Source organism: Streptomyces sp. NPDC002144, assembly GCF_053593695.1.
In genome coordinates this window covers 1-115,343 of the sequence record NZ_JBSFDB010000001.1, presented here as the reverse complement: position 1 = coordinate 115,343, position 115,343 = coordinate 1, and the positions used below count along the sequence as shown (strand labels likewise).

Annotated in this window: 86 protein-coding genes, 1 tRNA gene, 1 rRNA gene, 1 other RNA gene and 2 pseudogenes (1 of these 91 running past the window's edge); 37 read left to right on the top strand and 54 right to left on the bottom strand. The window is 71.7% G+C overall.

From position 1 onward, the window contains the following. Both ACWCQ1_RS00455 and ACWCQ1_RS00450 read left to right on the top strand, forming a co-directional pair. Positions 1 to 104: the 3' end of a winged helix-turn-helix domain-containing protein gene (locus tag ACWCQ1_RS00455; RefSeq protein ID WP_133046304.1), read on the top strand. 487 nt of this gene lie to the left of the window's left edge; 104 of the gene's 591 nt are visible here — the last part of the coding sequence; its start codon lies off the left edge, out of view; the stop codon is at positions 102 to 104. Positions 105 to 118: 14 nt separating this feature from the next. Continuing rightward, positions 119 to 304: a hypothetical protein gene (locus ACWCQ1_RS00450; protein WP_133046303.1), complete on the top strand. Its 186-nt coding sequence runs from the start codon at positions 119 to 121 to the stop codon at positions 302 to 304. Here ACWCQ1_RS00450 and ACWCQ1_RS00445 read toward each other — a convergent pair. Genes ACWCQ1_RS00445 through ACWCQ1_RS00435 form a run of 3 tightly spaced genes read right to left on the bottom strand, consistent with a single transcriptional unit; the run spans position 301 to position 3,052 of the window. Further along, complete coding sequence (locus ACWCQ1_RS00445; RefSeq protein ID WP_358593917.1) at positions 301 to 1,092, bottom strand: YlbL family protein; 792 nt, start codon at positions 1,090 to 1,092, stop codon at positions 301 to 303. The genes ACWCQ1_RS00450 and ACWCQ1_RS00445 overlap by 4 nt on opposite strands. A gap of 53 nt (positions 1,093 to 1,145) precedes the next feature. Beyond that, positions 1,146 to 2,255, bottom strand: a complete 1,110-nt coding sequence (gene menC / locus ACWCQ1_RS00440; RefSeq protein ID WP_358593918.1) for an o-succinylbenzoate synthase — start codon at positions 2,253 to 2,255, stop codon at positions 1,146 to 1,148. Next, entirely contained in the window at positions 2,252 to 3,052 is an 801-nt protein-coding gene (locus ACWCQ1_RS00435) for a chorismate synthase (protein ID WP_451025507.1), read from the bottom strand. The genes menC and ACWCQ1_RS00435 overlap by 4 nt, the downstream gene beginning before the upstream one ends. Positions 3,053 to 3,171: 119 nt before the next feature. Between ACWCQ1_RS00435 and ACWCQ1_RS00430 the strand changes: the two genes are divergently transcribed. Further along, positions 3,172 to 4,713 (top strand): PucR family transcriptional regulator, encoded by a 1,542-nt coding sequence (locus tag ACWCQ1_RS00430; protein ID WP_451025506.1) that lies wholly within the window; start codon positions 3,172 to 3,174, stop codon positions 4,711 to 4,713. Here the strand turns inward: ACWCQ1_RS00430 and dapE are convergent. From dapE to ACWCQ1_RS00405, 5 genes and pseudogenes are all read right to left on the bottom strand, one after another. Continuing rightward, positions 4,694 to 5,746, bottom strand: coding sequence for a succinyl-diaminopimelate desuccinylase (dapE, locus tag ACWCQ1_RS00425; RefSeq protein WP_451025505.1), 1,053 nt, complete (start codon positions 5,744 to 5,746; stop codon positions 4,694 to 4,696). The two genes, ACWCQ1_RS00430 and dapE, sit on opposite strands and share 20 nt — an antisense overlap. Continuing rightward, positions 5,743 to 7,227, bottom strand: a complete 1,485-nt coding sequence (locus tag ACWCQ1_RS00420; protein WP_451025504.1) for an amino acid permease — start codon at positions 7,225 to 7,227, stop codon at positions 5,743 to 5,745. Before ACWCQ1_RS00420 ends, dapE begins: the two co-directional genes overlap by 4 nt. Positions 7,228 to 7,887: 660 nt before the next feature. Continuing rightward, positions 7,888 to 8,529, bottom strand: a complete 642-nt coding sequence (locus ACWCQ1_RS00415) for an IclR family transcriptional regulator (protein WP_133046296.1) — start codon at positions 8,527 to 8,529, stop codon at positions 7,888 to 7,890. A gap of 305 nt (positions 8,530 to 8,834) precedes the next feature. Further along, on the bottom strand, positions 8,835 to 10,628 hold the full coding sequence (locus tag ACWCQ1_RS00410; protein WP_451025503.1) for a DEAD/DEAH box helicase: 1,794 nt from the start codon (positions 10,626 to 10,628) through the stop codon (positions 8,835 to 8,837). A 279-nt stretch (positions 10,629 to 10,907) separates the two neighbouring features. Beyond that, positions 10,908 to 11,798: pseudogene (locus tag ACWCQ1_RS00405) on the bottom strand (MFS transporter); the annotation flags it as partial. A gap of 172 nt (positions 11,799 to 11,970) precedes the next feature. Between ACWCQ1_RS00405 and ACWCQ1_RS00400 the strand changes: the two are divergent. Both ACWCQ1_RS00400 and ACWCQ1_RS00395 read left to right on the top strand, forming a co-directional pair. Then, positions 11,971 to 12,045, top strand: a tRNA-Cys gene (locus ACWCQ1_RS00400). 50 nt (positions 12,046 to 12,095) lie between these two features. Continuing rightward, positions 12,096 to 12,560, top strand: a complete 465-nt coding sequence (locus ACWCQ1_RS00395) for a hypothetical protein (protein ID WP_451025502.1) — start codon at positions 12,096 to 12,098, stop codon at positions 12,558 to 12,560. 18 nt (positions 12,561 to 12,578) lie between these two features. Here the strand turns inward: ACWCQ1_RS00395 and ACWCQ1_RS00390 are convergent, their stop codons facing one another. The 9 genes and pseudogenes from ACWCQ1_RS00390 to ACWCQ1_RS00350 all read right to left on the bottom strand — a co-directional run bounded on the left by ACWCQ1_RS00390 (position 12,579) and on the right by ACWCQ1_RS00350 (position 22,784). Continuing rightward, a complete protein-coding gene (locus ACWCQ1_RS00390) occupies positions 12,579 to 12,983 on the bottom strand; it encodes a hypothetical protein (protein WP_133046292.1) in 405 nt (134 codons plus the stop codon). Positions 12,984 to 13,066: 83 nt separating this feature from the next. Beyond that, complete coding sequence (locus ACWCQ1_RS00385; RefSeq protein WP_451025501.1) at positions 13,067 to 14,230, bottom strand: SUKH-4 family immunity protein; 1,164 nt, start codon at positions 14,228 to 14,230, stop codon at positions 13,067 to 13,069. Positions 14,231 to 14,391: 161 nt separating this feature from the next. Beyond that, positions 14,392 to 14,571: pseudogene (locus ACWCQ1_RS00380) on the bottom strand (phosphotransferase); the annotation flags it as partial. 41 nt (positions 14,572 to 14,612) lie between these two features. Next, entirely contained in the window at positions 14,613 to 16,922 is a 2,310-nt protein-coding gene (locus tag ACWCQ1_RS00375) for a xanthine dehydrogenase family protein molybdopterin-binding subunit (protein WP_358593924.1), read from the bottom strand. Then, positions 16,919 to 18,895 (bottom strand): 2Fe-2S iron-sulfur cluster-binding protein, encoded by a 1,977-nt coding sequence (locus ACWCQ1_RS00370; protein ID WP_451025500.1) that lies wholly within the window; start codon positions 18,893 to 18,895, stop codon positions 16,919 to 16,921. Before ACWCQ1_RS00370 ends, ACWCQ1_RS00375 begins: the two co-directional genes overlap by 4 nt. Continuing rightward, positions 18,892 to 19,785, bottom strand: a complete 894-nt coding sequence (locus ACWCQ1_RS00365) for an FAD binding domain-containing protein (RefSeq protein WP_133046288.1) — start codon at positions 19,783 to 19,785, stop codon at positions 18,892 to 18,894. Before ACWCQ1_RS00365 ends, ACWCQ1_RS00370 begins: the two co-directional genes overlap by 4 nt. Before the next feature lie 260 nt (positions 19,786 to 20,045). Beyond that, on the bottom strand, positions 20,046 to 21,671 hold the full coding sequence (locus ACWCQ1_RS00360) for a beta-N-acetylhexosaminidase (protein ID WP_451025499.1): 1,626 nt from the start codon (positions 21,669 to 21,671) through the stop codon (positions 20,046 to 20,048). Positions 21,672 to 21,900: 229 nt separating this feature from the next. Further along, the gene (locus ACWCQ1_RS00355; protein WP_133046286.1) at positions 21,901 to 22,182 is read right to left on the bottom strand and encodes a DUF3039 domain-containing protein; all 282 of its coding nucleotides are present in this window, start codon (positions 22,180 to 22,182) and stop codon (positions 21,901 to 21,903) included. A 29-nt stretch (positions 22,183 to 22,211) separates the two neighbouring features. After that, complete coding sequence (locus ACWCQ1_RS00350) at positions 22,212 to 22,784, bottom strand: YqgE/AlgH family protein (protein ID WP_165954975.1); 573 nt, start codon at positions 22,782 to 22,784, stop codon at positions 22,212 to 22,214. Positions 22,785 to 23,039: 255 nt separating this feature from the next. Between ACWCQ1_RS00350 and murA the strand changes: the two genes are divergently transcribed. Next, positions 23,040 to 24,380, top strand: a complete 1,341-nt coding sequence (murA, locus tag ACWCQ1_RS00345) for a UDP-N-acetylglucosamine 1-carboxyvinyltransferase (protein ID WP_133046284.1) — start codon at positions 23,040 to 23,042, stop codon at positions 24,378 to 24,380. 155 nt (positions 24,381 to 24,535) lie between these two features. On the opposite strand, the gene ACWCQ1_RS00340 is transcribed toward murA, so the two are convergent. From ACWCQ1_RS00340 to ACWCQ1_RS00315, 6 genes are all read right to left on the bottom strand, one after another. Next, the gene (locus tag ACWCQ1_RS00340; RefSeq protein ID WP_006139383.1) at positions 24,536 to 24,817 is read right to left on the bottom strand and encodes an HU family DNA-binding protein; all 282 of its coding nucleotides are present in this window, start codon (positions 24,815 to 24,817) and stop codon (positions 24,536 to 24,538) included. A 339-nt stretch (positions 24,818 to 25,156) separates the two neighbouring features. Continuing rightward, positions 25,157 to 26,572 (bottom strand): malic enzyme-like NAD(P)-binding protein, encoded by a 1,416-nt coding sequence (locus ACWCQ1_RS00335; protein ID WP_451025498.1) that lies wholly within the window; start codon positions 26,570 to 26,572, stop codon positions 25,157 to 25,159. A gap of 300 nt (positions 26,573 to 26,872) precedes the next feature. Next, entirely contained in the window at positions 26,873 to 29,407 is a 2,535-nt protein-coding gene (locus ACWCQ1_RS00330; RefSeq protein ID WP_451025497.1) for a HelD family protein, read from the bottom strand. Between the two features lie 104 nt (positions 29,408 to 29,511). Continuing rightward, positions 29,512 to 30,279, bottom strand: coding sequence for an anti-sigma factor family protein (locus tag ACWCQ1_RS00325; protein WP_165954974.1), 768 nt, complete (start codon positions 30,277 to 30,279; stop codon positions 29,512 to 29,514). A 47-nt stretch (positions 30,280 to 30,326) separates the two neighbouring features. Then, a complete protein-coding gene (locus ACWCQ1_RS00320) occupies positions 30,327 to 30,848 on the bottom strand; it encodes a sigma-70 family RNA polymerase sigma factor (protein WP_010039908.1) in 522 nt (173 codons plus the stop codon). A gap of 329 nt (positions 30,849 to 31,177) precedes the next feature. Beyond that, positions 31,178 to 31,774 carry a CGNR zinc finger domain-containing protein gene (locus ACWCQ1_RS00315; protein ID WP_451025496.1) on the bottom strand — a complete coding sequence of 199 codons (597 nt, stop codon included), beginning with the start codon at positions 31,772 to 31,774 and terminating at the stop codon, positions 31,178 to 31,180. 165 nt (positions 31,775 to 31,939) lie between these two features. Here ACWCQ1_RS00315 and ACWCQ1_RS00310 point away from each other — a divergent pair, with 165 nt between their 5' ends. Next, positions 31,940 to 32,467: an anthrone oxygenase family protein gene (locus tag ACWCQ1_RS00310; RefSeq protein WP_165954973.1), complete on the top strand. Its 528-nt coding sequence runs from the start codon at positions 31,940 to 31,942 to the stop codon at positions 32,465 to 32,467. An 80-nt stretch (positions 32,468 to 32,547) separates the two neighbouring features. Here the strand turns inward: ACWCQ1_RS00310 and ACWCQ1_RS00305 are convergent, their stop codons facing one another. From ACWCQ1_RS00305 to ACWCQ1_RS00280, 6 genes are all read right to left on the bottom strand, one after another. Beyond that, positions 32,548 to 33,708: a uroporphyrinogen-III synthase gene (locus ACWCQ1_RS00305; protein WP_133046279.1), complete on the bottom strand. Its 1,161-nt coding sequence runs from the start codon at positions 33,706 to 33,708 to the stop codon at positions 32,548 to 32,550. A 116-nt stretch (positions 33,709 to 33,824) separates the two neighbouring features. Further along, positions 33,825 to 35,204, bottom strand: a complete 1,380-nt coding sequence (locus ACWCQ1_RS00300) for a nitrate/nitrite transporter (protein ID WP_451025495.1) — start codon at positions 35,202 to 35,204, stop codon at positions 33,825 to 33,827. 253 nt (positions 35,205 to 35,457) lie between these two features. After that, entirely contained in the window at positions 35,458 to 36,690 is a 1,233-nt protein-coding gene (locus ACWCQ1_RS00295) for an acyltransferase family protein (protein WP_451025494.1), read from the bottom strand. Next, positions 36,687 to 38,915: a glycosyltransferase gene (locus tag ACWCQ1_RS00290; protein WP_451025493.1), complete on the bottom strand. Its 2,229-nt coding sequence runs from the start codon at positions 38,913 to 38,915 to the stop codon at positions 36,687 to 36,689. The genes ACWCQ1_RS00295 and ACWCQ1_RS00290 overlap by 4 nt, the downstream gene beginning before the upstream one ends. Then, the gene (locus tag ACWCQ1_RS00285; RefSeq protein ID WP_451025492.1) at positions 38,915 to 39,745 is read right to left on the bottom strand and encodes a hypothetical protein; all 831 of its coding nucleotides are present in this window, start codon (positions 39,743 to 39,745) and stop codon (positions 38,915 to 38,917) included. Before ACWCQ1_RS00285 ends, ACWCQ1_RS00290 begins: the two co-directional genes overlap by 1 nt. A gap of 288 nt (positions 39,746 to 40,033) precedes the next feature. Continuing rightward, positions 40,034 to 41,005: a LysR family transcriptional regulator gene (locus tag ACWCQ1_RS00280; protein ID WP_451025491.1), complete on the bottom strand. Its 972-nt coding sequence runs from the start codon at positions 41,003 to 41,005 to the stop codon at positions 40,034 to 40,036. An 84-nt stretch (positions 41,006 to 41,089) separates the two neighbouring features. On the opposite strand from ACWCQ1_RS00280, the gene ACWCQ1_RS00275 reads away from it, so the two are divergent. From ACWCQ1_RS00275 to ACWCQ1_RS00245, 7 genes are all read left to right on the top strand, one after another. Continuing rightward, positions 41,090 to 42,379 (top strand): MFS transporter, encoded by a 1,290-nt coding sequence (locus ACWCQ1_RS00275; RefSeq protein WP_451025490.1) that lies wholly within the window; start codon positions 41,090 to 41,092, stop codon positions 42,377 to 42,379. 101 nt (positions 42,380 to 42,480) lie between these two features. Then, positions 42,481 to 43,776, top strand: coding sequence for an ABC transporter substrate-binding protein (locus ACWCQ1_RS00270; RefSeq protein WP_358593935.1), 1,296 nt, complete (start codon positions 42,481 to 42,483; stop codon positions 43,774 to 43,776). After that, the gene (locus ACWCQ1_RS00265; protein ID WP_358593936.1) at positions 43,773 to 44,732 is read left to right on the top strand and encodes a carbohydrate ABC transporter permease; all 960 of its coding nucleotides are present in this window, start codon (positions 43,773 to 43,775) and stop codon (positions 44,730 to 44,732) included. The genes ACWCQ1_RS00270 and ACWCQ1_RS00265 overlap by 4 nt, the downstream gene beginning before the upstream one ends. Then, positions 44,729 to 45,553: a carbohydrate ABC transporter permease gene (locus ACWCQ1_RS00260; protein WP_133046271.1), complete on the top strand. Its 825-nt coding sequence runs from the start codon at positions 44,729 to 44,731 to the stop codon at positions 45,551 to 45,553. The genes ACWCQ1_RS00265 and ACWCQ1_RS00260 overlap by 4 nt, the downstream gene beginning before the upstream one ends. A gap of 11 nt (positions 45,554 to 45,564) precedes the next feature. Next, the gene (gene yicI / locus ACWCQ1_RS00255; protein WP_358593937.1) at positions 45,565 to 47,814 is read left to right on the top strand and encodes an alpha-xylosidase; all 2,250 of its coding nucleotides are present in this window, start codon (positions 45,565 to 45,567) and stop codon (positions 47,812 to 47,814) included. Continuing rightward, complete coding sequence (locus ACWCQ1_RS00250) at positions 47,814 to 48,821, top strand: LacI family DNA-binding transcriptional regulator (RefSeq protein ID WP_133046269.1); 1,008 nt, start codon at positions 47,814 to 47,816, stop codon at positions 48,819 to 48,821. The genes yicI and ACWCQ1_RS00250 overlap by 1 nt, the downstream gene beginning before the upstream one ends. A 52-nt stretch (positions 48,822 to 48,873) precedes the next feature. Then, positions 48,874 to 51,783 carry a glycoside hydrolase family 3 C-terminal domain-containing protein gene (locus ACWCQ1_RS00245; protein WP_451025489.1) on the top strand — a complete coding sequence of 970 codons (2,910 nt, stop codon included), beginning with the start codon at positions 48,874 to 48,876 and terminating at the stop codon, positions 51,781 to 51,783. 55 nt (positions 51,784 to 51,838) lie between these two features. Here ACWCQ1_RS00245 and ssrA read toward each other — a convergent pair. The 5 genes from ssrA to ftsE all read right to left on the bottom strand — a co-directional run bounded on the left by ssrA (position 51,839) and on the right by ftsE (position 55,887). Beyond that, positions 51,839 to 52,233, bottom strand: a transfer-messenger RNA (tmRNA) gene (gene ssrA / locus ACWCQ1_RS00240). A gap of 103 nt (positions 52,234 to 52,336) precedes the next feature. Then, positions 52,337 to 52,882: an SsrA-binding protein SmpB gene (gene smpB, locus ACWCQ1_RS00235; RefSeq protein ID WP_207929891.1), complete on the bottom strand. Its 546-nt coding sequence runs from the start codon at positions 52,880 to 52,882 to the stop codon at positions 52,337 to 52,339. Between the two features lie 105 nt (positions 52,883 to 52,987). Beyond that, positions 52,988 to 54,175: a S41 family peptidase gene (locus tag ACWCQ1_RS00230; protein WP_133046266.1), complete on the bottom strand. Its 1,188-nt coding sequence runs from the start codon at positions 54,173 to 54,175 to the stop codon at positions 52,988 to 52,990. Between the two features lie 68 nt (positions 54,176 to 54,243). Next, entirely contained in the window at positions 54,244 to 55,161 is a 918-nt protein-coding gene (ftsX, locus tag ACWCQ1_RS00225) for a permease-like cell division protein FtsX (RefSeq protein ID WP_133046265.1), read from the bottom strand. Between the two features lie 36 nt (positions 55,162 to 55,197). Then, complete coding sequence (ftsE, locus tag ACWCQ1_RS00220) at positions 55,198 to 55,887, bottom strand: cell division ATP-binding protein FtsE (RefSeq protein ID WP_133046264.1); 690 nt, start codon at positions 55,885 to 55,887, stop codon at positions 55,198 to 55,200. A 233-nt stretch (positions 55,888 to 56,120) separates the two neighbouring features. On the opposite strand from ftsE, the gene ACWCQ1_RS00215 reads away from it, so the two are divergent. After that, on the top strand, positions 56,121 to 56,312 hold the full coding sequence (locus tag ACWCQ1_RS00215) for a hypothetical protein (RefSeq protein WP_133046263.1): 192 nt from the start codon (positions 56,121 to 56,123) through the stop codon (positions 56,310 to 56,312). 96 nt (positions 56,313 to 56,408) lie between these two features. Here the strand turns inward: ACWCQ1_RS00215 and ACWCQ1_RS00210 are convergent, their stop codons facing one another. The 4 genes from ACWCQ1_RS00210 to ACWCQ1_RS00195 form a co-directional block, all read right to left on the bottom strand. Continuing rightward, on the bottom strand, positions 56,409 to 57,020 hold the full coding sequence (locus ACWCQ1_RS00210) for a hypothetical protein (RefSeq protein WP_133046262.1): 612 nt from the start codon (positions 57,018 to 57,020) through the stop codon (positions 56,409 to 56,411). A gap of 291 nt (positions 57,021 to 57,311) precedes the next feature. Further along, on the bottom strand, positions 57,312 to 58,418 hold the full coding sequence (gene prfB / locus ACWCQ1_RS00205) for a peptide chain release factor 2 (RefSeq protein ID WP_133046261.1): 1,107 nt from the start codon (positions 58,416 to 58,418) through the stop codon (positions 57,312 to 57,314). A 76-nt stretch (positions 58,419 to 58,494) separates the two neighbouring features. After that, entirely contained in the window at positions 58,495 to 59,730 is a 1,236-nt protein-coding gene (locus tag ACWCQ1_RS00200; RefSeq protein WP_133046260.1) for a serine/threonine-protein kinase, read from the bottom strand. A 119-nt stretch (positions 59,731 to 59,849) separates the two neighbouring features. Next, on the bottom strand, positions 59,850 to 61,526 hold the full coding sequence (locus tag ACWCQ1_RS00195) for a serine/threonine-protein kinase (RefSeq protein ID WP_451025488.1): 1,677 nt from the start codon (positions 61,524 to 61,526) through the stop codon (positions 59,850 to 59,852). 431 nt (positions 61,527 to 61,957) lie between these two features. Between ACWCQ1_RS00195 and ACWCQ1_RS00190 the strand changes: the two genes are divergently transcribed. The 7 genes from ACWCQ1_RS00190 to ACWCQ1_RS00160 all read left to right on the top strand — a co-directional run bounded on the left by ACWCQ1_RS00190 (position 61,958) and on the right by ACWCQ1_RS00160 (position 76,607). Next, entirely contained in the window at positions 61,958 to 65,914 is a 3,957-nt protein-coding gene (locus ACWCQ1_RS00190; protein ID WP_451025669.1) for an FHA domain-containing protein, read from the top strand. Positions 65,915 to 66,088: 174 nt separating this feature from the next. Beyond that, complete coding sequence (locus ACWCQ1_RS00185) at positions 66,089 to 67,471, top strand: ABC transporter substrate-binding protein (protein ID WP_133046258.1); 1,383 nt, start codon at positions 66,089 to 66,091, stop codon at positions 67,469 to 67,471. Positions 67,472 to 67,481: 10 nt separating this feature from the next. Next, complete coding sequence (locus ACWCQ1_RS00180; protein WP_451025487.1) at positions 67,482 to 68,834, top strand: carbohydrate ABC transporter permease; 1,353 nt, start codon at positions 67,482 to 67,484, stop codon at positions 68,832 to 68,834. Further along, on the top strand, positions 68,831 to 69,712 hold the full coding sequence (locus ACWCQ1_RS00175; protein ID WP_133046257.1) for a carbohydrate ABC transporter permease: 882 nt from the start codon (positions 68,831 to 68,833) through the stop codon (positions 69,710 to 69,712). Before ACWCQ1_RS00180 ends, ACWCQ1_RS00175 begins: the two co-directional genes overlap by 4 nt. A gap of 133 nt (positions 69,713 to 69,845) precedes the next feature. Further along, positions 69,846 to 72,035 carry a bifunctional glycosyltransferase/CDP-glycerol:glycerophosphate glycerophosphotransferase gene (locus ACWCQ1_RS00170; protein ID WP_451025486.1) on the top strand — a complete coding sequence of 730 codons (2,190 nt, stop codon included), beginning with the start codon at positions 69,846 to 69,848 and terminating at the stop codon, positions 72,033 to 72,035. Positions 72,036 to 72,168: 133 nt separating this feature from the next. After that, positions 72,169 to 74,370 carry a bifunctional glycosyltransferase/CDP-glycerol:glycerophosphate glycerophosphotransferase gene (locus ACWCQ1_RS00165; RefSeq protein WP_451025485.1) on the top strand — a complete coding sequence of 734 codons (2,202 nt, stop codon included), beginning with the start codon at positions 72,169 to 72,171 and terminating at the stop codon, positions 74,368 to 74,370. Positions 74,371 to 74,375: 5 nt separating this feature from the next. After that, complete coding sequence (locus tag ACWCQ1_RS00160; protein WP_451025484.1) at positions 74,376 to 76,607, top strand: bifunctional glycosyltransferase/CDP-glycerol:glycerophosphate glycerophosphotransferase; 2,232 nt, start codon at positions 74,376 to 74,378, stop codon at positions 76,605 to 76,607. 114 nt (positions 76,608 to 76,721) lie between these two features. On the opposite strand, the gene ACWCQ1_RS00155 is transcribed toward ACWCQ1_RS00160, so the two are convergent. Then, a complete protein-coding gene (locus ACWCQ1_RS00155) occupies positions 76,722 to 77,135 on the bottom strand; it encodes an organic hydroperoxide resistance protein (RefSeq protein WP_133046253.1) in 414 nt (137 codons plus the stop codon). 125 nt (positions 77,136 to 77,260) lie between these two features. Here ACWCQ1_RS00155 and ACWCQ1_RS00150 point away from each other — a divergent pair, with 125 nt between their 5' ends. Then, positions 77,261 to 77,734 carry a MarR family winged helix-turn-helix transcriptional regulator gene (locus tag ACWCQ1_RS00150; RefSeq protein ID WP_133046252.1) on the top strand — a complete coding sequence of 158 codons (474 nt, stop codon included), beginning with the start codon at positions 77,261 to 77,263 and terminating at the stop codon, positions 77,732 to 77,734. On the opposite strand, the gene ACWCQ1_RS00145 is transcribed toward ACWCQ1_RS00150, so the two are convergent. Then, complete coding sequence (locus ACWCQ1_RS00145; protein ID WP_451025668.1) at positions 77,682 to 79,415, bottom strand: glycosyltransferase family 39 protein; 1,734 nt, start codon at positions 79,413 to 79,415, stop codon at positions 77,682 to 77,684. The two genes, ACWCQ1_RS00150 and ACWCQ1_RS00145, sit on opposite strands and share 53 nt — an antisense overlap. 164 nt (positions 79,416 to 79,579) lie before the next feature. On the opposite strand from ACWCQ1_RS00145, the gene ACWCQ1_RS00140 reads away from it, so the two are divergent. The 3 genes from ACWCQ1_RS00140 to ACWCQ1_RS00130 all read left to right on the top strand — a co-directional run bounded on the left by ACWCQ1_RS00140 (position 79,580) and on the right by ACWCQ1_RS00130 (position 82,853). After that, the gene (locus tag ACWCQ1_RS00140; RefSeq protein WP_358593946.1) at positions 79,580 to 80,848 is read left to right on the top strand and encodes a glycosyltransferase family 87 protein; all 1,269 of its coding nucleotides are present in this window, start codon (positions 79,580 to 79,582) and stop codon (positions 80,846 to 80,848) included. Between the two features lie 73 nt (positions 80,849 to 80,921). Next, positions 80,922 to 81,902, top strand: a complete 981-nt coding sequence (gene galE / locus ACWCQ1_RS00135; RefSeq protein WP_358593947.1) for a UDP-glucose 4-epimerase GalE — start codon at positions 80,922 to 80,924, stop codon at positions 81,900 to 81,902. Positions 81,903 to 81,911: 9 nt separating this feature from the next. Then, positions 81,912 to 82,853: an ADP-ribosylglycohydrolase family protein gene (locus tag ACWCQ1_RS00130; protein WP_358593948.1), complete on the top strand. Its 942-nt coding sequence runs from the start codon at positions 81,912 to 81,914 to the stop codon at positions 82,851 to 82,853. 8 nt (positions 82,854 to 82,861) lie between these two features. Here the strand turns inward: ACWCQ1_RS00130 and ACWCQ1_RS00125 are convergent, their stop codons facing one another. Both ACWCQ1_RS00125 and ACWCQ1_RS00120 read right to left on the bottom strand, forming a co-directional pair. Further along, on the bottom strand, positions 82,862 to 83,506 hold the full coding sequence (locus tag ACWCQ1_RS00125) for a response regulator transcription factor (protein ID WP_358593949.1): 645 nt from the start codon (positions 83,504 to 83,506) through the stop codon (positions 82,862 to 82,864). 77 nt (positions 83,507 to 83,583) lie between these two features. Beyond that, positions 83,584 to 84,210 carry a TetR/AcrR family transcriptional regulator gene (locus ACWCQ1_RS00120; protein ID WP_133046248.1) on the bottom strand — a complete coding sequence of 209 codons (627 nt, stop codon included), beginning with the start codon at positions 84,208 to 84,210 and terminating at the stop codon, positions 83,584 to 83,586. A 456-nt stretch (positions 84,211 to 84,666) separates the two neighbouring features. Between ACWCQ1_RS00120 and ACWCQ1_RS00115 the strand changes: the two genes are divergently transcribed. Both ACWCQ1_RS00115 and ACWCQ1_RS00110 read left to right on the top strand, forming a co-directional pair. After that, a complete protein-coding gene (locus tag ACWCQ1_RS00115) occupies positions 84,667 to 85,581 on the top strand; it encodes an ABC transporter permease (protein WP_133046247.1) in 915 nt (304 codons plus the stop codon). Further along, the gene (locus ACWCQ1_RS00110) at positions 85,574 to 86,380 is read left to right on the top strand and encodes an ABC transporter ATP-binding protein (protein ID WP_133046246.1); all 807 of its coding nucleotides are present in this window, start codon (positions 85,574 to 85,576) and stop codon (positions 86,378 to 86,380) included. Before ACWCQ1_RS00115 ends, ACWCQ1_RS00110 begins: the two co-directional genes overlap by 8 nt. Positions 86,381 to 86,448: 68 nt before the next feature. Here ACWCQ1_RS00110 and ACWCQ1_RS00105 read toward each other — a convergent pair whose 3' ends face one another. Further along, positions 86,449 to 91,404 (bottom strand): NAD-glutamate dehydrogenase, encoded by a 4,956-nt coding sequence (locus ACWCQ1_RS00105; protein ID WP_133046245.1) that lies wholly within the window; start codon positions 91,402 to 91,404, stop codon positions 86,449 to 86,451. A gap of 484 nt (positions 91,405 to 91,888) precedes the next feature. Between ACWCQ1_RS00105 and ACWCQ1_RS00100 the strand changes: the two genes are divergently transcribed. Next, on the top strand, positions 91,889 to 92,455 hold the full coding sequence (locus tag ACWCQ1_RS00100; protein ID WP_133046244.1) for a DJ-1/PfpI family protein: 567 nt from the start codon (positions 91,889 to 91,891) through the stop codon (positions 92,453 to 92,455). A gap of 12 nt (positions 92,456 to 92,467) precedes the next feature. Here the strand turns inward: ACWCQ1_RS00100 and ACWCQ1_RS00095 are convergent, their stop codons facing one another. Together ACWCQ1_RS00095 and ACWCQ1_RS00090 are read right to left on the bottom strand one after the other, a co-directional pair. Continuing rightward, complete coding sequence (locus tag ACWCQ1_RS00095) at positions 92,468 to 93,133, bottom strand: HAD family hydrolase (RefSeq protein WP_451025483.1); 666 nt, start codon at positions 93,131 to 93,133, stop codon at positions 92,468 to 92,470. A gap of 337 nt (positions 93,134 to 93,470) precedes the next feature. After that, entirely contained in the window at positions 93,471 to 93,986 is a 516-nt protein-coding gene (locus ACWCQ1_RS00090) for a DUF6912 family protein (protein ID WP_451025482.1), read from the bottom strand. A gap of 316 nt (positions 93,987 to 94,302) precedes the next feature. On the opposite strand from ACWCQ1_RS00090, the gene ACWCQ1_RS00085 reads away from it, so the two are divergent. Then, positions 94,303 to 95,004 carry an Rv3235 family protein gene (locus tag ACWCQ1_RS00085; protein ID WP_451025667.1) on the top strand — a complete coding sequence of 234 codons (702 nt, stop codon included), beginning with the start codon at positions 94,303 to 94,305 and terminating at the stop codon, positions 95,002 to 95,004. Between the two features lie 84 nt (positions 95,005 to 95,088). Here the strand turns inward: ACWCQ1_RS00085 and secA are convergent, their stop codons facing one another. Continuing rightward, positions 95,089 to 97,902: a preprotein translocase subunit SecA gene (secA, locus tag ACWCQ1_RS00080; protein WP_133046241.1), complete on the bottom strand. Its 2,814-nt coding sequence runs from the start codon at positions 97,900 to 97,902 to the stop codon at positions 95,089 to 95,091. 303 nt (positions 97,903 to 98,205) lie between these two features. Between secA and ACWCQ1_RS00075 the strand changes: the two genes are divergently transcribed. Both ACWCQ1_RS00075 and ACWCQ1_RS00070 read left to right on the top strand, forming a co-directional pair. Then, entirely contained in the window at positions 98,206 to 98,787 is a 582-nt protein-coding gene (locus ACWCQ1_RS00075; protein WP_133046240.1) for a GNAT family N-acetyltransferase, read from the top strand. Between the two features lie 85 nt (positions 98,788 to 98,872). Continuing rightward, entirely contained in the window at positions 98,873 to 100,072 is a 1,200-nt protein-coding gene (locus tag ACWCQ1_RS00070; RefSeq protein WP_356766341.1) for a winged helix-turn-helix domain-containing protein, read from the top strand. 21 nt (positions 100,073 to 100,093) lie between these two features. Here the strand turns inward: ACWCQ1_RS00070 and ACWCQ1_RS00065 are convergent, their stop codons facing one another. The 7 genes from ACWCQ1_RS00065 to mtnA form a co-directional block, all read right to left on the bottom strand. Beyond that, complete coding sequence (locus tag ACWCQ1_RS00065; RefSeq protein WP_030943352.1) at positions 100,094 to 100,840, bottom strand: response regulator; 747 nt, start codon at positions 100,838 to 100,840, stop codon at positions 100,094 to 100,096. Between the two features lie 204 nt (positions 100,841 to 101,044). Then, positions 101,045 to 101,737 (bottom strand): ribosome hibernation-promoting factor, HPF/YfiA family, encoded by a 693-nt coding sequence (gene hpf, locus ACWCQ1_RS00060; RefSeq protein ID WP_133046237.1) that lies wholly within the window; start codon positions 101,735 to 101,737, stop codon positions 101,045 to 101,047. A gap of 310 nt (positions 101,738 to 102,047) precedes the next feature. Then, positions 102,048 to 103,142, bottom strand: coding sequence for a ComF family protein (locus tag ACWCQ1_RS00055; RefSeq protein WP_451025481.1), 1,095 nt, complete (start codon positions 103,140 to 103,142; stop codon positions 102,048 to 102,050). A gap of 193 nt (positions 103,143 to 103,335) precedes the next feature. Next, positions 103,336 to 105,144: an LpqB family beta-propeller domain-containing protein gene (locus tag ACWCQ1_RS00050; protein WP_133046235.1), complete on the bottom strand. Its 1,809-nt coding sequence runs from the start codon at positions 105,142 to 105,144 to the stop codon at positions 103,336 to 103,338. Beyond that, on the bottom strand, positions 105,134 to 107,197 hold the full coding sequence (gene mtrB / locus ACWCQ1_RS00045; RefSeq protein WP_133046234.1) for an MtrAB system histidine kinase MtrB: 2,064 nt from the start codon (positions 107,195 to 107,197) through the stop codon (positions 105,134 to 105,136). The genes ACWCQ1_RS00050 and mtrB overlap by 11 nt, the downstream gene beginning before the upstream one ends. Before the next feature lies 1 nt (position 107,198). Beyond that, positions 107,199 to 107,888 (bottom strand): two-component system response regulator MtrA, encoded by a 690-nt coding sequence (gene mtrA / locus ACWCQ1_RS00040; RefSeq protein WP_187283109.1) that lies wholly within the window; start codon positions 107,886 to 107,888, stop codon positions 107,199 to 107,201. A 202-nt stretch (positions 107,889 to 108,090) separates the two neighbouring features. After that, complete coding sequence (gene mtnA / locus ACWCQ1_RS00035) at positions 108,091 to 109,239, bottom strand: S-methyl-5-thioribose-1-phosphate isomerase (RefSeq protein ID WP_358593952.1); 1,149 nt, start codon at positions 109,237 to 109,239, stop codon at positions 108,091 to 108,093. A 140-nt stretch (positions 109,240 to 109,379) separates the two neighbouring features. Here mtnA and ACWCQ1_RS00030 point away from each other — a divergent pair, with 140 nt between their 5' ends. From ACWCQ1_RS00030 to ACWCQ1_RS00010, 5 genes are read left to right on the top strand one after another with little or no spacing between them, the layout of a single operon-like run. Next, positions 109,380 to 110,702 carry a glycerophosphoryl diester phosphodiesterase membrane domain-containing protein gene (locus ACWCQ1_RS00030; RefSeq protein WP_358593953.1) on the top strand — a complete coding sequence of 441 codons (1,323 nt, stop codon included), beginning with the start codon at positions 109,380 to 109,382 and terminating at the stop codon, positions 110,700 to 110,702. 4 nt (positions 110,703 to 110,706) lie between these two features. Further along, a complete protein-coding gene (locus ACWCQ1_RS00025; RefSeq protein ID WP_451025480.1) occupies positions 110,707 to 111,489 on the top strand; it encodes a DUF4129 domain-containing protein in 783 nt (260 codons plus the stop codon). Then, complete coding sequence (locus ACWCQ1_RS00020) at positions 111,486 to 112,682, top strand: DUF4350 domain-containing protein (protein ID WP_358593955.1); 1,197 nt, start codon at positions 111,486 to 111,488, stop codon at positions 112,680 to 112,682. Before ACWCQ1_RS00025 ends, ACWCQ1_RS00020 begins: the two co-directional genes overlap by 4 nt. Next, on the top strand, positions 112,682 to 113,671 hold the full coding sequence (locus tag ACWCQ1_RS00015) for an AAA family ATPase (RefSeq protein ID WP_240860483.1): 990 nt from the start codon (positions 112,682 to 112,684) through the stop codon (positions 113,669 to 113,671). Before ACWCQ1_RS00020 ends, ACWCQ1_RS00015 begins: the two co-directional genes overlap by 1 nt. Beyond that, a complete protein-coding gene (locus ACWCQ1_RS00010; RefSeq protein WP_358593956.1) occupies positions 113,671 to 114,981 on the top strand; it encodes a DUF58 domain-containing protein in 1,311 nt (436 codons plus the stop codon). The genes ACWCQ1_RS00015 and ACWCQ1_RS00010 overlap by 1 nt, the downstream gene beginning before the upstream one ends. A gap of 87 nt (positions 114,982 to 115,068) precedes the next feature. On the opposite strand, the gene rrf is transcribed toward ACWCQ1_RS00010, so the two are convergent. Next, a 5S ribosomal RNA gene (gene rrf / locus ACWCQ1_RS00005) occupies positions 115,069 to 115,185 on the bottom strand. Positions 115,186 to 115,343: the final 158 nt, after the last annotated feature.

Here is a 115,343-nt window from a genome sequence, read left to right as displayed (position 1 = left end):
ACGCGCTCGTCGAGAGCTACCGCGATCTTCCCGAGGCGGCGGACGCCCCGGACGCCGAGCGCGTACGCATCCACACGCACACGTTCCCGATCAGCACGGACTGACGGAAGGCCACCCCATGCACCCCGAAACCCACCTCACCCTCCACCGCACCCGAGCCGCCGAGCTGCACGCCGAGGCCGCCGCACACCGCCTCGCCGCGCAGGCCAGGGTGCCGCTCGATCTGCGCAGCCGGCTGGGCTGGACGCTCGTCGAGGTCGGGCTGCGGCTGGCGTCCGCGAAGCGGCCGGCGCTGGTCGGCTAGCAGCTCGGTACGGAGCCCTTGCCGCCCTCCAGCGCCACCAGGGAACTGACCGCGCCCTTGAGCGTCGTCACCGGCACCAGCCGCAGCCCCTTCGGCAGTTCCGACTTGGCGTCGCCGCACTCGTCCTTCGGCACCAGGAACACCGTCGCCCCGTCCCGCCGCGCGGCCTGCGTCTTCAGCGCCACGCCGCCCACCGCGCCGACCTTCCCGTCGCCGCTGATCGTCCCGGTGCCGGCGACGGTACGGCCCCCGGTCAGATCACCCCCGCTCCCGTTGCCGTCGAGCTTGTCGATGATGCCCAGGGTGAACAGCAGCCCCGCGCTCGGGCCGCCCACGTCGGCGAGCCTGAGGGTGACCTTGACGTCCTTCGCGCTGAGGTCGAGGTACTTCAGCGCCGCCTGGGTCGCGGCGTCCTGCGACTCCTTCATCTGCGCGGTGTTGTGCTGCTCGATCTCCTTCGTGCTCTGCCCGCTCGGATAGACCGAGTCGCGCGGCATCACGGCCTTGTCCGTGGCGAACCAGGCGGAGAGAACATCCCCGAGCGAGACCCGGGTGTCCGGATTGGTCGCCTCGATGGTCGTCATCCGCAGCTGCCCGCTGGTCTGCCGGGTCTTCGCACCGGAGATCGTGATGACCGGTGTGCCCTGGTTGTCCCCGAGGACGTTCGCCGTCATCCCGGGCTGCGCCAGTGAGAACGGCAGCGGCGCGAACACGGCCGTGGCGATCAGCGCCACGACGGGCGCGGCGCAGACGGCGAGGGCCTGGGGGCGTGTGAGGCGAGAGAGCACGGGATCAATCTAACGTGACGGTGACTTCCGGCCAGGCGTCGGTCGGGCGACGGTCAGCTCACGTACAAGTCTCGCCGCTCCCGTGTGAAGCGCCGCAGTGCGTCCGGCAGCGGTTCGATACCGATCCCGGGGGCGGTGGGGACCGTCAGATGGCCGTCCTCGAGGACGAAGGGCTCGGTGATGTCCTCGGCGAAGTAGCGGGAGGAGGCCGAGGTGTCGCCGGGGAGGGTGAAGCCCGGGAGGGCGGCCAGGGCGAGGTTGGGGGCGCGGCCGATGCCCGTCTCCAGCATGCCGCCGCACCACACGGGGACACCGTGCGCGTGCGCCACGTCGTGGATGCGGCGGGCCTCGAGGTAGCCGCCCACCCGCGCGGGCTTGACGTTGACGACCCGGCACGCGTCCATCGCGATCGCGGAGGCGGTGTCGCGGGCGTTGTGGAGGGACTCGTCGAGGCACACGCGGGTCGTCAGACGCCGCTGGAGCTGTGCGTGGGCGTGGAGGTTGTTCTCCTCCAGCGGCTCCTCGATCAGCAGCAGTCCGAACTCGTCCAGCCGCCGGAGGTGCTCGGCGTCCGCGAGCGTGTAGGCCGTGTTGGCGTCGACCTGGAGGGGCAGGGCGTCCCCGAAGCGGTCGCGCACCGCCCCTACGGGCTCCACGTCCCAGCCCGGCTCGATCTTCAGCTTGATGCGGACGTAGCCCTCGGCGAGGTAGCGCTCGACGTCCTCCAGCAGCTGCGGCACCGAGTCCTTGATGCCGACGGAGACGCCCGCGGGGACACGGTCGCGGACGGCTCCGAGGTAGGTGGCGAGGGACATGCCGTACGAGCGCAGCTCCGCGTCGAGGACCGCGGTCTCCAGTGCCGCCTTCGCCAGCTCGTGTCCCTTGGTCTTCGCCAGGGCGGGGCCCAGGGCGGCCGTGGTGAGGTGGGTGAGGGCGGTGGCGCGCGGCAGCAGGAAGTCCCGCAGCACGATCTCCGCGCCGGCCACGAACTCGGAGCAGTACCGCGGCTCGGGGTCGGCGGCGAACTCCGACCAGCCCTCGGCCTCGTCCGTGACGACGTGCAGCAGGAAGGTGTCCTTCGTGGTCATCGTGCCGAAGGAGGTTCGGAAGGGGGAGACCAGGGGGATCGCGACATGGACGATCTCGACGCGTTCGAGCTTCATACGGCGGAGTCCTTCCGGCGCTTCTGGGGCTTCTGGGCCTTCCGGGTGAGCGTGTACCAGCCGTCGCGGGACATGCCGGTGGCCGTGAAGCCCTGTGCGAAGGCCTCCGTGAACACCTCGCGGACGGCGTGCCGCCAGCGCAGGGCGAGACGGGGGTCGGCGGAGCGCAGCTTGACGATGTCGTCCGGGACGCGGCACCAGACGTACAGGTCGGCGGGGTCGCGCCGGGCCAGCGTCCCGCCGTCGGGTGCCGTGTGCGTGGCGGGCGCCGTCTCGCGGTCTCCGGTCTCGTCGGGTGTCCGCGGCCGGGCGAGGTCCCAGGTGACCGTGAGCCGGTCGCTCTCGTCGCCGTCGTTCACGCCGTCGGCCATGGGGCCGTAGAAGTCGACGAGGTACTCGGTGCCGGTCGCGCCCAGTTTCGCGAGGTTGAAGCGGGCGTTGCGGCCGATCAGCGGGTCGAAGGTCCAGCGCATGGTGCGGGCGCCGAGGTCCAGGGCCCAGGCCCGCTGGGCCTGCTTCACGTGGTAGCCGAGGCCCTGGTCCGCGGCGGCGACCAGCGAGTACGTGGCCCGGTCCGGCCCGAACACGGCGGCGGACGCCCCGGCTAGCCGGGGCCCGTCGTAGGCGGCATGCACGGCGCCGCCAGCGTGGACGAGGCTGCGCAGCACCTCGGCCGGGTAGGGCGGGGAGGTGCGCGGGGTCTGCCACACGTCGCTGAAGTGGTCGGCGACGGCCGTGAGGCCGGCGACGTCGTGGACGGTGCGGATGGTCACTCCGGGCGGGCGGTCGAGCGTCATGCGACGAGTGTCGTCGGCGGGTGCGGCCGGCACATTGTGCGAGCGGACAAGGCGCGCGTACGTTCGTTTCCGGATCGGCCAACCGTTCGCCCCCTCACCACCGGCCCCAGGAGGAACCCATGGACGCCTGCACGCTCGGCGACCTCCTGGACGTCATCGGCGGACCCTCCGTCCACCTGCACACCGCCCCCGCCGGACTCACCGCCCCCGTCACCGAGGCGCTGCTGTACGACGCCCACGCCCCGCAGCCGCACGCCCCGGGCGCGCTGCTCCTGGCGGTCGGCGTGCGGGCGGCCGCGGCCGGACCGCTGGTCCGCGTGGCCGAACAGGCGAGGATGACCGGGCTCGTCGTACGCGGCCCGGACGGCCCGGTCGGGGAGGCCGAGGCGCACGGCGTCGCGCTGCTGTCGGTCGACGAGGACGTGGCCTGGCACCAGGTGCATCTGCTGCTGTCGTCGGCGATCGGTGCCCGGCCCACGCCGTCGGCCGGCGGTCTCGGGGACCTGTTCGCGCTGGCGGACGCCGTCGCGGCGGCGACCGGCGGGGCGACGGCCGTGGAGGACCCGCGCCAGCGGATCCTCGCCTACTCCACCGTGCCCGGCCAGCCGGTCGACGAGGACCGCCGGCAGGGCATCCTCGGCCTGCGGGTCCCGGTCAGCGCGGCCAACACCGAGCAGTACCGGGCGCTGTTCGCGGCCCCGGGTCCGCTGCGGCTGCCCGCGCTGCGGGACGGTGACCTGCCCCGTCTCGCGGTCGCCGTCCGCGCGGGCGGCGAGACGCTGGGCTCGGTCTGGGTGGTCGACGACGGCACGCTCGCGCCCGACGCCGAGGACACCCTGACGCAGGGCGCGTCCACGGCGGCGCTGCTCCTGCTGCGGGCCCGGGCGGCCCAGGAGCTGGCCCGCCACCACAACAGCGACCTGCTGCGCCGTCTGCTCGACGGCACGGCGGACGCGGCGACGGCCGCGCAGCGGCTGGGCCTCGACGGGCCGATGCGGGTCGCCGCGTTCGTCCTCGACGCCGCGAGCCTGCCGGACGCCGAGCAGACCGCCCTGCGCCTGCTGGACGTCGTACGGCTGCAGTGCGAGGCGCGTTACGGGCGGCACGCGTGTGTGCCGGCCGACGGGGTGGTGTACGCGGTCCTGCCGGGGTCCGGTACGCGCCACAAGCGGCTGGCCGAGGACATCGTGGCGCGGGCGGGGCAGGCCTTGCGGGTGCCGGTGCGGGCCGCGCTGGGGGACGTGGTGGCGGGGCCGGCGGAGCTCGCGGGGTCGCGTCAGGACGCCGAGCTGGTGCTGCGGGTGCTCGGGCCGGAGCTGCCGGTGGCCACGCTGGACGAGGTGCGTCCGCGGGTGACGCTGCTGCGGCTCGCGGAAGTGCTGGGCGAGCAGCGGGAGTTGAGCGAGGGCGCGTGGCGCCGGGTGCTGGCGCACGACGCGGAGCACGGCACCGACTACGCACGCACGCTGGTCAGTTGGTTCGACGCGGGCTGCGACATGGCGGGAGCGGCGAAGCTGCTCGCCGTGCACCCGAACACCTGCCGCTACCGTCTGAGGCAGGCGCAGCAGCACGTCGGGATCGACCTCGACGATCCCGACGAACGGCTGGTGCTGTGGCTTCAGTTGCGGACGCTGGCAGGACTCACCGGAGCCACGCCCTGAGCCGTTCCTCGCACAGGCGCAGGTGCTCCACGGGGACGTACTCCCCCGCCGTGTGCGCGAGCGCCGGGTCTCCGGGCCCGTAGTTGAGGGCGGGGACGCCGAGGGCGGCGAAGCGGGCCACGTCCGTCCAGCCGAGCTTGGGCCGGGGCGCGGCACCGAGGGCGGACACGAGACCGGCGAGGCGGTCCAGGCCGGGAAGGGCGCCCGGGACGGCCTCGGTGACGCGCACCTCGTACTCGGGGAAGAGCCTGCGGACGTACTCCTCCGCCTCCCGCGGTGAACGGCTCGGTGCGAACCGGGAGTTGACCGTGACGACGCACTCGTCGGGTACGACGTTCCCGGCGACCCCGGCCCGCACCGCGACCGCGCTCAGCCCCTCCCGGTACTCCAGTCCGTCGATCACGACCCGCTCGGGTGTGTGCTCGTGGAGCCGCTGCAGCACGGGTGCGGCGAGGTGCGCGGCGTTCACGCCCGTCCAGGCGCGGGCGGTGTGGGCGCGTTCGCCGCGCACCACGATGTCGGCGGTGAGGACGCCCTGGCAGCCCGCCTCGACGCCCGCGTCGGAGGGTTCCATGAGGATCGCCAGGTCCGCCGCGAGGAGTTCGGGGCGTTCGTCGGCGATGCGGTGGAGGCCGTTGCGGTCGCCCTCGACCTCCTCGCACTCGTAGAGGACGTAGGTGAGGTCGCGGGCGGGGGCCGGGACGGTGGCCGCGAGGCGGAGGGCGACGGCGACGCCGCCCTTCATGTCGCAGGCGCCGAGGCCGTGCACACGGTCGTCATGGAGCCGGGAGGGCAGGTTCCCGGCGGCCGGGACCGTGTCCAAGTGCCCTGCGAGGACGGCCCGTCGGGGTCGGCCGAGACCGGTCCGGGCGACGACGGAGTTGCCGACGCGGTCGACGGTGAGATGGGGAAGGGCACGCAGGGCGGCTTCCACGGCGTCCGCGATCCGCTCCTCGTGACCGCTCTCGGAGGGCAGGTCGACGAGGGCCCGGGTGAGCGCGACGACGTCGGCGGTGGGGTCGAGGGCGCTCACGCGGCCGGCTCCCCGCGCCGCTCCAGCTTGGAGTGCCGGGCGCCGTAGCACCCGTAGATGACGAGTCCGACCGCCATCCACGCGCCGAACGCGATCCAGGTGTCCGCGCCGAGGCTGAACAGCATGTAGGCGCAGAAGCCCACGCCCAGGACCGGGGTCACCGGGGAGAAGGGCACGCGGAAGGAGCGGGGGGCGTCCGGGTTGCGCCGCCGCAGCAGTACGACGGCCAGGTTGACCAGCATGAACGCGAAGAGGGTGCCGATGCTGGTGGCGTCGGCGAGGCTGCCCAGCGGGATCAGGGCGGCGAGGACGGCGATGAACGACGAGACGATGACGGTGTTGGCGCGCGGGACGCCGGTGCGCGGGTGCACCTTGGCGAACAGCGGCGGCACGAGCCCGTCCCGGGCCATCGCGAAGAGGATGCGGATCTGCCCGTACTGCACGGTCAGCACGACGCTGGTGGTGGCGACGACGGCCCCGACGGACAGCAGGATCGGCCACAGGTTCCCGCCGCCCACGCTCTGCACCAGCACCTGGCTCAGCGTGGCCTCGGTCCCCTCGAACCTCCGCCACGGCATGGCGCCGAGCGCGGCGACGGCGACCAGGACGTAGAGCGCGGTGACGAGGACGAGGGAGAGGATGATCGCGCGGGGCAGGTCGCGCTGCGGATCACGGGCTTCCTCCCCCGCCGTCGAGGCGGCGTCGAACCCGATGTACGAGAAGAACAGCGAGGCCGCGCCCGCGCTCATCCCGGCGGCGCCGAGCGGGAACAGCGGGTGGAAGTTCCCGGCGCGGAAGGCGGTGAAGGCGACCGCGCAGAAGAGGACCAGAGCGGCGATCTTGACGCCGACCATGACGACGTTGGCGACGGCGCTCTCCCGGGCGCCGCGCAGCAGGACGACCATGGCGAGGACGACGATGAGGGCGGCGGGGACGTTGAGGGTGCCGCCGAGTCCCGGCGGGGCGCTCAGCGACTCGGGGAGCGTCACGCCGAAGGTGAGGTCGAGGAGCTCGTTGACGTACTGCCCCCAGCCGACGGCCACGGCGGCGACGGACACCCCGTACTCCAGGATCAGACACCAGCCGCACACCCAGGCGACGAGTTCGCCGAGGGTGGCGTAGGCGTAGCTGTACGACGATCCCGAGCCGGGGATCATGCCGGCCAGCTCGGCGTAGGAGAGGGCCGAGAACAGCGCGGTGACGCCGGCCAGCACGAAGGAGACGACGATCGCCGGCCCCGCCTCGGGGACGGCCTCCCCGAGCACCACGAAGATGCCGGTGCCGAGGGTGGCGCCCACGCTGAGCAGGGTGAGCTGGGCCACGCCCATGGTCCGCCTGAGCGGACTGCCGGCGGCGGCGTCGACGGCCGCGTCGACACCCTGCCGCCGCGTCCATCTGCCCACCGGGCCTGTCCGTCGCCCCACCTCGGGCCGGGTACCGACTGCGTCCACCGCGTCCACCGCTCCACTCCCTCCGCGCATCCCTGTCTTCTGGCCCCTGATGATGCGGAGGGACGGCCGGACGACGGTGGGAGAATCGGCCAGAGCCGGCCCACACGGTTTGGCCCACCGGCCAAAGCCAACGGGCCTCCGGTAACACGGGGCTGCCCAGGGCAGCTTGAGCGGCCTCCGGGGGCGCGGTGCGGCGCGGGCTTGGGTGGCCTCCTGGGGGGCGGGTCAGCGCACGGCTCGGCGGCCTCCGGGGGCGCGGGTCAGCGCACGGCTCGGCGGCCTCCGGGGGGCGCGGTTCAGCGCAGGGCTTGACCGGCCTCCGAGGGCACGGCTCAGGGCACGACCTCGGCGATCCCCGGTGGCTGGGTTCAGCGCACCCGGCCCCCGGAGGCGCGGGTCAGCGCACGACTTCGGCGGCCCCCGGGGCCGGGCTCAGCGCAGGGCTTCAGCGGCCTCGGGGGGACGAGGTTCAGCGCAGGGCCTGGGCGCCTCCGGTGGCTCGGTTCAGCGCACGACTTCGGCGGTCCCCGGGGGGCGCGGTTCTGCGCACGACCTCGGCGACCTCCGGGGGCACGGCCCACCCCAGCACGGCTTCGGCGGCCTCCGGGGGCACGGCCCAGGCCAGCACGGCTTCGGCGGCCTCCGGGGCACGGTTCAGCGCAGGGCCTGAGCGCCCCCCGGGGCCGCGGGTCAGCGCAGGGCTTCGGCGACCTCTCGGGCCGCGTCCACGACTCGCGGTCCGACCCGCTCCGGCACCGCGTCGGCCAGCATCACGACGCCGACGCTGCCCTCGACGCCCGTGACCCCGAGCAGCGGGGCCGCCGCTCCGCTCGCGCCCGCCTCCAACTCCCCGTGGGTCAGCGTGTACCCGGGCTCCCCCACGGGCTTGGCCCGCGCGGAGAGGATCGCCCGGCCGGCGGCGCCCCGGTCGAGCGGGTGCCGGAAGCCAGCCCGGTAGGCCACGTGGTAGTCCGTCCAGGTCGGCTCCACGACGGCGACGGCCAGTGCATCCGCCCCGTCCACCAGCGTCAGATGCGCGGTCGCCCCTATGTCCTCGGCGAGCGAGCGCAGCGCCGGCAGCGCGGCCTCGCGCACCAGCGGATGCACCTGCCGCCCGAGCCGCAGCACGCCGAGCCCGACCCGGGCACGGCCGCCCAAGTCCCGCCGTACCAGCGCGTGTTGTTCAAGGGTGGCGAGCAGCCGGTACACGACGGTCCGGTTGACGCCCAGTTTGTTGGAAAGCTCGGTGACGGTCAGCCCATGGTCCGTGTCGGCCAGCAGCTTGAGGACACGCAGTCCTCGGTCGAGCGTCTGAGAGGTCTCCGCGGTCACGACGCCCACTCCTCCAAGTGGTGAGGTCGGCGGTCTCCGCGCGACGATGCGTCACCGAGTCCCGTCAGTGACGCGCAACAGAGGCCGCCGATCGGCCGGCGGTCCGGCCGATACCGGACCGCGTCGCTTCACGGCTGCGCTCCGCGGCGGCGCTGCCACGGGGCGTGTGCGTAGCGGGACATTAGCGGTGCGGGTTCGCTGAGCGGAAGTCTCCGTCCAGAATCCGGGCACTGGCCGGGACCGGCCTACCTCTGTTTGTCCTGATACGGACGGTGTGCCGCAGCGTCCCCGCAGGGCGCCCGGCGTCACTTCATGCGGGTCGCCCACTCCTGCACCTTGGCGATCCGCTGCCGGAGCTGACCGGCCGTGGCCTCGGCGCTCGGCGGACCGCCGCAGGTGCGCCGCAGCTCGGTGTGGATGACACCGTGCGGCTTGCCGCTCTGGTGGACGTACGCGCTGACCATGGTGTTGAGCTGCTTGCGCAGCTCCATCATCTCCTTGTGCGAGACCACGGGCCGCCGCTCGGCGGGCAGCTCCAGCAGGTCGGCCTCGGCGTCCGGCTTCTTGCGGCTGTGCGCGATCTGCCGCGCCTGCCGCTTCTGCAGCAGCAGCTGCACCTGGTCGGGCTCGAGGAGTCCCGGGATGCCGAGGTAGTCCTGCTCCTCCTCGCTGCCCGGGTGGGCCTGCATACCGAACTCGGCGCCGTCGTACAGCACCCGGTCGAAGACGGCCTCGGACTCCAGCGCCTCGAAGGCGAACTGCTCCTGCTCGCCGGTGTCCTCGTCCTGCTCCTTGTTCGCCTCCTCCATCTCCTTCTCGGACTCGGCGTACGGGTCCTCCTCGCCGTCCTTCTTCGGCTTGTCGAGGGCGTGGTCGCGCTCGACCTCCATCTCGTTGGCGAAGGTGAGCAGGTCGGGGACGGTCGGCAGGAAGACGGAGGCGGTCTCGCCACGCCGCCGGGACCGCACGAAACGCCCCACCGCCTGGGCGAAGAAGAGCGGCGTGGAGATGGTGGTGGCGTACACCCCGACCGCGAGCCGCGGCACGTCGACGCCCTCGGACACCATCCGCACGGCGACCATCCACCGGTCGTTGCTCTGGCTGAAGTCGTCGATCCTCTTCGAGGCACCGGCGTCGTCGGACAGCACGAGGGTCGCCCTGCTGCCGGTGATCTCGCGGATGAGCTTCGCGTAGGCGCGGGCGGAGTCCTGGTCGGAGGCGATGACGAGGGCGCCGGCGTCCGGGATGCCCTTCCTCACCTCGGTCAGCCGCTGGTCGGCGGCGCGCAGCACACTGGGCATCCACTCGCCGCGCGGATCCAGGGCCGTACGCCACGCCTGGCTGATCGCGTCCTTGGTCATGGGCTCGCCGAGCCGGGCGGCGATCTCGTCGCCGGCCTTGGTCCGCCAGCGCATGTTGCCGCTGTAGGAGAGGAAGATGACCGGCCGCACGACGTGGTCGGCGAGGGCGTTGCCATAGCCGTAGGTGTAGTCGGCGGCGGAGCGCCGGATGCCGTCGTTCCCCTCCTCGTACGTGACGAAGGGGATCGGGTTGGTGTCGGACCGGAAGGGCGTACCGGTGAGCGCGAGGCGGCGGGTGGCCGGCTCGAAGGCCTCCAGACAGGCCTCGCCCCAGGACTTGGAGTCCCCGGCGTGGTGGATCTCGTCGAGGATGACGAGGGTCTTGCGCTGCTCCACGCGGTTGCGGTGCAGCATGGGCCGTACGCCGACACCGGCGTAGGTGACCGCGACGCCGTGGTAGTCCTTGCCGAGCGGGCCCGCGCTGTACTCGGGGTCCAGCTTGATCCCTATCCGCGCCGCCGCTTCCGCCCACTGCTTCTTCAGGTGCTCGGTCGGCGCGACCACGGTCACCTGCTGCACGACGTGGTGGTGCAGCAGCCAGGAGGCGAGCGTCAGCGCGAAGGTCGTCTTGCCGGCGCCGGGGGTGGCGACGGCGAGGAAGTCACGCGGCTGCTCCTGGACGTACTTCTCCAACGCCCCCTGCTGCCAGGCACGCAGCTTGCTGGCGGTGCCCCAGGGGGCGCGGCCGGGGAAGGCGGGAGAGAGGTGGTGGGAGTGCGAGGCGGAGCTGGCAGACATAGGTGTGGGCCCGGAGGGCCCTCCATTGAGGGTGGTGGTGGGCGACGGGCGGGCGGTAGTCACGGTCTCCGTGGGGTGGTCGGGCGGCTCGGCTTATAGGGATTGGGACGGCTCGGCTACGTATGACAACCGGGCCACCCTACCGGCGGGCCCCGTCTGTCCATGCGCGTACCGGGGCGGGTCGCCCGTGGGTGGGACCGAGGTCACAGTCGGCGCGGAAGGCTCCTCACGGCACCTCTGTCACCGCGTCTCGCGCCCGGCGGCCCTCACCCGCGTCGCCACCCAGGACTCGGCGGCGATGAACGACCCCGCCGCGACGCCGCGCAGCAGCACCACCGACGGCAGCCCGCGCGCCGCGCGGTACGTGCCGCGCGGGAGCAGCCCCCGTACGGCAGGTACGAGCAGTGCGGTGCCCGCGAGGGCGGGGAGCAGGGAGAGCAGGCGCAGGTCCTGGGCGGCGTACTGCAGGAAGCCGGCGCCGAGGGAGATGGCGAGGGCGAGTCGGATGCGCCGCCGGTCGACGGAGGCGTCGGCGCAGCCGTCGACCGGACCGGCGGCCCGGCGCCGTATCTGCGGCAGCGCGATCGCCAGCGGAAAGACGACGAGAACCGGAATCCCCAGGAACACCCAGCGCCACCCGAGGTGTTCGGTCACCGCGCCCGCGGCCAGCGGGCCCACCACGGACGGCACGACCCAGCTCGCCGCGAAGGCCGCCATGATCGCCGGCCGCAACCGCTCCGGATAGGCGCGCCCGACGACGACGTACAGGGCGACGATCACCAGCCCGCCGCCGAGCCCCTGCACGGCACGTCCGAGGACGAACACCCACATGACCCCGGCGGTCCCGGCCACCACCAGCCCGGCGGCGAACGCGCCGATCCCGGTCGTCAGCGCCGCGACCGGCCCCCGCCGGTCCGACCACTGCCCGGCGAGCACCATCCCGAACAGACTGGTCGTGAAGTACCCCGAGAACGCGAACGCGTACAGCCCGACCCCGTCCAACTCCCGCGCGGCGACGGGCATCGCGGTTCCCACGGCGGTCGCCTCGAAGGCGATGAGCAGCACGACGGACACGATCCCGACACTGAGCGCCCGGTAGGCCCGCCCCAGCACGCTGTCACCAGCGGTTCCCTCTACGACTACGGCGTCACGCGGCTCCAGGACGGTCATGCCCGCCAGCGTAAGGTCCACAACCCCCGTTGACCCCTGTCGGGGGTCCCTTCCGCCCTGCGACCTTGGTCGTAGGCCCCCTTTCATGAACGGCGTATGGCAGTCCCGTTGCGGCGCCCCGGATTCCCTTGAGCCCCACACCCACCCCGCCCTACGGTCATCCCAACGACACGGCCGTGTGCCCGAGTGGTTCAGGGACTCGCCTGCAAAGCGAGTTACGCGGGTTCGATTCCCGCCACGGCCTCCACGAAGTCTCCGACCGGAGCCCAGTGGCGCGGCGCCTCTACCATGTGGCCCGTGGACTGGGGGACTCTTGTGGGCACCGCGCTCGGTGCCCTTCTCGGCGTCAGCACAACCCTTCTTGGCGAACGGTCACGATGGCATCGGGAGGACGCGTCCCGCGAGCGTGCCGCAAAACGACAGCTTTACAGCGAATATCTCGGGGCGCTCTGGCTCACGCAGCACCGACTACGAGATCTCCAGCGAAGCACCGCGCTGACCAGGGAGGAGCGCATCGAGCAGTCCGGGGAAATCCTCGGGGCCGCCAACGCCTTTCGGCTCCTCTACGAGATGCGCATCATGGCGCCCGAACCTCTCGACGAAGTAGCCACTCAGGCCTTCCGGAAACTCCTACGCCTTCGGGATCGCTTCGAAGGGCCAGACGAGACCACTGATCCCGAGTGGCCGGCCACCAGCGCGGCATTGAGCGAGGCACTCGAAACCCTCCGGCAAGCGATGCGTTCAGACGTCCGCTCTCTCTAGGCAGGTCAGTGAGCTGTGTCAGCCCGCTGAGCAGAGGCCGTCGGTCGGGCAGAACATCACCCAGGTGAAGTTGTAGCCGGTCCGTACGGTCACGGGGTTCGGTGTGGGGCCGTCGTTGATGTAGGACCCGGAGTCGGGTGTGGCGGTGAAGGTGACCGTCGTTCCGACCTGGAAGGTCGCGGTACAGGTTCCGGTCGGGTTCGGGGCCGGGTCGCCCGCGTACGGATCCCACGCCGACGTATGGCAGTTGATCCCGACGGGTTGGCTGGTGATGGTTCCGCCGCCCCAGCCGTCGCTGACGTACGCGGACAGTTGAGCGGTGGACTGAGCCTGTGCCGGGGCGACGGAGGCGATCGCGGCGGCCGTGGCGAGTGCGGTGACGACACCGGCCGCACGCCACGCGCCGTGTCTGGTCTTCCTCATGGGAGGCTCCTCGGATCGAACCATGTCGACCCCCTGTGACCAGCCTATTCGCCGCCCCGGGTACGCGCTACGGGAGCGCGGGGTCAGAGGACCCCGCCCGGCTCGTCCTGGAAGGCCTGGGTCCAGTAGTGCCAGTCGGCCGCGGTGGTGGTCGCCGTCGGGTCGATCGACGTGAGGACCTGGAGCATGGTGGCGGCCAGTTGGTCGTAGGCCTCGGTGGACAGCTCGTGGGAGAGCGCCCGGTCGATGGTGCGCTCGCGGTGGTGCAGCCACAGGGTGAAGGCCAGGGTGGAGACGTCCGTGTTGAGGGGGTACAGCCTCGCCTCGGGCTCGCTCCAGTTCAGGACCTCGCCCGTCGCGCCGTCCACCACCAGGCTGTTGTCCTCGACCAGGTGGCCGAGGCGTATCAAGTGGTCGGCCCGGGCGGGGAGTTCGAAGGGGGACGCGGTGCCGGGGCGGTCGTCCGCCGCGTATTCGGCCAGGGTCTGGAGGGGGACCTCGGTGTCCAGGCGGAAGAGCACCGTCTGCTCCGGCAGGCCCGTCTCGCGCAGGAAGCGGCGGGTCGGCTCATGGGTGAGGGTCGACGGGAAGTCGACGTCCTCGTAGCGGGCCACGCGCCCGTGCCCGAACTCCTCGTCCAGGAGGCGGGCGGGGACGTCCAGCGTGAGGCCGGAGTCCGTGCCGGGGCCGGCCGCGAGGGCAAGGGGGCGGATCAGCGCCGCGGCCTTCCAGTACGGCGGGACCCGGCCGTCCGTGCCCTCCTCGAACAGGGCCAGGAGCCGGCGGGATGCCTCGGCCGCGGCCTTGGTTCCGTGACGGCTCGCGTAGGACGCGAACTGGCCGCGCAGGTCCGCCAGTTCCTCGGTCACCGTCGCGAACCGCACCAGCGCCTCCAGCGAGGGCGCCAGCGGGCGGCTGTCCATCAGCTCGAACAGGTACGCCGTGCTGATCTCGCCGGTGCCGCCGTCGAGGAGGATCGACTCCGGGTCCATGCCGGCCGGGGCGAGGAGCTCGCCTATGACCAGCCGGTCCCGCAGCTCCGTGGGCAGGTCGGGATCGTCGGCGTCGGTGGACTGGGCCACCGTGCGCAGGCCACGCGTGCGCAGGGCCGTGAAGGTCAACAGGGCGCCGTCGGAGGGGAGTCCGGGGCCCGTCAGCCGGTGCCGCGTCGGCGCGTGCGTGACGTACGGATCGAGTTGGGCCTCGGTGAGTCTGATCACCCCGACGGCGGTGTCGGTCCTGCTCATTGCTTCCCCCGCATGTGTTGCATCACATGAACTTCGTTGTGCGTGGGTTCCGCTGTCGGCCATCACCCATCGGCCGTCACCCACTGCCCAGAACACTACGCCCCGCCACTGACAACGCCCTCGGATTACCCCGGGTCGACGCGTCCGCCGACGCATCCCCCCGTGTTCGCCGACAGGCTGTGGCGCAGGCGTAGTTGGGACTCGGCCTCGGTGCCGGCGTCCGGGGCGTAGTCCTCGCGGCCGGAGACGATCATGCGGCGGAAGGTGTCGCCACGCACGTGTGCCGTTCGCGGGAGGCTTTCCGCCAGGGCCTGTGACACCGTCGACTTGCCCGACGCCATCACTCCCGTGACGACGACCACGCCCCGCACCGCGCGCGGCCCTACTGTCCCGTCACCACCGCTGCCTGCGGGCGGATCGGCAGGCGGTTGACGGGGCGGCCGGTCGCCGCGCGGACCGCGGAGGCGATGGCGGCCGGGGACGTCACCACCGGTACCGCGCTGACCGCCTTCGCGCCGAAGGGCGCCACCACGTCGCGTTCCTCGACGAGTTTGACGATCCGGACGTCCGGGGCGTCCAGGGCCGTCGGCAGGGCGTAGCCCGTCAGGTCGGGGTGGCGGATCAACCCGCGCGCGGAGCGCAGATTCTCCGTGAGCGCAATGCCGACGCCCTGGGTGACACCGGCCTCGATCCGGGCGGCCAGCTGGGCGGGGTTGAGGACGCGGCCCACGTCCTGGGCGAGCGCCAGCTCCACAACCCGTACCGACCCGAGTTCGATGTCGACGTCGACGACCGCGCGGATCGCGCAGAAGGCCATGCCCACGAATGCGTCGCCCTGGCCGTGCTCGTCGAGCGGCTCGGTCGGGTGCGGGCGGCACTGGGCCGTGGCCCACAGCTCCTTGCCGTCCATCGCCTCGGTGACGGTGGTGGACAGCACACCGTCGTACGAGGTGATCTTGCCGTCGGTGATCTGCAGCAGCTCGGTCGACATGCCGAACTTGTGCGCGAGGGGCTGCAGGAGCTGGGTGCGCACCATCTTGGCCGCCCGCTCGACCGCACCGCCGGACACCCAGGTGTGGCGGCCGCGGCAGCCCGCGCCGGCCGGGGGCTGGTCGGTGTCGACGGGCGCCACGTGCACCTCGTCGATGCCGAGCGTCTCCTGGACGATCTGCCGGGCGAGCGTGGTGAAGCCCTGACCGGTCTCCACGGCCGCGCAGAGCACGGTCGCCACGCCGTCCTGGACCTTCACGGTAGCCGTGGACACCTCGTCGGCGCCCTCCGCGCCGAGCATGTGCACCATGCCCAGGCCGTAGCCCACGCCCCGGCGCACCGCGCCCGGCTCACCCGCGCCCTCGGGGCCGCCGGGCAGCAGCCACTCGTCCTCGGGGGTGTCCTTGGGAAGGGCGGGGAGGGGGAAGTCACGTACCGCCTGCAGGAGTTCGGCGACGGGTGCCGGGCAGGTCACGGTCTGGCCGGTCGGGAGCACGTCCCCGGTGGCCAGGGCGTTGCGGAGGCGGAGTTCGGCCGGGTCGACGCCGAGTCTCTTGGCCAGCTTGTCCATCTGCGCCTCGTAGGCGGCGCAGACCTGCATGGCGCCCTCGCCGCGCACATGGCCGGAGGGCGGGTTGTTGGTGCGGACGGCCCAGCCCTCGATGAAGGCGTTGGGGACGACGTAGGGGCCGCAGGCGAAGCCCACGGCGGCGGCCAGGGCCTCGGAGGAGGCGTCGGCGTACGCGCCCGCGTCGAGCAGGATCTGCGCCTCGACCTTGACCAGCTTGCCCTCGGCGTCGGCGTGGTGCCGGTAGCGCAGGAGGGTCGGATGGCGGTGGGCGTGGCCGAGGAAGGACTCTTCGCGCGTCGCGGTGAGTTTGACCGGGCAGCCGGTCTTCAGCGCCAGCAGGCCGAGCGGGAGCTGGAAGCCCTGGTCCTCGCGGTCGGCGGTGGCGCCGGGGACACCGGTGACGACGATCTTGACGCGCTCGGGTTCCAGTCCGTAGCAGGCGGCGGCCGTGTCACGGTCGGTGTGCGGATCGGTGGAGGCCAGGTACAGCTCCACGCCGCCGTCGGGGCGCGGCACGGCGAGCCCGGCCTCGGCGCCGATGGGCGCGGGGTCCTGACGGCCGATGCGGTACAGGCCCTCGACGACGACCTCACCGACCGCGTCCGGGTCGCCGTGGCGCAGCGGGATGTGCCGGATCAGGTTGCCGTCGGGGTGCAGCGGCTCGGCCTCGAAGGCCTGCTCGGGGTCGGTGACCGGGTCCAGGACCTCGTACTCGACCATGATGGCCGCGGCGGCCATGCGGGCGGTGTCGGGATGGTCGGCGGCGACGGCGGCGATGGGCTCGCCGTGGTGGCGCACGACCTCGGAGGCGAAGACCGGGCGGTCGGCCGTGCCGCGCCCGTGGCGGGCGGACCCCGGCACGTCCTCGTGGGTGACGACGGCCCGGACGCCGGGCATCTCCCGCGCGTGGGAGGTGTCGATGGACACGATGCGCGCGTGCGCGTGCGGGGAGCGCAGGACGGCCGCCCACAGCAGGCCCTCGGCCCACAGGTCGGCCGCGTACGGGAACGTGCCCTCGGTCTTGGCGCGGGCGTCGGCGGCCGGCAGGGAGGCGCCGAGGCCGTGCGGCAGCGGCTCGGGGGCGGGTGCAGCCTCCGCGGTGGTGGTCGCGGTGGCGGCTTCGTTGCTCACGCCTGGCCTCCGTCCTGTCCGTACGCCTGGTCGCGCGGTCCCGTGGGCCCTGGGTTCATGGCCCCGGGTGCCTCGAACGCCGACGGGTTGACGCCGCCGGCACCCGGGCCCGCCTGGTGAGGAATACGCGCCTCGTCGCCGTCGTGTTCGGCGGCCTCGGCGGCGGCGTGCGCCTCGCGTTCGGCGACGACGTCCTTGACGGCCTCGACGACGCCCCGGTAGCCGGAGCAGCGGCACAGGTTGCCGCACAGGGCCTGGCGCGTCTCCAGTTCGCTGGGCGCCGGGTTGCCCTCGAGGAGGTCGTGCACGGTCATCGCCATGCCGGGTACGCAGAAGCCGCACTGCACGGCGCCGCACCGGGCGAGCGCGCGCTGCACGTCCGAGGGCTGGCCGTCCTCGGCGAGTCCCTCGACGGTCCGCACCTCACTGTTGGAGGCGGTCACGGCGGGGACGAGGCAGGAGGCCACGAGCCGTCCGTCGACCTGTACGTTGCACGCCCCGCACTCGCCCTGCGAGCAGCCGTCCTTGGCGCCGGCCAGGCCCAGCCGCTCGCGCAGCACGTACAGCAGCGACTCGCCGATCCAGGCGTCGGACACGGGCCGTTCGACACCGTTGACGCGCAGGACGTAGGAGGCGAGGGGGTGTTCCTCGGCGGGCGGCAGCGGGGACGGCTCCTCGGCCGAGTCCGGCTGATCCGGCTGATCCGCCCGGTCCGCCGGGGCCGGTCCGGCGCGGGTGGCGTCGGGGCCGTCGGAAGGGCCGTCGGCGGTCGCGGCGTCGGCCGCCTCGCCCGTGTCCCGCGCTCCGGCCACTGCGTCCACCGCCCCGGCGGCCTCACCGGCCCCCTCAGCGGCCTCCGCGGCCCCTTGAGCCCCCTCGGCCACCCCGGCGGCCTCACCGGCCCCCTGAGCGGCCTGTGAGGCTGCTACGGCGGCATCGGCGGCGGACTCGTAGGGCTCACCGGGATCGGCGAGGCGGGCCGGGGTGGAGCCACCGGAGGTGTGATCGGCGGCGCGGGCGGTGCGGTCCCCGGCCAGGTGCGCGTGCTCGTCGCCCCCGGCATCGTGGGCGCGGGCGTCGGGGTGGCCGGCGTTCCCGGGCGGGCGCTCGTCCGCCCCGCCGTCGTGCCCGGGGGCGTGGCCCGGGGTCCCGGCCGGGTGCGGCTGCCCGGCGTACTCGGCCGTCGGAGACGGGGTGCCGTGCGGCTGCTCGCGGTCGTGGGCGGGCCCGGACGTGTACTCCGGCCGGTCCGCTCGCGCGGGCGCGTGGCCCGAGCGCTCGTGCGCGCGGCCGTCCTGCGGGTCGTATCCGGTGCCGGTGCGGGACCGCGCGTCGTGCGCCTGGCCGGGGAGTGTCCCCGTCGACGACTCTTGGGGGCGGCCGGTGCCGTCCTCGGCGCCCGGTGCCTCCGGCTGGTCCCAGGGCCGGCCCGCCGCCTCCGTCGCCCAGGGGGCCGCGGCGCCTCCCGGGAGCGTCGCCGGCGGCGTGCCGCCCCACTGCTGGACCAGGGACGAGGTGGTGAACTCGCCCGATTCGTCCGGGAGGTCGCCGCCGGCCACCGGGATCGACCACTGGCCGGTCACGTCGTGACCGGGCGCCGAGGTGGGCGTGTGTCCCGTCGGCTGCGGATCCTCGTAGGTCCACTGCTGCGTGGAGGCGGGGTTGTACGTGAAGCGGTCGTCGCCCGCGGTGGGTGCGGCGGCGTTGGGGTCGGGCCACTGGGAGCCGTCGGCGGGGGCGCCCCACGGGCCGGCCGCCCCCTGGTCGGTCCCCGGGCCGGGCGCTATCTGCGGCGGCACGTACCCGTGCCCGCGCGCGGCCAGCGGGCTGTCGGAGGCGGCCAGGAGCGCGTCGATGCCGCCCTCGGGGAGCTTCACGAAGGCGGTGGCGCCGTCGTCGTAGTCGCCCTGGGGCAGCGGGTCCCAGCGGCCCCCGCTGCGGGGCGTGCCTTCTCCGTGCTGGTCGTCGGTCACGACAGCGCCCTCCCCAGTGCTCGTCGGGCCAGCGCGGCGACGGTGCGCCGCAGGTGCAGTACGGCGGGCGGAAGGGGTTGGACGGTGCCGTCCGCCTCGGGAACGGGGTCGGGGATGCAGGCCGCGGCGACGTACTCGCCGAAGGCGTGCAGCGCCTCGGGGACGATCGTGCGGTTGTTGTCCCAGTCGATGAGCCGGGCGACCCACTGCTCGGCGTCCAGCGGACGCAGCGGCATCGGCGCTATGGCACCGACGGCGCACCGCACCCCGCGCCGGGCGGGATCGAGGACGAGCGCCACGGAGGCCACCGCGCGGCCCGGTCCGGTGCGTCCCGTCGCCTTCAGGAAGACCTGGGGCGCGTGCAGCAGCGGCACGCGCACGTAGCCGATGAGTTCGCCGCCGCGCAGCATGTCTACGCCGGCCAGCAGATGGGACACCGGGATCTCCCGGCGGGCTCCGCCCGGGCCCGCGATGATCAGTGTCGCCTCCAGGGCCGCCAGCACCGGCAGCGCGTCCCCGGTGGGCGCGGCCGAGGCGATGTTGCCGCCCAGGGTGCCTGCGTTGCGGATGTGCGGCGGGCCGGCGGCGCGCGCGGCGGCGGCGAGCGCGGGGATGAGCGCCGCGAAGTCGGGGCGGCCCATACGCGCGTGCGTGAGGCCCGCGCCGAGCAGGGCGTGCCCGTCGAGGTACTGCCAGCCGCGGATCTCGCTGATCCGGCCGAGGCCGACGAGCGCGGCCGGCCTGAGCTGCCCGGAGTTGACGGCGGCCATGAGGTCGGTGCCGCCCGCCACGGGTACGGCCGCGGGCACGGCGGTGAGCGCCGCCACGGCCTCGTCCAGGGTCGTGGGCAGCGCGACGGCCTGCGCCGCCTGCGGTGCGTGCGTGGTCAAACCGGCTGCCCCTTCCCGCTGCCCCACCTGGTCCCACCTGTGTTGCCGTACGGTACGTGCTGACAGGGCGGACGTGGCAACTCTGGCACATCTTCGAGGCACCCGAAGACGGGGGTCCGCTAGGCGGCATTCGCCCCTCTCATCAGGGAGATGGTCCGTTTTCGCACAACATCACCGCTGCGCGCGAATTGGCACTCTTCGGTGATGCTTGCGACGTTTTTCCACCACCTGTTCGGGACGCCCGGTTGCCCGTTCGTGAGCTACCTGTTCGGGGGCGTGCCCTCGATCGGACGGCCGAGGACTCCGGGGCGCCGCTGCCACGGACGGGGTCCGGCGGGCGGCCGGTAGGCGACGCCCAGGGCGTCGAGTCGCCGGTAATGGGCGCTCATCCGCCGCTCGAAGTCGGCGAAATCCCGTTCCCGGGAGGCCGGCAGGGAACTCCACGCCACCTCGGCGAAGGCGGCCAGGCGCGGGAAGGTCTGGTAGTCCACGCGCCCCTGGTCCTCCATCACCTCGGTCCACACGTTGGCCTGGGTACCGAGGACGTGCGGGACCTGTTCCGGCGTCAACTCCGGTGGAACGGGCTCGAAGCGGTAGACGTCCTCCAGGGTGCGGACGTACCCGATCGGGACCGGCTCGTCGGCGCCGTCGGCCTGCCGGTGGTCCAGGTACACGTACTGCTCGGGGCACATGACGACGTCGTGGCCGGCCCGCGCGGCGGCGACCCCGCCGGCGTAACCGCGCCACGAGGACACGGCCGCGCCCGGGGCGAGGCCGCCCTCCAGGATCTCGTCCCAGCCGATGAGCCTGCGCCCGCGCGCGCTCAGCCAGGTGTCGAAGTGGCCGATGAACCACGCCTGCAGACCGTCCTCGTCGGTGACGCCGAGTTCCGCGATGCGGGCCTGTGCGGTGGGCGATCGCCGCCACTGGTCCTTGAGGCATTCGTCACCCCCGACGTGGACGAACTCGGAGGGGAAGAGTTCGAGGAGTTCCTCGAACACCCCCTCGTAGAAACGCAGGGTGTTGTCAGTGGGGGCCAGTACGTTGGGAGAGATCCCCCAGTTGTCCCAGACGGAGAGGGAAGTGGTGTCGATGACATCCGTGTTGCCGAGTTCCGGATACGCGGCGATGGCGGCCTGCGAGTGTCCCGGCACGTCGATTTCGGGGACGACGGTGATATGCCGCTCGGCGGCATGGGCGACGATCTCCCTGATGTCGTCCTGGGTGTAGAAGCCACCGTGCGGCTTCTCCTCCCACAGTTCCGAGGCGCGGTGACCGAATTTCGTTCGTGACCGCCAGGAGCCGATCTCGGTGAGCCGGGGATACCTTTCGATCTCGACGCGCCAGCCCTGGTCGTCCGTCAGATGGAAGTGGAAGACGTTGAGTTTGTGCGCCGCCATGAGGTCGAGATAGCGCAGGACGCCTTCCTTCGGCATGAAGTGCCGGGCGACATCGAGCATGAGCCCGCGCCAGCCGAAGCGCGGCGAGTCCTCGATCCGGACCAGGGGCAGCCGCCAGGTCCGGCCGGGCAGCGGGGCGCGCCGGAAGGCGTCCGGGCCGAGCAGCTGACGTAGCGTCTGGGCGCCCCAGAACAGGCCGGCGGGCCCGCCTCCGACCAGGTGCACGCCGGTGGGGAGGACGTCGAGACGGTAGCCCTCCGCGCCCAGCTCCCCGGTCACCGCCGGGTCGACGGACAGGCGCAGGACGTCGTCGCCGTCCCCGTCGGCGGGAGCGAGCGGCAGGCCCGTGGCGGCGCCGAGCGTGCCGCGCAGCCAGCGCGCCGTGCCGTCCGCGCCCTTTCCCGCCGCCAGTCCGGTCCCCGGTCCGAGTTCCCGGAAACCGGGGCCGTGCCGGAGTGTGCGGGCGGGCTCCGGAATCACATCCATCACGTCACTCCTCAGAAAACACCCTGCGGTCAGGAAGCCGTTCAGGCCGGGATGAGGGAAAACCGGAATTGCGTCACGTCGGTCGCGGTGAGGAATTCACAGAAAGGATCTCCGGAGGTCGCGTTGCACCATACGCAATGCGCGTTTCGCTGTGCACAACATCATACGAAGACCCCCGAGGCGCGCCGAACGGCGCCCCGGGGGCCTTGCGAGCCTCGGGCGTTACGGGTTACTTGTCACCCTTGTCCTTGTCGCCGCCGCCGGCGCCCATGGAGTCGTAGATCTCCTTGCACATCGGACAGACGGGGTACTTCTTCGGGTCACGGCCCGGTACCCACACCTTGCCGCACAGCGCCACGACGGGGGTGCCGTCGAGGGCGCTCGCCATGATCTTGTCCTTCTGGACGTAGTGGGCGAAGCGCTCGTGGTCGCCGTCGCCGTGGGACACCTGTGGCGTCGGCTCTACGAGGGTCCCCGTACCAGTCCCGCGCTCGGGCTCAAGAGTGCTCATATCGCCAAGGGTACTGAAGCTCACAGGCATCAGTTGAGCGAAGGGTCGTCCGGGTAGGTGGCCACCATCGCCAGCTCGTTGCGCTGGCGGCGCAGCACCTCGCGCCAGAGTCTCTCCGGGGACGGCGAGGAGACGTCCCCGGGCTCCGACTCGACGACGTACCAGGCACCCTCGACCAGCTCGTCCTCCAGCTGACCGGGGCCCCAGCCCGCGTACCCGGCGAAGATCCGCAGGGAGCCCACGGCCGAGGCGAGCAGCTCCGGCGGGGCCTCCAGATCGACCAGTCCGATCGCGCCGTGCACCCGGCGCCAGCCCAGCGGTGCCCCGTCGGCGGAGGAGCCGCCGGGGATGACGGCGACTCCGAGCGCCGAGTCGAGGGAGACCGGGCCGCCCTGGAAGACGACCCCGGGCTCGCCGGCGAGCTCCGCCCAGCCCTCCAGGATGTCGCCGACATCCACGGGGGTCGGACGGTTGAGGACGACACCGAGGGAGCCCTCCTCGTCGTGGTCGAGAAGGAGCACCACCGCACGGTCGAAGTTCGGGTCCGCCAGGGCGGGCGTTGCCACGAGCAACCGCCCTGTGAGCGAGGACACCTCGGTCATGCCAGACATGATCCCGCATCTTCCCCGGGCGTGGGGAGGCAATCGGCGTAAGGAGGGGGAATGCAGCTCAGGGCTCAAAGAGGCACGCGGCGGGCGCACGGCGGGGCCGGTGACCCCATGTGCCCGGCGGTGAACGGGCCGTGTTGTGACAGAGCTATGACGTAGCTGGGCGGTACTTGGGCTTACAGAAGGGGGGTGGGCGGCGATTACCCTTTCCCTTCTGGCCCCTGCCCGACTCATCGGAACGCGAGATACATGACCGTCAACGACGATGTCCTGCTTGTCCACGGCGGAACCCCGCTGGAGGGTGAGATCCGTGTCCGCGGTGCGAAGAACCTCGTACCGAAGGCCATGGTCGCCGCCCTGCTGGGCAGCTCGCCGAGTCGACTGCGCAACGTTCCGGACATCCGTGACGTGCGTGTCGTACGCGGCCTGCTGCAGCTGCACGGGGTGACGGTCCGTCCGGGTGAGGAGCCGGGCGAACTGGTGATGGATCCCACGCACGTCGAGAGCGCGAACGTCGCCGACATCGATGCCCACGCGGGTTCCAGCCGTATCCCGATCCTCTTCTGCGGTCCCCTGCTGCACCGCCTCGGCCACGCCTTCATCCCCGGTCTCGGCGGCTGCGACATCGGCGGCCGGCCCATCGACTTCCACTTCGACGTGCTCAGGCAGTTCGGCGCGCGGATCGAGAAGCGCGCGGACGGGCAGTACCTGGAGGCTCCGCAGCGGCTGCGCGGCACGAAGATCCGGCTGCCGTACCCGTCCGTCGGCGCGACCGAGCAGGTCCTGCTGACGGCCGTCCTCGCCGAGGGCGTCACCGAGCTCTCGAACGCCGCCGTCGAGCCGGAGATCGAGGACCTCATCTGCGTCCTGCAGAAGATGGGCGCCATCATCGCGATGGACACCGACCGCACCATCCGCATCACGGGTGTGGACCAGCTCGGCGGCTACGCCCACCGGGCGCTCCCGGACCGGCTGGAGGCCGCGTCCTGGGCGTCGGCGGCGCTGGCGACCGAGGGCAACATCTACGTCCACGGCGCGCAGCAGCGCTCGATGATGACGTTCCTGAACACCTACCGGAAGGTGGGCGGTGCCTTCGAGATCGACGACGAGGGCATCCGCTTCTGGCACCCCGGCGGGCAGTTGAAGTCGATCGCCCTCGAGACGGACGTGCACCCGGGCTTCCAGACGGACTGGCAGCAGCCGCTCGTCGTGGCCCTCACGCAGGCCACCGGCCTGTCCATCATCCACGAGACGGTGTACGAGTCCCGGCTCGGCTTCACCTCCGCGCTGAACCAGATGGGCGCGCACATCCAGCTCTACCGCGAGTGCCTGGGCGGTTCCGACTGCCGCTTCGGCCAGCGCAACTTCCTGCACTCGGCCGTCGTCTCCGGCCCGACCAAGCTGCAGGGCGCGGACCTGGTCATCCCCGACCTCCGCGGCGGCTTCTCCTACCTCATCGCCGCCCTCGCCGCCCAGGGCACGTCCCGGGTCCACGGCATCGACCTGATCAACCGCGGCTACGAGAACTTCATGGAGAAGCTCGTGGAACTGGGAGCGAAGGTGGAACTGCCGGGCAAGGCGCTCGGCTAGCGGCAGTCGCACCAACGCCGATGGGGCGGTCACCCGAGTCCGGGTGACCGCCCCATCGGCGTTAGTGCCCTGAAGGGGCGCGGGGAACTGCGCGACCAGCCACGGCGCACCGGCAGCCGCCGACGACGCTGAACCGGCACGACGCGAAGGCGCCCTTAGTTGCCCTTCGCCGCTTCCTTCAGCTTGCTGCCCGCGGAGACCTTGACGCTGTAGCCGGCCGGGATCTGGATCGGGTCGCCGGTCTGCGGGTTGCGCGCGGTGCGAGCGGCACGGTGGGTGCGCTCGAAGGTCAGGAAGCCGGGGATGGTGACCTTCTCGTCGCCCTTGGCGACGATCTCGCCGACGGTCTCGGCGAACGCGGCCAGAACGGCGTCGGCGTCCTTGCGGGTCACCTCGGCGCGGTCGGCCAGCGCGGCCACCAGCTCACTGCGGTTCATGTTGTTACTCCCGTGTTCTTCTTGCCGTTGGGGTGTGCCACGCGGCAGAGCCGCAATTGGCACAGCGAAGCCGATGCGCTCGCGCCCAGGGACGCATCCTGCCCCTACCTGCGACGGGAAAGCCAATCCGGCACCCGTTGGAGTCGTGAGTACACCCTAGGGGGTCACACGAAACGCGGGCCGAGGAGGCGCGAGCGTGGCCGCCACCCTAGAGGGTGGCGTGAGGCGCCCGGTTCCACGACTCGCCGGTGCGGCTCGTCGTGGTGATGCTCACAGCGTGCCCACAGTACGACAGGCCCGCCCAGCCGCGACAGGCCCGCCCAGCACCGTACGCCACGTCTAGGACGTGGCGCCCGCCGCCTTCGCCGCCTCCCGCACCGCACCGGCCACCGCGCCCGCGACCTTGTCGTTGAAGACGCTCGGGACGATGTAGTTCGGGTTGAGCTCGTCCTCGGTCACCACGTCGGCCAGCGCGCTCGCGGCGGCCAGCATCATCTCCGTGTTGACGGTGCGGGACTGCGCGTCCAGCAGACCGCGGAAGACGCCCGGGAAGACCAGCACGTTGTTGATCTGGTTCGGGAAGTCGGAGCGGCCGGTGGCCACGACGGCCGCCGTCTGACGGGCGATCGCCGGGTCGACCTCGGGGTCGGGGTTCGCGAGCGCGAACACGATGGCGCCCTCGGCCATGGCGGCCACGTCGTCCCCGTCCAGCACGTTCGGGGCGGAGACGCCGATGAACACGTCGGCTCCGCGAACGGCTTCCTTCAGCGTGCCGGTCAGGCCCTCGGGGTTGGTGTTGTCGGCGATCCAGCGCAGCGCCGAGTCCGCGGGAGCCTCCCGCAGGTCCTCCCGCCCGGCGTGCACGACACCGCGGATGTCGGCGACGACGGCGTTCTTCACGCCGGCCGCGAGCAGCAGCTTGAGGATGGCCGTACCGGCCGCGCCGGCGCCGGACATGACGACCCGGATGTTCTCAATCGCCTTGCCGGTGCAGCGAAGTGCGTTCTTCAGGGCGGCCAGGACGACGATCGCGGTGCCGTGCTGGTCGTCGTGGAAGACGGGGATGTCGAGGGCCTCGCGCAGCCGCGCCTCGATCTCGAAGCAGCGGGGGGCGGAGATGTCCTCGAGGTTGATGCCGGCGAACCCGGGGGCGATCGCCTTGACGATCTCGACGATCGCGTCGGTGTCCTGGGTGTCGAGGCACAGCGGCCAGGCGTCGATGCCCGCGAAGCGCTTGAAGAGGGCCGCCTTGCCCTCCATGACCGGGAGGGCGGCCTTGGGGCCGATGTTGCCGAGGCCCAGCACGGCGGAGCCGTCCGTCACGACCGCAACGGAGTTGCGCTTGATGGTCAGACGGCGGGCGTCCTCGGGGTTCTCGGCGATCGCCATGCAGACGCGGGCCACGCCCGGCGTGTAGATCATGGACAGGTCGTCACGGTTGCGGATGGGGTGCTTCGACGCCATCTCGATCTTGCCGCCGAGGTGCATCAGGAACGTACGGTCGGAGACCTTGCCGAGGGTCACGCCCTCGATGCCGCGCAGCTTCTCGACGATCTCGTCGGCGTGGCTGGTGGAGGTGGCGGCGATGGTGACGTCGATGCGGAGCTTCTCGTGACCGGAGGCGGTGACGTCGAGGCCGGTCACCGAGCCTCCGGAGGACTCCACGGCGGTGGTGAGCTGCGAGACGGCGGTTCCGCTCGCGGGCACCTCCAGCCGGACCGTCATCGAGTAGGAGACGCTGGGCGCCGTTGCCATGGCCGACTTCCTCTTTCAACTCTGACGCTGGGGTATGCCGTCCGATGGTCGCACCTACTGCTGAGTAGGCGTTAGCCGCCCCGGATTGCGATCGTTTTGTTCGCAACAAAAGAGGTCCGCGCCCTGCTGGGCGCGGACCTCTTCGACGTCAGTGACACCGACCCGCCATGCTCGCCTCGCGGCAAGTGGTCCCTCTCAGGGACGAAGGTTGGGCCCGGGGGCTTGGATCGGGCCGGTGTCGCATCCAGGCTAACAAACGGATCCCGTCAGGCCATTCCCGTCACGAGAGTTCATCTCCTTCTAATCTCTGAGCAGGTCCGGCACCCCGGCCCCGTCCGGCTGATCGCGCTCCCCCGACACGACCGTCAGCTGCTGGGTCGCCCGGGTGAGGGCCACGTACAGCACCCGCAGTCCGGCCGGGGACTCGTCCGCGATCTCCGCCGGGGAGACGACGACCGTGGCGTCGTACTCCAGGCCCTTCGCCTCCAGGCTGCCGAGTGCCACCACCCGGTCGCCGAGTCCGGCGAGACAGCGGGCCGCCTCCTCGCGCCGCTGCATGGCGACGACGACACCGACGGTGCCGTCGACGAGGTCGAGAAGGCGGGCGGCCTCGGCGCGGACGGTCTGCGCGAGGGAGTCGCGTACGACGGTGAAGCGCGGTTGTACGCCGGTTGAGCGGACCGCCGAGGGGGACTCGGCGCCCGGCATGGCGAGGGCCAGGACCTTGGAGGCGAGTTCGGCGATCTCGGCGGGGTTGCGGTAGTTGACGGTGAGCTGGAAGCGGCGGCGCGGGCGGGTGCCGAGGGCCTCGTCGCGGGCTTCGGCCGCCTCGTCGGGGTCGGACCAGGAGGACTGGGCGGGGTCGCCGACGACCGTCCAGGTGGCGTGCCGGCCGCGGCGGCCGACCATCCGCCACTGCATCGGGGTGAGGTCCTGGGCCTCGTCGACGATGACGTGGGCGTACTCGGTGCGCTCCTGCGCGAGCCGTTCGGCGCGCTCGCGCTGCGACTCCTCGCGCACCGGCATCAGTTCCTCCAGGCCGGTCAGCTGGTCCAGCGGGTCCAGCTCGCGCTTCTTCCGGGGGCGGGCGGGGACGCCGAGGATGGACTGGAGCTCGTCGAGCAGGGCGATGTCGTGCACGGAGAGGCCGTCGCGGCGCAGCGAGCGGGCGACGCGGCGGACCTCGCCGGGGTTGAGGATCCGGCGGGCCCAACGGCCCAGCCGGCGCTCGTCGGCCATCGCCTCCAGCACGGCCCGCGGGGTCAGCTCGGGCCACCAGGCGTCGAGGAACTCGGTGAAGGAGTCCTCGGTGGTGATGTCCTCGTCGAAGGAGGAGCGCAGTTCGGCGGCGAGCTCGGGGTCGGTGTGCCGGGTGCCGGCACCGGACCGCTCCCACAGGGCGTCGAGGAGCAGCTTGCGGGCGCGGGGGCGCAGCAGGTTGACGGGCGCGGTGCCGCCGAGGGCGGTGCGGCGGATCCGTTCCAGCGCGTCCGCCTCCAGCTCCAGCCGGCGTCCGAAGGCGACGACGCGCAGACGGGTGGGGGGCCCGGCGGGAGCAGGCGCGGACGGGCGGAAGCCGTCCCCGTTCCCGCTCCGGCCGCCGGCCCCGTCGCCGTCGCCGTCGCCGAAGGCGAGCTGCTCCGGGCGGTCCGGCCCGGCGGAGGGGGACCCGTCCGTGTCGTCGGTCGCGCCCGGGCCGGCACGGCGGGATGCGGCGGCGTTCGAGGCGGCGGGCGGGCGCCCCCCGGCACCCGGACCGCCCGGTCCCCCGTCCGGACCACCCGGCCCCAGCTCCAGCGCGCCCCGCGCCGCCTTCCGCAGGACCTTGAGCATGCGGTACGAGCCCTTGGCGCGGGCGGTGGACGGGGAGTCGTACAGCGTGGCCTCCGCGCCGTCGACCAGGGAGCCGATCGCGCGGATGGCGACCTGGCCCTCCTCACCGAGCGAGGGCAGGACGCCCTCGGTGTAGGCGACCAGCAGGGGGGTCGGGGAGACGATGAGGATGCCGCCCGCGTACCGGCGCCGGTCCTGGTAGAGGAGGTAGGCGGCGCGGTGCAGGGCGACGGCGGTCTTGCCGGTGCCGGGGCCGCCCTCGACGTAGGTCACCGAGGCGGCGGGGGCGCGGATGACCAGGTCCTGCTCGGCCTGGATGGAGGCGACGATGTCCCGCATGGTGTGGCTGCGGGCCTGGCCGAGCGCGGCCATCAGGGCGCCGTCGCCGATGACGGGCAGTTCCCGGCCGTCGAGGCGGGCCTTGAGCTCGGGGCGCATCAGGTCGTCCTCGACGCCGAGGACGCGGCGGCCCTTGGAGCGGATGACCCGGCGCCGTACGACCCGGCCGGGGTCGACGGGGGTGGAGCGGTAGAAGGGGGCGGCCGCGGGCGCCCGCCAGTCGATGACCAGGGGCGCGTACTCGGCGTCGAGGACACCGATCCGCCCGATGTGCAGCGTCTCGGCGATGTCGGCCGTGCCGTCCTCGCGCACGGCGCCCTCGGCGGGCTCCACGGCGGTGTAGGCGCCGTCCGGCCCCTTCTTGCCGTCCTTGCCGGGCAGCAGGTCGATCCGTCCGAAGAGGAAGTCCTCGAACTCGTTGTTCAGCCGGCTGAGGTGAATGCCGGCCCGGAAGACCTGGGCGTCCCGCTCGGCGAGCGCCCCGGGTGTGCCGACCTGGCCGCGCTTGGCCGCGTCGTTCATCAGGAACTCGGCCTCGTGGATCTTCTCCTCGAGTCGCCGGTAGACCCGGTCTAGGTGTTCCTGTTCGACGCTGATCTCTCGGTCCCGTACGGAGTCGTGATCCGAGCCGACCGCGGTTTCCTGCTGAGCCTGAGCGGCCACCGGGCCCCCTTCTGACGTGCTGGGCAGCCGTCAACCGTACGCGAAGGGGACCCGTCAAAGCTACGTGGCGGCGCGCGTCGGTCCCACGAGGGGACCGACAACTGCTACGCGTCGACCTGGACGAGCTTCTTGCCGTCGAAGGTCATGACCTCGAAGTGGTCGATCTCGTTGGGCTGGAAGGCCGCGCCGCCCTGCGCGTACAGAGGCTGCTTCGCCTCCTCGACCTTGGCGTTCGGGATGCCGTAGCCCCACTTGGGGACCGACCAGGAGGACATGGTCTCGCGCTCGCCGTTCTTGCCGACGGCGATGAGCGAGCACTTCAGCGGTCCCTTGACGTTGCTGAGCTCGACGACGCCCCAGGTGCCCCAGTCCTTCTTCTCCATGGCCACGGTCGCCTGGACCTTGGTGGAGGAGTCGGTCGCCGACACCTTGTCGGAGATCTGACCGAAGGCCGCCTTGGCGCCCGCCGCCAGCGGGGTGGCGCTGGTGCCGCCCGAGCTGCCGCCGCCGTTCACGGCCATCACCGCGAGCGGACCGCCGATGATCAGCGCGGCCGCGGCCGCGACCAGGTAGAAGCCCTTGCGGCGCTTGACCGCCCGGCGCTCGGCGACCTCGTCGACCAGCTTCTCCGCGAGCCGTGGGCTGGGCCGCGCGGAGAGCGACTCGCCGATCGCGGGTGTGCTGCCGGTCCCCGGCAGGTCCGCGAGCGCCGCCAACATGGGTTCCATCCCCGCCAGCTCGTCGAGCTGCTGGGCGCACCATTCGCAGGTGGCGAGATGCGCCTCGAAGGCGGTCGCCTCGGCGTCGTCGAGAATGCCGAGGGCGTAGGCACCGACCGTTTCGTGCTCGCTCGGGCCCGGAGATCCCATCATGGGGCCAGACATACCCGAACCACCCGTTCCGAATCCCCCGTAAACACTCATGCCGTCACCCCCCGCTCCTCCAGAGCCAGCTTCATCGACCGCAGGGCATAGAACACCCGGGACCGCACCGTTCCGCTGGGAATGCCCAGCGTCTCGGCCGCCTCGTTGACGGTACGCCCCTTGAAGTACGTCTCGACGAGCACCTCCCGGTGGGCCGGGGTCAGGTCGTCGAGCGCGTCGGACAACGTCATCAGCCACAGCGCCTTGTCGATCTCGTCCTCCGCGGGGATGACCTCCAGCGGCGACGGATCGACCTCCTGCGGCCGGGCCTGCCGGCTGCGGTGGCCGTCGATGACGATGCGGCGCGCGACCGTCACCAGCCAGGGGCGTACCGATCCGGTCGCTCGATTGAGCTGGCCGGCGTTCTTCCAGGCACGGATGAGCGTTTCCTGGACCACGTCCTCGGCGCGCTGCCGGTCTCCGGCGACCAGGCGCAGTACATAAGCAAGGAGAGGTCCGGCGTGCTCCCGGTACAGGGCACGCATCAGCTCCTCATCAGGTTCCGAGGGCTGGGACATGCGATGTCGGGCCCTCGATCCACGTTCATTGGCCACGACGGAATCCTTGCGCACGCCCACCTCCGATGTCCGGGGGTTCCCCCAGTCGGTCGCTCGTGCACAGGTACGGATGTGGTCTCCGTCATGTTCAAAGCGGTACGACAGTTTTCTTCGGGGTGACGTGATGAGTGGGACATGAGAGCACATTCCCACCCCGCGATCTTTACATTTCCGCCACATCGGCAAGATCGAGCCAGCTGCCCGGAGCGGGCCGGGGGCAAACGGGATGTTGTCGAAATCACTTCGACACCAGAATGCCTGTTACCCGGCGTACCGACCAATCAGGACACTTAGGCCCGGGTGAGAGCCGCCCTCCGACGGTGCCGAGCCACCCGTTCACGGTTCCCGCAGACCTCACTGGAGCACCAGCGCCTCCTGCGTCCCCGGGACGAATCGACGTAGAAGATCGGGCAGTTGTCCCCCTCGCACTGCCGCAGCCCCGCCCGCGCGACCGGGTCGGTGAGCAGCTCCACGGCGTCCCGGGCGATCGCCCCGAGCAGCGCCGCGCACTCCGGCGGCCCGTCCAACTCCCTGACCAGCACCCCGTCCTCGCCGCGCACGGCACGCGGGGCCGGCGGCGCGGTCCTGGCGAGCTCGTTCACGCGCACGAGCGCGAGGTCGTACGACGGCCTCGGTACGGCGGCGAGCGCACCGCGCACCAACTGGCCGATCCGGGCCCGCAGTTCTCGGAAGCCGACCAGCCAGCCCGGGTCCGCGTGCGCCAGTGACGTGCCCGGCGGCACGAGTCCCGCGCCCACGATCCAGGCGCACAGCACCTCGACCGAGTCGAACCGTTCCTCGGGATGCGTCGTCGCCAGGAGGTCCAGGCAGATCCGCCCGGCGTCGAAGCGCAGCTCGTGAGGGACCGAGACCGTACCCAGTGCCATGTGCCTGTCACCGCCTGGGGCTGGGGTGGAGAACCGTTCCCCTTACAGTGCCCGTCCGCCCGCGCGGCCGGAACCCCTCGTGCCGGTGAGGTGGTTGGACGAGCGCGTATGCGGGTGCGCGTCTCGGCGATGTCCGGGGCGCCGCGCCGTCCGTTGACTTGAGGCATGACGCGGAATGGGACTGCCACGGGACTCGTACTGGGCGCGGCCACGGTCGCCATGGGACTGATCGCCGGGGTCTACTACATCTTCGCCTGCTGTGTGATGCCGGCGCTGGCCCGCAGCGACGACCGGGTCTACGTCGAGGTCATGAACGACATCAACGACGTGATCCAGAACCCGGTGTTCTTCCTCTCCTTCATGGGCGCGGCGCTGCTGACGGCGGTGTCGGCGTGGCAACTGCGGGGACAGCCCTGCCGCTGGTGGGTGTGGGCGGCCCTGGCCGCCTACTCCGCCGGCTTCCTGACGACCACGGCCTTCAACATCCCCCTCAACGACGGCCTTTCCCGCGCGGGCGACCCGACCGCGGCGCGGGAGCACTTCGAGCACGCGTGGGTGGCGTGGAACGCGGTGCGCGCGGTGCTGTCGACGGTGGCGCTGGTGTGTCTGACGCGGGCACTGGTGCTGTACGGGGCATTCCGGCGCAGGGGCGACATCAGCCCGTCCGGCGGTGCCCCCTCCGGGGGAGCCTGAGGACGCGGCCGTTCCGGCCGAAGGGGGCCCGGGAGCCGGCGGGCCCGGCGGACGGCACCCGGAACGCCGGGCGCCCCACTTCACACGTCCGCGTACTTCGCGTCCGCAGCCGGGTCCAACGCCAGCCGGTACCCCCGCTTCACCACCGTCTGGATCAGCTTCGGCGCCCCCAGTGCCGTCCGCAGCCGGGCCATCGCCGTCTCCACCGCGTGCTCGTCGCGCCCGGCACCGGGCAGGGCACGCAGCAGCTCCGAGCGGGCCACCACCCACCCCGGCCGCCGGGACAGCGCCCGCAGCAGGGACATCCCCGCGGGCGGCACCGGCCTCAATTCCCCGTCGACGAGCACCGCGTGCCCCCGGATCTCCACCCGGTGCCCGGCGATCGGCAGGGCGCGCGCCCGGCCCGGCAGCTCCTGGCACAGCAGCTGCACCAGCGGTCCGAGCCGGAACCGCTCCGGCTGGACGGTGTCGACGCCCCGCGCCTGCAGCGGCAGAGCGGTGACCGGCCCGACGCAGGCGGGCAGGACGTCGTGGTGGAGGGCCGCGATCAGCTCCGGCAGCAGCCCTCGCCCCTCCGCCCGGTTCAGCAGGGACGCCGCGGCCGGCGCGCTGGTGAAGGTGATCGCGTCCAGGCCCCGCGAGACCACGGCGTCCAGCAGCCGGTCCACCGGCCCGATGTCCTCGGGCGGCATCCACCGGTACACGGGCACCCCGACGACCTCGCCGCCCGCGGCCCGCAGCGCCTCCACGAACCCGGGCAGCGGCTCACCGTGCAGCTGTACGGCGATCCGGCGCCCGTCGACGCCCTCCTCCAGCAGCCGGTCCAGCACCTCGGCCATGGACTCGCTCGACGGTGACCATTCCTCGGTGAGCCCGGCGGCCCGTATCGCCCCCTTGACCTTGGGTCCGCGCGCCAGCAGCTCCACCGTGCGCAGCCGCTCCAGCAGCGGCTCCCCGAGCCCCCACCCGTCGGCGGCCTCGACCCACCCCCGGAAGCCGATGGCGGTCGTGGCCACGACCACGTCGGGTGCCTGGTCGATCAAGTCCTTCGTCGCCGCCAGCAGTTCGCTGTCGTCGGCGAGCGGCACGATGCGCAGGGCGGGTGCGTGCAGGACTGCGGCTCCCCGTCGCTGCAGCAGGGCGCCCAGTTCGTCGGCCCGGCGCGCGGCCGTGACGCCCACGGTGAACCCTGCGAGCGGGCCGTGCTGACCGGGCTGCGGTCGCTGCTGTTCGTCGTCCATGGCTCTCGTCCCGAACTCGAGTCGTCGTACAGGAGGTACGGCGGTACCTGCATGCCGAACGAGCCTGTCAACGGCGCGTGACAGGCTCGGTTCGGCTTCATGTCGCCGGTGTTACGTCACACCTCGGCGTAGCTGAGCTGCGGCTTCGCCTCTGAGGCGGTCGCGGCCTCGGTGGTTGCGGCCGGGCGGCGAAGGTATACGGCCCAGGTGACCGCGAAACAGAGGGCGTAGTAGGCGAGGAAGGCGACGAACGCGCCGGTTCCGGAGCCGTAGGACAGGAAGGACTGCCGGAAGGCCATGTTGATGCCGACGCCGCCGAGCGCGCCCACCGCGCCGATGAGGCCCATCGAGGCACCGGAGAGCCGGCGCCCGTACTTGACCGCTTCCTCGCCCTGAAGTCCCTTGGAGAGGGCCTTGGTCTGGAAGATGCCCGGGATCATCTTGAAGGTCGACCCGTTGCCGAGGCCGGCGAGCGCGAAGAGGACCACGAACGCGGTGACGAACAGGGGCAGCGACTTCTGCATGCTGGCGAGGACCAGGACGGCGGTGGCGGCGGCCATCGCGATGTAGTTGTAGAGGGTGATCTTCGCGCCGCCGTACTTGTCGGCGAGCCAGCCGCCCACGGGCCGCACCAGCGAGCCGAGCAGGGGGCCGATGAAGGTGAGGTAGGTGGCCTGCAGCGGCGTACGGCCGAACTGGTTGGTCAGCACCTGCCCGAAGGCGAAGCTGTAGCCGATGAAGGAGCCGAACGTCCCGATGTAGAGGACGGACATGATCCAGGTGTGGGCGTCCCGGGCGGCGTCCTTGGCGGCGCCGGTGTCGTTCTTCACGTTCTCGATGTTGTCCATGAAGAGCGCGGCGAGGACCGCGGCGACGACGATGAGCGGGATGTAGATCCCGAGCAGCACGCGGGGGCCGCCGCTGGCACCGATGACGGCGAGGGCCACGAGCTGGATCGCCGCGACGCCGATGTTGCCGCCGCCCGCGTTGAGGCCGAGGGCCCAGCCCTTCTTCCTGAGCGGGAAGAAGGCGTTGATGTTGGTCATCGAGGAGGCGAAGTTGCCGCCGCCGATGCCGGCCAGCAGGCCGAAGAGCAGGAAGGTGTCGAAGGACGTCCCGGGCTTCATCACCGCGAACGCGGCGACGGTGGGGATGAGCAGCAGACCGGCCGAGACGATCGTCCAGTTCCGGCCGCCGAAGATCGCGACGGCGAAGGTGTAGGGGACGCGGACGACGGCGCCGACGAGCGTGACCATCGACGTCAGCAGGAACTTGTCGGCCGGGGTCAGCCCGTACTCCGGCCCCATGAAGAGCACCAGCACGGACCACAGGGTCCAGATCGAGAACCCGATGTGCTCGGAGAGCACGGAGAAGACGAGGTTGCGCTTGGCGATCTTCTCTCCGGTCTCGTTCCAGAAGGCCTCGTCCTCGGGATCCCACTGCTGGATCCAGCGGCCTCCCCTGCTGGATGCGGGGGCTGTACTAGGGGCTGTCATGACGCCTCCACGGTGCGACGGGCTGATGAGTCCCGAAGGTAGGGAGGCGGCGTTACCGCCCTGTGGCACCGGGTGACCGCAAGGGAACGTTGCTCTCACCCGACGCGGGGCCGGGATGAGAGGTTCCGACCCCACACGTTACGAACGCCTCCCGGGAGGCGGCGGGCCCCGGTGAAGTCAGCGGCCGAGCCGGTCGACGGGATCGTCGTCCTGCTCCACGCGCCGGAAGTGCGGCACGCCGGCGGCCGCGTACTTACGGGGCCTCACCTCCACGAGTGAGCCGTCGGGATCCCCCGCGTCGCCTTCCGTCGGGCCACACCCGGGGACTCCGCCCCGCCGCCAGGTCCTCGATCCAGCCGAACGTGAGGATGGCCAGGGCGATCAGGGGCCAGATCAGGACGAACGTCCAGAAGCCGTACGTCGAGTCCAGGGCCGACGACGCCGTGTCGCTGTCCATGAAGGGGAGGTCGTAGGCGCGGTCGATGATCGGGAACGTCGCCATGATCAGGAGGTTGTGCCAGAGGTAGATGGTGACGGCCCTGTTGTTGGAGAGGGTCACCAGCCTGTCCCAGCGGGCGAGGCGGCCCGGCAGCTCCCGCCAGGACGGGGAGTACTGGAGCAGGATGACGACGAACCCGAGGGACCAGGTCGCCTGGGCCAGCGGGATGTCGTTCAGGTCCCAGGCGTCCTCGCCCGGATGGCCCGAGGCCCACCACAGCCCGAACGCCATCACCAGCGCCGAGCCCGAGACGGCGAGGTAGCGGGGGACGCGTCGCAGCAGCCCCTCGTGGTGGGCGAAGCCCAGGACCCAGCAGGCGCCGTACGTCCCGAAGTCGGTGATCGCGTTGCCCGTCTCACCGGGGATCGTGACGACACCCGTGCCGACGATCGCCGTCAGGGCGAGCGGGGCGAGCAGCGTCGGCCACGGCGCGCGGCGGAACGCCCACAGCAGCAGCGGGGACGCGATCACGAACCACAGATAGGCGCGGAGGTACCACAGCGGTCCCGCCGCCTGGTCCGCCCAGGTGGAGTCGAACAGGCCCCCGTCGGTGCCGAGGTGCCAGGGGTAGGGCGGGGCGCCGACCGGGACGACGTAGTTGAGGAGGTCCGCCACCCCCCAGGCGCCCCCGGTGTCCCGGTCCTTCAGCGGGTTCCAGCCGTCCGCGACCATCATGGCCACGACCACGGCGCTGAACGCCCACAGGGGAGGCAGCAGTCGGCGGATCCGGCCGCGGACCACGCTCGGCGCCGGGCGGCCGAGCGACCGTGCCATCAGCGAGCCGGCGAGCGCGAACATCACGCCCATGGAGGGGAAGAGGACCGACAGCCAGGCCCAGCCGAAGAGGTGGTAGACGACCACCCGGACCAGGGCGATCGAGCGCAGGAGGTCCAGGTACCGGTCACGGCCCGGCTTCCCCGGCGCGGCAGCGGACGCGGGCGCCGGTTCCGGCCGGTGCGGGACGTCGGTCGTGTGTCCGTGCGTCATGCCACGGGCCTCCGATCACTGCTGCGCGTACTGCTCGCACTGCTCGTACTGCCCGTACGGCTGCGCTGGCGCGGCACCGAGCCGCCCGGCGCCTCCACGACCCCCGTGCGGCGCAGCTTCTGCCAGCGCAGACGGCCGCCGGTGAGGGCCGTGATCCAGGACTGGAGCAGCACGACGTACATGAGCTGGCGGTAGAGGATCTGCTGCAGGGGGAGCGAGATCAGATGAGTCATGCGTTCCTTGTCGAGGCGGAAGGCGTAGGCCGCGCATACCGCCTGGATCGCCAGCACCCCGAGCCAGGCCACGATCGTCTTCTCGGTCGGGCCGAACACGACGCCGTACAGGAGGAAGACGTCGATCAGGGGGGCGAGCAGCGGGGCCACCACCGTGAACAGCGACACCAGCGGCAGTCCCACCCGGCCGAAGCGGCCCGAGGGACCCCGCTCCACGAGGGCGCGCCGGTGCTTCCAGATCGCCTGCATGGTGCCGTACGACCAGCGGTAGCGCTGGGACCACAGCTGCTGGACCGTCTCGGGCGCCTCGGTCCAGGCGTGCGCCTTCTCGGCGTACACCACCCGCCAGCCGTCGCGGTGCATGGCCATCGTGATGTCGGTGTCCTCGGCGAGCGTGTCGTCGCTCATCCCGCCGACCCGCTGCAGCGCCGAGCGGCGGAAGGCCCCCACGGCCCCCGGAATGGTCGGCATGCAGCGCAGGATGTCGTACATACGGCGGTCGAGGTTGAAGCCCATCACGTACTCGATGTGCTGCCAGGCGCCGATCAGCGAGTCCCGGTTGCCGACCTTCGCGTTGCCGGCGACGGCGCCCACCCGCGGGTCGCCGAAGGGCTGCACCAGCTCGCGGACGGTGGACGGTTCGAAGACGGTGTCCCCGTCCATCATCACGACGATGTCGTGGCGGGCGTTGGCGAGGCCCCGGTTGAGGGCGGCGGGCTTGCCCGCGTTCAGCTGCCGCACGACCCGGACGTTCGGCAGGCCCATCGCCTCGACGATCCTGGCGGTGCCGTCGCCGGAGCCGTCGTCGACGACGATCACCTCGATGGGGTGCTCGCTGGCCATCAGTGAACGGACCGTGTTCTCGATGCACTTGGCCTCGTTGTACGCGGGCACGAGCACCGACACCGGTTCGGTGACCGGCGGCCCCCAGCCGAAGTCCCGCCGCCGGACCCGGCGGGCGTGCGCGCCGGACAGCAGCAGCATCAGCGCGAACCGGCCGATGACGAGCGTGCCGATCACCGCGAGGCCGGCCACCATCACGCCGGTGATGTCGTCGGAGGCCCGGACGAGGAAGATCCACGCCCGGCCCTTCCACAGCTCGGCGCCGGTGACCGGGGTGAGCGCGCTGGGCGCGTCGAGCGCCTCGGTGAGGTTGTCGAACCGGTAGCCCCTCGCCTGCGTCTCGGGCAGGAACCGGTCCAGGGCCCGCACCGTCTGGTGGCGGTCGCCGCCGGAGTCGTGCATCAGCACGATGGCGCCCTTGCCGCCGCGCGGAGTGGCGTTGCGGACGATCGTGGAGACGCCGGGCTTTCGCCAGTCCTCGCTGTCGGTGTCGTTGACCACGGTGAGATAGCCCTTGGTGCCGATGTACCGCGTGACCGGCCAGGACCTGTCGTCCATGGCGTCGGCGAAGGAGGAGTACGGCGGGCGGAAGATCGAGCTGCGGATGCCGGCGGCGCCCGCGAGCGCCAGCTGGTTCTGGGACAGCTCCCAGTCGATGCGCTTCGTCGACTGGTAGGAGAGATCGGGGTGGTTGAAGGTGTGCAGGCCGACCTCGTGGCCCTCCGCCACCATCCTTCTGACCAGGCCGGGGTGGCGGGAGGTCATCGTGCCGGTGACGAAGAAGACCGCGTGGGCGTGGTGCTTCTTCAGCACGTCCAGGACCTTCGGGGTCCAGGTCGGGTCGGGGCCGTCGTCGAAGGTGAGGACGAGGCGGTGGTCGGGGACGCTCAGGCTGGTGGTGCGGCCGCTGCGGGTGTCGATGACCGGGCCGCCGTCGAGGATCCGCTCCGGGACCTCGCCGGTGCCGGCCTCGGGCCGGACGCGGTGGTCGGCGAGTATCTCGCTGTGGACGTAGCCGCGCAGCATCAGCATCGCCACGAGCGCGACGAGGACGAGCAGCGGCAGCAGCAGACGCAGGGGCAGGCGGCGGCGCCGTGGGCCGTCGGGGGTGGCGGCGGCGGCCTGCCGGCGGGTGGTGCGGGAAGCCATCAGAGGGTGTTCTCCGGGGACGTTCGGGCGAGCGGGGCGGCCCGTCCGGCCGGTTCCCCGGCGACGGGGTGGCGTGCGCTCGGTCCGTAGGCCACCGTGCCCGGGCCGGCCGGGGGCGTGGACGGGGAACCCGTGCCGACGCTGGGGCTCGGGTCGGGCGAGCCGGACGGGGGCGGGCTGGTGGAGGCCGACGGGCTGGGGTTGCCGAGGCCGGTTCCCGGTTTGGTGGGCGACGTGGTGGGCTTCGGCGTGGGGTCGGCGGACGTGGCCGGCGCCGACGGGTCGGCGGATGCTCCGGGCGCGGTGGCGCGCGCACCGGGCGACGGGGTGGTGCCGTCGCTCGCGGCCGGTGGGGTGCCCCGGGTGACACCGGCGGTGCCGGCGGGCCGGGCCGGGTCCGAGGGCGCGGGCGAGATGTCGAGCCGGCCGGCCGGCTTGTCGTCCTGCCGGCCGGGCACCGGCAGCCAGGGCGCGTCGGAGCTGCCGGAGAGCAGGGTGACGACGATGACGACGGCGTAGACCGCGCAGGCGATGCCGATGGCGATGCCCAGTCGGCGGAAGGTCCGGCCGCGGCGGCCCGACTCGTCCACGAACACCGGTCCGTCGGAGGGGTCGGCGGGAGCGGCCGGCCCGGGCTCGGTCTTCCGCGGGCTCGGATCCTGCCGCGGACCGGCCCCGTCCAGCTGGACGGTCACCTCGTGCGGGTCATGGGTGTGCTCCGGGTAGGCCGACGCCGCCCAGGGGTCGCGGGAAGCCGCGGGGCCTCTGCGGAAGGCGTCGAAGCCGTCCGGCGAGTCCGGCGTGTTTCCGCCATGTCCGGCACCGAGCACTTCGTTTCGTCCGGTGGCCGGAAACGACTGGGTTCTGTTCGCTTCGGCGACTTTTCCGGTCGCTGAGAGAGCATCGCTCCCTGATGGCGGTTCGGGCCATTCCGGTTGGGCGTCTTCTCGCCACTTTTTCACGCGCACGCACATCCCCCACGAGACCGTTCCGGGCGCGCACACGACACCGAGCACTCGCCGCAGAACCCGGCCCCCACCGGGATCTTGCGCCCCCCTTACCACTAGGTGCTCGGGCCACGAATGTAGCGCAGAAGGATGATCCGTGTGCGCCGTGTGTCAGTAGTGGGCGCGCGCCGGGTCCAGATCCATGGCCGGAATCCATCCATCGACCGGCCGCCGCAGCCATCCCTCGGCGGCCGACAACTCCAGCGCGGCCCGCCGAAGCGCGTCGAATCCCGGGTGCACCAGGCCCTTCCGCCACACAAGTGACACGGGCGACAAAGGCACCGGGTCGATCAAGGGCCGCAGCACGGTCCTCGGCATGGCCGGAAAGTCCACCACGGCGAGGATCGGGTTGCGCATCTTGGCCATGATCCGCTCGAACTCCTCGTCGCCGACGGCCAGCGGCGCCGGCGGCGCGACGGCTATGCCCCGTCCGTCGAACAGCCGGCGCGCGAGGTCCGTCCACTCGGGGGTGCGGGGGTTTCCGGCGCCCGCGTACACGGTCTCGCCCGCCAGCGCGGCCAGCGGCACCGCCTCCAGCGACGCCAGCCGGTGGTCCTCGGGCAGGACGACCGCCATCGGCTCGTACCGCACGAGCAGGTGCTCGAGACCGCCCCGCAGGGCCGGGTCCAGGCCCGCGAACCGGCCGAAGGACGCGTCCAGCCGCCCGGCGAGCAACTCCTGCGCCGCGCCGGTCAGACCGCTCTCGTAACGGGCCATCAGCTCGTGCTCGGGGGCGAGTTCACGCGCCCGGTGCAGCACCCGGCGGCCGGTGACCAGGCCGGGCGAGTTGAGGTCGACCAGCAGCGGACGTGTCTGTCCGAAGGCGCCGAGCAGGTCGTCCTGCGCCTCGAGGACCCGGCGCGCGTACGGCAGCAGCCGCTCGCCGTCGGGTGTGAGCGTCACCTGCCGGGTGCTGCGCACGAACAGCTCGGTCCCGAGCTCCCGCTCCAGCCGCCGCACATCCCGGCTGAGCGCCTGCTGGGCGAGGTAGAGCCGGGCGGCGGCCCGGGTGAAGTGCAACTCCTCGGCGACGGCGACGAAGGCGCGCAGGAGACGGGGGTCGAGGTGGCGGGGTGCGGGCATCCGGCGAATTTACAACGGGAGTGCGTGGATCAAGGAGCGACAGGTGTTGGACCCGGCGACCGCTCCGGGGCGACGGTGCTGCACATGCCCGAACCGACCAGGACAGCGCCGCTGTTCACCGTCACCGCCGACACCCTCGTCGCCGTCGACTTCGGCCCCCGTTGGCGGAAGCGCCCGCCCGGCCCCTACCGCCGTCTCTTCGCCGTCCCCGGCGCCCGCGCCTTCACCCTCGGGAACCTGCTGGCCCGCCTCCCGATGGGCATGTTCAGCCTGAGCGCGGTGATGATGATCGCCGGGGCGCGCGGCTCGTACGCCCTCGCCGGCGCCGTTACCGCGACCGGGCTCGCGGCGACCGGGCTGGTCGCCCCCTGGACCGCCCGGCTCGTCGACCGGCACGGGCAGGCCCGGATCGCCGTACCGGCCACGGCGGTCGCCGTCCTCGGCTCGCTCGCGCTGCTGCTGTGCGTGCACTACGACGCCCCCGCCTGGACCCTCTTCGCCTCCTACGCCGCCACCGCGACGACCCCGAACACCGGCGGCATGTCCCGCGCCCGCTGGGCCCATCTGCTGGGGGACGACGAGCGGGCCCTGCACACCGCGAACTCCTTCGAACAGGCCGCGGACGAGCTGTGCTTCATGCTGGGCCCGGTGCTGGCGGCCTTCCTGTGCGGGACGTTCTTCCCGGAGGCGGGCACGCTCGTCGGGGCCGTGCTGCTGCTGACCGGCGTCCTGCTGTTCGCCGGGCAGCGTTCGACCGAGCCGCCCGCGTGTCGCCGCCCTCCGGCCGGGTCACCCTTGCGGGCCCCCGGGATGCCCCCGCTGCTGGCCGTCTGTCTCGCGACGGGCGCGGTGTTCGGCTCGACGGAGGTCGTCACGATCGCGTTCGCGGACGCGCAGGGACACCGGTCGGCGGCGGGCGTGGCCCTCGGGCTGCAGGCGGCCGGATCGTGCGCGGCGGGGCTGCTGTTCGGGGCGCTCGGGCCGGCCGGGCCCGTAGGCCGGCGTCTGACGTGGTGCGTCGCCGCGATGACGGCCCTGCTGACCCTGCCGCTGCTCGCCGCCTCCCTCGCCGGCTCGCTCCCGCTCCTCGCGCTCGCCCTCCTGATCGCCGGCATGGCGACCGCTCCGACGATGGTCACCACCATGACGCTGGTCCAGCGGCGCACCCCGCAGGGCCGGCTCAACGAGGGCATGACCCTCGCGGTGACCGGACTGCTCGGCGGGATCGCCTGCGGCTCGGCGACCGGCGGCTGGCTGGTGGACCATCTGTCGGCGACGGCCGCCTACGGAGCACCGGTGACGGCCGCCGCGCTGGCCCTCGTGATCTCCCTCGGCGCAGGTACTCCGAACAGCGATTCACGTCAGATGCGTTGACGCGCTCACAGCCCGCACCTACCGTCCTCCGTCGAAGCGCTTCGACGCCTGGCATCGAATCGATTCGACGACTACCCATCCGACTCCTGCGGAGGCACGGGATGTTGACGGCACGAAGGCGTGTGACGGCGGTCGCGGCCGCGCTCCTCAGCGGGGCGCTGCTGCTGACCGCCTGCGGCGGCTCGGACAGCGGCTCCTCCGACGCCAAGACGCTCAAGCTCTGGCACTACGAGGGTCCCGACAGCGCGATGGGCGTGGCCTGGAACGAGGCGATCAAGGAGTTCGAGGCCAAGCACCCGGGCGTGAAGGTGAAGTTCGAGGAGAAGGGCTTCGAACAGATCCAGAAGACCGCGCCCATGATCCTCAACTCCTCGGACGCGCCCGACCTCATGGAGTACAACAAGGGCAACGCGACCGCGGGGCAGCTGTCGAAACAGGGCCTGCTGACGGATCTGTCGGCGGAGGTCAGCAAGCGCGGCTGGGACAAGCTGCTCAGCCCGGGCGTGGCCACGACCAGCAAGTACGACGCCAACGGCGTCATGGGCTCCGGCAAGTGGTACGGCGTGCCCAACTACGCCGAGTACACGATGGTCTACTTCAACAAGGACCTGTTCAAGAAGTATTCGATCGCCGAGCCGAAGACGTTCGACGAGCTCACGGCCGCCATGGACGCCTTCGTGAAGAAGGGCGTCACCCCGCTCGCCGACTCCGGTGCCGAGTACATGGCCCAGCAGTACCTCTACCAGCTCGCCCTCTCCAAGGCCGACCGCTCGTGGGTCGACAAGTACGAGCTGTACAAGGGCAAGACCGACTTCCACGACGCGGCCTGGACCTACGGCGCGACCACCTTCGCCGACTGGGTGAAGAAGGGCTACATCAGCAAGAAGTCGACCAGCACCAAGGCCGAGGACGCGGGCGTCTCCTGGATCCAGGGCAAGGCGCCGATCCTGTTCTCCGGCAGCTGGTGGTACGGCCGTTTCCAGTCGGAGGCCAAGTTCGACTGGGACACCACCCTGTGGCCGGACTCGAACCTCACCCTGGGCTCGGGCGGGAACCTCTGGGTGGTCCCGAAGAACGCCAAGAACAAGGAGCTGGCCTACGACTTCATCGACATCACCATGTCGAAGAAGATCCAGAACCTGCTCGGCAACAAGGGCGGCATCCCGGTCGCCGCCGACACCGGCGCCATCACCGACCCCAAGTCCCAGCAGCTCATCGCCAACTTCAACACGGTGAGCAAGCGTGACGGCCTGGCCTTCTACCCGGACTGGCCGGTCAACGGCTTCTACGACACCCTCGTCTCCGAGACCCAGAAGCTGATCACCGGCAACGAGAAGCCGGACGCCTACCTCTCCAACCTCCAGCAGGCGTACGACAAGGGCGTGCCGCAGCAATGACGGTCACCGTCGAACGGGGAGCGCGGGCCGTCGGCACCGATCCGCACGCCGGCCCGCGCCGCCCCCGTACCCGCGACTCGTACGCCCTGTTCCTGCTGCCCGGCGTCCTCGCCTTCACGGCGATCATCATCGTCCCGTTCCTGATGAACACGGGCGTGAGCTTCACCGAGTGGCAGGGCGTCGGCAGCCCCAAGTGGACCGGCCTCGCCAACTACCGTGAGCTGCTGGACGATTCCGAGTTCTGGGCGTCCTTCCGGCACAGCCTGTTCATGGTCGTCGCCATGGCCGCCGTACCGACCGTGCTCGGGCTGGTCCTGGCGGCCGCCCTGTTCGACTACATCGGCAAGCACTTCGGGTCGAGGTGGGCCGCGGTGCTGCGGGCCTGCTTCTACCTCCCGCAGGTCCTGCCGATCGCGGTCGCCGGCATCGTGTGGAGCTGGATCCTCGCGCCGGACAACGGCTCCCTCAACGAGCTGCTGAAAGCGGTGGGGCTGGGCTCGTGGCAGCAGGACTGGCTGGGCGACCCGGACATCGCGCTCTACAGCGTGATGGGCGTGATGGTGTGGGTGCAGATCGGCTTCCCGCTGGTCGTCTTCATGGCCGGACTCCAGCGCGTGGACCCGCAGCTGTACGAGGCGGCCGAGCTGGACGGGGCCGGCTGGTGGCGGCGGTTCTGGCACATCACGCTGCCGCAGATCCGGCCCGAGATCTACGTCGTCCTGACCTGGTGCACCATCGCCGCGCTCAAGGTGTTCGGCGCGGTGTACGTACTGACCAAGGGCGGACCGGGCGGGGCCACGGACGTGCCGTCCTACTTCTCCTTCACCACCTTCTTCGAGAAGACGCAGGTCGGCTACGGTGCCGCGATCTCCACGGTCCTCACCGTGATCATCCTGGCCCTCTCCCTGATCCTGCTCGCACTCCAGACCCGCAGCGAGGAGGGGGAGAGCGCATGACCACCGCCCTGCGCCGCTACCCGGTGCTGATCGCCCTGTGCATCGCGGCCCTCTTCATGGTCGTCCCGTTCCTGATCGTCGCCGTCAACGCGGTCAAGTCACCCGCCGAGTACTCCGAGCACGGCCCGCTGAGCCTCCCCCAGGGGCTCTACCTGGACGGCCTCAAGGACTTCTGGCAGCGCGTCGACTACGGACAGAAGCTGTTCAACTCGGTCCTGATCAGCGGCTCGGTGGCCGTCCTCGCCGCGATCCTGTCCGTGCTCAACGCGTACGCGATCGGCATCGGCCGGATCAAGGGCCGCGCCTGGGTGCTCGCCTTCTTCGTGCTCGCCAACATGCTGCCGCAGGAGGCGCTGGTCTACCCGCTCTACTACCTGAGCAAGCAGGTGGGCCTGTACGACACCAGGCTGAGCGTGATCATCGTCTTCACGGTGATCCAGGCGGCCTTCGGCACGTACCTCCTCTCCTCCGTCCTGGGCCGGTTCCCGCGCGAGATCATCGAGGCGGCCCGGATCGACGGCGCCAACAAGTGGCAGGTGCTGTGGCGGATCGTCGTCCCGGTCAGCCGGCCGACGATCGGCGTGCTGCTGGTCTTCTTCTTCATCTGGACCTGGAACGAGTTCCTGCTCCCCCTGGTCATGCTGATCTCCAACGACAACCAGACGGTGTCGGTGGCGCTCGGCGTCCTCCAGGGCCAGCGCCTGATGGACGCCACGATGACCAACGCGGCCGCCCTGCTCGGCGTCCTCCCGGCGATCGTTTTCTTCCTCGTCTTCCAGCGGACCCTCACCCGCGGCATCGCCGTGGGTGCCGTCAAGTAAGGACCCCCCACGTGAAGTTCACCGATGGTTACTGGCTGCTGCGCGAGGGCGTCACCGCGGCTCATCCCGTCGAGGTTCTCGACGTCACCGCCACGGACGACTCGCTGGAGATCCACGCGCCGACGCAGCCCATCCGCCACCGCGGCGACCTGCTGAAGGGACCGGTCGTGACGATCAGTGCGCACACGCCGATGCCGGACGTCATCGGCGTCACCTTCACCCACTTCGAGGGCGAGCAGCCGCGCGGGCCGGAGTTCGAGCTGCAGGGCGCGGAGTTCAGCCCGCAGGTCTCCTACGACGAGGAGCACGCGACGCTGACCTCCGGCGCGCTGTCGGTCCGGGTGGCCCGCACCGGCACCTGGCACGTCGACTTCCTCGCCCAGGGCCGCACGCTGACCTCCAGCGGCCCCAAGGGCATCGGCATCATGCGGGACGCGACGGGCGCGCACTATCTGCGCGAGCAGCTCAACCTGGGTGTGGGCACCAGCGTGTACGGCCTCGGTGAGCGGTTCGGCCCGCTGGTGAAGAACGGCCAGGTCGTCGACATCTGGAACGCGGACGGCGGCACGGCGACCGAACAGGCCTACAAGAACGTCCCGTTCTATCTGACGGACGCGGGCTACGGCGTCTTCGTCGACCATCCGGGGAAGGTCAGCTTCGAGGTCGGCTCGGAGGCGGTGTCCCGGGTCCAGTTCAGCGCGGAGACGCAGGAGCTGACGTACTACGTCATCCACGGGCCGAGCCCGAAGGAGATCCTGCGCAAGTACACCGCCCTCACCGGGCGGCCGGCGCTCCCGCCCGCCTGGTCGTTCGGTCTGTGGCTGTCGACGTCCTTCACGACGTCGTACGACGAGGAGACGGTGACCTCGTTCATCGAGGGCATGCGGGAGCGTGAACTGCCGCTGTCGGTCTTCCACTTCGACTGTTTCTGGATGCGCGAGTTCAACTGGTGCGACTTCCAGTGGGACCCCAGGGTCTTCCCCGACCCGGAGGGCATGCTGACCCGGCTCAAGGACCGGGGCCTGCACATCTGCGTGTGGATCAACCCCTACATCGCCCAGCGCTCCCCGCTGTTCGCGGAGGGCAAGGCGCTCGGGCATCTGCTGCGGCGGCCGGACGGGAGCGTCTGGCAGTGGGACATGTGGCAGCCGGGCATGGCGCTGGTCGACTTCACCAGTCCGGCCGCCCGGGACTGGTACGCGGCGAAGCTGGAGGCGCTGCTCGCACAGGGCGTCGACTGCTTCAAGACCGACTTCGGCGAGCGGGTGCCCCTCGACGTGGCCTGGTCCGACGGCTCGGACCCGGAGCGGATGCACAACTACTACACGTACCTGTACAACCGCACCGTCTTCGACGTGCTGCGCAAGCACCGCGGCGAGGGCGAGGCCGTGGTCTTCGGACGCTCGGCGACCGCCGGCAGCCAGAAGTTCCCCGTGCACTGGGGCGGCGACTGCGAGGCGACGTACGAGTCGATGGCGGAGTCGCTGCGCGGCGGGCTGTCGCTGGGGCTGTCCGGCTTCGGGTACTGGAGCCATGACATCGGCGGTTTCGAGGGCACGCCGACGCCCGAACTGTTCAAGCGCTGGCTCGCGTTCGGCCTGCTGTCCTCGCACAGCCGGCTGCACGGCAGCTCCTCCTACCGGGTCCCGTGGCTCTTCGACGAGGAGTCCGTGGACGTGCTGCGGGAGTTCACCCGGCTGAAGCTGAGCCTGATGCCGTACCTCTACGAGGCCGCGCGCACCGCGCACGCCGAGGGGGTGCCGGTGATGCGGGCGATGGTGCTGGAGTTCCCGGACGATCCCGGGTGCGCGCATCTGGAGCGGCAGTACATGCTCGGGCCGGACCTGCTGGTGGCGCCGGTGTTCAGCGACGAGGGGGATGTGAGCTACTACGTGCCCGAGGGCACCTGGACCCACTTCCTGAGCGGAAGGACGGTGACCGGGCCGCGCTGGGTGCGGGAGCGGCATGGCTTCCTGAGCGTGCCGCTGCTGGTGAGGCCGGGGGCGGTGATCCCGGTGGGGGCGGTGACCGACCGGCCCGACTACGACCACGCCGACGGGGTCACCCTGCGGGCGTTCGGCCTCGAGCGGGGCGCGCAGGTGACGGTGGCGGTCGGCGAGGTCACCTTCACCGTCGTCCGCGAAGGGGACACCCTGCGGGCCTCGTGCAGTGATCCGGTGGCGCCGTGGAGCCTGGCCGCCGGGGAGCGGACGGCGGCGGCCAAGGCGGGGGCCGGGTTCCTCTCCCTGGAGCTGGGCTGATGGTGAAGATCACCGATGTGGCGCGGCACGCCGGGGTCTCCCCCAGCACCGTCTCCTACGCGCTCAGCGGCAAGCGGCCCATCTCCGAGGAGACCCGGCAGCGGGTCGAGGCGGCCATCCGCGAGCTGGGCTACCGCCCGCACGCGGGTGCCCGCGCCCTGGCCAGCAGTCGCTCCAACGTCCTGGCGCTCGTGGTGCCCTTACGGGCCGGCATCCACGTCCCGGTCGTCATGCAGTTCGCGGTGTCCGTGGTGACCACCGCCCGACGCTACGACCACGACGTGCTGCTGCTGACCCAGGAGGAGGGCGAGGACGGGCTGCGCAGGGTCGCGGACACGGCGCTGGTGGACGCGCTGATCGTGATGGACGTCCAACTGCACGATCCCCGGCTGCCGTTGCTGCGCTCACTGGAGCGGCCGTCGGTGATGATCGGGTTCCCGGCCGAGGCGGACGGGCTGACCTGCATCGACCTCGACTTCAAGGCGGCCGGCGAGGCGTGCGTGGAGCATCTGGCGCGGCTGGGCCATCGGGTGGTGGCGCTGGTGGGGTCGCCGCCGGAGGTGTACGTCCGGCAGACCGCGTTCGCCCAGCGGGTCGTCCAGGGCTTCACCGCGGCCGCCGACCGCGGCGGGCTGTCCTCCTCCGTCCACCCCTGTGAGGCCACGCCCTCCGGGGCGCGGCTGGTCGCCGAGCAACTGCTGCGGGAGCAGCCCGCGTTGACGGGGGTCGTCGTCCACAACGAGCCGATCCTGGAGCCGCTGATCGACGCCTTCGAGCAGCTCGGGCTGCGGGTCCCCGGCGACCTCTCGGTCACCGCGATCTGCCCCGACGAACTGGCCGAGTCGGTCCGCGTCCCCGTCACCTCCGTCGCCCTGCCCTCCGCCGAGGTGGGCGAGCGGGCGGTGCATCTGCTGATGAAGAAGCTGGGCGGGAGTGCCGTACCCGAGGCGACGCTGCTGCCGCCCCGGATGACGGAGCGGGCGAGCACGGCACCGCGCGACGCCTGATCCCGGTCCGGTCAACGCCCTTGTGCAGGGCCCTACTCGAAGGAGCCGTGACATGAAAGGCAAGAGAAGCAGACCCAGAACGACCGTCCTGGTCGCCCTCGCCCTCGTCGCGGGCCTGGGCGCCACCGTCCCCGCCCACGCCGACGACACCGCCTACCCCTTCCGCGATCCGGACCTCCCGGTCTCGAAGCGCGTCGACGACCTGCTCTCCCGCCTCACCCTGGACGAGAAGATCTCCCTCCTCCACCAGTACGAGCCGGCCATCCCCCGCCTCGGCATCCAGTCCTTCCGCACCGGCACCGAGGCCCTGCACGGGGTGGCCTGGCTCGGCAAGGCGACCGTGTTCCCGCAGGCGGTCGGGCTGGCGTCGACCTGGGACCCGGCCCTGATCCGGCAGGTCGGCTCGGCGGTCGGCGACGAGGCACGCGGCTTCCAGCAGACCCGCCCGGCCGGCTGGGGGCTGAACCTCTGGGCGCCCGTGGTCAACCTGCTGCGCGACCCGCGCTGGGGCCGCAACGAGGAGGGCTACTCCGAGGACCCGTACCTGACCGGGTCGATCTCGACGGCGTACGGCACTGGCCTGACCGGCGGCGATCCGGACCACCTCAAGACGGCCCCGACGATCAAGCACTTCCTCGCCAACAACAACGAGGTCCACCGCGACACCACCTCCTCCGAGCTGCGCCCGCGCGTGCTGAAGGAGTACGACGAGCAGGCGTTCGAACCGGCGATCGCGGCGGACGCGGCGACGGGCGTGATGTCCTCGTACAACCTCGTCAACGGCCGCCCGAACACGGTGAGTCCCGCCCTCGACGACACCGTCCGCACCTGGACCTCGCAGCGGCTGCTGAACGTGACCGACGCCTACGCACCCGGCAACCTGGTCGGCAGCCAGCGGTACTACGGCACCCAGGCCGAGGCCGACGCGGCCGCGCTGAAGGCGGGCATCGACAGCTTCACCGACAACGACACCGACTCCGGCCCGACGACGAGCGCGGTCAAGTCGGCGCTGTCGTCCGGCCTGTTGAAGGAGTCGGACGTCGACAAGGCGGCCGGTGACGTGCTGAGCGTCCGGGTGCGGCTCGGCGAGTTCGACCCGGGCGGCGGCCGGTACGGCTCCATCGACGCGTCCGTCATCGACAGCCCGGCCCATCGCGCGCTGGCCCGCACGGCGGCGACCGAGGCGGCGGTGCTGCTGAAGAACCAGAAGGGCGCACTGCCGCTCAGCAGGTCCGCGAAGGACGTGGCCGTGGTCGGCCCGCTCGCCGACACCCTCTACACCGACTGGTACTCGGGCACGCTCCCCTACGCCGTCACCCCGGAGGACGGCATCGCGGCCAAGCTCGGCACGTCCGTCGCGAGCAGCGAGGGCGTGGACCGGATCGCGCTGAAGGACACGGCGACCGGGAAGTACGTGACCGCGGGCACGGGGGAGGCGGGCGCGGCCCTGAAGGAGACGGACGCGTCCGGCGCGACCTCCCAGTTCGACGTCTTCGACTGGGGCTCGGGGATCGTGACCCTGCGTTCGGCCGCCAACGGCAGGTACGTCGGCTACAACTGGTCGTCCTTCGTCAACGACCAGACCCAGCCAGGCGGCTGGTTCGTGCAACAGCAGTTCAAGCTGGAGCCGCAGGGCGACGGCACATATCTCCTGCGCTACGCCGGCTACGAGACCCAGGAGTCCTGGTGGACCAACCCGGTCTACCTCGGCCCGACGGGCACGGACGGCACGCTGGGCCTGGTGGCGAAGGACCAGGCCGCCCACTACTCCAAGGACGTCGTCCGCAGCGGCGTGGACGAGGCCGTCGCCGCCGTGAAGGGCAGGGACACTGCGGTGGTCGTGGTCGGCTCCGACCCGTCGATCAACGGCCGCGAGGCCCACGACCGCACCGACATGGGCCTGGCGCCCACGCAGGAAGCCCTGGTCAAGGCGGTGCACCGGGCCAACCCGCACACGGTCGTGATCGTCGAGAACAGCTACCCGACCACCCTCGGCAGCCTCCAGAAGGAGGTCCCCGCGCTTCTGTGGACCACCCACGCGGGCCAGGAGACGGGCAACGCGCTGGCCGACCTCCTCTACGGCGACGCGAACCCGTCGGGCCGTCTGACCCAGACCTGGTACCGGTCCGAGTCCGACCTCCCCTCCCTCCTCGACTACGACATCATCAAGTCCGACCGCACCTACCAGTACTTCAGGGGCAGCCCCCTCTACCCCTTCGGCTACGGCCTGTCGTACACCCGCTTCCGCTACGGCGCTCTGCAGCGCGTGGACGGCGGCTACCAGGTGGCGATCACCAACACGGGCAGCCGGACGGGCACGGAGACCGCCCAGCTGTACGTCCACCAGCGAGTCTCCCGCGACAAGCAGCCGCTGAAGCAGCTCAGGGCCTTCGCGCGGGTCACGCTGAAACCGGGCGAGACACGGACGGTGAAGCTGACGGTGGCGCCGTCGGACCTCGCGCACTGGGACGTCACCCGCTCCAAGTGGGTGGTGGAGAACGGCACTTACGACGTCCTGGTCGGCTCCTCGTCCTCCGACGTCCGCGCCCGCGCGTCCTGGGCGGTGCACGGCGAGACCATCCCGCCCCGCGACCTGTCCCGCACCACCCGCGCCGAGAACTTCGACGACTACGCGGGGATCTCGCTCGTCGACGAGTCCAAGGCGAGCGGTACGGCGGTGGCGGCCGCCTCCGACGGCGCGTGGCTGAAGTTCGCGGACACGCGACCGGGCAGGGGCGCGGGCGAGTTCACCGCCCGCGTCGCCGGTTCCGCCGGGACGGTCGAGGTCCGGCTCGGGTCCCCCACCGGCCGCCTCGCCGGCGCCGCCCGCTTCGCGGGCACGTCCTCGCCGTACGACTACACGACGGTGACGGCTGGGCTGTCGGCGGCGGCGAAAAGCCGCACGGACGTGTACCTGGTGCTCTCGAAGGGCGTACGGCTGTCGACCTTCGACCTGCGCTGACGCATGACGAAGGCCCCGGCGCTGTGAAGCGCCGGGGCCTTCGTCCACATGGGACAAGTGGAGATGGCGGGAATCGAACCCGCGTCCAACGGTGCGGAATCAGGGCTTCTCCGTGTGCAGTTCGCTGTGATTTTCTCGGCCCCGGCGATCACGCGAACAAGTCGCCGACGGGCCCAGTCACTGTTTGATTTCCCTCTTCACCCCGTGACCGGGATCAAGGTTTAGTCCCCTAGCTGATGCCAGGATCCGGGTCGGGAACACCCCCGGGCTGACACTCCCATCAAGGAGCTATTCGATCACTACCTGATCAGGCAGCGAGAGCGAAGAGCTCGGGAGAATCGCTCTTGGAATTGGCGATTATTTGTTTCGGCCTGTGGTTTACGAGATCATGGCCGCTTCCTCGACACGCTTCCCCTGCTTCGACAGCCGCTGTCGAAACCGATCATCCCCATGTGTTGTTTTCAATGCTCACACCGGGTTCATCCGGTGTTGGTGCCATCGTACGTGACCAACGCGGCCCGATGCCACCGTATTCCCGCCGGGGCGGGCGGGGTCAGGCGCCCCGCTGCCTGCGCTTGGCCGCCGCGATCGCGCGGTCCGACTCCCGGCGGTCCTGCTGCTCGCGCAGGGTCTGGCGCTTGTCGTACTCCTTCTTGCCTCGCGCGAGCGCGATCTCGGCCTTCGCCCGGCCGTCCTTGAAGTACAGGGCGAGGGGCACGATCGTGTGACCCGTCTCGTCCGCCTTGACCGCCAGCTTGTCGATCTCCTCGCGGTGCAGCAGCAGCTTGCGCTTGCGGCGCGCGGAGTGGTTGGTCCAGGTGCCCTGGGCGTACTCGGGGATGTGGGCGTTGTGCAGCCACGCCTCGCCCCCGTCGACCTGGACGAAGCCGTCCACCAGCGAGGCGCGGCCCTGGCGCAGCGACTTGACCTCGGTGCCGGTCAGGACGAGCCCGGCCTCGTAGGTGTCGATGATCGCGTAGTCGTGCCGGGCCTTCTTGTTCTGCGCGACGATCTTGCGCTTGCCGCCCTTCTCGCCGTCCTTGGCCTTGGCGGCCGCCCCACCGCCCTGCTTGGGCTGGGACTCCTTGGGTACGTACATTCCCTTGCTCATAGTGCCGTCCATTTTCGCACTACGCGGGGGTGGGAGGGCCAGTCCTTATCCGGAGGCCGTCACGAGCCCCCGCCGGGTCCCGGGCCGGTGCCCTCAGTCGTCGCCCAGTCCGCTCAGCACCGTCTCGGCCCGCTGGACGGCGGTGGGGCCGTCCGCCTGGTCGACCTCGAGGTCCGGGGTGATGCCCCGGCCGTCGACACTGCGGCCGGAGGGGGTGCGGTAGTGCCCGACGGTCAGTTCGGCGACGGACCCGCCGGGCAGCCGGCTCGGCATCTGGACCGAGCCCTTGCCGAAGGTGCGCGAGCCGACGACAACCGCGCGCCCGCGGTCCTGCAGGGCTCCCGTGAGCATCTCGGCCGCGCTCATCGTGCCGCCGTCGACGAGCGCGACCAGGGGTCTGGTGGTGTCGCCGCCGGGATCGGCGTGCAGGGCCTGCTGCTCGCCGTCGACGTCGTAGGTGGCGACGAGCCCGCCGTCGAGGAAGGCGGAGGCGGTGGTGACGGCCTCGGTGACCAGACCGCCGGAGTTGCCCCGCAGGTCCAGGATGACGCCGGCACCGGCCGGGGCCCGGCGGACCGCGCCGCGGACGTCCTCGCCGACGCCCTTGGTGAACGCGGAGATCCTGATGACGGTGATCCCGCCGGCGAGTTCTCGAACGGTGACCGAGTCCGTGGACAGCCGGGCCCGGCGCAGGGTCTCGGTCCACGCGTGCGTGCCGCGCTGCAGACCAAGCCGCACCTGGGTGCCGGCCGCCGCGTCCGTGGCGTCGCCGCGCAGCATCGAGACGACCTCCGTCACCGGCTGCCCGGCGACCTGCCGTCCGTCGACGCTGCGCAGCCGGTCGCCGCCGCGGATACCGGCGGCCGCCGCGGGCGACCCGGGGGCCACCTTGGTCACCTCGATCCGGCCGTCCCGCTCCCGCCGGGCCCACAGGCCGACGCCGGTGTACTGGCCGTCGAGGGCCTCCTCGAACTCCTCGTACTCGCCCTGGGAGTAGACGGCGCCCCAGCGGTCCCCGCTGCGGCTGACGGCCCGCTCGGCGGCCTCCATGGGGGACTTGCCGTCCGCGAGTGCCTCCTGCGCGGCCTTGGCCACGTCCTCGTGGCGGCCGGCGGCCAGAGCCGTGCGGGCCGCGTCGGACGCCGACTTGCGGTCGGCCCGGTCGAGTTCGGGGAACGAGCCGGTTGCCGCTCCGGCCACCAGCACGCTCGCGAAGACCAATGTCAGGGCGGCCCCGCGGCGGATGCGGCGGGGCTGGCAGAACAGGTCACGGCCTGACATGCCGGTGAGTCTAGGACAACGCAAGAGGGCCGCAGGGACTGTTGCCCGTACGGCCCTCTTGGCATGTGTCACACCTTCAGGTACTTGCGCAGCGCGAAGAACGCGGCCAGCGCGGGCATCAGCAGGCTCGTGGCGAGGATGAGCGGCAGCTTGGTCAGGACGGCGTCCCAGCCGATGAAGTTGATCAGGTTCAGCTTGTGGGACAGGTCCAGGCCGTGGTCGATGATGAAGTACCGGGCGATCACCAGGAACCCGCAGGCGACCGTCCCGCCGATCAGCCCGGCGACCGCGGCCTCCGCGATGAACGGCGCCTGGATGTAGAACCCGGAGGCGCCGACCAGCCGCATGATGCCGGTCTCACGCCGGCGGCTGAACGCCGAGACGCGCACGGTGTTGACGATCAGCATCAGCGCGACCACCAGCATCAGCGCCATCACCGCCCGCGCGGCCCAGTTCATGCCGTTGAGCAGCCCGAAGAGGTTGTCCAGGATGCCCTTTTGGTCCTGCACCGACTGCACCCCGTCACGCCCGTTGAAGGCGGAGGCGATGACCTGGTACTTCTGCGGGTCCTTCAGCTTGATGCGGTACGACTCCTGCATCTGGTCCGGCGTGAGCGAGCTGGCCAGCGGGGAGTCGCCGAACTGCTGCTTGTAGTGCTTGTACGCCTCGTCCTGGGACTCGTAGGTGACCTTCTGGACGACGTCCATCTTCTGCAGGTCGGCGAGGATCGACTTCTTCTGGTCGTCCGTGACCGCGCCCTTGGCGCAGTTGGGGTCGGACTCGGCGTCGCTCTTGTTGCAGAGGAAGATCGAGACGTTGACCTTGTCGTACCAGTAGCCCTTCATCGTGGTGACCTGGTCGCTCATCAGGAGCGACCCGCCGAACAGGGCGAGCGACAGGGCGACGGAGACGATGACGGCGAACGTCATCGTCAGGTTGCGGCGGAGACCCACACCGATCTCCGACAGTACGAACTGGGCGCGCATGGCGTCTTCTTCGGGCCTTTCCGGGGACGGTCGCGGTCAGTGCTGGTAGCCGTAGACGCCGCGTGCCTGGTCGCGGACGAGGCGGCCCTTCTCCAGCTCGATGACGCGCTTGCGCATCTGGTCCACGATGTTCTGGTCGTGCGTGGCCATCACGACGGTCGTACCGGTCCGGTTGATCCGGTCCAGCAGTTTCATGATGCCGACGGAGGTCTGCGGGTCGAGGTTGCCGGTGGGCTCGTCCGCGATGAGCAGCTTGGGGCGGTTGACGAAGGCGCGCGCGATGGCCACGCGCTGCTGCTCACCACCGGAGAGCTCGCCGGGCATCCGCTCCTCCTTGCCGCCGAGCCCGACGAGGTCGAGCACCTGGGGCACAGACTTGCGGATCTCGCCCTTCGACTTTCCGATGACCTCCTGCGCGAAGGCGACGTTCTCCGCCACCGTCTTGTTCGGCAGGAGCCGGAAGTCCTGGAACACCGTCCCCAGCTGGCGGCGCATCTGCGGCACCTTCCAGTTGGAGAGGCGCGCGAGGTCCTTGCCCAGGACGTGCACCTGACCGTGGCTGCACCGCTCCTCGCGGAGGATCAGCCGCAGGAAGGTGGACTTTCCGGAGCCGGAGGACCCCACGAGGAACACGAACTCGCCCTTCTCCACTTCCAGGGACACATCCCTGAGTGCGGGGCGGGTCTGCTTGGGGTAGACCTTGGAGACGTTGTCGAATCGGATCACGGATGCACCACGGGTAGCCGGGGGTAGATGAGCGTGACCATACGCGACCCGGACGGGCGATCGCAGGCACAGGACGGGTTACGCCGGGCTTGTGCGCTTTGTGCCGGCCCCGGTCTGCCCCTCGGGGCGACCCCCGCGCACCGGTCGGGTGAACCTGGCACAGTAGAGAAGGGAACGTTCCGGGACCGACGGACGTTCTCCTCATGGAACCGTTGGGCTAGGAGGGCGAGCGCATGACGTACGACCGGCTGGTGTGCGCGAACTGCGCGGCGCCCGTGAGCGAGGGCCGGTGCCCCGTGTGCCGCGCGAACCGCGAGCGGCTGCAGCAGGAGAACTTCTTGGCGGGGCTGAACCCCGTGGCGCTCATCGCGCTGATCGCGGCGCTGATCGCCGCCGTGGCGCTGCTGGCGCACCAGACCGCCTAGAGCGGTCCCCGAGACCGAGCAGGGCCCGGAGCGTGAGTGACGCTCCGGGCCCTTCGTCGTACACCGCGCACACGGTCCGTGCGCGTACGGCTACCGTCAGGCAGCCGCTCCGCCGCGACCGCCCATCAGACGGGGCAGCACCCGGAAGCCGATGCCGCCGGCGATCATCGTGGCCGCGCCGACCACCAGGAACGCGGTCTGGCCGGCACCGGTCTCGGCGAGCTGCGCGCCCTGCGCCGAGGTGTTGGACGAGGTGGCCGAACCGGTGTCGGTGAGGGCGGAGGAGCCCTCCTCCTGGGCGGAGGTGCCGGAGCCGCCGTCGGGGTCGGTGTTGCTGTTGCCGCCGCCGTTGCTGCCGGTGCCGCCGCCGTGGGTGGGCGTGGAGGTCACGGGGTCGCTGGGGTCCGTCGGGTCACCGGTGGGCTCGGCCGGGTCGGACGGGGGCTCGGAGGTCGGCGGGGCCGGCGGCGTGCTGACCGGGTCCGTCGGCAGCTCGGTCGGCGGAGTGGTGGTCGGCGGCTCGGAGGTCGGCGGGGCCGGCGGGTCGTCGTCCGTGCCGGTGTTGACGTTCACGGCGACACCGCTGCCGTCCACGCTCGCGGTGAGGTCGAGCGCGGAAGCGGCACCCGCGGCGGTCAGCGACGCTCCGGCCGCGATCACGACACCGGCGGCTATCCGCGCGGCGCGGATCCGCGTCTTCTTGGTCATAAGGTTGCTACCCCCAGTAGCTCATCGTCGTCGAGGCGGCGCTCGGGGGCCGTGATCAACGGGGGTGGCAGGCTTGCGCGTTCCCCCGGTTCACATGCGCCCCAGAGATACGCATGCCACGCTTCACCCTTCCCACTTTTCACAGCAACGTCAAGGCCGTTGCGCGCGCAATGTCCAGTTGCACGTCTTTTACTGGGGGTTGGAACCTGTGAGTGTGATGTAAAACCCAGACAAACGACAACTGCCGCCCGGTGGACGGCAGTTGTCGTATCGACAAAGCGACGGGGGGAGTTACTTCTCCTGCTGCTTGCGCCAGCGAATTCCGGCCTCGAGGAACCCGTCGATCTCGCCGTTGAAAACGGCCTCCGGGTTGCCGACCTCGTACTCCGTGCGCAGGTCCTTGACCATCTGGTACGGGTGCAGCACGTAGGACCGCATCTGGTTGCCCCAGGAGTTGCCGCCGTCGCCCTTGAGGGCGTCCATCTTGGCCTGCTCCTCCTGCCGGCGCCGCTCCAGCAGCTTGGCCTGCAGGACGTTCATCGCGGTGGCCTTGTTCTGGATCTGCGACCGCTCGTTCTGGCAGGAGACGACGATGCCGGTGGGCAGGTGGGTGATGCGGACGGCGGAGTCGGTGGTGTTGACGCCCTGGCCGCCGGGGCCGGAGGAGCGGTACACGTCGATGCGCAGCTCGCTCTCGTCGATCTCGACGTGGTCGGACTGCTCGACGACCGGAAGGACCTCGACGCCCGCGAAGGAGGTCTGGCGGCGCCCCTGGTTGTCGAAGGGCGAGATACGCACCAGCCGGTGCGTGCCCTGCTCGACGGAGAGGGTCCCGTAGGCGTAGGGCGCGTGCACGGCGAGGGTGGTCGACTTGATGCCGGCCTCCTCCGCGTACGAGGTCTCGATGAGCTCGGTCTTGTAGCCCTTCTGCTCCGCCCAGCGCAGGTACATCCGCTGCAGCTTCTCGGCGAAGTCGGCGGCGTCGACGCCGCCCGCCTCGGCGCGGATGTTGACCAGCGCCTCACGGGAGTCGTACTCGCCGCTGAGGAGCGTGCGGACCTCCATCTCGTCCAGCGCCTTCTTGACGGCGACGAGCTCGGACTCGGCCTCGGCGCGGGTGTCCGGGTCGTCCTCCTCCTCGGCCATCTCGAACAGCACGGCGAGATCGTCGATCCGGCCGCGCAGCGCGTCCGCCTTCCTGACCTCGGCCTGGAGGTGGGACAGCTTGCTGGTGATCTTCTGCGCCTCGTCCGGGTTGTCCCACAGGGACGGCGCGGCCGCCTGCTCCTCGAGCACGGCGATGTCTGCCCTCAGCTTGTCGAGGTCCAGAACGGCCTCGATCGACTCCATGGTCGAGGAGAGGGACTTGAGCTCTTCGGATACATCGACGACTGCCACGCCTCCAGCCTAACGGCTGTGGCAACCGACGTTCGCCGTGCCGAGGGCCCGAGCGATGACCTGCGCTTACGCGGGCTCAGGGCGAGGCGGGCGCCGAATGCCTCGTGTCCTGCGGTGACGCCCCCGCGTCGTCCCCCGACGTGGCCAGCCAGGTCCCGACCCCGGCCGCGGCAGCCAGCACCACCGCCGCCGCTCCCAGCACCAGCCGCCGACGCCGTGTCACGGCCCGGTGCCGCGCCGACCCGGGCCGCGGCGCCCCCGCCGCCCGCGGCACCCGCGCGGTGCCCCGCGCACCGCCCGCCAGCTCGTCCGGCCCCGGCACCCGCATCGACGTGTGGGTGTCCCGGTTGGAGTCCGCCGGCTTCGCGCCCGGCACCAGCGGCACCGCGCCCCGCCGCCGCACCGGCTCCCCCGCCGGCACGGTCTGCGCCTCCTCGGCCTCCTCCGCCGGCTCCACGTCCGGCTCGTCCACGTCCAGCGGCGGCATCCCCGCGACCAGGGGCAGCAGCTCCCGCAGCCGCACGCCCAGCTCGGAGGCGCGCAGCCGGGAGGCGGGGGCCTTGGCCAGGCACTGGACGAGGAGCTGCCACAGCTCGTCGGGGATACCGGGCAGCGGCGCCACCGTCTCCGTCACATGCCGCCGGAGCACGGCTCCCGGATGGCCGCCCCCGAACGGTGTGAAGCCCGCCAGGAGCTCGTACAGCACGGTCGCGAGGGCGTAGATGTCCACCGCGGCGCGCGGCGGGAGCCCCTCCACTATCTCCGGCGCCAGGTAGTCCGGGGTGCCGATGATCTTCGTGGCCCGGGTGCGGCGCGGGGAGTCGATCAGCTTGGCCACGCCGAAGTCCGTCAGCAGCGCGGGGTGCGCGCCGCCCGGGCCGAGCGGGCCCTGCATGTCCAGGAGGATGTTCTCCGGCTTGACGTCCCGGTGCACGACCCCGGCCGCGTGGGCGGCGGCGAGCCCGTCGGCCACGTCCGCGACGATCGCCACCGCCGCCTCCGGCGCGAGCCGCCGGTCGCGGTCGAGGCGGGTGCGCAGGTCGGTGCCGCGCACGAGGTCCATGACCAGCGCCAGGTCGTTGCCGTCGACGACGAGGTCACGGACGGAGACGACGTTCGGATGCTCCAGGCCCAGCAGCGCCGTGCGCTCCTGCACGAAGCGGCCGACGAGTTCCTGGTCGGACGCGAGATCCTCGCGCAGCAGCTTGATGGCGACGGGCCCCTCCGGACCCTCGCCCAGCCACACCGTGCCGGCGCTGCCCCGCCCCAGGATCTGGTTGGCGGTGTACCGGCTGCCGATCTTCCGTCCCAAGACTGCTCCTACTGACGCGTGTTGTCGCCAAAGCTACGCGTCAAAGGGGCCGGCCTTCACCGTGGAGACGGAAATCACCCGCCAGATGTCGACAAATCACCAAGCCAACGGCCGGGCGGTCAGTTGCCGCCGCCACCGCTTCCGGACGAACCGCCCAGATCGCCGATCCAGCCGCTGACGTTGTCGTACCAGTGCTTGAGCTCCGAGAAGTAGCCCCGGCCCGTGCCGATCCAGTCCTGCAGCGGGGTCAGCTCCCAGACCAGCCAGCCCGCGACGAACAGGATGACGACCATGAACAGACAGCCCTTGAGGCAGCCGAGCCCGGGGATCTTCATCCGGTTGGGGCTGGGCTGACGCGGCTGCCGGGGCTCGCGGACCGGCCGCTGCGGCTCGGGCGCGGGCGCGTACCGCTGCGGCTGCTGGTGCTGCGGCGGCGCGTACTGCTGGGGCTGTTGCTGCTGCGGGTAGCCGTACCCCTGCTGCCCGCGCGGGGCGCGCTGCGGCGCGCGCTGCTGCTGGGGGCGCGGCGGCGGCTGCTGCGGGCGGGCGACCTGGCGCTGCGGGCGGCGGCGCAGCGGGTCCTCGTTCGGGTCGAGGTACTGCACCTGCGTCTGCTCGTTGCGGTCGCGGGCGGCGCGCAGCTGGGTCTGCCAGGGGTGCGGCTGCTCGGGCTGCTGTCCCGGCTGCCCCGGGGGCATGGGCGGCATGACGGCGGTTGGGTCCGCGGCCCCGGTGTTCGGGAGTACGGCGGTGGGGTCGGCGGCGCCGACGGGGCCGGGGCGTCCGGTGGTCGGCAGGACGTTGGTCGCGGCGTTCGGGTCGTAGCCGCCCGCGCCGTGCGGCAGGACCTGGGTGGGGTCGGCGGAGCCGGGGACGGCGGCGGGCTGCGGGTCGGGGGCGAGCAGGGCGCCCACGCCCTCGGCGGCGGCGATCTGCGCGGAGTTCGCGTGCACGCCGATGCCCTCGGCGACCACGCGCAGGCCACGGGCGAGGTTCTCGGCGCTGGGCCGGTCGTCCGGGTTCTTGCGCAGGCAGCGCTCGATGACCGTCCACAGCGGGTCCGGGACGGTGGAGGGGCGGCGCGGCTCGGCGCTCAGGTGCTGGTGCAGGACCTCGAGCGCCGACTGGCCGGAGAACGGGGGACGGCCGGTGACCAGCTCGTACAGCAGGATCCCGGCGCCGTAGATGTCGACCGCGGAGGTCTGCGGGCGGCCCTCGGCGGACTCCGGCGCGACGTACGCGGGCGTGCCGACGAACTCGTGGGTGCGGGTCAGGCCCGGGGAGTCGGCCAGGCGGGCGATGCCGAAGTCGGTGAGCATCGGGTGCATCTGGCCGCCGTACTGCGCGAGCAGCACGTTGGCGGGCTTCAGGTCACGGTGGACGACACCGTCGGCGTGGCTGGCGGCGAGCGCGTCGGCGATCTGGGCGGTGAGCAGGGCGGCGCCGACAGGGCTGAGGGGGCCGCTCTCGCGCAGGTAGCGGTGCAGGTCGGGACCGTCGACGAGGTCCATGACGAGGGCCAGCAGATCGCCCTCGACGACCAGGTCGCGCACCCGGACGATGTTGGGGTGGGTCAGCCGCAGCAGGACGGACCGCTCGCGGAGGAACCGCATCACGATGTCCGGGTCGCTCGCCAGCTCCTCCTTGAGGACCTTGATCGCGACCGTCTCGCCGGGCTGGCCGGCCACGGCGGCCTCGGCCCCCGCGGTCTCCCGCTGGCGGGCTCGCCAGACGGTCCCGGTGGCGCCGCGTCCGAGCGGCTCCTCCAGGAGGTACTTGCTGCCTACCGGCCGCACGTCATGCGCTCCCTGTCGCTTGCCTGCTGTTCCGACCCACTGTAGTGCCGCCACGCCGGGCGGCATCCTGTCCGCTTTCCGTGCCTCTTCCGTTGTCTCTTCCGGTGCCACTTACGTACCGGTTCCCGTCCCCGTTCGAAGGAAAGACGCTCGACCCGGTCGGCCGGTTGCCGCGGTCCGGACGTGACCGATCTCAACTGATCACCCGCGCACCACTGGTCAGGCACTTTTGGGGGCAGAGCTGACCAATCAAGATCACTTGGGACCGGGGCATGGGCGTGTTGTCAGTGGCAGGTGCGAGGATGCCTTCCGTACTGGCCGACGTGCTCGTGTGGGGTGGGGCTCGTGTGGGGTGGGGGGCGGGAGCGTCCGACGGATCTCCCCGAGTCCGCGCCCGCGCCGCGCCCGCGCAGAAGGGATCGCTGACGGCGATGCAGATCCGGCTGACCGTCGTGGACCCGCTGGGCCCGCCCGACCGGGCGCGGGGCCGCGCCGCGAGCTGCGACGTGCTGGTCACCGCACCGGCCGGCACCGCCCTGGCGGCGGTCGCCTCCGCGCTGGCCTCGGCGGTCTCCGGGGACGCCGCCGCGGCCGGCTCCGTCGTGCTGTACGCCGACGGGGAGCGGCTCGACGACCGGCGCTGCACGCTGGGCGAGCCCCCGCTCATCGACGGCGCGGTGCTGTCGCTGGGCGCGCCCGCCGAGCCCGAGCCGCACCCCGAGCTGGACGAGGCCCCGACCCAGCTGCACGTGGTCGCGGGCCCGGACGCGGGCGGTGTCCATCTGCTGCACGGCGGCGAGATCCGCATCGGCCGCTCCGCCGACGCCGACGTCCCGCTCGACGACCCGGACGTCTCCCGCGTCCACTGCGCCGTGACGGTGGCCGCCGACGGCCGTGTCTCGGTCGCCGACCTCGGCTCCACCAACGGCACGACCCTGAACGGCGGCCGGGTGAGCACCCGCCCGGTGCGCTTCACCCCGGGCGCGCTGCTGCGGATCGGCGAGTCGGCCCTGCGGCTGGCACCGGCGGGCGGACCGGGGGCCCGGGTGCCCACGACACCGGACGGCGAGGGCTGCGTACGGGTTCCCTCCGGGGGCGCCGCGGACGGCACGGGCCGGGCGGCCGGGGGCGCCGCGGTGGGCTCGGGCGGTGCGGCACCGGGCGGCGGTGCGGGCGGGGCGCCGGCGGTGCCGCACGCACGCGTGGCCGACGGGGCCGGCACGGCCACTCCGTCGCGCGGTGTACGCGCGGGGACCGGTGAGCCCGTCGTGGTGCCGGGCCAGGGCGGGGCACCGCGGATCGAGAAGACGGGCACGGGCGCGGGCGACGGCCACCCGACGGAGTACGGCACAGCGGGGCCGTACGGCACGGGGGACACGCACGCGGGTCGGCTCGGGGCGGTCGAGTCGGACCCCGGTGCCGCCACGCACGGCCCGGCGAGTGACGGCGGACCGTCCGGGACGCGCCCGCGAGGTGGCGCCGACGAGCCGTCGGGCACCGGCACGCGCCCGCCCGAGGACACCGACGCACACTCCCGCGCCGAAGGCGGCTCCTTCCTCGACGGCACCACCCCCGCGACCGCCCGCCGCAAGGGCACTCCCCTGCGGGGCACCGACATTCCGCAGGGTGTGCGCAAGCGCGGGGGGCTGTCGGCGTGGGCCCGGCGGCTGGCCGGCAGCCGTGCGGAGCAGGCGGTGCCCGAGCAGGCGTACGACGAGGACAGCGCGCCCCCCGTCGCCTCCGACGGGCCCGCCCCGGTCGCCGTCGGCCCGCAGGCTCCGGAGACCTGGCCGGACCCGGCGGCCCTGCTGCTGACGGCGCTCGGGCCGGGACCCCGGCTGTGGGAGCGCGGCCCCGCCCACCCCGAGGCGCTCACGGTGCGGCTCGGCACGGCGGACCGGGCCGCGCCCGACGGCTCCGGGCTGCTGCCCGCCGTACCGGTGACGGCTGATCTGCGCGAGGTCGGCGCCCTGGGCCTGGCCGGCCCCCGCAGCCGCCTCTCGGGGCTGGCCCGGGCGGTGGTGGCCCAGCTCGCCGCGCTGCACTCCCCGCAGACCCTGGAGATCGTCCTGATCAGCGCGGACCGCGCGCGGCCCCTGGAGGAGCGCACCGCCGAGTGGTCCTGGCTGGGCTGGCTCCCCCATCTCCGCCCCGGCCACGGCCAGGACTGCCGTCTTCTGCTCGCCTACGACCGCGAACAGGCCACGGCCCGCACCGACGAACTCCTGCGCCGGCTGGAGGACCAGCTCGCGGAGGCGGGCCCGGCCCCGCTGCGTCCGTCCCGGCAGGAACCCGTCCGCCGGCCCTCCTGGGCGCGGACCGACGACGAGGACGGCGACGCCTTCGCCGGGCCGTACACCGTGCTCGTGGTGGACGGCGACCCCGGAGGCGCCACGGTGCGCGAGGCGGTGGCACGGCTCGCGCTGCGGGGCCCCGAGGCCGGCATCCACGTCGTCTGTCTCGCCGAGACGGCACCCGCGTCGCCCGCGTCCCCGGTCACCGACACGTACGAGGCGGCCTGCGCGGTCGCCCCGACGTTCCGTGCGTGCGGAGCGGTGGCCCTGCTCAGCGGCGACGTGGCAACGGCACTGCGGCTGATGCGGGTCGCCAGGAGCGGGGCGGCGACGGGGAGCGGGACGGGCGAAGCGCCCGCGGCCGCGGGAGCACGGACCGGCTCGACGACCTCCGCAGACCGTCTCATCACCGCCGACGCCACCGCCGGCTCGGGCGCAGGGTCCGGCATCTCGGCCGCCGGCTCAGGGGCACGGTCCGGCTCCTCGGCCACCGGCGCGGGTGCCGGGTCCACCAAGTCGGCCATCAGCTCAGGCGCTGCGTCCGCCACCTCGGCCGCCGGCTCACGCACAGAGCCCGCCACCTCGGCCTCCGCCCCGGGCGCAGATTCCGCAGCCCCCGGCCACGGCAGGCGCACCGACACCGCCACCTCAACCCCCGGCCACGACACCGGCACCGGCACCACCGCCTCACCCCACGGCGCAGGCGCGGGTACTGGCACCACCGCGGCCGTCGGGACGGGCAGCCCCCGCACCTCCCCGAGCCCGGCCGCGACACCCCCTCACTCCCCCGAAACGACCCCCGCACCGACCCCCGTCCGCCCCTCCCCCGCCGGCCCCATATCCCCCGGCACCGTCGCCGCCGTCGACGCCGTCTCGCTTGCCTGGGCCGAGCGGTTCGCGCGGGCCCTGGCGCCGCTGCGGCCGGACGGTTCCGGAGTCGAGCGGGACACGCGCGTGTCCGTACCGCTGCCCCAGTCGGCGCGGCTGCTGGACGAGTTGGGGCTGGCGAGGGCCACCCCGGCGTCCCTGATGGCGCGCTGGGCCGACGCGGCGGACGACCCGCACGCGCTCGGCGGACGGGCCTGGGCCGTGCTCGGCGCCGGACCGCGCGGCCCGGTCTCGGTGGACCTCACGGCCGACGGACCGCACCTGCTGATCGAGGGCCCCGCGGCCAGTGGCCGCACCGAGCTGCTGCGGGCCGTCGTCGCGTCGCTGGCCGCCGCCGAACGCCCCGACCGGCTCGGCGTCGTCCTGATCGACGGTCAGTCGGACGGCCTGCGGGTGTGCACCGACCTCCCGCATGTGACGACCCACCTGACCGCCAACGACCCCGTCCGCATGCGGGAGTTCGCCCAGTCGCTGAGCGCGGAGCTGAAGCGCCGGGCGGAGCTGCTCGGCCGTTCCGACTTCGCCGAGTGGCACACGGGCCGCGAGCTGTCGGGCCGCATGGTGGCCCAGCGCGGCACACCGTCCCGCGGCGCGGCGCCCGGCGGCAGCGGCGCGGCCGACCTCGACACCCCGCCCAGCGCGACGATGCGGCTGCGCCCCGGCGCGGCCCGCCGGCAGACGGAGGCCGCGCCCCCGCTGCCCCGTCTCGTCGTGGTCGTGGACGACCTGGACGCCCTGGTCTCCCCCGCCCTCGGCTCCCCGGGCCGCCCCGCCGCGGGCTCGGTGATACGCGCCCTGGAGGCGGTGGCGAGGGAGGGCGAGCGGCTCGGCGTCCATCTGGTCGCCGCGGCCGGGCCCGGCGGCCGTACCGCGGAGTCGGAGCCGGCCCGCCGGGCCACCCTGCGCGTCACCCTCGAAGCCCCGGACTCCGGCCCGGACGATCCCGCCCCCGGGCGCGGCCGGCTGACCTGGTCCGACGGGCGCGCGCTGCCCTTCCAAGGCGGCCGGGTCACGGGCCGCATCCCCCGCACGGCGACCCTGCGCCCCACGGTCGTCCCGCTGGACTGGCCCCGCATGGGCGACCCCCCGACCCGCCGCCCCGTACGGGAACTGGGCAACGGCCCGACGGACCTGGCCCTCCTCGCCAGCGCACTGGAGCGGGCGGCCCGGGAGGTCTCGGCGACGGAGGTCCCCTCACTGCTGTGATCCGTTCGGTCCGTCCGGGGCATGTCCGCGCGCCCGCCTGACGCCTGGTCACGAGGCGGTCACGATCCTCCGGTTGACACAACACGCGGTCTTGCCGCCCTCAACCCCGCGGCGTAGACCGGATCGCACGGGACAGCGCTCGACGTTCGACGACGAACGAAGAACGGGGCAGTGATGCGCAGTACGAGCACCAGGAACCGGAAACGCAGGACCGTCGCGGTCACGGCCGCCCTCCTCGCGGCGGCGCTCTCGCTGGCCGCCTGCGGAGGCAGCGACAACAAGAGCAGCGGCTCGGGCGGTAGTTCGCCGAGCGCGAGCGGCGGTGGCAGCGGCCTGAAACTCCCCAAGCTCAACGGCCAGACGCTGGAGGTCGCCGCCGTCTGGACCGGTGCCGAGCAGGACAACTTCATGAAGGTCATGGACGAGTTCAAGAAGCGCACCGGCGCCAAGATCGACTTCGTGCCGACGGGCAACAACACGTCCACGTTCCTCGGTACGAAGATCCAGGGCGGTCAGCCGCCGGACGTCGCGTTCCTGCCCCAGGTCGGGGTCCTGCACCAGTTCGCGGACAAGGGCTGGCTCAAGCCGCTCGGCGCGGACGCCAAGGCCCAGTTGACGAAGAACTTCTCCAAGGGCTGGGTCGACCTCGGCGCCTGGAAGGGCACCCAGTACGGCGTCTACGCGAAGGCCGCCAACAAGTCGCTGGTCTGGTACAACACCAAGGCCTTCGACGCGGCCGGCGTCAAGGACACCCCGAAGACCTGGAAGGACTTCCTGACCACCGCGCAGACGCTGTCCGACGCCGGCTCCCCGGCGGTCTCCATCGGCGGCGCGGACGGCTGGACGCTCACCGACTGGTTCGAGAACGTCTACCTCTCGCAGGCGGGTCCGGAGAAGTACGACCAGCTGGCCGCCCACAAGATCAAGTGGACGGACCCCTCGGTCAAGGACGCCCTGACCACGCTCGCCCAGCTGTGGGGCAAGAACGACCTGATCGCGGGCGGCACCAAGGGCGCGCTGAACACGGAGTTCCCGAAGTCGGTCACGCAGACCTTCTCCGGCGACACCCCGGCCGCGATGGTCTTCGAGGGCGACTTCGTCGCGGCGAACATCAACGGCGACACCAAGGCGAAGCTGGGCACGGACGCGAAGGTGTTCCCGTTCCCGGCGGTCGGCTCGCGGGCTCCCGTGGTCAGCGGCGGCGACGTGGCGGTGGCGCTGAAGGGCGGTGAGGGCGCGCAGGCCCTGCTGACGTTCCTGGCGTCGACGGACGCGGCGCAGATCTGGGCGGCGCAGGGCGGCATCCTCTCCCCCAACAAGGAGATGGACCTGTCCAGTTACAAGGACGCCATCACCAAGCAGATCGCCCAGCAGTTGCTCGCCGCCGGTGACAGCTTCCGCTTCGACATGTCCGACCAGGCCCCGGCGGCGTTCGGCGGCACGGCCGGCATCGGCGAGTGGAAGGACCTGCAGGACTTCCTGCGCAACCCGAAGGACGTCGCCGGCACCCAGCAGAAGCTGGAGGCCGACGCCGCCAAGGCGTACGGCGCCGGCTGACGGTCGGGCCATGACGTCTGTGGCGAAAGCGACGGGGGGCGCCGGCGCACTGCCGACGCCCGCCGCCCAACCGCGCAAGAGCGTCACGGGGACACGGCTGTGGGTGGCGGTGCTGTTCCTGCTGCCCGCGTTCGTGCTGCTCGGGGCGCTCGTGGTCTACCCCATCGGGTACTCGGTCTGGCGCAGTCTCTACGACGCCGGCGGCTCGGGCTTCGTCGGACTGAAGAACTACGGCGACATCTTCAGCGACAGCCGCACCCTGACCGCCGTACGCAACACGGCGATCTGGGTGGCGGTCGCTCCGGCCGTCGTCACCGCGCTCGGGCTGATCTTCGCGGTGATGACCGAACGGGTGCGCTGGGGAACGGCGTTCAAGCTGATCGTCTTCATGCCGATGGCGATCTCGATGCTCGCGGCCGGGATCATCTTCCGTCTCGTCTACGAGCAGGACCCCAACCTGGGCGCGGCGAACGCGGTCGCGAAGTCGATCCACGACACGTTCGTGTCGTCGTCGGTCTATCCCGACGCCCGGCCGAACGCGACGGCGAGCGATCTGAAGCCGTCCGGCGGCGGCTCGTTCACCTCGACCGGGACGGTGCACGCGGGCACCCCGGTGCTGCTGCCGCTGGTCGGCATCGCGCCCAACCGCCTGCCCGGCAACCCGGAGAACGCCAAGGCGGCGAGCGGCAGCGGGATCACCGGCACCGTCTGGCTGGACTTCAAGCTGGGCGGCGGCGGCACGAAGGGCAAGGTCGACCCGGGCGAGAAGGCGCTGAAGGGCGTCAAGGTGGAGGCCGTGAAGGGCGGCAAGGTGGTCGCCTCCGCCAAGAGCGGCGCGGACGGCACCTTCACCCTGCCGGCGAAGGCCGAGGGGGCCCAGGTGCGGCTGCCCGCCTCGAACTTCTCCGCGCCCTACAGCGGCATCGACTGGCTCGGCCCGACGCTGGTGACGCCGGCGATCATCGGCGCGTACGTGTGGATGTGGGCGGGATTCGCGATGGTGCTGATCGCGGCGGGCCTCGCCGGCGTCGACCGCAACCTGCTGGAGGCGGCCCGGGTCGACGGGGCCAACGAGTGGCAGGTGTTCCGGCGGGTGACGGTGCCGCTGCTCGCGCCGGTCCTGGTCGTCGTCCTCGTCACGCTGATGATCAACGTGATGAAGATCTTCGACCTGGTCTACATCATCGCCCCGCAGCCCAGTCAGGACGACGCCAACGTCCTTGCCCTGCAGTTGTTCCTGTCGTCGTTCGGCGGTGGCGGCAACGAGGGCGTCGGCAGCGCGATCGGCGTCATCCTGCTGCTGCTGGTGCTGCCGGTGATGTGGGTCAACATCCGGCGTCTGCGAAGGGAGAGGCAACGGTGACCGTCCTCGATTCGACCGTGCGCGCCAAGCGCTCCTTCGCCGCGCGGGTGGCGAGCGGCGCCGCGGGCGGCGTGCTGCGGGTCTTTTTGATCGTGGTCGCCGTGTTCTGGCTGGTGCCCACCTTCGGGCTGCTGGTGTCCTCGTTCCGCGACCCGACCGACATCGCCACCTCGGGCTGGTGGAAGGTGTTCACCGCGCCCAGCCAGCTGACCGCCAAGAGCTACCAGTCGCTGCTGGAGAAGGACGCGATCACGCACGCGCTGTTCAACACCGTGTGGATCACCGTCCCGGCGACGCTGCTGGTCGTGCTGCTGGGCGCGATGGCCGGATACGCGTTCGCCTGGATGGACTTCAAGGGCCGCGACTGGTGGTTCCTGGTCGTGGTCGCGCTGCTCGTGGTGCCCGTCCAGGTGGCGCTGATCCCGCTCGCCGACCTCTTCGGCAAGATCGGGATCTTCGGCGACATCATCGGCGTGGTCCTCTTCCACGTCGGCTTCGGACTGCCGTTCGCCATCTTCCTGTTGCGCAACTTCTTCGCGGAGATCCCCCGTGAACTGCTGGAAGCGGCACGGCTGGACGGCGCCGGCGAGACCCGGCTGTTCCTCACCGTCGTCCTGCCGCTGGGCGCCCCGGCGATCGCCTCGCTGGGCATATTCCAGTTCCTGTGGGTGTGGAACGACATGCTGGTCGCGCTGGTGTTCTCCAACTCGGAGTCGCAGCCGCTGACCGTCGCGCTCCAGCAGCAGGTACGGCAGTTCGGCAACAACATCGACGTGCTGGCACCCGGCGCGTTCATCTCGATGGTGATCCCGCTGGTCGTGTTCTTCGCGTTCCAGCGGCAGTTCGTCTCCGGGGTCATGGCGGGCGCCGTCAAGTAGCCCCGAGGCAACCGAAACGGGGGACACCGTTCACCTGGTGTCCCCCGTATGCAGTAGGAAACCGTAACCAAATCACTCCATCGGCCGTTCCCGGGCAAGGTCCTACCGCCCGCTGCGACCCATGGATGTCCCCTTGCCCAGGTTCAGTGTCATCGTCCCCGCGTACAAGGTTCAGGCGTATCTGCACGCATGCCTGGAGTCGGTGCTGTCGCAGTCGTGTGCGGATCTGGAGCTGATCGCCGTCGACGACTGCTCGCCGGACGGATCGGGCGCGATCATCGACGAGTTCGCGGCCCGCGACCCGCGGGTGCGGGCCGTGCACCTGGCGGAGAACCAGGGACTCGGCCGCGCCCGCAACGCCGGCCTCGCGCAGGCCTGCGGCGACTACCTGGTCTTCCTCGACGGAGACGACACCCTCACCCCGCACGCCCTGCGGATGATCGCCGACCGGCTGAAGGAGACGGGCGAGCCGGACGTCCTGGTCTACGACTACGCGCGCATCTTCTGGACCGGCGAGAGCGTCCGCAACCAGGCCGCGGCGCAGCTCACCGAGCAGGGCCCGGCGCCCTTCCGGCTGGCGGACCGCCCCGGCCTGCTGAACCTGCTGATGGTGGCCTGGAACAAGGCGTACCGGCGGGAGTTCGTCGAGCGCGAGGCCCTCGCCTTCCCGCCGGGCTACTACGAGGACACCCCGTGGACGTTCCCGGCCCTGATGGCGGCGGGCTCACTGGCGACCCTGGACCGGGTGTGCGTGCACTACCGCCAGCGCCGGCAGGGCAGCATCCTCGGCACCACGAGCCGCAGCCACTTCGACGTCTTCGAGCAGTACGACCGGGTCTTCGCGTACGTCGACGGCCGCCCCGAACTCGACCGCTGGCGGCCGGTGTTGTTCCGCCGCATGGTCGACCACCTGGCCGTCGTCTTCACCCGCCCGGGCCGGCTGCCCCGCGGGGCCCGCGCCGAGTTCCTGCGCAGGGCCCGCGCCCACTACCGCCGTCACCGCGTCCCCGGCGCCCGTCTCACCCCGCGCCACACCCTGATCCGCTGGGGTCTGCACCGCACGTACCGCGCCCTGCGGGCGGCCTCCGCCCTGCACCGCACCGTGCTCAAGCGCACCACGCGCCTGCTCAGGTCCCTGCGTACGACGGCCCTGCGCGTCCACTACCGCGTCCAGCGCTGTCTGCCGGTGCACGCCGACCGCGCCGTGTTCACCGCGTCCGACGGCCGCGGCGGCACCCCGGGCGCCCTGGAGGAGGCGTTCCGTGCCCTCGTCCCGCACATCCGCACCACCTGGCTCGGCGCCCCGGACAAGGCCGCCCACTGGACGGCCCTGGCCCGCTCCAAGTACCTGGTCGCCGACACCGCCCTCGACCCCCGGCTGGTCAAGCGCCCCGGCCAGATCCTGGTCCGGGCCCACCAGGGCACCCCGCTCGGCCACATGGGCCTCGACCTCCAGGAACGCCCGGCCGCGGCGCGGGACATGGACTTCGGGCGGCTCCTCGACGACGTCGACACCTGGGACCACGTGCTGTCCGCCAACCGCCACTCCACCCTCACCTGGGAACGCGTCTTCCCGGGCGCCTACACCACCCTGGAACTCGGCTCGCCGCGCAACGACGTGTTCCAGAAGGCGACTTCGGCGGACGTGACCCGGCTGCGCGAGTCCCTGGGCATCCCCGCGGACTCGGTGGCGCTGCTGTACGCCCCCGCCCCCCGCGACTACCGCCGCACCCAGCGCTCCCCCCTCGACCTGGACCGCGTCCTGCGCCGCCTGGGCCCCCGCCACGTCGTGCTGGCCCGCACCCCCGGACCCGTCCCGCCGAACGACCGGATCATCGACGTCACCGGCCATCCGAGCGTCGAGTCCCTCTGCCTCGCCTCGGACGCCCTGGTCACCGACTACGCGCCCCTGATGGTCGACTACGCCAACCTCGACCGCCCGATCGTGCTCCACCTCGACGACTGGGAGGCGTACGAGGCGGCCCGCGGCATCTACGTCGACCTGCGCGCCTTCCCGCCGGGCGCGGTCGCCCGCAACGAGGACGAGCTGATCGACATCTTCGTCACCGGCCACTGGCGCGGCTCCCGCTCCGCCCAGCTGCGCTCCGCCTTCCGCGAGCGGTTCTGCCCGTACGACGACGGACGCGCCGCCGAGCGGGTCGTACGCCATGTCGTGCTGGGCGAGCGGGGACTGCCGCCAGTGATCCCCCTCGACCAGCGCCACCCGGTGCCCTCGGCGGCAGCGGGCCCGGCACGCTCCGGCTCCCCGCAGGCCACCGTGCCGCAGCCCGCCGGCTCCCTGACCGTCACCGACAGCCTCTGAACACCGTTCTCGCACCGGGGAGTTCCATGCCCTCCAGCCCGTCACGGCCCACCCCGAGCCGGCCGTCCACCTGGCGCCCGGCGGGACGCCCCGGACGCTGACGCACCCCACGACCATCGAGAGAAAGAGCAGAATGCCCCGCTTCAGCATCATCGTCCCCTCCCATGGCGTGGCAGGCCGCCTGTCCCAGGCGCTGGACTCGGTCCTCGCGCAGTCCCACGGCGACTTCGAGCTGATCCCGGTCTGCGACGGCCCCGACGCGCCCGCGGCGGAGCTCGTCGCCGGGTACGCCGAGCGGGACTCCCGGGTGAGCCCGGTGCACTCGCCGCCGGCGGACGGTCTGGCCGGAGCGCGCAACACCGGGACGCGGGCGGCGACCGGCGCGTATCTGCTGTTCCTCGACGGCGACGACACCCTCGTCCCGGGCGCGCTGGCGGCGCTGGACGCGCGGCTGACGGAGACCGGTGACGTGGACGTCCTGTACGCCGAGCACGAGCGGGTGCCCTGGTGGGAGGGTGAGCCGACCAACCCGTCCGCGCTGCTGCTGCCGCCGAAGACCCCGGCCGGCGCCTTCTCCCCCGACCAGGTCCCCCAGCTGACCGGCGTCCAGCTCCCGGCGTGGAGCGCGGCCTACCGCAGGTCCTTCCTCACCCAGCACCGACTCGCCTTCCCCGACAGCCACTACACTGACGTCGGCTTCGGCGCCCTGGTGGCGCTGCGGGCCGAGAAGGCGGCCGTGCTGCGCGAGGTCGTCGTCCGGCATCTGGTGCGCCGGCAGGGCAGCCGGCTGAACCTGCCCGGCCCGCACCACGCGCAACTCCTCGACCAGGTCGAGCTGGTGCTCACGCGCGCGGCCGAACTGGGGCTGCACGAGGAGCGGTTGGTGCCGCTGTTCGACCACCTCTTCGCCACCGTCCTGAAGACGGCCGCCCATCCGCGCCGGCTCACGGCCGGCCGCCGCGCCTTCTTCCGCCGGGCGGGCATGCTCTACCGCCGCCACCGCCCGGCCGGCTTCCGTCCCCCGGGCGGGAGTCTCGGCGTCCAGCACCGGCTGCTGGCGAGCGGGGCGTACACCGCGTTCTGCGCGCTGCGCGGCGTCAACCGGTCGGCCACGCGTGCCGTGGAGGCCCTGCCCCGCCCCCGCGGCGTGCGCACCCGGCTCCGCTACGCCCGCGCCCTGCGCCGCCCCCTCGATCCCGGACTCGCGGTGTACTGCGCCTACTGGGGCCGCGGCTACGCCTGCAACCCGGCCGCGATCCACGCCAAGGCCCGCGAACTCGCCCCGCACATCCGGGCGGTGTTCCTCGTCGAGCCGGACCAGGCGCACACCGTGCCGGAGGACGTGGAGTACGCGGTCATCGGCAGCGCGCGGTACTGGGACGTCCTCGCCCGCGCCACATACCTGATCAACAACGCCAACTTCGCGGACGCCGTCGTCAAACGCCCCGGCAGTGTGCACCTGTCGACCCAGCACGGCACCCCGCTGAAGAAGATGGGCGTCGACCAGGCGACGTACCCCGTGGTGGCCGCCGCCACCGGCAACTTCACCAAGCTGCTGGAGCGGGTGGACCGCTGGGACTACAACCTCACCTCCAACCGCCACTCCACCCAGATGTGGGAGCGGGCCTTCCCGGCCGCGCACGAGACGCTGGAGTACGGCTATCCGCGCAACGACGTCTATTACACGGCCACCGCGGACGACGTGGCCCGCGTCCGGCGGGAGCTGGGCGTCCCCGACGGCAGGACGGCGGTCCTGTACGCGCCCACGCACCGGGACTACCACACCGGTTTCGAGACCGGCCTGGACCTGGAGGCCTTCTGCGAGCAGGCCGGTGAGGACGTCGTCGTCCTGCTGCGCGCCCACTACTTCTACGACCGGGGCCGGGCGCACAGCACCGGCCGGATCATCGACGTGACCGCGCACCGCTCCTCCGAGGACGTGTGCCTGGCCGCGGACGCGCTGATCACCGACTACTCCTCGATCATGTTCGACTACGCCAACCTGGACCGCCCGATCGTCGTGTACGCGGACGACTGGGACGTCTACCGGGAGACCCGGGGCGTCTACTTCGACCTGATGGAGCACCCGCCGGGACCGGTGGCCCGTACGCCGGAGGAACTGGCCGGCGTCTTCCGCGACGGCTCCTGGGCGGGCGCGGAGTCCGCCGCCGCGCGGGCCGCCTTCCGGGAGCGGTTCTGCCAGTTCGACGACGGGCGGGCCGCCGAGCGCGTGGTGCGCCGGGTGCTGCTGGGGGAGCCGCCGGAGGCGATCCCGCCCGTGATCCCGCTCGCCGAACGGACCCCGGCCCCGGTCCCCGCCCTCGTGAGGAACTGACACCCGTGCCCCGCTTCAGCATCATCGTCCCCGTCTTCAAGGTGCAGGGCTACCTGCGTGAGTGCATCGACTCGGTGCTCGGACAGTCGTACCCCGACCTCGAACTGATCGCCGTCGACGACCGCTCGCCCGACGGCTGCGGCGCGATCCTCGACGAGTACGCGGCCCGCGACGAGCGGGTACGGGTCCTGCACCTGCCCGAGAACGTCGGTCTGGGCCGGGCCCGCAACGCCGGCCTCGCGCAGGCCCGCGGGGACTACGTCCTCTTCCTCGACAGTGACGACTTCTACACCCCGGGCCTGCTGGCCGCCGTCGCCGACCGGCTCGGGAGCGCCGAGGACCCGGACATCCTGGTCTTCGACCACGTCCGCACCCACTGGTGGGGGCGGGGCGGCCCCAGCGACTCCTCCGGTCTGCTGGCCCGCGCCGGCCAGGACGTCTTCGACCTGCGCACCAGCCCCGAGTACGTCCATCTGTTCCTGGTCGCCTGGAACAAGGCGTACCGGCGGGACTTCTTCCAGGGCCACGGCCTCCAGTACGCGCCGGGGCTGTACGAGGACGCGCCGGTCACCTACCGCTCGATGGTGCTGGCCGAACGCATCGCGTGCCTGAACCGGATCGGTGTCGAGTACCGGCAGCGCCGGCAGGGGGCGATCACCAGGACGCCGGGGCGCCGGCACTTCGACATCTTCCCGCAGTACGAGGGCCTGTTCGCGTTCCTTCAGGAGCGCGAGGACCTCGCCTGGGCCCGGCCCCTGCTCTTCGAACGGGCCCTGGACCACATGCTGTTCGTGATCGCCCGCGAGGACCGGGTCACCCCCGCCGACCGCGCCGCCTTCCACCGCGAGATGCGCGCCTTCCACCGCCGCCACCGCCCCGAGGGCTTCGTCCCGCCGGCCGGTCCGCGCGGCACGGAGATGCGGCTGCTGGCGAGAACGCCGTACGCCTCGTACGCGGCCCTGAACGGTGCGCGGAGTGTGCGCAGGATCGCCGGGGCGGGCAAACGGCGTGCCGCGCAACGGCTGTCGGCCGCCGCCCAACGCGCCTGGTACACCGCAGGATCGAGGCTTCCGCTCGATCCGCGTCTCGTCGTGTACTCCTCCTCCCATCACGCGGGCGTGAACGGTGACCCGGCCGCGATCCACGCCAAGGCCCGGGAGATCGCGCCGGAGTTGCGCGGGGTGTGGGTGGTGCGGGAGGACGCGCTGGACACGGTGCCCGACGGAGTGGACCACGTGGTGCCGGGCTCGCGGCGCTACCACTCGGTGATGGCGCGGGCGGCGTACTGGGTGAGCAACGTCAACTGGCCGGGCGGGCTGGTCAAACGGCCCGGCCAGGTCCACATCCAGACCCACCAGGGAACCCCCCTCAAGTACATGGGCGCCGACCTGCTCGACAAGCCTGGTGCACGGCACGGCTTCAGCGTGCCGAGGATGCTGCACCGCGCCGACCGCTGGGACCTCAGCCTGGTCGCCAACCGGCACTCCGAGCTGGTGTGGGAGCGGGCGTACCCCTGCCACTTCACCTCGGTGCGCACGGGCAGCCCACGCAACGACGTGCTGGTCACCGGTGACGCGGCGCGGGCCGCGGCCGTCCGCGCACGGCTCGGCATCCCCGCCGACCACACCGTCGTGCTCTACGCCCCGACCCGCCGCGACTACTGCCGGGGCGGCCACGTCGACCGCGTCGACCTGGCCCGTTTCGCCGCGGACCTCGGCGCGCGCCACACCCTCGTCGTCCGTCTGCACCCGACCCTGGCGACGGGCACGGCACGCGGGCTCGGTCTGGCCGATCTGCACGGGCGGAGCGTGCTCGTCGACGCGACGGACGAACCGCACGTCGAGGATCTGATGCTCGCCTCGGACGCGCTGGTCACCGACTACTCGGCCCTCATGTTCGACTACGCCAACCTGGACCGGCCGATCGTGGTCCACGCCGACGACTGGGGCGCGTACGCGGCGAGCCGGGGCGCCTACTTCGACATCACCGCCGAGTCACCGGGCCATGTCTCCCGTTCCTACCGGGAGTTGGCGTGGCTGTTCGCGTCCGGCACCTGGAAGGACGAGGAGTCGGCGGCGCTGCGGGCCGGGTTCCGGAGGCGGTTCTGCGAGTACGACGACGGGCGGGCCGCCGAGCGGGTCGTACGGACGCTGATCCTCGGCGAGCGGATGTCCGCGCCGGGTTCGTTGTCGGCGATCCCCGCGCCCGCAGCGGGCCGGGCCCCCTCGATGAGGTGACGGGCGCGGAACCGCCCGGGCACACGACAGCGCGGACGCCGGTGCAGGGGCGTCCGCGCTGTCCGCCGGGGGTGGCGCCTGTCGCGCTGACGGCGCTGACGGCGCTTAAGGCAATTACTCGATGACGAGGTCGACCTCGATGTTGCCGCGGGTGGCGTTGGAGTAGGGGCAGACCTGGTGGGCGGTCTCGACGAGCTTGCGGCCGGTCTCCTGGTCCACGGTGTCCGGCAGCTCCACGCGCAGCGTCACCTTCAGACCGAAGCCCTCGCCCTGCTTGCCTATGCCCACCTCGGCGGTGACGGCGGCATCGCTGACGTCCACCTTGGCCTGGCGGCCGACGAGACCGAGGGCGCTGCCGAAGCAGGCGGCGTAACCGGCGGCGAACAGCTGCTCCGGGTTGGTGCCCTCACCGTTGCCGCCCAGCTCCACCGGCGGCGCCAGCTTCACGTCGATCTTGCCGTCGTTCGTGAAGGCCCGGCCGTCCCGGCCGTGGGTGGCGGTGGCGACTGCGGTGTAGAGCGCGTCCATGGGAAACCATCCCTCTCAAGTCGTTCGTGTTACGGCGGCTCTTCCGCGGCCGCCGCACGACGACAAGTAGAGCACACAATTCAATTGTGCACAACTGAATGGCTCGCAAGAGCTATCCTGGAGGCATGAGTACGACGCCCACCACCGACTGGCTCCGCCTGGACCAGCAGATCTGCTTCTCCCTGAACGCCGCGTCGCGCGCCTTCGGGGGCGTCTACCGCGTGGTCCTCAAGGACCTCGGGCTCACCTATCCGCAGTACCTGGTGATGCTCGTGCTGTGGGAGCACGGTGACCTGCCGGTCAAGAAGCTCGGCGAACACCTGCGCCTCGACTCCGGCACGCTCTCCCCGCTGCTCAAGCGGCTGGAGGCGGCGGGTCTCGTCCGCCGCGAACGCAGCGCCCGCGACGAACGCTCGGTGGAGGTACGGCTCACCGAGGAGGGCACGGCGATGCGCGAGCGCGCCCTTCAGGTGCCGCGCCGGATCGCCACCGCGACGGGCTTCGACGTCGACGAGATCCGCGCGCTGCGGGCCCGCCTGGACGACCTCACGACCGCGCTGGACGCGGCCGTGGCGGAGGAGATGGGAGGAGGCCGGTAGGAGCCGCGAGCCCGCTGGTCGGCGCGAGCCGTGTTGTCTGTGCGCGGCGGACGTAGAGCCGGAGGGTCACACGGCCGCTGACGTACTGCCACCGTGGCGTGAACTGCCCCTCCAGAGCGGCGAGTTTGGCCCGCTCGACCGGACTGCGCGGAGGGGGCCGCCGCGCCCCCAGCACCCGCCCGTCCCCGACGACCCACACCCGGTCGACCCCGGCCAGCCGCGCCGACAGCTCGCGCGCCCCGACCTCCTGGCCGCTCAACGTCCCCGACCGAGCCCCCGACTCCTTCAACGCGATGTCCCGGGCCTTGCCGAACCCGCCCGGATAGGCCGACTCCGCGATCCGCCAAAACGTGGGCACGAACAGCACGGGGTCGCCGGGCCGGATGTCGCGGGCGGCGTGCCCGGAGACGGCGGCGAGGTTCTCGGGCCGGTGCGCGGGGGAACGGTCGTGGCGGTAGAGGGGGAAGTCGTGGACGGCGACGAGTCCGACGGCAAGGACGCCGGCGAGGGTGAGGAGGGGACGGCGAAGGACGGGTCGGGGCCGGGGGCGGGGGTGGTCCGGCTGCGGGTCACGGTGGTCGGCGAGCAGAACTCCCGACACCGGGTCACCCTCTGACCGCCCGCCGTCGGCGAGCGTGGACGCGCGAGCACCGGGCAGCCGGAGCCAACCGTCCGCCAGCCAGCGGTCGTTCCGCGGCACGACAGGGGCTTCTTCGCTCAAGTGCCCCCGTGCGTGCGGGAAGTCGGGCACGCCAGGATCCGGCAGCAAGCGGGACAGGGCCCCGGCCAGCCACTCACCCCCCGCCGCCACCAGCAACGGCGCCCCCGCGAAGGCGTACAGCACATACCGTTCGTGATACAGCGGCTGCACCTGAGAGGCCGTCATCAGCAGGGCCGGCGGCAGTACCAGCAGCGGAACCGCCACCCGCGCGACCCGGCGCACCCGTACCGCCCCGGCCACCGCGAGCAGCACGCACGTCCAGAACACCACCCCCCTGGGCCCGGCCGCGACCGCTCTCACGAGGTCCTCGGCCTTCTCCCAGTCCGGCGCCACGAGCCACCCCACCTGCCCGGCCTGGCCGTGGGACACCCACACCAGCGGCGCGAGGACGACCGCCACCGTCCCGACGGCACGTCCCCACGCCCCCCACACCCGCCCCGGCGCCCGCGCCAGCAGCAACGTCACGGCGTGCGCGCACACGACCAGCACCGCCAATTCGTGCAGCAGGCAGGTGACGGCGAGCACTCCGCCGTAGCCGACCCAGACCCGCCCCGACCGGCTGTCGAGTCCCGTCATCAGCAGCAGCGTCGCCCCGATGACACCGGCCGAGACGATCGCGTACGACCGCCCTTCCTGCGCGTAGTGGCCGATCAGCGGGGTGACGGCGTAGAGCAGGCCGGACCACAGGCCCACGCGCGGACCGGCCAGCCGCAGGCCCAGCGCACCCACCAGCCCCGCGCTCACCGCCGCCCCGCACACCGACGGCATCCGCAGGGCGACCTCGTCGGGCCGGACGGCGAGGACGAGGTGCAGGACGAGGTAGTAGAGCCCGTGCACCGCGTCCACCGAATGGAGCATCCGCCAGATCTGCGGCACCGTACGCCGGCCGACCAGGAAGGTGGCCGCCTCGTCGCCCCACATGCCGCCCCGGTCGAGCCGCCACAGCCCGATCCCGAGCATCACGGCCACGGGAACCGCCACAGCAAGGACCTCGGGACGTGCCAGTCGGCGCACCGTGTTCTCACCGTCCACTCGCCTGATGGTGGGCTGTTGGCGAGCTCTTACCGACGATTGACGGCGTATTAGCACGTCCACTCCATTCGCCCGGCTTACGATCCGCCGTGATGAACGCGGAGCCGACCTCAAAGACACGACGTCCTCTTCTCGCCCTCGCGGCCGGCTGGCTCGCCACCCGGGCCGCGATGCTGTGGCTGCTCGCGCTGGGCGGCCTGCCGCTGCTCGGGCACGGCTCGGTCGCCCGGGAGGTGTGGCGGCTGTACCACCACTGGTACGGCGTCCTGGCGCACGGCAGCTTCCCCGTCCACGACCCGCTCTGGCAGTACCCGCCGGGTGCCGGCGCGGTCCTGCTCTCGCCCGCGCTGCTGCCGGGCCTGACGTACTTCGAGGCGTTCGTCGCGCTCACCCTCGTCTGCGACGCGGCGATCACCGTGGCGCTGGCCGTCGCGGGCGCGCGCGGCCACCGAAGCCTCCTCGGCGCGGCGGTGTGGGTGGCCGGCCTTCCGCTCCTGCTGCAGACGCCGCTCGCGCGCTACGACGTCCAGGTGACCGCCCTCGCGGTGGTCTCCCTGCTGGCGTTGCCGCGCTCCACGCGCGCGTGCGGGGCGTTCGCGGCGCTGGGCGCCCTGGTGAAGGTGTGGCCTGCGCTGGTGCTGCTGGGCACGCCGAGGGGCCGTATGACGCGCACGGCATGGGCGTGGGCCCTCGCCACCGGGACCGTCGCCCTGGGCGTGCTGGCGGCCCTGTTCGCCAACCCCTTCGGCTTCCTGCGCGAACAGGGCGGCCGGGGTGTGCAGATCGAGTCGCTGGGCGGCACGGTGCTCTCCTTCGCCGTGCACGCCGGCTGGCCGGGGAAGGTGCGTTACCGGTACGGCGCCATGGAGTTCACCGGCCCGTACGTCCGCGCGGTCGCCCACCTCTCCCTGGCGCTCACCGCGGTGGCCTTCGCGCTGATGCTGCTGTGGCGGCTGCGGGCCCGGCGCTGGACGCCGGCCACGCCCTACGACGCGGCGCTGAGCGCGGTGCTGCTGTTCACCGTCACCAGCCGGGTGATCAGCCCGCAGTACATGATCTGGCTGGTGGGTCTGGCCGCCGTCTGCCTGACCTCACGGCACACCGTGCAGCGGCCGGTCGCCGCGCTGATCCTGGCGGCGAGCGCGGTCAGCGCCGTCGAGTTCCCGGTCCTGTACAACCAGGTCATGGCCTGCACCTGGACGGGCTGCGCCCTGATGCTCGTACGCAACGGCCTGCTCGCGGTGGCCGCCGTGCTGTCCTTCGTCCGGCTGTGGCGCTCCACCGCGCCCCCGGCGCGCCTCCCTGGCGCGCCCCGCCGCTCCCCCGACGCCCGCGGAGCCACCCAGGCCGTCCCGGCGTGACCCGGGGCCTGCTTCACTGATACCGGACGCGCACCAGCACGCACGCCTCGACCGACTGAGGGGACGGCCTCACATGACCTGGCTGATCACCGGCGGCGCCGGTTACATCGGGGCGCACGTCGTGCGCGCGATGACCGGGGCGGGCGAGCGGACGGTCGTGTACGACGATCTGTCGACGGGCCTCGGGGAAAGGGTGCCGGACGGGGTGCCGCTGGTGGTGGGGTCGACGCTGGACGGCGAGCGGGTCGCGCGCGCCCTCGCGGACCACCGGATCACCGGGGTGGTCCATCTGGCGGCGAAGAAGCAGGTGGGCGAGTCGGTTGAGCTGCCCCTGCACTACTACCGGGAGAACGTCGAGGGCCTGCGCGTCCTCCTGGAGGCCGTCACGGCGGCCGGTGTCCCCTCTTTCGTGTTCTCCTCCTCAGCCGCGGTGTACGGCATGCCGGACGTGGAGCTGGTGACGGAGGAGACGCCGTGCGTGCCGATGTCGCCGTACGGCGAGACGAAGCTGGCGGGCGAGTGGCTGGTCCGCGCCACGGGCCGCGCGACGGGCCTGTCCACCGCGTCCCTGCGCTACTTCAACGTGGCGGGCGCCGCCACACCGGAACTCGCCGACACCGGCGTCTTCAACCTCATCCCCATGGTCTTCGAAAAGCTGACCGAGAACGCGCCGCCGCGCATCTTCGGCGACGACTACCCGACCCCCGACGGCACCTGCGTACGCGACTACATCCACGTCGTGGACCTGGCCGAGGCCCATGTGGCGGCGGCCCGCGCCCTGCAGGCCTCCCCCGGACGCGACCTCACCCTCAACATCGGCCGCGGCGAGGGCGTCTCCGTCCGCGAGATGATCGACCGCATCAACACCGTCACCGGCCACGCCCTCCCCCCGACGGTCACCCCCCGCCGCCCCGGCGACCCGCCCCGAGTCGTGGCCTCCGCCGACCGAGCCACCACAGAACTCGCCTGGAAAGCCAAACACGACGTCCAGGACATGATCACATCGGCGTGGCAGGGCTGGGTAAGACTGCATCCGGGGGCGGCACGCCACTAGCCTGCGCCGATGACCAGCCACATCGACCGCACCCTCGGCACCGTCCTCGGCTCCGCCGTCGGCGACGCCCTCGGCGCCCCTTTCGAGTTCGGCCCCGAGGGCGCCTTTTCCGCCCGCTTCCCCGAGCCGGGGGCGGGCGGCGAGATGTGCGGGGGCGGCGGCTGGGACCCCGGTGAGGCGACGGACGACACGCAGATGGCCGTGCTGCTGGCCGAGTCCCTGGTGGAGTGTGGCGGCCTCCACCTCCCGGACGTCTTCGACCGCTTCCGGCGCTGGGCGGCCGCCGACCCGAAGGACATCGGCCTCCAGACGGAAGCGGTCCTGACCAGCGGCGGCCCTTGGGACCTGGCGGCCGCCCTGCATTTCCAGGTCAGTCAACGCGGGGCCGGCAACGGCGCGTTGATGAGGGCCTCGACCTCCGCCGTGTACTTCGCCGCGGCGGGCCGGCAGGCCACGATGGACGCCGCCCGCCGCATCGCCGCCCTCACCCACGGAGACCGCGCCGCCTGGGAAGGCACGGCCGTCTTCCACGAACTGGTGCGCGTCGCCCTGTCCGGGGACGATCCGCTCACCGCCCTCCCGGACGCGCTCGCCGCCGTCCACCCCGACCATCAGGAGCGGTACGCCACCGTCCTGGCCGCCGACTGGCATCCCGACCTGGCGACCGAGTTCAACGGCGCCGTCTGGCCGTGCCTCGCCTCCGCCGTCTGGGCGCTGCGGACCACGTCCTCGTACGAGACCGCCGTGCGGGCCGCGATCGACCTCGGCGGCGACACGGACACCGTCGCCGCGGTGACCGGCGGGCTCGCGGGAGCCGTGTACGGCGTCGGGGCGATCCCCGAGCGGTGGGTCCCGGTGCTGCACGTGCCGCTGCCGGGGTTCGGTGGGCGTGTGCTGCGGGCGGCCGAACTGGCGGAACTGGCGCGGCGGTTGCTCGGTCGGGAGCGGTGAGTCGCGACCTACCGGTGGTTCAGGTACGCCAGCACCGCCAGTACCCGGCGGTGGCCGCTGTCGCTCGGGGGGAGGCCCAGTTTCAGGAAGACGTTGCCGATGTGTTTGTGGACGGCTCGTTCCGTGACGACGAGGGTCTTGGCGATGGTGGCGTTGTCGTGGCCCTCGGCCATCAGGGCCAGGACCTCGCGTTCGCGCGGGGTGAGGGAGTCGAGGGGGGAGTCCTTGCGGCGGGTGAGGAGTTCGGTGACGACCTCGGGGTCGAGGGCCGTACCCCCGGCCGCGACCCGCTCCAGCGCGTCGAGGAACTCGTCCACCCGGCCGACCCGGTCCTTGAGCAGGTAACCGAGCCCGCTCGCCCCGCCGGTGAGCAGTTCGGCGGCGTACGACTCCTCGACGTACTGGGAGAGCACCAGGACGGGAAGTCCGGGAAGCTCGGCGCGTGCCTCCAGGGCCGCGCGCAGCCCCTCGTCCCGGAAGGCGGGCGGCATACGGACGTCCAGTACGGCCGCGTCGGGCCGGTGCTCCAGCAGCGCGGGCAGGATCTCCGGGCCGGTGGCGGCGACCGCCACGACCTCGTGCCCCGCGGAGGTCAGCAACAGGACGAGTCCCTCCCGCAGCAGAGCGTTGTCCTCGGCGATCACGACTCTCACGGCAGTTCCGCCTCAACTCCGGTCACCGCGCGCGGCGACGACTTCCGGCCACCGGCGACCGGGCCACCGCAGCTTACTCACAGCGCCTTGATCGCCTCGGCGGTGGCCCGGGCGAGCGCCCCGAGATAGCCCTTGGGCAGCTTCGGGCTGCGGATCACCACCGAACGCCAGTACAGCGGCCCGGAGATCAGGTCGAGCGCCAGCTCGTCGTCGAAGCCGGCCCGGAGCTCGCCGCGCTGCTCCGCCGCCACGAGGATCTTGCTGGCCACGCCCTCCTGCCCGTCCCGCAGCGCCTTCTGCACCGCCTCGGCCATGTCGGGGTTGCGCGCCGCCTCCGCCTGCAGGTCGGGCAGGATCTGCGAGGCCACGGGGTGCCGCAGGGCGCGCGAGGTCACCTCGTACAGCAGCCGCAGATCACCCTCCAGGGAGCCCGTGTCCGGGGCAGGCAGGCCCTGCACCGCGAGCGCGGAGACGATGTCGAGCACCAGGTGCAACTTGGAGCGCCAGCGGCGGTAGACCGCGGTCTTGCCGACGCCCGCCCGGCGCGCGATCCCCTCGATGGACATCCGCGCGTAGCCGACGGACGCGAGCTCCTCGAAGACGGCCGCCCGGATGGCCTCCGTGACGTCCTCGCGGAGTACGGCCGCCCCCGCCGGGGTCCGGCGGCGCGGACGCGTCTGGGGCTCCTCGGCGTTCGTCGTCATGCGGACCAGCATAGGGCGTTGCGACGATACGGTCCCGTCCCCACGCAGAACGTGACGACGATACGGTCCCGGCCTGACGGACGACGGCCCGACGTCGCGACCTCACCGCGTCACGGCGTCGCGACGGAACGGTCCCGTCCCACCGGACCCTGCCCGCGTCCCACCGGACCATGCATCCGGCTCGCCCGGCACCCGCCAGCGCGAGATGCGTCACAACGAAACGGTAACGGCCCCACGCGGGTCGTCACGACGATACGGTTGCGTCCCGACGGAGTCCGTGACGACGAAACGGTTGCGTTCCGACGCCGAAACGGCCTACGCTCACGTTGCGACGATACGGTCCCGTTCCGACGTAAGAAAACGTGAAGAGACGCGTAAGGAAACGCCGGGCAACGTGACCGGCCGGCCGACGGGCCGGACGCCGCACCCCCCTCCCCCCGAGTGAAAGCAGCGGATGTGAGCCAGGTCCTCGACACACCGCCCCCGACGCCGGTCCCGGCCGACGACGACCTCGCGGCCCTCGCCGCCCGCCACGGCCTCTCGGTCAGCGGCGCCCGTCCCTCCCTGCCGGAGTACGTCCGGCAGCTGTGGGCCCGGCGCCACTTCATCACCGCCTTCGCCACCGCCAAGCTCACCGCCCAGTACAGCCAGGCGAAGCTCGGCCAGATCTGGCAGGTGATGACCCCGCTGCTGAACGCGGCGGTGTACTACTTCATCTTCGGCGTGCTGCTCGGCACCAAGCGCCATGTGCCGGACTACATCCCGTTCCTCGTCACCGGCGTCTTCATCTGGACGTTCACCCAGAGCTCGATCATGGCCGGCACCCGCGCCATCTCCGGCAACCTCGGCCTGGTGCGGGCGCTGCACTTCCCGCGGGCCGCGCTGCCCATCTCCTTCGCGCTGCAGCAGCTGCAGCAGCTGCTGTTCTCGATGGCCGCCCTGGTCGTCATCCTGCTCTGCTTCGGCGTCCCGATCGCCTTCTCCTGGGTGCTCGCGGTCCCGGCCCTGGTGCTGCAGTTCACCTTCAACACCGGCGTCGCGCTGATCATGGCGCGGATGGGCGCCAAGACCCCGGACATCGCCCAGCTGATGCCGTTCGTCCTGCGCACCTGGATGTACGTCTCCGGCGTGATGTGGAGCATCGACCGGCTGACCAAGGGCGACCACCTGCCCCACTGGGTGACGGTGGCCCTGGAGGTCAACCCGGCGGCCGTCTACATCGACCTCATGCGCTTCGCGCTGATCGACAGTTTCCACGCCAGCCAGCTGCCCCCGCACGTGTGGGTGGCGGCGACCGGCTGGGCCCTGATCGCGGGCGTGGGCGGCTTCGTTTACTTCTGGAAGGCTGAGGAGATGTACGGCCGTGGCTGAGTACACCGACGAGCGCGTCCCCACCGTCGTCTGCGACGGCGTCGACATCATCTACCGGGTCAACGGCACCGGGGCCGGCAAGGGCTCCGCGACCGCCGCCCTCAACCGCATGCTGCGCCGCCAGCAGACCGAGAAGGCGGCCGGCGTGCGCACGGTGCACGCCGTGAAGAACGTCTCCTTCGTCGCGTACAAGGGCGAGGCCGTCGGCCTGATCGGCACCAACGGCTCCGGGAAGTCGACCCTGCTGAAGGCGGTCGCGGGCCTGCTGCCGGTCGAGAACGGCCACATCTACACCAATGGCCAGCCCTCCCTGCTCGGCGTCAACGCCGCCCTGATGGGCGACCTGACCGGCGAGAAGAACGTCTACCTCGGCGGCCTCGCGATGGGCATGTCCCGCGAGGAGGTCAAGGAGCGCTACCAGGACATCGTCGACTTCTCCGGCATCAACGAGAAGGGCGACTTCATCACCCTGCCGATGCGCACCTACTCCTCCGGCATGGGCGCCCGCCTGCGCTTCTCCATCGCGGCCGCCAAGGACCACGACGTCCTCCTCATCGACGAGGCGCTGGCCACCGGCGACCGCTCCTTCCAGAGGCGCTCCGAGGAGCGCATCCGCGAACTACGCCAGCAGGCGGGCACGGTGTTCCTGGTCAGCCACAACAACAAGTCGATCCGTGACACCTGCGAGCGCGTGCTGTGGCTGGAGCGCGGCGAGCTGCGCATGGACGGGCCGACGGAAGAGGTCATGCAGGCCTACGAGGAGTTCACCGGCGGCGCGGACAAGCCGAAGGCCGCCTGAGAACACCATCACGAGAGCGGGGTGCCCCGAGCCGGTCGGCTCGGGGCACCCCGCTCTCGTACCGCCTGCTACGTGTGCGTGCGCAGCAGGGTGCGCATCGTGCGCATCGCCACCGACAGGTTGGCGAGGTCGAACGTCTCCGAGCTCTGGATCTCCTCCAGGGTCGTGCGCGCCCGGCCCAGGATCGCCGCGTTCTTCTCCTGCCAGGTCTTGAAGCGCTGCTCGGGCGTCGAGCTGCCGTTGCCCACCGCCAACACGTCCGCGGTCAGCGCCGCGTGGGCCGCGTAGAGGTCCTCGCGGATGGAGGCGCGGGCCATGGACTGCCAGCGGTCGGCGCGGGGGAGCTCGATGATGCGGTCCATGAGCTGGGTGATGTGCAGCCGGTCGGCGAGGTCGTAGTAGACCTCGGCGACGTCCAGCGGCTTCTTGCCCATGCGGTCGGCGACCGAGACGATGTCGAGCGCCGGGAAGGCGGAGGAGAACCCGGCCACGCGCGTGGCCAGTTCGTCCGGGACGCCGGCGCCGGTCAGCTCGTCGTAGATCTGCTGCCACCACTCGAGGTCCGCGCCGCGCAGCAGCTTCGGCAGCTGCTGCCAGACCTGCTCGACGCGCTCGGAGAAGAAGTCGACGGTCTCGGCGATCTGCACCGGCTGCGGCCGGTTGTTGAGCAGCCAGCGTGTGCCGCGCTCGACCAGGCGCCGCGAGTGCAGCCGGATCCGGGTCTGTACGGCGGCCTCGACCTGGTTGTCGAGGGCCTCCACGGCGTCCCACATGGGCGCCGAGCGGAAGATCGCGCGGGCCACCGTCTGCGCCCGGACGATCTCCTCCAGCGACGCCCCGGTCTCCTCGCGCAGACGGTGCAGGTACGTCGTACCGCCCGTGTTGACCGTGTCGTTGACCAGGACGGTCGTGACGATCTCACGGCGCAGCGGGTGGTTGTCCATGTACTGCGGGAACTGCTCGCGCAGCGCCGTCGGGAAGTAGGCGTGCAGCAGACCGCGCAGGTAGGTGTCGTCGGGGAGCGTGGTGTGCAGCAGCTCGTCGGCGACCGTGATCTTCGTGTACGCCAGCAGGACGGCCGTCTCCGGACCGGTCAGGCCCTGGCCCTGGCTCAGCCGCTCGCGGATCTGGCGGTCGGTGGGCAGGAACTCCAGCGCCCGGTCGAGGTGGCCCTCGCGCACCAGGTGCCGCATGAACCGCTGCTGGGCGTGGAGCATGTCCTTGGACTGGGCGAGCGCGTTGGCGATCGCCGTGTTCTGCGCGTAGTTGTTGCGCAGGACCAGCGCGCCGACCTCGTCGGTCATCTCCGCGAGGAGCTTGTTGCGCTGCTTGACGGTCATGTCGCCGTCCGCGACCAGGCCGTTGAGCAGGATCTTGATGTTCACCTCGTGGTCGGAGGTGTCCACGCCCGCGCTGTTGTCGATGGCATCGGTGTTGATCTTGCCGCCGTGCAGCGCGAACTCGATCCGGCCGAGCTGGGTCAGGCCCAGGTTGCCGCCCTCGCCGACGACCTTGACGCGCAGGTCGGCGCCGTCGACGCGGATCGGGTCGTTGGCCTTGTCGCCGACGTCGGCGTGCGACTCGGTGCTGGCCTTCACATAGGTGCCGATGCCGCCGTTCCACAGCAGGTCCACCGGCGCCTGCAGGATCGCCTTCATCAGGTCGGCCGGCGTCATCTTGGCGATCTTCTCCTCGATGCCGAGGGCGTCGCGGATGTGCGCGTTGAGCGGGATCGCCTTGGCGGTACGGGGGAACACGCCGCCGCCCGCCGAGATGAGCTCGGTGTTGTAGTCGGCCCAGCTGGAGCGGGGCAGCTCGAAGATGCGGCGGCGCTCGGCGTAGGAGGTGGCCGCGTCCGGGGTGGGGTCGATGAAGATGTGCCGGTGGTCGAAGGCGGCGACCAGGCGGATGTGCTCGCTCAGCAGCATGCCGTTGCCGAACACGTCACCGGACATGTCGCCGATGCCGACGACCGTGAAGTCCTCGCTCTGGGTGTCCACGCCCAGCTCGCGGAAGTGCCGCTTGACGGACTCCCAGGCGCCGCGCGCGGTGATGCCCATGCCCTTGTGGTCGTAGCCTGCGCTGCCGCCGGAGGCGAAGGCGTCACCGAGCCAGAAGTTGTACGACTCGGCGACCTCGTTGGCGATGTCCGAGAAGGTCGCGGTGCCCTTGTCGGCGGCGACGACCAGGTAGGTGTCGTCCTCGTCGTGCCGGACGACGTCCTGCGGGGGCACGACCTCGCCCGCGACCATGTTGTCGGTGATGTCGAGCAGCGCCGAGATGAACGTCTTGTAGCTGGCGATGCCCTCGGCCAGCCACGCGTCCCGGTCCGCCGCCGGGTCGGGGAGCTGCTTGGCGACGAAGCCGCCCTTGGCGCCCACCGGCACGATGACGGTGTTCTTCACCATCTGCGCCTTGACCAGGCCGAGGATCTCGGTACGGAAGTCCTCACGCCGGTCGGACCAGCGCAGACCACCGCGCGCGACCTTGCCGAAGCGCAGGTGCACGCCCTCCACGCGCGGGGAGTACACCCAGATCTCGAACGCCGGGCGCGGCGCGGGCAGATCGGGGATCGCCTGCGGGTCGAACTTCATGGAGACGTAGTCGTGCGGCCTGCCGCCCGCGGCCTCCTGGAAGAAGTTCGTGCGCAGGGTCGCCTTGATGACGGTCAGGAAGGACCGCAGGATGCGGTCCTCGTCGAGGCTCGCGACCTGGTCGAGGGCCGCGTCGACCTCCTCGAGGAGGGCGTCGACGATCTCGTGGCCCGCGCGCTGGCGGTCCGGCGACATCCGCGCCTCGAACAGGGAGACCAGCAGCCGGGTGGTGTGGACGTTGTTGCGGAGGGTGTCCTCCATGTAGTCCTGGGAGAAGGTGGAGCCCGCCTGCCGCAGGTACTTGGCGTACGCGCGCAGCACCATCGCCTGCCGCCAGGTCAGCCCGGCGCTCAGCACGAGGGCATTGAAGCCGTCGTTCTCCGCCTTGCCGGTCCAGGTGGCGGCGAAGGCCTCCTGGAACCGCTCGCGTCCGTCGTCGCCGTAGTCGCCGCCGCTCTTCGAGGTGGGCATGCGCAGCCCGAAGTCGTAGATCCAGGCCACGGAACGGTCCGCGCACTTCAGCTCGTACGGCCGCTCGTCGGTGACCTCGACACCGAGCCGGCTGAGGACCGGCAGCACCGCGGAGAGGGAGACGGCGTCGCCCTTGCGGTAGATCTTGAAGCGGCGCTCCTCGGGAGAGGCGCCCACCGGCTCGTAGAGGCTGAGGGAGAAGTCCTTGCCGTCCTGCTGCTGGGTCTCGCTGAGCTGTTCCAGGTGGACGAGGTCGGCGACCGCGGCACGCGGCGTGTGGTCGGCCTTGTAGCCCTCGGTGAAGGCGTTGCTGTAGCGGCGCAGCAGCTCGGCGGTGCGCTCCTCGCCGAGCTCGGCGTTCAGCGCCTCGGCGAAGGCGTCGGCCCAGGAGCGGGCGGCCTCCACCAGACGCGCCTCGATGCGCTCCTTGTCGGCGTCGGACAGCTCGGGCAGCTCGGTGCCCTGCGGGACGCGGACCACGAAGTGCAGCCGGGACAGGATCGACTCGGTGTTCCAGGCGGTGAAGTCGACGCTGATACCGCCCAGTTCCTCCTTGAGGATGTCGATGATCCTCAGGCGGACGCCCGTCGTGTAGCGGTCGCGGGGCAGGTAGACGAGGGCGGAGTAGTAGCGGCCGTACTCGTCCTGGCGCAGGTAGAGCCGCAGACGCCGGCGCTCCTGCAGGTACAGCACGGAGGTGGCGATGGACTCCAGTTCGTCGGCCGGGGTCTGGAAGAGCTCGTCGCGCGGGTAGGTCTCCAGGATCTGCAGCAGGTCGCGCCCGTCGTGGCTGTTGGGCGAGAAGCCGGCGCGCTCCAGGACCTCGTCCACCTTGCGGCGGATGACCGGAACCCGGCGCACCGATTCGGTGTACGCGGCGGAGGAGAACAGTCCGAGGAAGCGGCGCTCGCCGATCACGTTGCCGTCCGCGTCGAACTTCTTGACGCCGATGTAGTCCAGGTACGACGGCCGGTGCACGGTGGCGCGGCTGTTGGCCTTGGTCAGCACCAGCAGGTTGTGCTCGCGCGCCTTGGCGCGGGCGTCGGCGGGCAGCCGCTCGAAGGACGGGGAGACCGGGTGGCCCTCCTCGCCGGCGTGGTGCGGGTCGGAGCGCAGGATGCCGAGGCCGGTGCCGGGGACGGCGGCCAGGGTGTCGTCGTCGCGCAGCTGGTACTCGCGGTAGCCGAGGAAGGTGAAGTGGTCGGCGGCCAGCCAGCGCAGCAGCTCGCGGGCCTCCTCGATCTCCAGGTCGCGCAGGTCGGGGGCGACCGGCTCCTTGGGCAGCTCGTCGGCCATGCGCAGCGCCGCGTCGCGCATCTTGTCCCAGTCCTCGACGGCCTCACGGACGTCGGACAGCACCCGCAGCAGGTCGACGGTGATCTGCTTCAGGTCGCCGCGGTCGGTCTCGCGGTCGATCTCGACGTGGATCCAGGACTCGAGGTGCGCGTCGTGCGGCAGGTCCCCGCCCGTGTGCGCGGGCAGCACCTCGATGAGCTTGCCGGTGACGTCGCGGCGGACCACGATCTGCGGGTGGATCACGACGTGGATGCCGCGTCCCTGCCGGGTGAGCTCGTTGGTCACGGAGTCGACGAGGAAGGGCATGTCGTCGGTGACGACCTCGACCACGGAGTGGCTGCACGTCCAGCCGTTCTCCTCCACGGTCGGGGTGTGCACCCGCACGCTGGCCGTGCCCTGGGGGCGGTTCTCGGCCAGTCGGTAGTGCGAGAGCGCGGCTCCGAAGACGTCGACCGGGTCGCGGCCGGTGAGGTCCTCCGGGGCGGTGTGCAGGTAGTAGCGCTGGAGGAACGCGAGCACGGACTCCTGGTCCGGGGTCTCCGGGGTGTCGGGTGCGCCCTCGTCCGCCGTCCCGGTCGGTAGGCCCCCGACCGGGCTGTTCTCAGCTACCCGAGCGGCCCTCTCCAGCAGCTCGGCCTTGGCTTCGTCCAGCTTGGTCTGCATTGTCCTCTGGCTCCTGTCGCGCGCCGTTGCGTGACGTAGAAGGAAGTACGGTCTCTTCCCCTGCGGCTCGACGCCACGGCCCGGGTTCTCCGGTCGGCTCCGACGCTATGCCGCAGGGTGAGATGAGCGGGGGGTTATCAGCCATTCTCGACGCACCCACGGAATGTGACATCGCTCTCCGCGACGCCGGTTTCCGGGGTGTGTACGGCGTCCTGGGGGCCCGTGCGGCCCCGTCCCGCCCGCGAGGACCAGCGACCGCCGCCCGGTCACGGAGATGTTCCGTGCTCGCCGGGCGCAGGGCAGGGGCAACAGTGCCCCCGCGAGCTATCGCGCTGATCACGCCACCAAGGCTATCGCTCCTTACAGGGCCCCCGTCATGAGCCGTATGTGTACAAAACCAGGGGTGGAAGTTTGACATTCTGCACAGCGACCAAACCCCGCGCGCCCCCTTGGCAAGCGCGCCCGACGGAGGCACGTTGCCGATATGACAGCAAAAATCCTCATCGTCACCGGCGACGCGGCGGAGTCCCTGGAGGTCCTCTACCCCTACCAGCGGCTGCGCGAGGAGGGCTACGAGGTCCATGTCGCCGCTCCTTCCCGCAAGACACTGCGCTTCGTCGTCCACGACTTCGAACCCGGCTTCGACACCTACACCGAGAAGCCCGGCTACACCTGGCCCGCCGACCTCGCGTTCGCCGAGGTCGATCCCGGCCAGTACGCGGCCCTCGTCATCCCCGGCGGCCGGGCCCCCGAGTACCTGCGCAACGACCCCGAGCTGCGCAAGATCCTCAAGTCCTTCTTCGACGCCGACAAACCGGTCGCGCAGATCTGCCACGGCCCCCTCCTCACGGCCGCGATCGACAGCCTGCGCGGCCGCCGCGTCACCGCGTATCCCGCGCTGGAGCCCGACATGCAGTCCGCCGGAGCGACCTTCCAGGACACCGAGGCGGTCGTCGACGGCACCCTGGTCTCGTCCCGGGCCTGGCCGGACCATCCGGCGTGGATGCGGGAGTTCCTCACGGTGCTGCGGGCCAAGGCGCCGGTGACGTAGCCGGCCCGGTTCTCACGCGGCGAGGCGCTCGGCCTCCACGACCGCCTCCGCCAGCGTGTCCACCACCGGCACGCCGGCCTCCTCCAGGCTGGCCCGGCTGTGCGAACCCCCGGTGTACAGCACGGCCCGGGCTCCCACGTGGAGCGCGGCCACCGCGTCGTCGGCGGCGTCCCCGATGACCACCGTCCGGGCCGGATCCACCGTGGCGAGCGAGGCGAGGTGGCGCACCATGTGCTCCGCCTTGCTGCCGCCGGAGGGTCCGGTGCGGCCGTCGACGCGTATGAAGTGCGCCTCGATCCCGAACCCCCGCACCAGCGGCACGAGGTCCTCGTGTCCGTACATGCTGAGGATCGACTGACTGCGTCCCGTCGACCGCCATCCGGCGAGCAGCTCCGTCGCCCCCTCGGTCAGCGCGCACCGGCCGCGGTGCTCGCTGTAGTACCGGTGGAAGGTCACGTCCATGACTTCCCACTCGGCGTCCGTCGGCAGCCGCCCGAGCAGCCGCTCGTAGAACTTCGGCACCGGAACGCAGTACAGCGTCCGGTACTGCTCGATCGTGATCGGCGCCAGCCCCAGCTCGGCGAACGCCGCGTTCGTCGCCCCGATGATCGCGTCGTTGTCGTGGAACAGCGTCCCGTTCCAGTCCCACACGATGTGCGCCCCTGCGTTCTTCCCCATGCCCAAAACGTACCCGCAGCCACTGACAATCAAGAGAACGGCGGGTCGGTCGGGGTGTGCGGACGGCGGTCGATCGGGGTGCGCGGACGGCGGCTGGTCGGGGTGTGCGGTCGGCGGTCGAGCGGGGTGCGCGGACGGCAGTCGGTCGAGGTGTGCCGGGGTGCGCTGACGGCGGCCGACCGAGGTATGCCGACGGCGGCCGACCGGGATATGCCGACAGCGGCCGACCGGGATGCACCGATGACGGCCGACCGAGGTGCGCCAACAGCGGCCGACCGAGGTGCGCCGACGACGGTCGATCGAGGTTGCTGACCGTCGATCGGGGTGAGCGCAGGGCTCAGTCCGCGAGGCCCACCAGGTTCGGGATCTCCTGCGTGGCGTACCAGAGCAGTTCGTGGTCCTCGGCCCCGTCCACCACGAACTGGGCGTCGTCGTCACCGCGGTCCGCCGCCTCCAGCGCCTCGGCCGCCGCGGCCACGTCCGTCTCCGCTTCGTCGAGGTCGACGTGCACGGCGGCCGCCTTGGCCAGCGGTACGGCCTGGCTGACGCGGACCTCGCCGAGCGCGGCCGGGTCGAGTCCGCGGTCCGGGTCGGCCCAGGCCGCGCCGTCGGGAACGTCGACGGCGACCACGACCCGGCGCCGGGGAGCCCCGGGGTCGGCGGCCAGCAGACGCAGCGAGGCGACGGCGGCGCGGTTCAGCGCCGCGTACTCCAGTTCCTCGATGTCGTCGGAGAGGTACCACTCGCGCAGCGCGGGGGTGACGGCGTAGGCGACGAGCGGCCCGGCCCCCAGCTCTCCCGTCTTGTACGCCTCGGCGAGACCGGGGAGGGTCAGGGGGACGTAGACGCGCATGTCTGGCCGCTTTCGTGATCGAGGGCTCCGCTGGACAGGGCCTTCAGGATACGTGCGGGCGTCCCCTTTCGAGTCCCCGCCGATGACGCCGAGGCCGTCAACCCCGGGCCCGTGATTCACCCACGACCCCCACGTGAACACGGGCCTACAACCCCCTCCATCACCCTGATAGGTGAACCTTCCGGCCGCCCCGACCCGACTCGCCGCTTCCTTGCTGTCGCCATCGCGTTCCGTACAAGATCCGCAACAGGAAGTTACCGCCCGGTACCACCGCTCGGCCGGGCTCATGGAAACGCACATGGAAACGGGGACACCCATGCACAAGGTCATGACCAGGGCAGCCCACACTCGGCCGGGGACCCGCCCGCCGGGCCGCCACGACACGCGTCGCCCGGGCGGCGCCCCGCCGCGCACCCCGGGCGGAGCCCCGTCCGGGACCGCCCCGGGCGGCGGCCGCCCACCCGGCTCCCGTGCCTCCGGACTCTCCGCCAACACGAGGCCCACGGACACCCGCCCCGCGTCGGCACCAGCCCCCACACCGGTCCCGACATCAGCATCGGCCTCGGCCCAGACCGCGGCTCCGGCTCCGGCTCCGGCTCCGGCTCCGGCTCCGGCTAGGGCTTCGGCGACACCCCCGGTGCCCGCCCCGCCGGTTAGGCGCCCCGTCCCGCAGCCCCGCCCCACCGACGTCTTCGCCGACCGTCTGCTCGCCGTCCTGAGCGGGCAGCGGCCCGTCCACTGGATGCTCCGGCACACCGCGGGCCGTGCCTACGACGAACTGGCCCGGCTCGCCGAACACGGGCCCCTGCGCACCCGCGGCACCCGCCCCGTCGTCCGCGACATCGGCTACTGCGTCCCGCGCCCCGGCGCCATCGAGGCGTTCGCCCGCATCGGCGCCGGGGAGCAACTGCGCGCCATGGCCTTCCGCCTGGAGCAGGGCACCGATCTGCGCTGGCGCTGCACGGCGGTGGAGCTGGGCGGACCCCGCCCCCCGCGCGCCGCCCTCGACGACGACTAGCCGACCGTACGCAACAGGGCCGGGCCATCCCGCGGATGACCCGGCCCGCAAGCCGCTACGACGCCTCGGGCGCCGTCGCCGCCGTCACTTCTTGCGGCGACGCCCGCCCCGCGCCTGCTTGCGGCGCTCCGCGCGCGTGAGGCCGTCGGCCTCGGAACGCACCGGCTCCTCGTCGCCGACGAAGTCGCCCTCGATGGTGCCGCCCTCGCCGTCCACGGTCGGCGCGGAGAAGTGCAGGTTCCGCCGCTGCGGAGCGTCCAGCCCCTTCGCGCGGATCTCCGGACGCCCACCCGCCTGGGCCGGCACCGCGTCCTGCTTCTCCATGTCGACCGGAGCGACGTCCTCGACCGGGACCTCCTCGACCTGCTGCTCGACCTGGACCTCCAGGTTGAACAGGTAGCCGACGGACTCCTCCTTGATGCCCTCCATCATCGCGGTGAACATGTCGAAGCCCTCGCGCTGGTACTCGACCAGCGGGTCCTTCTGCGCCATCGCGCGCAGGCCGATGCCCTCCTGGAGGTAGTCCATCTCGTAGAGGTGCTCGCGCCACTTGCGGTCCAGGACCGACAGCACGACCCGGCGCTCCAGCTCACGCATGATCTCGGAGCCGAGCTGCGCCTCCCGCGCCTCGTACTGCTCGCGGATGTCGTCCTTGATGGACTCGGAGATGAACTCGGCGGTCAGACCGGCCCGGTCACCGGCGGCCTCCTCCAGCTCCTCCACCGTGATCCGCACCGGGTAGAGCTGCTTGAACGCGCCCCACAGCCGGTCGAGGTCCCAGTCCTCCGGGAAGCCCTCGGCGGTCTCCGCGGCCACGTACGCGTCGATCGTGTCGTCCATGAAGTGGCCGACCTGCTCCTGCAGGTCCTCGCCCTCCAGGACGCGGCGCCGCTCGCCGTAGATGACCTCACGCTGGCGGTTGAGGACCTCGTCGTACTTCAGGACGTTCTTACGGGTCTCGAAGTTCTGCTGCTCGACCTGCGACTGGGCGGACGCGATCGCGCGCGTGACCATCTTGTTCTCGATCGGCACGTCGTCCGGGACGTTCGCCATCGACATCACGCGCTCGACCATCTGGGCCTTGAACAGCCGCATCAGGTCGTCACCGAGGGACAGGTAGAAGCGGGACTCGCCGGGGTCGCCCTGACGGCCGCTGCGACCGCGCAGCTGGTTGTCGATACGGCGCGACTCGTGCCGCTCGGTGCCCAGCACGTACAGCCCGCCGAGCTCCTCGACCTCTTCCTTCTCGGCCTTGACCGCCTGCTCGGCCCGCTCCAGGGCCGCGGGCAGGAACTGGGCCCACTCCTCGATGTGCTCCTCGGGGTCGAGGCCGCGCTGGCGCAGCTCCGCCTCGGCGAGGTCCTCGGGGTTGCCGCCGAGCTTGATGTCCGTACCACGGCCGGCCATGTTGGTGGCCACCGTGACGGCGCCCTTGCGGCCGGCCTGGGCGACGATCGTCGCCTCCCGGTCGTGCTGCTTGGCGTTCAGCACCTCGTGCTGGATGCCGCGCTTGGACAGCTGCTGCGAGAGGTACTCGGACTTCTCGACCGACGTCGTACCGACGAGGATCGGCTGGCCCTTCTCGTGCTTCTCGGCGATGTCGTCGACGACCGCCTCGAACTTCGCGACCTCGGTGCGGTAGATGAGGTCCGACTGGTCCACGCGGATCATCGGCTTGTTGGTCGGGATCGGGACCACGCCGAGCTTGTAGATCTGGTGGAACTCGGCGGCCTCGGTCATCGCCGTACCGGTCATGCCGGAGAGCTTCTTGTAGAGGCGGAAGAAGTTCTGCAGGGTGATCGTGGCGAGCGTCTGGTTCTCGTCCTTGATGTCCACCCCTTCCTTCGCCTCGATCGCCTGGTGCATGCCCTCGTTGTAGCGGCGGCCGGCGAGGATACGGCCGGTGTGCTCGTCGACGATCATGACCTCGCCGTCGATGACGACGTAGTCCTTGTCCTTCTTGAAGAGCTCCTTGGCCTTGATGGCGTTGTTCAGGTAGCCCACCAGAGGCGTGTTCACCGACTCGTAGAGGTTGTCGATGCCCAGCCAGTCCTCGACCTTGCTGACACCGGACTCGTGGATGGCGACCGTGCGCTTCTTCTCGTCGACGTCGTAGTCGCCGGTCTCCTCGACACCCTTGAGCGGGTTGCCGGCCTCACCGCGCTTGAGGCGCAGCACCAGCTTGGCGAAGTCGCCGTACCACTTGGTGGCCTGGTCGGCGGGGCCGGAGATGATCAGCGGCGTACGGGCCTCGTCGACGAGGATGGAGTCGACCTCGTCGACGATGGCGAAGTTGTGCCCGCGCTGGACGAGTTCGTCCTTGGACCACGCCATGTTGTCGCGCAGGTAGTCGAAGCCGAACTCGTTGTTCGTGCCGTACGTGATGTCGCACTCGTACTGCTCGCGGCGCTGCGCCGGCGTCATGTTGGAGAGGATGCAGCCGACGCTCAGGCCCAGGAACTTGTGGACGCGGCCCATCATCTCGGAGTCGCGCTCGGCCAGGTAGTCGTTGACCGTGATGAGGTGGACGCCGTCACCGGAGAGCGCGTTCAGGTACGCGGGCAGGGTGCCGACCAGGGTCTTGCCCTCACCGGTCTTCATCTCGGCCACGTAGCCCAGGTGCAGGGCTGCACCACCCATCAGCTGCACGTCGTAGTGCCGCTGGCCGAGGACGCGCTTGGCGGCCTCGCGCACGGTGGCGAACGCCTCGGGCAGCAGATCGTCCAAGCTCTCGCCGTCGGCGTAGCGCTGCTTGTACTCATCGGTGAGGGCCCGCAGCTCGGCGTCGGAGAGGTCGACGAAGTCCTCTTCGATGGAGTTGACCTGGTCCGCGATGCGGTGCAGCTTGCGCAGGATCTTGCCTTCGCCTGCACGCATGATCTTCGAGAGGACGGACACGGGGGTTGGTCTCCTTGCCGGTCGGGCCTGGGACGGTCGGTTTCCATTTGACTTACTGAGCAACGGCCATCGTATGCGAGGACCAGCCCCGGTCGGGAGGCCTGCTGTGACGACGACCGTTCAGCACTCGGCGCACCGCCTCAAATCTTCTTCAAAGCGGGCAACGGACGGGTTCACAGGGGACAACGGACGGGCCCCGCGGATGGTGCCGGATCCCGCCGACGAATTGCGCGAATTGTGATCACCCGCTCACGCACGGCGAAAAGATGGCGTCGCGCGCCCGGCCCCGCGCAGAATCGGCCGATGGAACCCGTGACGCTCATCACCGCCCGTCTACTGCTGCGCACGGTCGGCCCGCAGGACACCGACGCGGTGCACGCCGCCGCCCAGGACCCCGACATCCAGCGCTGGACCACCATCCCCTCCCCCTACCTGCCCGAGCACGCGCGCGCCTTCACGCAGGAGATCGTCCCCGAGGGCTGGGCCAACGGCTCCATGCTCACCTTCGGCCTCTTCCTCCCCGAAGGGGAGGAACTGGTGGGCATGCTCGGCCTGACCATGCGTTCCCTGAGCACCGCCGAGATCGGATTCTGGGCCGCCAAGGAGCACCGCGGCAACGGCTACGTCACCGAGGGCGCCGTCGAGGTCTCCCGCTGGGCGTTCACCCAGCTGTCGGTCGACCGCGTGGAATGGCGCGCGGAGGTCGGCAACAGACCCTCCCGCGCGGTGGCGGAGCGCGCCGGTTTCGTCATCGAGGGCACCCTGCGCTCCGCGATCATCCACGGAGGCGTACGCCGTGACGCCTGGGTGGGCGCCCTGCTGCCCTCGGACCTGGGGCTGCCGTCGACGGCCCCGTACCTGCCGGCGCGGGTACAACCCGAGTAGCCCACCGCGAGCCCAACCCGGGGCATCCATCGACGAATCCCCAGTTCAGCCGCCACTGTCAGTCCCGCCCCCTATCGTGCGAACCATGACGACCCCGCGCCCCACCACCGACCTCTCGGCAGACGAGGCCCGCCGCATCGCCCTGCGCGCCCAGGGCCTGCTCGGCGCCCCCGACCGCAAGGCTGGCGTCCGCGGCATCCTCCGCCACCTCGGCGCGGTCCAGCTGGACACCATCTCGGTCCTGGCCCGCTCCCACGAACTCATCCCGTACGCCCGCCTGGGCGCGGTGGGCCGCAGGACGGTCGAGGACGCCTACTGGAACACCGCGGCGACCGGCGAACCCCACGCCTTCGAGTACTGGTCGCACGCCGCGTGCATCCTTCCCGTGGAGGAGTGGCCCCACTTCGCCTTCCGCCGCCGCGCCTACCGGTCCCGTCCGCACTGGAACCACGAGCTCCCCGACGGCACCTACGACCAGGTCGTCAAACAGCTCCGCGCCGAAGGCCCCCTCACCGCCACCGAGTTGGGCGGCGCCAAGCGCACCAGCGAATGGTGGGACTGGTCCGGCGCGAAGGTCGCCGTGGAGCGGGCCCTGATGTACGGCGAGGTGGTGTGCGTGCAGCGCCGCGGCTGGAAGCGGGTGTACGACCTGGCCGAGCGGGCGATCCCGGAGCCACTGCTGCACGACGAGCTGGACGACACGGAGTGCCTGCGCCGCCTGGTCCGCCTGGCCGGCCAGTCCCTGGGCGTCGGCACGCGCGCGGACATCGCCGACTACCACCGTCTCAAGGGCGAGCAGGTCGACGCGGTCATCGCCGACTCCGGCCTGGTCCCGGTCACGGTCGAGGGCTGGGGCAAACCGGCCTGGGCCGACCCGGCGGCCTTGGAGACACCTCCGCGCGGCCGCCACCGCACCACGCTGCTGTCGCCCTTCGACTCCCTCGTCTGGGAGCGGGCGCGTACGGAGCGGATCTTCGGCTTCACACACCGCCTGGAGGCCTACGTCCCCAAACCGAAGCGCGTCTACGGCTACTTCGCGATGCCCGTCCTGGCCGGCGGCCGGCTCGTCGGCCGCGTCGACCCCGCCCGCGAAGGCGCCACGCTGATCGCACGGCAAGTCACCCTGGACGGGCCCAAGGTGGTCCCGGCCGTCGCGGAAGCGCTGGTGGAGGCGGCCAGTTGGGTGGGCTGCACGAGCGTACGCGTGGAGCGGGTGGACGCCCCGGAGCTGCACGAGCCGCTCACCAAGGAGGTGACCCGGGCGCTCATCGCCGCCCTGCGCTGAACCAGGCCCAGCGGGCTCCCGTCAGCGGATCTCGAGGATCTTCTCCCGCATCGCGTACACCACCGCCTCCATCCTGGAGTGCAGCTGCAGCTTCTCCAGGATGTTGCGCACATGGTTCTTCACGGTGTTCTCGGAGATGAACAACTCCTTGGCGATGTCCCGGTTGTTCATGCCCGTGGCTACGAGCTTGAGGACCTCCAGCTCACGGTCCGTCAGCCGCGGCGCGGGGACCAGCCGGCGCTCGTCGGTGCGCTGGATCATCGACTTGAACTCGGTGAGGAGCTTCGACGCCATGGAGGGACTGATCTGCGACTGCCCGTCGGCTACCGCGCGAATGGCCGTGGCCACCTCGTCCGTCGAGATCTCCTTCAGGAGATAACCGGTCGCGCCCGCCTTGATCGCGTCGTAGAGGTCGGCCTCCTCGTCGCTGATCGTCAGCATGATGATCTTGGCGCTGGGAGCGACCTCCTTGATGGAGGTGCACGCCTCGATCCCGCCCCGCTTGGGCATCCGCACATCCATCAGGACGATGTCGGGCAGCAGGTCGGCGGCCTTGTCGACGGCCTCCGCACCGTCCCCGGCCTCGCCCACGACCTGGATGTCCTCCTCGGCCGCGAGCACGATCTCCAGACCACGGCGGAAGAGAGCGTGGTCGTCCACGACCAGGACTCTGATCGGCTCCTTGCGTGGAGAGCCCGCGTCCGGGCCCATGCCGACGACGCCACCGTCGGCATCCTCGTCCCGCATCGGTCCGAAGCTGTCCGCCATCGTTCCTCCCCCTGAAGGCTGTGGCCTGTGGTGCTGTGCCATCCGCCAACCCAAGGCAACGGCCCACCGGTTGAGCCGCTGAGGCCATGATTCCATGCCCGGGCGACAACGCGGTGACAGAGCGGGACGCGAAGTGGTCGCACACCGGTGCCCCTGGGGGCGCACAGGCGCTCCAGGGGCACCGACAACTGTCAGCCGCGAGGATCAGCCACCCAACGTGCCACCGGGCGCGGGAGACTGCGCCTGGGCGACCATCGGGTCCGTGCTGAGGTGGATGACGCCGTAGTCGTACGCGTGCCGCCGGTAGACGACACTCGGTTCCTTCGTCTCGGAGTCGACGAACAGATAAAAGTCGTGGCCGACCAGCTCCATCTCGTAGAGGGCCTGGTCGAGCGTCATCGGGGAGGCGACATGGGTCTTCTCGCGGACGACGAGGGGGCCTTCGCCCTTCACTTCCAGCGAGCCGATCTTCCTGGTGGGTACGCCGTCGGTGTCTTCCTCGTGGACGGCCTGGCCGTTCCCGTTCAGCGTCGCCGCGCCAGGGACGTGGTCGGGGACCTCGGCCGCCGAGATCCGACGCGCGCCACGGCGCGAGAACCGCTTGTCGTGCTGCTTGCGCAGCCGGGCGTCCAGCTTCTCCGCCGCCAGGTCGAGCGCCGCGTACGGATCGCTGGCCGCCGCCTCCGCCCTGATCACCGGACCGCGGGAGCGGAGCGTGATCTCCACCCGGTCACAACGGTCGGCTTGTCGGGGGTTGGGCTCCTTGGACACCTCGACGTCGAGGCTGATCACCTTGCCATCGAGCTTCTGGATCTTCTCCAGCTTCAGCTTCTCGGCCACGTGCTTGCGGAACCGCTCGGGCACCTCGGTCTTGCGGCCCTTGACGACGATGTCCACGCAGAACTCCGTTCCCGGATCGCTCCGCCTCGCTGCGGAGCGTCTCCCTTTTGCACCAGGCTCCGGTGATCTCCGGAACCTACGGACTCGGTGACGTCCACCTCCTCCCCCGCGGGCAAGATCTCCACTCCACCAGCGCGGGTGATGGTGAAAACCCGCGGCACGGCACTCGGGTACGTGAGGCGTGGCCTGCGCCTTTCCTCACAACCGAACATATCTCGCCCGGACGGATGTCGTCACCCTCTACCGCGGCGTACCTCCGTTCAGGTGAATTGACCCTGTCATTACCTGCAACGATGCAAGTGCACAGTCAGTTCCGGTTTATTTCGAAAGAGTCCGGCGACGCCGCGACCACAGCCGCGCAGATCAGGTAACCGGCGCTGCTCGCACCCGCCCCTCCCGGCCCGTCGCGCATAAGGTCGGCCTCTTCCTCCACCGCTCCGGTGATTCGTTCCCCTCTGCCTTCCCGAGCAGCCGCCGGATACACGGCCCGAGCCACATCAGCGCATGATTCCGTCCCGGCCGTATGCCGGTACCCACGCGCGCCCCCGGCCGACCAGCCGCCGGCCACCGTGGCCGGCCTCCCATCCCATGGCTCCGGTCCCATGACATACGCATCCGCCCGCTCGTCCGTCGTCACATAGGCGTCCGCCCCCGGCACGTACTCGTCCGTCCACGGCTCCGCCGCTGCCCGTACCGCCCGCGCCGCCTCCGCCAATGACGCCCCGGTCGTCATCAGATCGTCGACGAGCACGACCCGACCACCCCTAAGCAGTCGCCCGCCGCCCGACACCACGCCGAGCGCGCCCGCCAGATTCTCCAGCCGCTGCCGAGAGTTGAGCCCCGCCTGATCCGCAACCGCCCGTCGCTGCCGCAGCACGGCGACGACGCGCGCCGGAACCCCGCCCCGCCGCAGCTCACCGGCAGCAGCGAGCGCGATCCGCCTGGCCGGATCATGCCCCCGAGCCCGTACGGCCCGCCGCGCCGAGGGCACGGGGACGAGCAGCAGGGGCCGGTCGACGTGCCTCGCGGACTCATCTGTCGGCGCGCCGGCCAGAGGAGTCCGTACCGAGGGGGCCCCTCCCCCCACCCCCACCCCGCCTCCCCACGCCTCCCGCACCCCCGCCCGCACCGCCCCCGCCAAAGCCGTGCCCAGCGGTGTCGCGAGGGACAGGGCGCCCCGTTCCTTGTGGGCCAGCAGCACGGCCCGTACCTCGTCCGCGTACCGGGCCGCCGCGTGCACCGCCGGCAGACCGGGCGGTTCCGGCGCCGGGCGCACCCGGCTCGGTGCCGCCCCGCTCAGAGCCGCACGGCACTTCGGGCAGAGCACCGTGCGCGGCCTCCCGCAGCCGCCGCACTCGGTCGGCAGCACCAGGTCGGTGAGGTCCTGCCACCACCCCCGCATGGCCACCACTGTGCCAATACCCGAGTCACCCGACCACCCCTGTGGACAACTGCCTGTGGACAACTCGCGGCCGGGAAGCAGCTCGTCGGCCGCCCGCTCCTTCCGCCCCCGCACCGAACACGAAGCGGCCGCTCCGCCAAGTCCCCCTGGTCGGAAGCGGCCGCTCTCGAAGTCAGGTCGGACCAGCCCAGGACTAGCCCGGATAGACCGGCGCCTTGCCGTCCGAGACGACCTTCTGCCACTGTCCTCCGGACCCCAACCGCACGATCCCGTCGTCCGAGTACGCCGCCATCGGCAACCCCTCGGACTCGGTCGCGGTGATCTCCTTGACCCCGGTGAGCGCGGCGGGCGCCGGCCCGTCGGGGGTGGAGCCGTCGACCTGGACGTACCGCATCGTCTGCACACCGCCCTGCTCGCGCCCGACCACCACGAGCCGGCTGTCCCCGGCCCAGGACATGGCCGTGACGTCCTCCAACTCCGGTGTCGCGGACCGCAGCTCCAGCACCGAAACGGTCGGCGCACCCTTGTCGTCGCCCCGTTCGATCCGCCCGATGAGCAGGGACTTCTCCTTGCCCTTGGCCACCACGAGCGCGATCCGCACACCGTCGGCGGCGACCCGTACGTCCTCGATCTGCCCGTTCAGGTCCGGTGTCCGCACCTCGAGCGGGTGCCCCTTGCCCTGCCGCAGCAGGAGCAGCCGGGGGCCGGCGGGGTCGCGGTCGGCGATCCAGAGGTCGCCCTGCGCGTCCCAGCTGGGTGCCGTGAACCGGGTCTGCTCGGCCTTGCCCTGGCTGGTCAGTACAGGGTTTCCGAGGGAGCCGCCCGACACCAGCGAGGAGACGTACAGCTCCCTGCCGTCGGCGGCGACCGCGGCTGCCATGCTCTCGTCACGCGACACGGCCACCGACGTCAGCGCCTTGGCGCCCTCGCCCAGTGCCCCGGGCACGGGTTCGGCGCTGGTGCTGGGGCTGCCCGCCGCGATCCGCACCAGCCTGCTCTTGGCGTCGATGAAGTACAGGTAGCCGGTGTGCGCGGTCGAGGCCAGCGTGGCGACCGTGGCGGTGCGGTCCTCGCCGAGCGTGCACAGCCGCCGGTCTCCCGACCGCAGCTCGACCTGTTCGATGGCCGTGGTGAGGTTCTGCAGCGTGAACAGCAGTTGCGTCGCCATCTGCTCGCACTGGGCCGTTCCGACGCGAGCGGCGCTCGCGTTGAGCGGCACGGTGAGGTTGTTCTGGTCGTCGGGCGCCAGCGAGGTGACGCCCTTGCCCAGCGCCGTACCGGTGGGAAAGCTCGTCCGCACCTCGGGGTTGAGCCAGTTCGTGGGACCGTTCAGCAGCGAGCGCACCGTCTGCGTCATGGGATCGACGCGGCGGCGTACGTACACGGGGTCGGCGACGGCCGCGGGTGCCCCCGAGGTCGCGGCGGAGGCGAAGTAGTACTTGTTGACGGACATGTAGTTGCGCTGGAAGTCCGACTTCCCCATGACGACGCCCTGCGGCAGCCGGTCGATGCGCCACTGCCCGGTCTTGTCCCGCGCGAGATGCACCAGCGCGTTGTAGGGGCCGCTGTCGGGCTCGTACGACTGCTGTGCGTCCACCTTGGCGACCCTGGTGCCGGTCAGGGTGAAGGAGAGGTTGTCCTTGGCGTCCGAACGGTCCTGGCCGGTGCCCGGCCCGTTGTCGAGGATCGTGGTGGACAGGCCCGGATCCCACGCCTGGGAGGCGGCGCTGGTCAGATACTGCCGCGCCGTGGAGTAGTTCGGGTCGTCGCTGGTCAGCGCCTCCAGGAAGCCCGAGACGATCTCGGGCGGCTGCGCGTTCTTCTGCGGCGGCATGGCGAAGACCCGCACCTGCGTGTCCTGCCTTGGCGTGGAGTCGACGCCGCGCAGATCCCCGCTGTCGGGCATCGACGCGCACCCGGCCAGCAGTACGACGCCGCAGACGCCGTACGCCGCCGCGCGCACCGGTCGGCGCCGGGCGCCCCCCTGACGGTCAGCGCCCACGCGATGTCTCCCCATGCCTCGGCGAGTCCTCCGGTCCGGTGTCCGCACGGCCCGGGGTCTCGCTCCGTGCCCCCTCCGCCGGGGGCGTCTCGTCCTGTCGCCGCGTGCCCGAGGCGGGCCGGGGCACGACGCGCGCGCCGTTGCCGGGCAGCGCGGTCGGGTCGGCCGTGGCTGTGGCGCCGTTCAGCCTCGGGGCGATCGCGGGTATCTGGTCCCCGGCCGGCTGCACGGGCACGGTGGCCGTCTTGTCGCCGCCGCGCGGCAGGCCGGCGTCGTTGAGTCCGCGGTTGCGGCGCGAGTCCTTGGGTTCGAGCGGTATCGGCGAGCCTCGCAGGGGCTCGTCCGCGGTCCTGGGCAGCGTCAGCCGGAACTGTGAGCCGCCGCCCGGTTCGCCCCATGCCTGCAGCCAGCCGCCGTGCAGCCGCGCGTCCTCCAGGGCGATGGACAGCCCGAGCCCGGTGCCGCCGGTGGTACGCGCGCGTGCCGGGTCCGCCCGCCAGAAGCGGCTGAACACGCGCGTGGCCTCGCCCGGCTTGAGTCCGACGCCGTAGTCGCGCACCGCGACGGCGACGGCCCCGCCCGCCGCGGCGAGTTTGACGACGACGTCCTTGCCCTCGCCGTGCTCCACTGCGTTGACGACGAGGTTGCGCAGCACGCGCTCCACGCGACGTGCGTCCGCCTCGGCGATGACGGGCTGCTGGTCGCCTCGTACGCGTATGTGTGTGCCTTTGCGCTCCGCGAGCGGTTCGGCTCCGCTGACGACCCGCCGTACGACCTCCCTGAGGTCTATCGGCTCCGCCTCCAGCGCTGCCGCGCCCGCGTCGAACCGGCTGATCTCCAGCAGGTCGGCGAGCAGCGACTCGAACCGGTCGAGCTGGTCGGCGAGCAGCTCGGCGGACCGCGCGGTGACCGGATCGAAGTCCTCGCGCGCCTCGTGGATCACGTCCGCGGCCATTCGTACGGTCGTCAGCGGCGTCCGCAGTTCGTGCGAGACGTCGGAGACGAACCGTCGCTGCATCCGCGAGAGGTCCTCCAGCTGCTGGATCTTCAGCTGGAGGTTCTGCGCCATCTTGTTGAAGGCCTCGCCGAGCCGCGCGATGTCGTCCTCGCCGGTGACCTTCATCCGCTCCTGCAGCTTGCCCGCGGACAGCCGTTCGGCGATCCCGGCCGCCATCCGCACGGGTGTGACGACCTGCCGGACCACCAGCCAGGCGATGGCTCCGAGGAGTACGACGACGAAGAGCCCGGCGGTCGCCAGTGTGCCCTTGACCAGGCTCAGCGACTTCTCCTCCTGGGTGAGCGGGAAGAGGTAGTAGAGCTGGTACGGGTTGCCGGTGGGGTCGTTGACCTGCTTGCCGATGACCAGGGCGGGCTGGGACTCCTTGTCGCTGTCCTTGTAGATGATCCGCGTGTAGCTCTGCGCGGCCGTCTGGACCTCGTTGATCCGCGCGCGCAGGTCGTCGGGGACGCTGGCCGTCGGGTCGAGCTGGCCGGAGGCGCGCGGGCCGCGTCCGCCGCCGCTGTTGTTGTCCCCCGCGGGCAGCGTCACCACGTCGAAGGCGCCCTGACCACCGCTGGAGAGGGATTCGACGAGGTCGCTCATCCACGAGGTGAGGTTCTGCGACTGCCTCCCGTCCGGGGACTGGGCGGTGTCGGCGGTACCGGTCTCCGCCTCGTCGGCCTTCTGCTTGGCCACGGCGAAACCGCCGGTGGCCTGGCTCTGGGAGGCCTTCACCTTGGCGTCCAGCAGTCCGTTGCGCACCTGGCCGATGACGACGAAGCCGAGCAGCAGTACGACGCCCAGCGACATCAGCAGGGTCGTGGCGACGACCTTGAGCTGGATGTTGCGCCGCCACAGCCGCATGACGGGCAGCAGGGGGCGGCGCACCCAGCGCATGAAGAGCCGCAGCACGGGGCTGCCCTGAACCCCGCCCTGCAGCAGGCCGCCCTCCAGCAGGCGCTGCCAGCGGGAACCGGCCGGCTTCCGGCCGACAGGCCGCCCGGCGCGGGCCCCGGCCGGCCCGGACGCCGTGGCGGCACTGTCACCGGACATGTCAGCTCGGCCCTGCCTTGTACCCGACGCCACGGACGGTCACCACGATCTCCGGACGCTCCGGGTCCTTCTCCACCTTGGAACGAAGGCGCTGCACATGGACGTTGACCAGGCGGGTGTCGGCCGCGTGCCGGTAACCCCACACCTGCTCCAGCAGCACCTCGCGCGTGAACACCTGCCAGGGCTTGCGCGCGAGAGCCACCAGCAGGTCGAACTCCAGCGGCGTCAGCGCGATCGACTGCCCGTCCCGCTTCACCGAGTGGCCCGCCACGTCGATGACCAGGTCACCGATGGCCAGTTGCTCGGGCGCCGGCTCCTCCGAGCGCCTCAGCCGCGCCCGGATCCGCGCGACAAGCTCCTTCGGCTTGAACGGCTTCACGATGTAGTCGTCGGCCCCGGACTCCAGCCCGACGACGACGTCCACGGTGTCGCTCTTGGCCGTGAGCATCACGATCGGCACACCCGACTCGGCCCGGATCAGCCGGCACACCTCGATGCCGTCCCGGCCGGGCAGCATCAGGTCGAGCAGCACCAGATCGGGTTTGGCCTCCCGGAACGCGGCCAGCGCCTTGTCGCCGTCAGCTACGAAAGACGGCTCAAACCCTTCACCACGCAGCACGATGCCGAGCATCTCGGCAAGTGCGGTGTCGTCGTCGACGACAAGGACTCGTCCCTTCATAAACGACATCATCCCATTCTCATAACGGTGGCGAAGGTGCAGGTGAGCAGGGTCACTGGCCCGTGACGATAGTCGTACTCGGCCGTCACTGTCTGCCCCTGTCCGCCGACGTCGGCGCCGACAACGGATCTCAGCTACCCAGGGTAGGCGCACGCCGACCATCCGGTCGGCCCGGCCGACCGGCGCGAAACGTCCCACACCCTCCGCAACCGTGTCAGGACGCCGTCACGGGCCGCGACCTGGCGCACAGCTCCGCGAGGGCCTCCGCCGTCACCGGCGAGACGGTGCCCTCCTCCGTGACGATCGCGGTCACCAGCTCCGGCGGCGTCACATCGAACGCGGGGTTGTAGGCCTGCGTCCCCAGGGGCGCCACCGGGACCCCGCCTCCGGCCTCCACCCCCACCACCGGCACCTGCGGCGCCACGATCTCGGTCACCTCGTGCCCGGGACGCTGCTCGACCTCGATGGACGCCCCGTCCGGGGTGTCCGGGTCCACCGTCGTCACCGGCGCCACGACGATGAACGGCACATGGTGGTACCGCGCGAGCACGGCCAGCGGATAGCTCCCCACCTTGTTCGCCACCGACCCGTCGGCCGCGATCCGGTCCGCCCCGATCAGCACCGCGTCCACCTCACCGGCCGCGAAGAGCGAGCCCGCCGCGTTGTCCGTGAGCAGGGTGTACGCCATCCCGCTGCGCGCCGCCTCGTACGCCGTCAGGCGAGCGCCCTGCAGCAGGGGACGCGTCTCGTCCACCCACAGCCGCCGCAGCCGCCCCGTCCGGTGCGCCGCGAGCGCGACCGCGAACGCCGTGCCCTCACCGCCCGACACCAGCGCCCCGGTGTTGCAGTGCGTGAGGATCCGGTGCCCACCGCCGGGCAGCAGTTCGTCGAGCAGCGCCAGCCCCCGCTCGGCCATCCGAGCGCTGGCCTCGGCGTCCTCCTGGTGCAGCTGCCGCGCCGCGGCCAGCGCCGCCGCGGCGGCCTGCTCCCCCTCGCCGCTCCTGCCGCACTCGGCCTTGTAGGCCGCCTGTGCCCTGCGCACGCCGACGGAGAGGTTCACCGCGGTGGGCCGGGCGCCCGCCAGCGCGGCCGCGGCGTCGTCCACGTCGAAGCCGCGGGCGGCGGCGAGCGCGACGCCGTACGCCCCCGCGATCCCGAGCAGCGGTGCCCCACGCACGGCGAGCGAACGGATCGCCTCCACCAGCGCGGGCGCGTCCGTGCAGACCAGTTCGACCTCCTCGGCCGGCAGCCTCGTCTGATCCAGTAGGACCAGTACGGGCCCCTCGGGTGGTTCCTCCCAGCGGATCGCCGGGATCTCGGTCGGCCTGCTGTCCTCGCCGGATTGCGCGTGCTGATCAGCCATGCGATCAGTCTGCCCCTTATCCGGCGGACAATTGAAGGTGTGCAGCCCATACCGCGGCCAGTACCTCCGCGAGCACCCCATGGCACGATGGCTGCCAACCTGCCGCCGCGACCGCGGATGGGCACCGTGAAGGAGCGACGATGAACGACACTCCGGGCTGGGCCTCGCCCGGATCTGCCCCGTCCGACGGGCAGGAGACCGGCGAGTCCGGCACTCCGCGTCCCGGCGCCGCACAACCCGCCGACCAGCCGGGCACGGACCCTCAGGAACCAGGTGTGAAGTGGTCCAAGGACCAGCCGCCCGCCGGCCAGTGGTCCGCGCCCACCGGCCCCGCGAGCCCCGGCCAGGCCCCGCCTCCTCCACCGCCCGGCCCGGGCTGGGGCGGCCCCCCTCCCGGCGGCCCGGGCGGCCCCGGAGCACCCGGCGGCTGGGGCGGCTACGGCGGCTGGGGCGGAGGCGCCTGGGGCGGTCCCCCGCCCGCGGCCAAGCCCGGCGTGATCCCGCTGCGCCCGCTCGGCGTGGGCGAGATCCTCGACGGCGCCGTCTCCACCATGCGCACCTACTGGCGCACGGTCCTCGGCATCTCGCTGACCGTCGCCGTCGTCACGGAGATCGTCGTCGTCCTGCTCCAGGGCCTCGCCCTGAACAACCGGGAGACCGCGGAGACCCTCAGCGACCCCAGCGCCAGCCTCTCCGAGGTCACCCGCGCCATGGGCGACACCATGCTCAACACCAGCGTCGTGTTCCTGGTCTCCCTCATCGGCACGATCACCGCGACCGCTCTGCTGACGACGGTCACCAGCCGCGCCGTGCTCGGCCGGCCGGTCACCGCCGGCGAGGCCTGGCGCGACGCCCGCCCGCAGGTGCCCAAACTGTTCGGTCTGATCTTCCTGCTGCTGCTCATCGCGGCCGGCATCATCCTCGGCGGCGCGCTGCCCGGCATCCTCGTCGCCGTGGCCGGCTCGGGCGACGCGGGAGCCGCGCTCGCCATCCTCGGCAGCCTCGCCGCCGGGGTCGTCGCCCTGTGGCTGATGATCCGCTTCTCGCTCGCCTCGCCCGCGCTCATGCTGGAGAAGCAGAGCATCGTCAAGTCGATGAGCCGCTCCGTGAAGCTGGTCCGCGGCTCCTGGTGGCGGGTCTTCGGCATCCAGCTGCTCGCCACGGTCATCGCGAACATCGTCGCGTCGATCGTGGTCATCCCGTTCACCTTCATCGCCGCCGCGTTCGGCAGCGACGGCATCGTCAACTTCTTCAACAACGGGGGCGCCGACGCCGGCTGGACGTTCCTGATCATCAGCGGGGTCGGCTCGGTGATCGGCTCCATGATCACGTTCCCGATCACGGCCGGCGTCACGGTCCTGCTCTACATCGACCAGCGCATCCGCCGCGAGGCCCTCGACCTCGACCTGGCCCGCGCCGCCGGCGTCCAGGGATACGGCACCGACACCGGCACGGGGAGCTGATGCGGTGAGCCTGACGGGGGGCGTTCTCACATCGGCATCGGCATTGCCGCGCGCCGCCGAAGCGGCCGTACGGACCCTGCTGCGCGCCGGCGACACATCACTGCTGTCGCTCGCCCGCTCCGGCGACGAACCGCCGGTGACCATTCCGCGCGATCCCGCGCGCGAGGCGGCTCGCCACGAGCTGTCCAAGCGCATGTACCACGAGAACGACCCCAGCCTGTTCCAGCGCGCCCTCAACGCCTTCTGGGACTGGGTCGACAAACTCTTCGGCACCGCCGCCACCGCGACCCCGGGAGGCACGCTCGGCCTGATCGTCGTCCTCGTGGCCGTCCTCGCCGTCCTCGGGGCACTGTGGTGGCGCCTCGGCAGCCCGCGCCGCCAACCCACCTCCTCCGCCGCCCTGTTCGACGACCGCCCCCGCAGCGCCGCCGAACACCGCGCGGCCGCCGAGGCGCACGCCGCCCAGGGCCACTGGAACCAGGCCGTCCAGGAACGGATGCGCGCCATCGTCCGCTCGCTCGAGGAACGCGCACTCCTCGACGTCCGCCCCGGCCGCACGGCGGACGAGGCCGCCGCCGAAGCGGGCACCGCGCTGCCCTCCCAGACAGACCGACTGCGCGCCGCCGCCCGGGACTTCGACGACGTCACGTACGGCGGCCGAAGGGCGAGCGAGATGTCGTACCACCGCATCGCCGAACTCGACCGCGACCTCGAACGCACCAAGCCCCAATTCGCCGGCAGCATCCCCAGCACGGCCCGCAACGGCCGCCAGGGAGCCGCCGGATGACCACCGAGGCCACGCTCCCGTCCACCTCGGCCTCGCCCACCGCCCGTCAGGTGTGGACCCGCGCGCGAGGCATCGCCCTCGCCGTCGTCGTCCTGCTGGCCGCCGCCGTCGTCATCGCCGTGGTGCGCTCCGACACCCGGCACGGCGAACTCGACCCGCGCTCCGTAGACCCCTACGGCAGCCGCGCCGTCGCCGAACTCCTCGCCGACCGCGGCGTCTCCACCCGCGTCGTCACCACCCTGGACGAAGCCCGCGCCGCAGCCGGCCCCCGGACCACTCTCCTGGTCGCCGTCCCCGACCTGTTGACGCCCCGTCAACAGGCCACGCTGCACTCCACGATCGCCGAATCCGGCGGACGCACCGTCCTGATCGCCCCCGGCAGCTCGTCCGTCGAAAAACTCGCCCCCGGTGTCACCGCAGACCCCGCCACCAGCTTCGACTCGACGCTCGCCCCCGACTGCACACTGCCCGCCGCCCAGCGCGCGGGAAGCGCCGACACGGGCGGCATCCGCTACACCACCACGCACCTCGACGCCGACAAGTGCTACCCCAGCGAGCGCCTGGCGACCCTGCTGCGCATCCCGCAGACCTCCGCAAGCGGCGACACCGTCGTCCTGGGCGCACCCGACATCCTCTTCAACAACCGGCTCGACAAGCAGGGCAACGCCTCGCTCGCCCTCCAACTCCTCGGCTCCCGCCCCCATCTGGTCTGGTACCTCCCATCGCTCTCCGACACCTCCGCCACCGGCGACGACGGCGAAAAAGGCTTCCTCGACCTGCTCCCCTCGGGCTGGCTCTGGGGCACACTGCAGCTCTTCATCGCGGCATGCCTCGCCGCCCTCTGGCGGGCACGCCGGCTCGGCCCCCTCGTGCCCGAGAAACTCCCCGTGGCGATCCGCGCCTCCGAAACCGTCGAAGGCCGCGCCCGCCTCTACCGCAAGGCGAACGCCCGCGACCGCGCGGCCGCCGCTCTTCGCTCCACCACCCGCACCCGACTCGCCCCCCTCGTAGGCGTCCCCGTCACCCAGGCACACGCGCCCGAGACCCTGCTCCCCGCCCTGTCCGCCCACCTCCGCGGCGACGGAAAGACCCTGCACTCCCTCCTCTTCGGCCCGCCGCCCAGCGACGACGCGGCCCTCATCGCCCTCGCCGACCAACTCGACGCCCTCGAAAGAGAGGTACGCCGTCCATGATGGACCCGACCACTGACAACGCCGGGATCACCGGGGACCCGGGCAAGGCCCGCGCCTCCCTGGAGGCCCTGCGCGCCGAGATCGCCAAAGCCGTGGTCGGCCAGGACCCCGCCGTGACCGGCCTCGTCGTCGCCCTCCTCTGCCGCGGACACGTACTACTGGAAGGAGTCCCCGGGGTCGCCAAAACGTTGCTCGTCCGCGCCCTCGCATCCGCACTCGAACTGACGACCAAACGCGTCCAGTTCACCCCCGACCTCATGCCGAGCGACGTGACCGGCTCGCTCGTCTACGACGCCCGCACCGCCGAGTTCTCCTTCCAGCCCGGCCCTGTCTTCACCAACCTCCTCCTCGCGGACGAGATCAACCGGACCCCGCCCAAGACCCAGTCCTCCCTCCTGGAGGCCATGGAGGAACGCCAGGTCACGGTCGACGGCACCCCGCGTCCGCTCCCCGACCCGTTCCTGGTCGCCGCGACCCAGAACCCGGTCGAGTACGAGGGCACCTACCCCCTGCCCGAAGCCCAACTGGACCGCTTCCTCCTCAAACTGACGATCCCTCTGCCCTCCCGCCAGGACGAGATCGACGTCCTCACCCGACACGCCGAAGGCTTCAACCCGCGCGACCTGCGCGCCGCCGGCGTGCGCCCCGTCGCCGGCCCCGCCGACCTCGAAGCCGCCCGCGCCGCCGTCGCCAAGACCACGGTCTCCCCCGAGATCACCGCCTACGTCGTCGACATCTGCCGCGCCACCCGCGAGTCCCCGTCCCTCACCCTCGGTGTCTCCCCCCGCGGCGCGACGGCCCTCCTGGCCACCTCACGCGCCTGGGCATGGCTCACCGGCCGCGACTACGTCATCCCCGACGACGTCAAAGCCCTCGCCCTCCCCACCCTCCGCCACCGCGTGCAACTCCGCCCGGAGGCCGAGATGGAGGGCGTGACGGCCGACTCCGTCATCAACGCCATCCTCGCCCACGTCCCCGTCCCCCGCTGATGGCCCTCACCGGACGCGCCGCGCTCCTCGCGGCCCTCGGCTCCGTCCCCGTCGGCATCTGGGACCCCAGCTGGACGGGCATCCTCGCCGTCAACGCCCCTCTGGCGGTGGCCTGCGCCTGCGACTTCGCCCTCGCGGCACCCGTACGACGCCTCGGCCTGACCCGCTCCGGCGACACGTCCGTACGCCTGGGCGAGACCGCCGACGTCACCCTCACGGTCACCAACCCGTCCCGCCGCCTCCTCAGAGCCCGCCTGCGCGACGCCTGGCCCCCCAGCAGCTGGGAGCCCGGCACCGAGGTGGAGGCCTCACGCCACCGCCTCACCGTCCCCCCGGGCGAACGCCGACGCCTCACCACCCGCCTGCGCCCGACCCGCCGAGGCGACCGCCAGGCCGACAGGGTCACCATCCGGTCGTACGGCCCCCTCGGCCTGTTCACCCGCCAGGGCACCCACAAAATCCCCTGGACCGTACGCGTCCTGCCCCCCTTCACCAGCCGCAAGCACCTCCCGTCCAAGCTCGCCCGACTGCGCGAACTCGACGGCCGCACCAGCGTGCTCATCCGCGGCGAGGGCACCGAATTCGACAGCCTGCGCGAGTACGTCCCCGGAGACGACACCCGCTCCATCGATTGGCGCGCCACAGCCCGCCAGTCCACCGTCGCCGTACGCACCTGGCGCCCCGAACGCGACCGCCACATCCTCGTCGTCCTCGACACCGGCCGCACCGCCGCGGGCCGCGTGGGCGACGCCCCACGCCTCGACGCCTCCATGGACGCGGCCCTGCTCCTGGCAGCCCTCGCCTCCCGCGCCGGCGACCGCGTGGACCTCCTCGCCTACGACCGCCGAGTACGCGCGATGGTCCAGGGCCGCACCGCCCGCGACGTGCTCCCCTCCCTGGTCAACGCGATGGCGACACTCGAACCCGAACTGGTCGAACTGGACGCCCGAGGCCTGACGGCCACCGCCCTGCGTACGGCCCCGCGCCGCTCCCTGATCGTCCTCCTCACCAGCCTCGACACGGCCCCCGTCGAGGAGGGGCTGCTCCCGGTCCTCTCCCAACTCACCCAGCGCCACACGGTTCTCGTGGCCTCGGTGGCAGATCCGTACATCGCCCGCATGGCGAAGGCTCGCGGAAATACCGACGCGGTGTACGAGGCGGCAGCCGCGGCCCAGGCCCAGAGCGAACGCCACCGCACAGCGGAACAACTCCGCCACCACGGGGTTACGGTCGTCGACGAGACCCCGGATGAACTGGCGCCGGCGTTGGCGGACGCGTATCTGGCTCTTAAGACGGCGGGCCGACTGTAGGGGAAGTGCCTGCAGGGGAAGTGGAGGAGCCCGGAACGCAGAAAACCCCCGGACCGGTATCCCCGGCCGGGGGTTTTCTCAAAAATTGTTCGGCGGCGTCCTACTCTCCCACAGGGTCCCCCCTGCAGTACCATCGGCGCTGTAAGGCTTAGCTTCCGGGTTCGGAATGTAACCGGGCGTTTCCCTCACGCTATAACCACCGAAACACTATGAAACTATGAAAGCCGCACCGCCTTTTACAGCGGGGCCGTTCGTGGTTTCAGAACCAACACAGTGGACGCGAGCAACTGAGGACAAGCCCTCGGCCTATTAGTACCGGTCACCTCCACACGTTACCGTGCTTCCAGATCCGGCCTATCAAC

Excerpts from the sequence above, each read along its gene's own strand:
- ACWCQ1_RS00130 (WP_358593948.1), top strand. The coding sequence starts at position 81,912 with ATGACCAGCCACATCGACCGCACCCTCGGCACCGTCCTCGGCTCCGCC.
- ACWCQ1_RS00140 (WP_358593946.1), top strand. The coding sequence starts at position 79,580 with ATGAACGCGGAGCCGACCTCAAAGACACGACGTCCTCTTCTCGCCCTC.
- ACWCQ1_RS00210 (WP_133046262.1), bottom strand. The coding sequence starts at position 57,020 with ATGACCAAGAAGACGCGGATCCGCGCCGCGCGGATAGCCGCCGGTGTC.
- ACWCQ1_RS00100 (WP_133046244.1), top strand. The coding sequence starts at position 91,889 with ATGACAGCAAAAATCCTCATCGTCACCGGCGACGCGGCGGAGTCCCTG.
- ACWCQ1_RS00190 (WP_451025669.1), top strand. The coding sequence starts at position 61,958 with ATGCAGATCCGGCTGACCGTCGTGGACCCGCTGGGCCCGCCCGACCGG.
- smpB (WP_207929891.1), bottom strand. The coding sequence starts at position 52,882 with ATGTACGTACCCAAGGAGTCCCAGCCCAAGCAGGGCGGTGGGGCGGCC.
- ACWCQ1_RS00030 (WP_358593953.1), top strand. The coding sequence starts at position 109,380 with ATGAACGACACTCCGGGCTGGGCCTCGCCCGGATCTGCCCCGTCCGAC.
- ACWCQ1_RS00155 (WP_133046253.1), bottom strand. The coding sequence starts at position 77,135 with ATGGACGCGCTCTACACCGCAGTCGCCACCGCCACCCACGGCCGGGAC.
- ACWCQ1_RS00245 (WP_451025489.1), top strand. The coding sequence starts at position 48,874 with ATGAAAGGCAAGAGAAGCAGACCCAGAACGACCGTCCTGGTCGCCCTC.
- ACWCQ1_RS00265 (WP_358593936.1), top strand. The coding sequence starts at position 43,773 with ATGACGGTCACCGTCGAACGGGGAGCGCGGGCCGTCGGCACCGATCCG.
- ACWCQ1_RS00105 (WP_133046245.1), bottom strand. The coding sequence starts at position 91,404 with ATGCAGACCAAGCTGGACGAAGCCAAGGCCGAGCTGCTGGAGAGGGCC.
- ACWCQ1_RS00180 (WP_451025487.1), top strand. The coding sequence starts at position 67,482 with ATGACGTCTGTGGCGAAAGCGACGGGGGGCGCCGGCGCACTGCCGACG.
- ACWCQ1_RS00145 (WP_451025668.1), bottom strand. The coding sequence starts at position 79,415 with ATGCTCGGGATCGGGCTGTGGCGGCTCGACCGGGGCGGCATGTGGGGC.
- ACWCQ1_RS00260 (WP_133046271.1), top strand. The coding sequence starts at position 44,729 with ATGACCACCGCCCTGCGCCGCTACCCGGTGCTGATCGCCCTGTGCATC.
- ACWCQ1_RS00070 (WP_356766341.1), top strand. The coding sequence starts at position 98,873 with ATGACGACCCCGCGCCCCACCACCGACCTCTCGGCAGACGAGGCCCGC.
- ACWCQ1_RS00385 (WP_451025501.1), bottom strand. The coding sequence starts at position 14,230 with ATGAGCAGGACCGACACCGCCGTCGGGGTGATCAGACTCACCGAGGCC.
- ACWCQ1_RS00305 (WP_133046279.1), bottom strand. The coding sequence starts at position 33,708 with ATGGACGACGAACAGCAGCGACCGCAGCCCGGTCAGCACGGCCCGCTC.
- mtrA (WP_187283109.1), bottom strand. The coding sequence starts at position 107,888 with ATGATGTCGTTTATGAAGGGACGAGTCCTTGTCGTCGACGACGACACC.
- menC (WP_358593918.1), bottom strand. The coding sequence starts at position 2,255 with ATGAAGCTCGAACGCGTCGAGATCGTCCATGTCGCGATCCCCCTGGTC.
- ACWCQ1_RS00150 (WP_133046252.1), top strand. The coding sequence starts at position 77,261 with ATGAGTACGACGCCCACCACCGACTGGCTCCGCCTGGACCAGCAGATC.
- mtnA (WP_358593952.1), bottom strand. The coding sequence starts at position 109,239 with ATGGCTGATCAGCACGCGCAATCCGGCGAGGACAGCAGGCCGACCGAG.
- ACWCQ1_RS00315 (WP_451025496.1), bottom strand. The coding sequence starts at position 31,774 with ATGGCACTGGGTACGGTCTCGGTCCCTCACGAGCTGCGCTTCGACGCC.
- ACWCQ1_RS00360 (WP_451025499.1), bottom strand. The coding sequence starts at position 21,671 with ATGGATGTGATTCCGGAGCCCGCCCGCACACTCCGGCACGGCCCCGGT.
- ACWCQ1_RS00390 (WP_133046292.1), bottom strand. The coding sequence starts at position 12,983 with ATGAGGAAGACCAGACACGGCGCGTGGCGTGCGGCCGGTGTCGTCACC.
- ACWCQ1_RS00020 (WP_358593955.1), top strand. The coding sequence starts at position 111,486 with ATGACCACCGAGGCCACGCTCCCGTCCACCTCGGCCTCGCCCACCGCC.
- ACWCQ1_RS00355 (WP_133046286.1), bottom strand. The coding sequence starts at position 22,182 with ATGAGCACTCTTGAGCCCGAGCGCGGGACTGGTACGGGGACCCTCGTA.
- ACWCQ1_RS00420 (WP_451025504.1), bottom strand. The coding sequence starts at position 7,227 with ATGCGCGGAGGGAGTGGAGCGGTGGACGCGGTGGACGCAGTCGGTACC.
- murA (WP_133046284.1), top strand. The coding sequence starts at position 23,040 with ATGACCGTCAACGACGATGTCCTGCTTGTCCACGGCGGAACCCCGCTG.
- ACWCQ1_RS00275 (WP_451025490.1), top strand. The coding sequence starts at position 41,090 with ATGCCCGAACCGACCAGGACAGCGCCGCTGTTCACCGTCACCGCCGAC.
- ACWCQ1_RS00320 (WP_010039908.1), bottom strand. The coding sequence starts at position 30,848 with ATGTCCCAGCCCTCGGAACCTGATGAGGAGCTGATGCGTGCCCTGTAC.
- ACWCQ1_RS00055 (WP_451025481.1), bottom strand. The coding sequence starts at position 103,142 with ATGCGGGGGTGGTGGCAGGACCTCACCGACCTGGTGCTGCCGACCGAG.
- ftsX (WP_133046265.1), bottom strand. The coding sequence starts at position 55,161 with ATGCGCGCCCAGTTCGTACTGTCGGAGATCGGTGTGGGTCTCCGCCGC.
- ACWCQ1_RS00300 (WP_451025495.1), bottom strand. The coding sequence starts at position 35,204 with ATGACAGCCCCTAGTACAGCCCCCGCATCCAGCAGGGGAGGCCGCTGG.
- ACWCQ1_RS00095 (WP_451025483.1), bottom strand. The coding sequence starts at position 93,133 with ATGGGGAAGAACGCAGGGGCGCACATCGTGTGGGACTGGAACGGGACG.
- ACWCQ1_RS00075 (WP_133046240.1), top strand. The coding sequence starts at position 98,206 with ATGGAACCCGTGACGCTCATCACCGCCCGTCTACTGCTGCGCACGGTC.
- ACWCQ1_RS00185 (WP_133046258.1), top strand. The coding sequence starts at position 66,089 with ATGCGCAGTACGAGCACCAGGAACCGGAAACGCAGGACCGTCGCGGTC.
- mtrB (WP_133046234.1), bottom strand. The coding sequence starts at position 107,197 with ATGTCCGGTGACAGTGCCGCCACGGCGTCCGGGCCGGCCGGGGCCCGC.
- ACWCQ1_RS00010 (WP_358593956.1), top strand. The coding sequence starts at position 113,671 with ATGGCCCTCACCGGACGCGCCGCGCTCCTCGCGGCCCTCGGCTCCGTC.
- ACWCQ1_RS00015 (WP_240860483.1), top strand. The coding sequence starts at position 112,682 with ATGGACCCGACCACTGACAACGCCGGGATCACCGGGGACCCGGGCAAG.
- ACWCQ1_RS00325 (WP_165954974.1), bottom strand. The coding sequence starts at position 30,279 with ATGATGGGATCTCCGGGCCCGAGCGAGCACGAAACGGTCGGTGCCTAC.
- ACWCQ1_RS00335 (WP_451025498.1), bottom strand. The coding sequence starts at position 26,572 with ATGGCAACGGCGCCCAGCGTCTCCTACTCGATGACGGTCCGGCTGGAG.
- ACWCQ1_RS00165 (WP_451025485.1), top strand. The coding sequence starts at position 72,169 with ATGCCCCGCTTCAGCATCATCGTCCCCTCCCATGGCGTGGCAGGCCGC.
- ACWCQ1_RS00430 (WP_451025506.1), top strand. The coding sequence starts at position 3,172 with ATGGACGCCTGCACGCTCGGCGACCTCCTGGACGTCATCGGCGGACCC.
- ACWCQ1_RS00290 (WP_451025493.1), bottom strand. The coding sequence starts at position 38,915 with ATGGCTTCCCGCACCACCCGCCGGCAGGCCGCCGCCGCCACCCCCGAC.
- ACWCQ1_RS00250 (WP_133046269.1), top strand. The coding sequence starts at position 47,814 with ATGGTGAAGATCACCGATGTGGCGCGGCACGCCGGGGTCTCCCCCAGC.
- ACWCQ1_RS00270 (WP_358593935.1), top strand. The coding sequence starts at position 42,481 with ATGTTGACGGCACGAAGGCGTGTGACGGCGGTCGCGGCCGCGCTCCTC.
- ACWCQ1_RS00065 (WP_030943352.1), bottom strand. The coding sequence starts at position 100,840 with ATGGCGGACAGCTTCGGACCGATGCGGGACGAGGATGCCGACGGTGGC.
- ACWCQ1_RS00450 (WP_133046303.1), top strand. The coding sequence starts at position 119 with ATGCACCCCGAAACCCACCTCACCCTCCACCGCACCCGAGCCGCCGAG.
- ACWCQ1_RS00280 (WP_451025491.1), bottom strand. The coding sequence starts at position 41,005 with ATGCCCGCACCCCGCCACCTCGACCCCCGTCTCCTGCGCGCCTTCGTC.
- ACWCQ1_RS00215 (WP_133046263.1), top strand. The coding sequence starts at position 56,121 with ATGACGTACGACCGGCTGGTGTGCGCGAACTGCGCGGCGCCCGTGAGC.
- ACWCQ1_RS00410 (WP_451025503.1), bottom strand. The coding sequence starts at position 10,628 with ATGTCTGCCAGCTCCGCCTCGCACTCCCACCACCTCTCTCCCGCCTTC.
- galE (WP_358593947.1), top strand. The coding sequence starts at position 80,922 with ATGACCTGGCTGATCACCGGCGGCGCCGGTTACATCGGGGCGCACGTC.
- ACWCQ1_RS00085 (WP_451025667.1), top strand. The coding sequence starts at position 94,303 with ATGCACAAGGTCATGACCAGGGCAGCCCACACTCGGCCGGGGACCCGC.
- ACWCQ1_RS00090 (WP_451025482.1), bottom strand. The coding sequence starts at position 93,986 with ATGCGCGTCTACGTCCCCCTGACCCTCCCCGGTCTCGCCGAGGCGTAC.
- ACWCQ1_RS00340 (WP_006139383.1), bottom strand. The coding sequence starts at position 24,817 with ATGAACCGCAGTGAGCTGGTGGCCGCGCTGGCCGACCGCGCCGAGGTG.
- ACWCQ1_RS00295 (WP_451025494.1), bottom strand. The coding sequence starts at position 36,690 with ATGACGCACGGACACACGACCGACGTCCCGCACCGGCCGGAACCGGCG.
- ACWCQ1_RS00435 (WP_451025507.1), bottom strand. The coding sequence starts at position 3,052 with ATGACGCTCGACCGCCCGCCCGGAGTGACCATCCGCACCGTCCACGAC.
- ACWCQ1_RS00310 (WP_165954973.1), top strand. The coding sequence starts at position 31,940 with ATGACGCGGAATGGGACTGCCACGGGACTCGTACTGGGCGCGGCCACG.
- ACWCQ1_RS00120 (WP_133046248.1), bottom strand. The coding sequence starts at position 84,210 with ATGACGACGAACGCCGAGGAGCCCCAGACGCGTCCGCGCCGCCGGACC.
- ACWCQ1_RS00350 (WP_165954975.1), bottom strand. The coding sequence starts at position 22,784 with ATGACCGAGGTGTCCTCGCTCACAGGGCGGTTGCTCGTGGCAACGCCC.
- ACWCQ1_RS00230 (WP_133046266.1), bottom strand. The coding sequence starts at position 54,175 with ATGTCAGGCCGTGACCTGTTCTGCCAGCCCCGCCGCATCCGCCGCGGG.